At 71.4% G+C, this 115,343-nt stretch carries 99 protein-coding genes and 2 tRNA genes (2 of these 101 cut by a window edge); 47 read left to right on the top strand and 54 right to left on the bottom strand.

Annotated features, from left to right (window positions below):
* Both ACYVP9_RS00805 and ACYVP9_RS00800 read right to left on the bottom strand, forming a co-directional pair.
* On the bottom strand, positions 1 to 652 hold the 5' portion of the coding sequence (locus ACYVP9_RS00805; RefSeq protein WP_460602784.1) for a cystathionine gamma-synthase. It extends 491 nt beyond the left edge of the window; the window shows 652 of its 1,143 coding nt (coding positions 1–652); its start codon is at positions 650 to 652; its stop codon lies off the left edge, out of view.
* A complete protein-coding gene (locus ACYVP9_RS00800) occupies positions 649 to 2,013 on the bottom strand; it encodes a cystathionine beta-synthase (protein WP_460602783.1) in 1,365 nt (454 codons plus the stop codon). Before ACYVP9_RS00800 ends, ACYVP9_RS00805 begins: the two co-directional genes overlap by 4 nt.
* A gap of 48 nt (positions 2,014 to 2,061) precedes the next feature.
* Here ACYVP9_RS00800 and ACYVP9_RS00795 point away from each other — a divergent pair, with 48 nt between their 5' ends.
* Both ACYVP9_RS00795 and ACYVP9_RS00790 read left to right on the top strand, forming a co-directional pair.
* On the top strand, positions 2,062 to 3,081 hold the full coding sequence (locus ACYVP9_RS00795) for an SGNH/GDSL hydrolase family protein (protein ID WP_460602782.1): 1,020 nt from the start codon (positions 2,062 to 2,064) through the stop codon (positions 3,079 to 3,081).
* Between the two features lie 52 nt (positions 3,082 to 3,133).
* Positions 3,134 to 4,351, top strand: coding sequence for an acetyl-CoA C-acetyltransferase (locus ACYVP9_RS00790; protein WP_460602781.1), 1,218 nt, complete (start codon positions 3,134 to 3,136; stop codon positions 4,349 to 4,351).
* A 232-nt stretch (positions 4,352 to 4,583) separates the two neighbouring features.
* Here the strand turns inward: ACYVP9_RS00790 and ACYVP9_RS00785 are convergent, their stop codons facing one another.
* Positions 4,584 to 5,369: a Bax inhibitor-1/YccA family protein gene (locus ACYVP9_RS00785; RefSeq protein ID WP_460602780.1), complete on the bottom strand. Its 786-nt coding sequence runs from the start codon at positions 5,367 to 5,369 to the stop codon at positions 4,584 to 4,586.
* 310 nt (positions 5,370 to 5,679) lie between these two features.
* Between ACYVP9_RS00785 and ACYVP9_RS00780 the strand changes: the two genes are divergently transcribed.
* From ACYVP9_RS00780 to ACYVP9_RS00760, 5 genes are all read left to right on the top strand, one after another.
* Positions 5,680 to 6,990 (top strand): acyl-CoA dehydrogenase family protein, encoded by a 1,311-nt coding sequence (locus tag ACYVP9_RS00780; protein ID WP_460604257.1) that lies wholly within the window; start codon positions 5,680 to 5,682, stop codon positions 6,988 to 6,990.
* Positions 6,990 to 8,207 (top strand): acyl-CoA dehydrogenase family protein, encoded by a 1,218-nt coding sequence (locus ACYVP9_RS00775; RefSeq protein WP_460602779.1) that lies wholly within the window; start codon positions 6,990 to 6,992, stop codon positions 8,205 to 8,207. Before ACYVP9_RS00780 ends, ACYVP9_RS00775 begins: the two co-directional genes overlap by 1 nt.
* A gap of 168 nt (positions 8,208 to 8,375) precedes the next feature.
* Positions 8,376 to 9,548, top strand: coding sequence for a CaiB/BaiF CoA transferase family protein (locus tag ACYVP9_RS00770; protein ID WP_460602778.1), 1,173 nt, complete (start codon positions 8,376 to 8,378; stop codon positions 9,546 to 9,548).
* A 105-nt stretch (positions 9,549 to 9,653) separates the two neighbouring features.
* Positions 9,654 to 11,213: a class I adenylate-forming enzyme family protein gene (locus ACYVP9_RS00765; RefSeq protein ID WP_460602777.1), complete on the top strand. Its 1,560-nt coding sequence runs from the start codon at positions 9,654 to 9,656 to the stop codon at positions 11,211 to 11,213.
* Positions 11,214 to 11,282: 69 nt separating this feature from the next.
* Entirely contained in the window at positions 11,283 to 11,486 is a 204-nt protein-coding gene (locus tag ACYVP9_RS00760; RefSeq protein WP_460602776.1) for a PspC domain-containing protein, read from the top strand.
* Here ACYVP9_RS00760 and lon read toward each other — a convergent pair.
* The gene (gene lon / locus ACYVP9_RS00755) at positions 11,483 to 13,801 is read right to left on the bottom strand and encodes an endopeptidase La (RefSeq protein WP_460602775.1); all 2,319 of its coding nucleotides are present in this window, start codon (positions 13,799 to 13,801) and stop codon (positions 11,483 to 11,485) included. The two genes, ACYVP9_RS00760 and lon, sit on opposite strands and share 4 nt — an antisense overlap.
* 103 nt (positions 13,802 to 13,904) lie before the next feature.
* Here lon and ACYVP9_RS00750 point away from each other — a divergent pair, with 103 nt between their 5' ends.
* Positions 13,905 to 14,639, top strand: a complete 735-nt coding sequence (locus ACYVP9_RS00750; RefSeq protein WP_460602774.1) for an AAA family ATPase — start codon at positions 13,905 to 13,907, stop codon at positions 14,637 to 14,639.
* A 29-nt stretch (positions 14,640 to 14,668) separates the two neighbouring features.
* Positions 14,669 to 15,382, top strand: a complete 714-nt coding sequence (locus ACYVP9_RS00745) for a class I SAM-dependent DNA methyltransferase (protein ID WP_460602773.1) — start codon at positions 14,669 to 14,671, stop codon at positions 15,380 to 15,382.
* Between the two features lie 4 nt (positions 15,383 to 15,386).
* On the opposite strand, the gene ACYVP9_RS00740 is transcribed toward ACYVP9_RS00745, so the two are convergent.
* Positions 15,387 to 17,135, bottom strand: a complete 1,749-nt coding sequence (locus tag ACYVP9_RS00740; protein ID WP_460602772.1) for a S8/S53 family peptidase — start codon at positions 17,133 to 17,135, stop codon at positions 15,387 to 15,389.
* Between the two features lie 175 nt (positions 17,136 to 17,310).
* Here ACYVP9_RS00740 and ACYVP9_RS00735 point away from each other — a divergent pair, with 175 nt between their 5' ends.
* Genes ACYVP9_RS00735 through ACYVP9_RS00700 form a run of 8 tightly spaced genes read left to right on the top strand, consistent with a single transcriptional unit; the run spans position 17,311 to position 28,464 of the window.
* Entirely contained in the window at positions 17,311 to 18,024 is a 714-nt protein-coding gene (locus ACYVP9_RS00735; protein WP_460602771.1) for a GntR family transcriptional regulator, read from the top strand.
* Positions 18,025 to 18,035: 11 nt separating this feature from the next.
* Positions 18,036 to 19,808, top strand: a complete 1,773-nt coding sequence (locus ACYVP9_RS00730) for an N-acetylmuramic acid 6-phosphate etherase (protein WP_460602770.1) — start codon at positions 18,036 to 18,038, stop codon at positions 19,806 to 19,808.
* The gene (locus ACYVP9_RS00725; RefSeq protein ID WP_460602769.1) at positions 19,799 to 20,944 is read left to right on the top strand and encodes an anhydro-N-acetylmuramic acid kinase; all 1,146 of its coding nucleotides are present in this window, start codon (positions 19,799 to 19,801) and stop codon (positions 20,942 to 20,944) included. Before ACYVP9_RS00730 ends, ACYVP9_RS00725 begins: the two co-directional genes overlap by 10 nt.
* The gene (locus ACYVP9_RS00720; RefSeq protein ID WP_460602768.1) at positions 20,941 to 21,975 is read left to right on the top strand and encodes an SIS domain-containing protein; all 1,035 of its coding nucleotides are present in this window, start codon (positions 20,941 to 20,943) and stop codon (positions 21,973 to 21,975) included. Before ACYVP9_RS00725 ends, ACYVP9_RS00720 begins: the two co-directional genes overlap by 4 nt.
* Positions 21,976 to 21,985: 10 nt before the next feature.
* Entirely contained in the window at positions 21,986 to 23,539 is a 1,554-nt protein-coding gene (locus ACYVP9_RS00715) for a sodium:solute symporter (protein ID WP_460602767.1), read from the top strand.
* The gene (locus ACYVP9_RS00710; protein ID WP_460602766.1) at positions 23,536 to 24,879 is read left to right on the top strand and encodes an exo-beta-N-acetylmuramidase NamZ family protein; all 1,344 of its coding nucleotides are present in this window, start codon (positions 23,536 to 23,538) and stop codon (positions 24,877 to 24,879) included. The genes ACYVP9_RS00715 and ACYVP9_RS00710 overlap by 4 nt, the downstream gene beginning before the upstream one ends.
* Positions 24,876 to 26,675 (top strand): serine hydrolase domain-containing protein, encoded by a 1,800-nt coding sequence (locus ACYVP9_RS00705; RefSeq protein WP_460602765.1) that lies wholly within the window; start codon positions 24,876 to 24,878, stop codon positions 26,673 to 26,675. The genes ACYVP9_RS00710 and ACYVP9_RS00705 overlap by 4 nt, the downstream gene beginning before the upstream one ends.
* 28 nt (positions 26,676 to 26,703) lie before the next feature.
* A complete protein-coding gene (locus tag ACYVP9_RS00700) occupies positions 26,704 to 28,464 on the top strand; it encodes a glycoside hydrolase family 3 protein (RefSeq protein WP_460602764.1) in 1,761 nt (586 codons plus the stop codon).
* A 112-nt stretch (positions 28,465 to 28,576) separates the two neighbouring features.
* Here ACYVP9_RS00700 and ACYVP9_RS00695 read toward each other — a convergent pair whose 3' ends face one another.
* Positions 28,577 to 30,241, bottom strand: a complete 1,665-nt coding sequence (locus tag ACYVP9_RS00695) for an acetolactate synthase large subunit (protein ID WP_460602763.1) — start codon at positions 30,239 to 30,241, stop codon at positions 28,577 to 28,579.
* Positions 30,238 to 31,218 carry a pirin family protein gene (locus ACYVP9_RS00690; RefSeq protein WP_460602762.1) on the bottom strand — a complete coding sequence of 327 codons (981 nt, stop codon included), beginning with the start codon at positions 31,216 to 31,218 and terminating at the stop codon, positions 30,238 to 30,240. Before ACYVP9_RS00690 ends, ACYVP9_RS00695 begins: the two co-directional genes overlap by 4 nt.
* 104 nt (positions 31,219 to 31,322) lie before the next feature.
* Here ACYVP9_RS00690 and ACYVP9_RS00685 point away from each other — a divergent pair, with 104 nt between their 5' ends.
* From ACYVP9_RS00685 to ACYVP9_RS00665, 5 genes are read left to right on the top strand one after another with little or no spacing between them, the layout of a single operon-like run.
* Positions 31,323 to 31,730: a nitroreductase family deazaflavin-dependent oxidoreductase gene (locus tag ACYVP9_RS00685; protein WP_460602761.1), complete on the top strand. Its 408-nt coding sequence runs from the start codon at positions 31,323 to 31,325 to the stop codon at positions 31,728 to 31,730.
* A 41-nt stretch (positions 31,731 to 31,771) separates the two neighbouring features.
* Positions 31,772 to 31,942: a DUF5302 domain-containing protein gene (locus tag ACYVP9_RS00680; RefSeq protein ID WP_460602760.1), complete on the top strand. Its 171-nt coding sequence runs from the start codon at positions 31,772 to 31,774 to the stop codon at positions 31,940 to 31,942.
* Entirely contained in the window at positions 31,943 to 32,797 is an 855-nt protein-coding gene (locus ACYVP9_RS00675; protein ID WP_460602759.1) for a Rossmann-fold NAD(P)-binding domain-containing protein, read from the top strand. It begins immediately after the preceding gene.
* Entirely contained in the window at positions 32,794 to 33,330 is a 537-nt protein-coding gene (locus ACYVP9_RS00670; protein ID WP_460602758.1) for a carboxymuconolactone decarboxylase family protein, read from the top strand. Before ACYVP9_RS00675 ends, ACYVP9_RS00670 begins: the two co-directional genes overlap by 4 nt.
* Before the next feature lie 41 nt (positions 33,331 to 33,371).
* On the top strand, positions 33,372 to 33,935 hold the full coding sequence (locus tag ACYVP9_RS00665; RefSeq protein WP_460602757.1) for a hypothetical protein: 564 nt from the start codon (positions 33,372 to 33,374) through the stop codon (positions 33,933 to 33,935).
* A gap of 42 nt (positions 33,936 to 33,977) precedes the next feature.
* On the opposite strand, the gene ACYVP9_RS00660 is transcribed toward ACYVP9_RS00665, so the two are convergent.
* Both ACYVP9_RS00660 and ACYVP9_RS00655 read right to left on the bottom strand, forming a co-directional pair.
* Positions 33,978 to 35,810 (bottom strand): phosphoenolpyruvate carboxykinase (GTP), encoded by a 1,833-nt coding sequence (locus ACYVP9_RS00660; RefSeq protein WP_460602756.1) that lies wholly within the window; start codon positions 35,808 to 35,810, stop codon positions 33,978 to 33,980.
* Between the two features lie 184 nt (positions 35,811 to 35,994).
* Positions 35,995 to 36,067, bottom strand: a tRNA-Leu gene (locus ACYVP9_RS00655).
* A 68-nt stretch (positions 36,068 to 36,135) separates the two neighbouring features.
* Here ACYVP9_RS00655 and ACYVP9_RS00650 point away from each other — a divergent pair.
* On the top strand, positions 36,136 to 36,516 hold the full coding sequence (locus ACYVP9_RS00650; protein WP_460602755.1) for an acyl-CoA thioesterase: 381 nt from the start codon (positions 36,136 to 36,138) through the stop codon (positions 36,514 to 36,516).
* Here the strand turns inward: ACYVP9_RS00650 and ACYVP9_RS00645 are convergent.
* A complete protein-coding gene (locus tag ACYVP9_RS00645) occupies positions 36,513 to 37,292 on the bottom strand; it encodes a uracil-DNA glycosylase (RefSeq protein ID WP_460602754.1) in 780 nt (259 codons plus the stop codon). The two genes, ACYVP9_RS00650 and ACYVP9_RS00645, sit on opposite strands and share 4 nt — an antisense overlap.
* A gap of 75 nt (positions 37,293 to 37,367) precedes the next feature.
* Between ACYVP9_RS00645 and ACYVP9_RS00640 the strand changes: the two genes are divergently transcribed.
* Complete coding sequence (locus ACYVP9_RS00640) at positions 37,368 to 37,736, top strand: DUF4235 domain-containing protein (protein WP_460602753.1); 369 nt, start codon at positions 37,368 to 37,370, stop codon at positions 37,734 to 37,736.
* A 16-nt stretch (positions 37,737 to 37,752) separates the two neighbouring features.
* Here the strand turns inward: ACYVP9_RS00640 and ACYVP9_RS00635 are convergent, their stop codons facing one another.
* The 9 genes from ACYVP9_RS00635 to mfd form a co-directional block, all read right to left on the bottom strand.
* Positions 37,753 to 38,667 carry a Ppx/GppA phosphatase family protein gene (locus tag ACYVP9_RS00635; protein ID WP_460602752.1) on the bottom strand — a complete coding sequence of 305 codons (915 nt, stop codon included), beginning with the start codon at positions 38,665 to 38,667 and terminating at the stop codon, positions 37,753 to 37,755.
* A 7-nt stretch (positions 38,668 to 38,674) separates the two neighbouring features.
* Positions 38,675 to 39,169: a DUF501 domain-containing protein gene (locus ACYVP9_RS00630; protein WP_460602751.1), complete on the bottom strand. Its 495-nt coding sequence runs from the start codon at positions 39,167 to 39,169 to the stop codon at positions 38,675 to 38,677.
* Entirely contained in the window at positions 39,166 to 39,582 is a 417-nt protein-coding gene (locus ACYVP9_RS00625; protein ID WP_460602750.1) for an FtsB family cell division protein, read from the bottom strand. Before ACYVP9_RS00625 ends, ACYVP9_RS00630 begins: the two co-directional genes overlap by 4 nt.
* Positions 39,582 to 40,865, bottom strand: coding sequence for a phosphopyruvate hydratase (gene eno, locus ACYVP9_RS00620; RefSeq protein ID WP_460602749.1), 1,284 nt, complete (start codon positions 40,863 to 40,865; stop codon positions 39,582 to 39,584). Before eno ends, ACYVP9_RS00625 begins: the two co-directional genes overlap by 1 nt.
* A 95-nt stretch (positions 40,866 to 40,960) precedes the next feature.
* On the bottom strand, positions 40,961 to 42,265 hold the full coding sequence (locus ACYVP9_RS00615) for a GGDEF domain-containing protein (protein WP_460602748.1): 1,305 nt from the start codon (positions 42,263 to 42,265) through the stop codon (positions 40,961 to 40,963).
* Between the two features lie 1,142 nt (positions 42,266 to 43,407).
* Positions 43,408 to 44,751 (bottom strand): MFS transporter, encoded by a 1,344-nt coding sequence (locus ACYVP9_RS00610; RefSeq protein ID WP_460602747.1) that lies wholly within the window; start codon positions 44,749 to 44,751, stop codon positions 43,408 to 43,410.
* Positions 44,752 to 45,060: 309 nt separating this feature from the next.
* Positions 45,061 to 45,717 carry a MazG nucleotide pyrophosphohydrolase domain-containing protein gene (locus tag ACYVP9_RS00605; RefSeq protein WP_460602746.1) on the bottom strand — a complete coding sequence of 219 codons (657 nt, stop codon included), beginning with the start codon at positions 45,715 to 45,717 and terminating at the stop codon, positions 45,061 to 45,063.
* A 56-nt stretch (positions 45,718 to 45,773) separates the two neighbouring features.
* Complete coding sequence (locus tag ACYVP9_RS00600; protein ID WP_460602745.1) at positions 45,774 to 46,409, bottom strand: hypothetical protein; 636 nt, start codon at positions 46,407 to 46,409, stop codon at positions 45,774 to 45,776.
* A 27-nt stretch (positions 46,410 to 46,436) separates the two neighbouring features.
* Positions 46,437 to 49,997: a transcription-repair coupling factor gene (mfd, locus tag ACYVP9_RS00595; RefSeq protein WP_460602744.1), complete on the bottom strand. Its 3,561-nt coding sequence runs from the start codon at positions 49,995 to 49,997 to the stop codon at positions 46,437 to 46,439.
* Between the two features lie 215 nt (positions 49,998 to 50,212).
* On the opposite strand from mfd, the gene ACYVP9_RS00590 reads away from it, so the two are divergent.
* From ACYVP9_RS00590 to ACYVP9_RS00580, 3 genes are all read left to right on the top strand, one after another.
* A complete protein-coding gene (locus tag ACYVP9_RS00590; RefSeq protein ID WP_460602743.1) occupies positions 50,213 to 51,178 on the top strand; it encodes a hypothetical protein in 966 nt (321 codons plus the stop codon).
* A gap of 249 nt (positions 51,179 to 51,427) precedes the next feature.
* Entirely contained in the window at positions 51,428 to 51,727 is a 300-nt protein-coding gene (locus ACYVP9_RS00585) for a hypothetical protein (protein ID WP_460602742.1), read from the top strand.
* 91 nt (positions 51,728 to 51,818) lie between these two features.
* Positions 51,819 to 53,642 carry a DUF4012 domain-containing protein gene (locus ACYVP9_RS00580; RefSeq protein WP_460602741.1) on the top strand — a complete coding sequence of 608 codons (1,824 nt, stop codon included), beginning with the start codon at positions 51,819 to 51,821 and terminating at the stop codon, positions 53,640 to 53,642.
* A gap of 39 nt (positions 53,643 to 53,681) precedes the next feature.
* On the opposite strand, the gene ACYVP9_RS00575 is transcribed toward ACYVP9_RS00580, so the two are convergent.
* Positions 53,682 to 54,536: a sulfotransferase family protein gene (locus ACYVP9_RS00575; RefSeq protein WP_460602740.1), complete on the bottom strand. Its 855-nt coding sequence runs from the start codon at positions 54,534 to 54,536 to the stop codon at positions 53,682 to 53,684.
* A gap of 170 nt (positions 54,537 to 54,706) precedes the next feature.
* Here ACYVP9_RS00575 and ACYVP9_RS00570 point away from each other — a divergent pair, with 170 nt between their 5' ends.
* Both ACYVP9_RS00570 and ACYVP9_RS00565 read left to right on the top strand, forming a co-directional pair.
* Positions 54,707 to 55,309, top strand: coding sequence for a methyltransferase domain-containing protein (locus ACYVP9_RS00570; RefSeq protein ID WP_460602739.1), 603 nt, complete (start codon positions 54,707 to 54,709; stop codon positions 55,307 to 55,309).
* Positions 55,310 to 55,440: 131 nt separating this feature from the next.
* A complete protein-coding gene (locus tag ACYVP9_RS00565; protein ID WP_460602738.1) occupies positions 55,441 to 56,073 on the top strand; it encodes a CDP-alcohol phosphatidyltransferase family protein in 633 nt (210 codons plus the stop codon).
* Between the two features lie 46 nt (positions 56,074 to 56,119).
* Here the strand turns inward: ACYVP9_RS00565 and ACYVP9_RS00560 are convergent, their stop codons facing one another.
* Both ACYVP9_RS00560 and ACYVP9_RS00555 read right to left on the bottom strand, forming a co-directional pair.
* Positions 56,120 to 56,557 (bottom strand): adenylyltransferase/cytidyltransferase family protein, encoded by a 438-nt coding sequence (locus ACYVP9_RS00560; RefSeq protein WP_460602737.1) that lies wholly within the window; start codon positions 56,555 to 56,557, stop codon positions 56,120 to 56,122.
* Between the two features lie 1,078 nt (positions 56,558 to 57,635).
* Entirely contained in the window at positions 57,636 to 58,061 is a 426-nt protein-coding gene (locus tag ACYVP9_RS00555) for a hypothetical protein (protein WP_460602736.1), read from the bottom strand.
* Between the two features lie 25 nt (positions 58,062 to 58,086).
* Here ACYVP9_RS00555 and ACYVP9_RS00550 point away from each other — a divergent pair, with 25 nt between their 5' ends.
* Both ACYVP9_RS00550 and ACYVP9_RS00545 read left to right on the top strand, forming a co-directional pair.
* Positions 58,087 to 58,833 (top strand): hypothetical protein, encoded by a 747-nt coding sequence (locus ACYVP9_RS00550; protein ID WP_460602735.1) that lies wholly within the window; start codon positions 58,087 to 58,089, stop codon positions 58,831 to 58,833.
* 99 nt (positions 58,834 to 58,932) lie between these two features.
* Positions 58,933 to 59,481 carry an arsenate reductase/protein-tyrosine-phosphatase family protein gene (locus tag ACYVP9_RS00545; RefSeq protein WP_460602734.1) on the top strand — a complete coding sequence of 183 codons (549 nt, stop codon included), beginning with the start codon at positions 58,933 to 58,935 and terminating at the stop codon, positions 59,479 to 59,481.
* A 33-nt stretch (positions 59,482 to 59,514) separates the two neighbouring features.
* Here ACYVP9_RS00545 and ACYVP9_RS00540 read toward each other — a convergent pair whose 3' ends face one another.
* The 10 genes from ACYVP9_RS00540 to ACYVP9_RS00495 form a co-directional block, all read right to left on the bottom strand.
* Positions 59,515 to 60,393 carry an O-fucosyltransferase family protein gene (locus ACYVP9_RS00540; RefSeq protein WP_460602733.1) on the bottom strand — a complete coding sequence of 293 codons (879 nt, stop codon included), beginning with the start codon at positions 60,391 to 60,393 and terminating at the stop codon, positions 59,515 to 59,517.
* Positions 60,383 to 61,930, bottom strand: a complete 1,548-nt coding sequence (locus ACYVP9_RS00535) for a tyrosine-protein kinase domain-containing protein (RefSeq protein ID WP_460602732.1) — start codon at positions 61,928 to 61,930, stop codon at positions 60,383 to 60,385. The genes ACYVP9_RS00540 and ACYVP9_RS00535 overlap by 11 nt, the downstream gene beginning before the upstream one ends.
* A 9-nt stretch (positions 61,931 to 61,939) precedes the next feature.
* On the bottom strand, positions 61,940 to 63,325 hold the full coding sequence (locus ACYVP9_RS00530; RefSeq protein WP_460602731.1) for a hypothetical protein: 1,386 nt from the start codon (positions 63,323 to 63,325) through the stop codon (positions 61,940 to 61,942).
* A complete protein-coding gene (locus ACYVP9_RS00525; protein ID WP_460602730.1) occupies positions 63,322 to 64,623 on the bottom strand; it encodes a Coenzyme F420 hydrogenase/dehydrogenase, beta subunit C-terminal domain in 1,302 nt (433 codons plus the stop codon). Before ACYVP9_RS00525 ends, ACYVP9_RS00530 begins: the two co-directional genes overlap by 4 nt.
* Positions 64,624 to 66,186, bottom strand: a complete 1,563-nt coding sequence (locus tag ACYVP9_RS00520) for a lipopolysaccharide biosynthesis protein (RefSeq protein ID WP_460602729.1) — start codon at positions 66,184 to 66,186, stop codon at positions 64,624 to 64,626.
* Positions 66,187 to 66,217: 31 nt separating this feature from the next.
* Complete coding sequence (locus ACYVP9_RS00515; protein WP_460602728.1) at positions 66,218 to 67,321, bottom strand: polysaccharide pyruvyl transferase family protein; 1,104 nt, start codon at positions 67,319 to 67,321, stop codon at positions 66,218 to 66,220.
* Between the two features lie 4 nt (positions 67,322 to 67,325).
* On the bottom strand, positions 67,326 to 68,231 hold the full coding sequence (locus ACYVP9_RS00510) for a glycosyltransferase family protein (RefSeq protein WP_460602727.1): 906 nt from the start codon (positions 68,229 to 68,231) through the stop codon (positions 67,326 to 67,328).
* A complete protein-coding gene (locus ACYVP9_RS00505; protein WP_460602726.1) occupies positions 68,228 to 70,261 on the bottom strand; it encodes a glycosyltransferase in 2,034 nt (677 codons plus the stop codon). Before ACYVP9_RS00505 ends, ACYVP9_RS00510 begins: the two co-directional genes overlap by 4 nt.
* 83 nt (positions 70,262 to 70,344) lie before the next feature.
* Entirely contained in the window at positions 70,345 to 74,583 is a 4,239-nt protein-coding gene (locus tag ACYVP9_RS00500; RefSeq protein ID WP_460602725.1) for a LamG-like jellyroll fold domain-containing protein, read from the bottom strand.
* Positions 74,580 to 74,924, bottom strand: a complete 345-nt coding sequence (locus ACYVP9_RS00495) for a DUF4352 domain-containing protein (RefSeq protein WP_460602724.1) — start codon at positions 74,922 to 74,924, stop codon at positions 74,580 to 74,582. The genes ACYVP9_RS00500 and ACYVP9_RS00495 overlap by 4 nt, the downstream gene beginning before the upstream one ends.
* Between ACYVP9_RS00495 and ACYVP9_RS00490 the strand changes: the two genes are divergently transcribed.
* A complete protein-coding gene (locus ACYVP9_RS00490; protein ID WP_460602723.1) occupies positions 74,917 to 75,351 on the top strand; it encodes a hypothetical protein in 435 nt (144 codons plus the stop codon). The two genes, ACYVP9_RS00495 and ACYVP9_RS00490, sit on opposite strands and share 8 nt — an antisense overlap.
* Before the next feature lie 81 nt (positions 75,352 to 75,432).
* On the opposite strand, the gene ACYVP9_RS00485 is transcribed toward ACYVP9_RS00490, so the two are convergent.
* The 4 genes from ACYVP9_RS00485 to galE form a co-directional block, all read right to left on the bottom strand.
* Positions 75,433 to 76,599, bottom strand: a complete 1,167-nt coding sequence (locus ACYVP9_RS00485; protein WP_460602722.1) for a glycosyltransferase family 4 protein — start codon at positions 76,597 to 76,599, stop codon at positions 75,433 to 75,435.
* A gap of 6 nt (positions 76,600 to 76,605) precedes the next feature.
* The gene (locus ACYVP9_RS00480) at positions 76,606 to 77,850 is read right to left on the bottom strand and encodes a glycosyltransferase family protein (protein WP_460602721.1); all 1,245 of its coding nucleotides are present in this window, start codon (positions 77,848 to 77,850) and stop codon (positions 76,606 to 76,608) included.
* A 70-nt stretch (positions 77,851 to 77,920) separates the two neighbouring features.
* Complete coding sequence (locus ACYVP9_RS00475; RefSeq protein WP_460602720.1) at positions 77,921 to 79,432, bottom strand: sugar transferase; 1,512 nt, start codon at positions 79,430 to 79,432, stop codon at positions 77,921 to 77,923.
* Between the two features lie 625 nt (positions 79,433 to 80,057).
* Positions 80,058 to 81,026 (bottom strand): NAD-dependent epimerase/dehydratase family protein, encoded by a 969-nt coding sequence (gene galE, locus ACYVP9_RS00470; RefSeq protein WP_460602719.1) that lies wholly within the window; start codon positions 81,024 to 81,026, stop codon positions 80,058 to 80,060.
* On the opposite strand from galE, the gene ppc reads away from it, so the two are divergent.
* Positions 81,025 to 83,934: a phosphoenolpyruvate carboxylase gene (ppc, locus tag ACYVP9_RS00465; protein ID WP_460602718.1), complete on the top strand. Its 2,910-nt coding sequence runs from the start codon at positions 81,025 to 81,027 to the stop codon at positions 83,932 to 83,934. The two genes, galE and ppc, sit on opposite strands and share 2 nt — an antisense overlap.
* 149 nt (positions 83,935 to 84,083) lie before the next feature.
* Positions 84,084 to 85,427: a dicarboxylate/amino acid:cation symporter gene (locus ACYVP9_RS00460; RefSeq protein ID WP_460604256.1), complete on the top strand. Its 1,344-nt coding sequence runs from the start codon at positions 84,084 to 84,086 to the stop codon at positions 85,425 to 85,427.
* On the opposite strand, the gene ACYVP9_RS00455 is transcribed toward ACYVP9_RS00460, so the two are convergent.
* Positions 85,424 to 86,212, bottom strand: coding sequence for an enoyl-CoA hydratase/isomerase family protein (locus ACYVP9_RS00455; RefSeq protein WP_460602717.1), 789 nt, complete (start codon positions 86,210 to 86,212; stop codon positions 85,424 to 85,426). The two genes, ACYVP9_RS00460 and ACYVP9_RS00455, sit on opposite strands and share 4 nt — an antisense overlap.
* A gap of 131 nt (positions 86,213 to 86,343) precedes the next feature.
* Here ACYVP9_RS00455 and ACYVP9_RS00450 point away from each other — a divergent pair, with 131 nt between their 5' ends.
* Together ACYVP9_RS00450 and ACYVP9_RS00445 are read left to right on the top strand one after the other, a co-directional pair.
* Complete coding sequence (locus tag ACYVP9_RS00450) at positions 86,344 to 87,090, top strand: SDR family NAD(P)-dependent oxidoreductase (protein ID WP_460602716.1); 747 nt, start codon at positions 86,344 to 86,346, stop codon at positions 87,088 to 87,090.
* Complete coding sequence (locus ACYVP9_RS00445) at positions 87,087 to 87,698, top strand: EthD domain-containing protein (RefSeq protein WP_460602715.1); 612 nt, start codon at positions 87,087 to 87,089, stop codon at positions 87,696 to 87,698. Before ACYVP9_RS00450 ends, ACYVP9_RS00445 begins: the two co-directional genes overlap by 4 nt.
* Here the strand turns inward: ACYVP9_RS00445 and rfbD are convergent.
* From rfbD to rfbB, 4 genes are read right to left on the bottom strand one after another with little or no spacing between them, the layout of a single operon-like run.
* The gene (rfbD, locus tag ACYVP9_RS00440) at positions 87,695 to 88,543 is read right to left on the bottom strand and encodes an SDR family oxidoreductase (protein WP_460602714.1); all 849 of its coding nucleotides are present in this window, start codon (positions 88,541 to 88,543) and stop codon (positions 87,695 to 87,697) included. The two genes, ACYVP9_RS00445 and rfbD, sit on opposite strands and share 4 nt — an antisense overlap.
* The gene (locus tag ACYVP9_RS00435; RefSeq protein WP_460602713.1) at positions 88,543 to 89,097 is read right to left on the bottom strand and encodes a dTDP-4-dehydrorhamnose 3,5-epimerase family protein; all 555 of its coding nucleotides are present in this window, start codon (positions 89,095 to 89,097) and stop codon (positions 88,543 to 88,545) included. Before ACYVP9_RS00435 ends, rfbD begins: the two co-directional genes overlap by 1 nt.
* The gene (gene rfbA / locus ACYVP9_RS00430; protein ID WP_460602712.1) at positions 89,094 to 89,999 is read right to left on the bottom strand and encodes a sugar nucleotidyltransferase; all 906 of its coding nucleotides are present in this window, start codon (positions 89,997 to 89,999) and stop codon (positions 89,094 to 89,096) included. Before rfbA ends, ACYVP9_RS00435 begins: the two co-directional genes overlap by 4 nt.
* Positions 89,996 to 90,997 (bottom strand): dTDP-glucose 4,6-dehydratase, encoded by a 1,002-nt coding sequence (gene rfbB, locus ACYVP9_RS00425; RefSeq protein WP_460602711.1) that lies wholly within the window; start codon positions 90,995 to 90,997, stop codon positions 89,996 to 89,998. The genes rfbA and rfbB overlap by 4 nt, the downstream gene beginning before the upstream one ends.
* Before the next feature lie 115 nt (positions 90,998 to 91,112).
* On the opposite strand from rfbB, the gene ACYVP9_RS00420 reads away from it, so the two are divergent.
* Both ACYVP9_RS00420 and ACYVP9_RS00415 read left to right on the top strand, forming a co-directional pair.
* A complete protein-coding gene (locus ACYVP9_RS00420; RefSeq protein ID WP_460602710.1) occupies positions 91,113 to 92,552 on the top strand; it encodes an AlkA N-terminal domain-containing protein in 1,440 nt (479 codons plus the stop codon).
* Positions 92,549 to 93,049, top strand: a complete 501-nt coding sequence (locus tag ACYVP9_RS00415) for a methylated-DNA--[protein]-cysteine S-methyltransferase (protein WP_460602709.1) — start codon at positions 92,549 to 92,551, stop codon at positions 93,047 to 93,049. Before ACYVP9_RS00420 ends, ACYVP9_RS00415 begins: the two co-directional genes overlap by 4 nt.
* Before the next feature lie 139 nt (positions 93,050 to 93,188).
* On the opposite strand, the gene ACYVP9_RS00410 is transcribed toward ACYVP9_RS00415, so the two are convergent.
* Together ACYVP9_RS00410 and ACYVP9_RS00405 are read right to left on the bottom strand one after the other, a co-directional pair.
* The gene (locus tag ACYVP9_RS00410) at positions 93,189 to 95,252 is read right to left on the bottom strand and encodes a chaplin family protein (RefSeq protein WP_460602708.1); all 2,064 of its coding nucleotides are present in this window, start codon (positions 95,250 to 95,252) and stop codon (positions 93,189 to 93,191) included.
* Between the two features lie 89 nt (positions 95,253 to 95,341).
* Positions 95,342 to 96,382, bottom strand: coding sequence for a hypothetical protein (locus tag ACYVP9_RS00405; protein ID WP_460602707.1), 1,041 nt, complete (start codon positions 96,380 to 96,382; stop codon positions 95,342 to 95,344).
* 205 nt (positions 96,383 to 96,587) lie between these two features.
* Between ACYVP9_RS00405 and ACYVP9_RS00400 the strand changes: the two genes are divergently transcribed.
* Positions 96,588 to 97,256, top strand: coding sequence for a TetR-like C-terminal domain-containing protein (locus ACYVP9_RS00400; protein WP_460602706.1), 669 nt, complete (start codon positions 96,588 to 96,590; stop codon positions 97,254 to 97,256).
* Between the two features lie 16 nt (positions 97,257 to 97,272).
* Here ACYVP9_RS00400 and pth read toward each other — a convergent pair whose 3' ends face one another.
* Entirely contained in the window at positions 97,273 to 97,848 is a 576-nt protein-coding gene (pth, locus tag ACYVP9_RS00395; protein WP_460602705.1) for an aminoacyl-tRNA hydrolase, read from the bottom strand.
* 30 nt (positions 97,849 to 97,878) lie between these two features.
* The gene (locus ACYVP9_RS00390; protein ID WP_460602704.1) at positions 97,879 to 98,565 is read right to left on the bottom strand and encodes a 50S ribosomal protein L25/general stress protein Ctc; all 687 of its coding nucleotides are present in this window, start codon (positions 98,563 to 98,565) and stop codon (positions 97,879 to 97,881) included.
* A 211-nt stretch (positions 98,566 to 98,776) separates the two neighbouring features.
* Here ACYVP9_RS00390 and ACYVP9_RS00385 point away from each other — a divergent pair, with 211 nt between their 5' ends.
* On the top strand, positions 98,777 to 99,703 hold the full coding sequence (locus ACYVP9_RS00385; RefSeq protein ID WP_460602703.1) for a 4-(cytidine 5'-diphospho)-2-C-methyl-D-erythritol kinase: 927 nt from the start codon (positions 98,777 to 98,779) through the stop codon (positions 99,701 to 99,703).
* Positions 99,700 to 101,454: an ABC-F family ATP-binding cassette domain-containing protein gene (locus ACYVP9_RS00380; protein WP_460602702.1), complete on the top strand. Its 1,755-nt coding sequence runs from the start codon at positions 99,700 to 99,702 to the stop codon at positions 101,452 to 101,454. The genes ACYVP9_RS00385 and ACYVP9_RS00380 overlap by 4 nt, the downstream gene beginning before the upstream one ends.
* A 3-nt stretch (positions 101,455 to 101,457) precedes the next feature.
* On the opposite strand, the gene ACYVP9_RS00375 is transcribed toward ACYVP9_RS00380, so the two are convergent.
* From ACYVP9_RS00375 to ACYVP9_RS00365, 3 genes are all read right to left on the bottom strand, one after another.
* On the bottom strand, positions 101,458 to 102,426 hold the full coding sequence (locus tag ACYVP9_RS00375) for a DivIVA domain-containing protein (protein ID WP_460602701.1): 969 nt from the start codon (positions 102,424 to 102,426) through the stop codon (positions 101,458 to 101,460).
* 85 nt (positions 102,427 to 102,511) lie between these two features.
* A complete protein-coding gene (locus ACYVP9_RS00370) occupies positions 102,512 to 104,164 on the bottom strand; it encodes a coiled-coil domain-containing protein (RefSeq protein WP_460602700.1) in 1,653 nt (550 codons plus the stop codon).
* A gap of 110 nt (positions 104,165 to 104,274) precedes the next feature.
* Positions 104,275 to 104,877: a TetR/AcrR family transcriptional regulator gene (locus ACYVP9_RS00365; RefSeq protein WP_460604255.1), complete on the bottom strand. Its 603-nt coding sequence runs from the start codon at positions 104,875 to 104,877 to the stop codon at positions 104,275 to 104,277.
* 62 nt (positions 104,878 to 104,939) lie between these two features.
* Here ACYVP9_RS00365 and ACYVP9_RS00360 point away from each other — a divergent pair, with 62 nt between their 5' ends.
* Positions 104,940 to 105,707, top strand: coding sequence for a tryptophan 2,3-dioxygenase (locus ACYVP9_RS00360; RefSeq protein ID WP_460602699.1), 768 nt, complete (start codon positions 104,940 to 104,942; stop codon positions 105,705 to 105,707).
* Positions 105,700 to 106,950: a kynureninase gene (gene kynU / locus ACYVP9_RS00355; RefSeq protein WP_460602698.1), complete on the top strand. Its 1,251-nt coding sequence runs from the start codon at positions 105,700 to 105,702 to the stop codon at positions 106,948 to 106,950. Before ACYVP9_RS00360 ends, kynU begins: the two co-directional genes overlap by 8 nt.
* On the opposite strand, the gene ACYVP9_RS00350 is transcribed toward kynU, so the two are convergent.
* Positions 106,923 to 107,903, bottom strand: a complete 981-nt coding sequence (locus ACYVP9_RS00350; protein WP_460602697.1) for an acyl-CoA desaturase — start codon at positions 107,901 to 107,903, stop codon at positions 106,923 to 106,925. The two genes, kynU and ACYVP9_RS00350, sit on opposite strands and share 28 nt — an antisense overlap.
* A gap of 205 nt (positions 107,904 to 108,108) precedes the next feature.
* Here ACYVP9_RS00350 and ACYVP9_RS00345 point away from each other — a divergent pair.
* The 3 genes from ACYVP9_RS00345 to ACYVP9_RS00335 all read left to right on the top strand — a co-directional run bounded on the left by ACYVP9_RS00345 (position 108,109) and on the right by ACYVP9_RS00335 (position 110,667).
* A tRNA-Gln gene (locus ACYVP9_RS00345) sits at positions 108,109 to 108,181 on the top strand.
* 51 nt (positions 108,182 to 108,232) lie between these two features.
* Positions 108,233 to 109,687: a bifunctional UDP-N-acetylglucosamine diphosphorylase/glucosamine-1-phosphate N-acetyltransferase GlmU gene (glmU, locus tag ACYVP9_RS00340; protein WP_460602696.1), complete on the top strand. Its 1,455-nt coding sequence runs from the start codon at positions 108,233 to 108,235 to the stop codon at positions 109,685 to 109,687.
* Positions 109,687 to 110,667 (top strand): ribose-phosphate pyrophosphokinase, encoded by a 981-nt coding sequence (locus ACYVP9_RS00335; protein ID WP_460602695.1) that lies wholly within the window; start codon positions 109,687 to 109,689, stop codon positions 110,665 to 110,667. Before glmU ends, ACYVP9_RS00335 begins: the two co-directional genes overlap by 1 nt.
* A gap of 40 nt (positions 110,668 to 110,707) precedes the next feature.
* Here the strand turns inward: ACYVP9_RS00335 and ACYVP9_RS00330 are convergent, their stop codons facing one another.
* The 5 genes from ACYVP9_RS00330 to ACYVP9_RS00310 all read right to left on the bottom strand — a co-directional run bounded on the left by ACYVP9_RS00330 (position 110,708) and on the right by ACYVP9_RS00310 (position 114,742).
* Positions 110,708 to 111,187, bottom strand: a complete 480-nt coding sequence (locus ACYVP9_RS00330) for a CD225/dispanin family protein (RefSeq protein WP_460602694.1) — start codon at positions 111,185 to 111,187, stop codon at positions 110,708 to 110,710.
* Between the two features lie 77 nt (positions 111,188 to 111,264).
* A complete protein-coding gene (gene rsmA / locus ACYVP9_RS00325; RefSeq protein ID WP_460602693.1) occupies positions 111,265 to 112,113 on the bottom strand; it encodes a ribosomal RNA small subunit methyltransferase A in 849 nt (282 codons plus the stop codon).
* Positions 112,110 to 113,285 carry a M20 metallopeptidase family protein gene (locus ACYVP9_RS00320; protein ID WP_460604254.1) on the bottom strand — a complete coding sequence of 392 codons (1,176 nt, stop codon included), beginning with the start codon at positions 113,283 to 113,285 and terminating at the stop codon, positions 112,110 to 112,112. Before ACYVP9_RS00320 ends, rsmA begins: the two co-directional genes overlap by 4 nt.
* Before the next feature lie 26 nt (positions 113,286 to 113,311).
* Positions 113,312 to 114,049: an alpha/beta fold hydrolase gene (locus tag ACYVP9_RS00315; protein WP_460602692.1), complete on the bottom strand. Its 738-nt coding sequence runs from the start codon at positions 114,047 to 114,049 to the stop codon at positions 113,312 to 113,314.
* A 9-nt stretch (positions 114,050 to 114,058) separates the two neighbouring features.
* Positions 114,059 to 114,742, bottom strand: coding sequence for an NUDIX hydrolase (locus ACYVP9_RS00310; RefSeq protein ID WP_460602691.1), 684 nt, complete (start codon positions 114,740 to 114,742; stop codon positions 114,059 to 114,061).
* 49 nt (positions 114,743 to 114,791) lie between these two features.
* Here ACYVP9_RS00310 and ACYVP9_RS00305 point away from each other — a divergent pair, with 49 nt between their 5' ends.
* Positions 114,792 to 115,343 carry the 5' portion of a DeoR/GlpR family DNA-binding transcription regulator gene (locus ACYVP9_RS00305; protein WP_460602690.1) on the top strand. The gene runs 201 nt beyond the window's last position, so the window shows 552 of its 753 coding nt (coding positions 1–552); it begins with the start codon at positions 114,792 to 114,794; the stop codon falls past the right edge of the window.

Genomic DNA, 115,343 nt, shown 5'->3' with positions numbered 1-115,343 from the left:
CGTCGGCGGCGATCAGCGCACCGCCGACGACGTCGGAGTGGCCGCCGAGGTACTTGGTCATCGAGTGCACGACGACGTCGGCACCGTGCGCGATGGGCTGCTGCAGGTAGGGAGAGGCGAACGTGTTGTCGACGACGAGCAGCGCTCCCGCCTCGTGCGCCACCCCGGCCAGCCCGGCGATGTCGGCGATGCCGAGCAGCGGGTTGGTGGGCGTCTCGCACCAGACGACCTTCGTCGTCGGACGGACGGCCGCCCGCACCGCGTCCAGGTCCCCCAACGGCACCGGCGTGAACTCGAGACCCCAATTCGCGCAGACTCGCGCAATCAGCCGGTAGGTGCCGCCGTAGGCGTCGTTCGGCAGGATGACGTGATCACCCGGACGGCACACCGTCCGCAGCAGCGCGTCCTCGGCCGCCAGTCCGCTCGCGAACGCGAGACCCCGCGCGCCGTTCTCTATCGCCGCGAGCGACGCCTCGAGCGCGGTGCGGGTCGGGTTGGCGCTGCGGCTGTACTCGTAGCCTTCGCGCAGCCCGCCGACGCCGTCCTGCTTGTACGTCGAGGTGGCGTAGATGGGGACGACGACCGCACCCGTGCGCGGGTCGGGCTCCTGCCCGTCGTGGATCGCCTTGGTGTTGAAACCCGACACGGTCATTCACCCGCCAGGTGGCCGAGCAGGTCCTGCCGGGTGATGACGCCGGCGGGCTTGCCGTCGACGTGCACGAGCAGGGCGTCGGCGCCGCCGAGCGCCTCGACCGCCTTGTGGACGGTCTCGCCCGAACCGATGATCGGCAGCGGCGGCGACATGTGGGGTTCGACGGCGTCGGCGAGCGACGCGGACCCGGCGAACAGCGCGTCGAGCAGCGCGCGTTCGGACACCGAGCCGACGACCTCGCCCGCCGTCACCGGCGGCTCCGCCTTGACGATCGGCATCTGCGAGACGCCGTACTCGCGCAGGATGTCGATCGCGTCGCGGACGGTCTCGTTCGGGTGGCCGTGCACCAGGGACGGCGTCTCGCCCGACTTCGCGCGCAGCACCTCGCCGATCGTCCCGACGCCGGGGGCGGCACTGAACCCGTAGTCGGACAGCCACTTGTCGTTGAAGATCTTCGACATGTAGCCGCGGCCGCCGTCGGGCAGCAGCACGACGATCACGTCGTCCGGGCCGGCGTCCCGCGCGACGACCGCCGCGGCCACCGTGGCCATGCCGCACGAGCCACCGACGAGCAGGCCCTCCTCACGGGCGAGGCGCCGCGTCATCGCGAACGAGTCGGCGTCGCTGACGGCGACGATGCGATCGCAGATCGTGCGGTCGTAGGTGTCGGGCCAGAAGTCCTCGCCCACGCCCTCGACCAGGTACGGACGGCCGGTGCCGCCGGAGTACACCGAGCCCTCGGGGTCGGCGCCGATGATCTGCACGCGCCCGTCCGACACCTCCTTGAGGTACCGGCCGGTGCCGCTGATCGTGCCGCCGGTGCCGACGCCCGCGACGAAGTGGGTGATGCGGCCGTCGGTCTGCTCCCAGATCTCCGGGCCCGTGGTCTCGTAGTGCGAGCGCGGGTTGTTGGGGTTGGCGTACTGGTTCGGCTTCCATCCGCCCTCGGTCTCGCGGGCCAGCCGGTCGGAGACGGAGTAGTACGAGCGAGGGTCGGCCGGCTCGACGGCGGTCGGGCACACGACGACCTCGGCGCCGTAGGCGCGCAAGGTGTCGATCTTGTCCTGGCTGACCTTGTCGGGGCAGATGAAGATGCACTTGTAACCGCGCTCCTGCGCGACGATGGCCAGCCCGATGCCGGTGTTGCCCGAGGTCGGCTCGACGATCGTGCCCCCGGGCTTGAGCTCGCCCGACTCCTCGGCGGCGTCGATCATGCGGACCGCGATGCGGTCCTTCACCGACCCTCCGGGGTTGAGGTACTCGACCTTCGCGAGGACGAGCGGGCCGTCGGGCACGGTGTGTCGCAGGCGGACCAGCGGGGTGTTGCCGATCAGCTCCACGAGCGAGTCGCTGTAGCGCATGCCGCCACGCTATCGGCCCCGGTGGCCGGGCTGGATAGCCTGTCGCTCGTGAGCCGAGTGAAGACGGCCCGCAGGGTGGCACTCGTGGGCGGGGGCATCGTGGGCGCAGTGGGTGCCACGGGCACCGGTGCGCTCGCCGGACTCATGTACGCCGAGACGAAGCTGGCCCGCCGGCGCATCCCGCAGGCGACGGACGCGCCCCCGGTCTCGGACGACACCACCTGGGCGGCGGCCGGGGTCAGCCCGCACCGCACCCCCATCCGCATCGCGGTGCTGGGCGACTCGACCGCCGCCGGCTACGGCGTCGAGCACGACCGGGAGACGCCGGCCGCCCAGATCGCGATCGGCATCTCCGAGGCGGCACGCCGCCCGGTGCACGTGACGAACGTGGCCGTGGTGGGCGCGGAGTCGCACGAGCTGCCCGCTCAGCTCGAGGCGCTCGGCAGCCGCCGTCCCGAGATCGCGATCATCATGATCGGCGCCAACGACGTGACCGCGCGGCGCGCGCCTGCTGAGGCCGTCCCCTTCCTCGAGCAGACCGTCGCCACGCTCGTCGACCGGGGCGCCGACGTGGTCGTCGGCACGTGTCCCGACCTGGGCACGATCCGTCCGCTCTCGCAGCCGCTGCGGGCCTACGCCCGGCGGCTGTCACGCAGGATGGCGCGCGAGCAGACCGTCGCCGTCGTGCGCGCCGGCGGGCGGACGGTGTCGCTGGGTGACCTGCTCGGGCCGCTGTTCGCCTCCCGGCTCGAGCTGTTCAGCGCCGACCGCTTCCACCCGTCCGCCGCGGGGTACGCCGAGGCGGCCAACGCGGTGCTGCCGTCGTGCCTCGACGCCCTGGGACTGCGGACGCGCGCCCGCTCGGCCAGCACCTTCACCACCCGGCGGGTCAAGCCGGTGGCCCGCGCCGCCGCGCAGGCGGCCGCCCATCCGGGCACCGAGGTCGTCGCCGCCGAACGGTTCGGCCGCAGCGAGAACCGCAACGGCCCGCTGGTGCGGCTGCGACGACGGCTGCCGCGGCGCCGCCGGCCCCCTGTGACCCCGGACGCCGCCGTCCCGCTCGACTGACGCGCGGTGGCACGATCGGAGGCAAACCGCCGTCCGTCCGAGGAGCTTCCGTATGCCCGACGCCGTCATCGTCTCGACCGCCCGTTCGCCCATCGGCCGCGCCGCCAAGGGGTCGCTGGTGTCGATGCGCCCGGACGAGATCGCCACCCAGATGGTGCGCGCCGCCCTCGACAAGGTGCCCGCCCTCGACCCGCACGACCTCGACGACCTGATGATGGGTTGCGGCCAGCCCGCGGGCGAGTCGGGTTTCAACGTCGGCCGCGCGGTGGCCGTCGAACTCGGCTACGACTTCCTGCCCGGCACGACGGTCAACCGGTACTGCTCGTCGTCGCTGCAGACGACCCGCATGGCGTTCCACGCGATCAAGGCCGGCGAGGGCCACGCGTTCGTGTCCGCGGGTGTCGAGACGGTGTCGCGCTACGAGCACGGCCGCTCCGACCTGCCCGAGGCCCGCAACGAGCGCTTCGCCGAGGCACTGCAGCGCACCGCGAAGGCCGCCGAGTCGGGCGCGACCGAGTGGCACGACCCGCGCGAGGACGGCGACCTCCCCGACCTCTACATCGCGATGGGGCAGACGGCCGAGAACGTCGCGCTGAAGTACGGCGTGAGCCGCGAGGACATGGACCACTTCGGGGTGCGGTCGCAGAACCTGGCCGAGGCCGCGATCGCGTCCGGGTTCTGGGCGAACGACATCACCCCGGTGACGCTGCCCGACGGCACCGTCGTGTCGAAGGACGACGGCCCCCGGGCCGGCGTCACCTACGAGGCCGTCTCGCAGCTGAAGCCGGTCTTCCGTCCGGACGGGCGGGTGACCGCCGGCAACTGCTGCCCGCTCAACGACGGCGCGGCCGCCGTGGTCGTGATGAGCGACGAGAAGGCGAAGCAGCTCGGCCTCACCCCGCTGGCCCGCATCGTCAGCACCGCGGTCTCCGGCCTCTCGCCCGAGATCATGGGCGTCGGCCCGATCGAGGCCAGCCGCAAGGCCCTGCAGCTCGCGGGCATGAGCATCGGCGACATCGACCTGGTCGAGATCAACGAGGCGTTCGCCGTCCAGGTGCTCGCCTCGCAGCGCGAACTCGGCATCGACATGGACCGGCTCAACGTCAACGGCGGCGCCATCGCCGTCGGCCACCCGTTCGGCATGACAGGCGCCCGCATCACGTCGACGCTGATCAACTCACTGAAGGCCCATGACAAGCAGTTCGGCCTCGAGACCATGTGCGTCGGCGGCGGTCAGGGCATGGCGATGATCGTCGAGCGGCTGTCGTAGGAATTCTTTTCCGGACCCGCGTAACCCCCGGCGTGGGGTCTCGTTGAACCAGGTACAACACGCCGGCGGGACAGCAGGTGGGGACCTGAGTGGGGATCCGCCGGCCGTGGGGATCAGGGACGATGGGCGCCGCGACCGTGGGTGGGTCGCGGCGCCCCTCTGATTTTCCATCTCGGAACGACGAACGGGCGGGCCTCCGCGAGGAGGCCGGCCCGTCGTCGCGTGATGTGCGTCAGTCGCTGCGGACGAAACCGAGCAGGCGCAGGATCTCGAGGTAGAGCCACACCAGCGTGACCGTGAGACCGAAGGCGGCGAGCCACGCCATCTTCTCGGGCGCGCCCTGGCGGATACCGCGCTCGACCATGTCGAAGTCGAGCACCAGGTTGAACGACGCGATCGCGATGCACAGCAGGCTGAAGCCGATCGCGAGCGGGCCGCCGTCACGCAGGCCCAGCCCGCCGTCGACGAACAGGTAGGCGACCAGGTTCACCAGCATCAGGCCGAAGACGCCGATCGTGGCCCCGACGACGATGCGGGTGAACCGGGGCGTGACCCGGATGGCGCCGATCTTGTAGACGAACAGCATGCCGATGGCGACCATCGCGGTGCCGGCGACGGCCTGGATGACGATGCCGGGCTTCCACTGCTCGAACATGTGGCTGATCGCGCCGAGGAAGACACCCTCGAACGCGGCGTAGATCAGCGCGGTGGTCGCGTTGACCCGTCCGGAGAAGGACAGGAACAGGCCGAGCGCGAGCCCGCCGAACGCGCCGATCAGCAGCGCGGGCAGGTAGAGGCGCTCGGGGACCGCCACCCACGTGACGGCGCCGGCGAGCAGCACCACGCCCAGCATGGCCGCGGTGCGCTGCACGACGGCGTCGAGCGTCATGTAGCCGCCGCCCTGGCGGGGGCCCGCGTACGCCGGCTGGTCGTACATGCCCTGCAGATCGCCGGCGCTCGGCGTCGGCGGACCGTTCTGGCCCATGCGGCCGAAGTTGTTGATCACCGGGTTCGACACCGCGATCGACCTCCTGAAATCGTTCCCCGGGGCCGGTCCGGCGGGTGCCGGACGGATCCCTCGTCGTCTACAACGCAGCTTAGGCAGCGCCCGTTCCTGCGCATCTCGGCAGCATCGGTACCCACAGCTGTCACACACGCACCACCGAGGGCGGCGCGAGCGCTGTGCCGCCAGCCACTCGTGCTTGCCGGAGCGCGGACAGCCGGTACATTTACCTGGTACGAGGTGTACCACCTTCGGTGCACCGACTCCGCCGATCCTCCTGGGGGGCACCTGCATGTCAGGACGCAACCGCCGCGGGCGCGACGCGATGGGCGTGGGCCTCGCCGCCGTCAACAAGCTGGCGCAACTGCCCGTCATCGACCGCCTCGGCCTGCGCAAGCAGACCGAGCGGGCCGTGTACGAGGCGAGCAAGGCCGGGTTCCGCACCGTCGCCACCGCGAACCGCACCTTCACGAAGGTCCAGTCGCGCGGCGGTGGCAAGCGCCCGTCCACCTCGTCCGGCCGCGGCCTGTTCGATCTGAACCCGACCGACGAGCAGAAGATGATCATCGAGGCGACGAGCGAGTTCGCCGCCGAGCAGCTGCGCCCGGCCGCCGTCGAGGCCGACGAGGCCTGCGAGGCGCCCGACACGCTGCTCAAGCGGGCGGTCACCGAGATCGGCATCACCCAGCTGGCCGTCCCCACCGCCCTCGGCGGCATGAGCGACGAGCGGTCGGTCGTCACCGGCGCGCTCGTGGCCGAGGCCCTCGCCCACGGCGACATGGGCCTGGCCGTCGCGCTGCTCGCGCCGGCCGGCGTCGCCAACGCGCTCGTCCTGTTCGGGGACGAGGGCCAGCAGCAGACCTATCTGCCCTCCTTCGTCGGCGACGACGTGCCGGCGGCGGCCCTGGCCGTCACCGAGCCGCACCCGCTGTTCGACCCGTTCGCGCTGAAGACCGTCGCGCGGCGGTCGTCGTCCGGGTTCGTCATCGACGGCCTCAAGTCGCTGGTGCCGCGGGCGGCCTCGGCGGAGCTGTTCGTCGTCGCGGCACAGCTCGAGGGCAAGCCCGCCCTGTTCCTGGTCGAGTCCGGGAGCCAGGGCATCTCGATCGAGTCCGAACCGGCCATGGGGCTGCGAGCCGCGTCCACCGGACGCCTCCTGCTCGACGGGGTGGCGGTGCCCTCGGAGGCGTTGCTCGGGGGAGCAGCCGACGGCACCGGCGCCACGGACGCGTACACGCAGGCGATCCGCCTCAGCCGTATCGGCTGGGCATCGCTCGCCTGCGGTACCGGCAAGGCCGTCTTGGACTACGTCATCCCGTACGTCAACGAGCGCAAGGCGTTCGGCGAGCCCATCAGCAACCGCCAGGCGGTCGCGTTCATGGTCGCCAACATCGCCATCGAGCTCGAGGGCGCGCGGCTGACGACCCTGCGCGCCGCCTCACGCGCCGAGCAGGGCAAGACCTACGCGCGGGAGACGGCGCTCGCCCGCCGCCTCACCGCCGAGTACGGCATGCAGATCGGTTCGAACGGCGTGCAGCTGCTCGGCGGCCACGGCTACGTGAAGGAACACCCGGTGGAGCGCTGGTACCGAGATCTCCGCGCCGCGGCGGTCATGGAAGGTGTGGTGTTGGTCTGATGGGCATCTCGCTGGACGTCCCGAAGAAGTTCGAGATGGTCGTCAACCAGGCGCACCAGGTCTCGACGGAGATCTTCCGTCCGATCTCGCGCAAGTACGACCAGGCCGAGCACGAGTACCCCAAGGAACTCGACACGCTCGCCGCGCTCATCGACGGCATGAACGACGGCGGCGAGGGCGGCACGGGTGCCCGCGGCGTCCGCCGCGACACCAAGGAGGAGAAGCCGGGCAACAAGAACGGCACCAACATGTCGTCCGTGCTGTCGATCATGGAGGCCTGCTGGGGCGACGTCGCCCTCGTGCTGTCCATGCCGCGGCAGGGGCTCGGCGACGCGGCGATCGCGTCGGTGGCGAACGAGGAGCAGCTCGAGCGCTTCGGTGGGCTGTGGGCGTCGATGGCGATCACCGAGCCGGGCTTCGGGTCCGACTCGTCCGCCGTCTCGACCACGGCGGTGCTCGACGGTGACGAGTACGTCATCAACGGCGAGAAGATCTACGTGACGTCGGGTGGACGTTCCAACGCGGTCGTCGTGTGGGCGACGCTCGACAAGTCCAAAGGCAAGGCGGCGATCAAGTCGTTCGTCGTCCCGAAGGACACGCCCGGCTGCCGGGTCGAACGGCTCGAGCACAAGCTCGGCATCCGCGCGTCCGACACCGCGACGATCATCTTCGAGAACTGCCGGGTGCCGAAGGAGAACATGCTCGGCAACCCGGACGTCAACGACGACACCGGGCAGGGCTTCGCCGGTGCGATGCAGACGTTCGACAACACCCGTCCGCTCGTCGCCGGCATGGCCGTCGGCTGCGCGCGGGCCGCCCTCGACGAGATCGAGGACCTGCTGAAGCAGGCGGGCGTCGAGATCGACTACGACAGGCCGAACTACACGCAGTCGGCCGCCGCGGCCGCGTACCTGCAGATGGAGGCCGACTGGGAGGCCGCCTATCTGCTCACGCTCGAGTCGACCTGGATGGCCGACAACCGCAAGGCCAACTCGCTGCAGGCGTCCATGGCCAAGGCGAAGGCCGGCCGCGTCGGTGTCGAGATCACCACGAAGTGCGTCGAGCTCGCGGGCTCGCTCGGGTACAGCGAGAACTCGCTGCTCGAGAAGTGGGCGCGCGACTCGAAGATCCTCGACATCTTCGAGGGCACGCAGCAGATCCAGCAGCTGATCATCGCGCGGCGCCTGCTCGGCAAGAGCTCCAGCGAGCTGAAGTAGCCGCTCGGACACACGCGGACGGGGTGGGACGGCGACGGCCGTCCCACCCCGTCCGTCGTCCGCGGCAACGGTGCATCGCGGCCCGGACGACGGCCCGGGACACAACGCCGTGTCGGCGCGCGCGGGATCATCGGGCGCAGCTGCCCGCACCGCGAAGGGACCACCGCCATGACCTCCGACGCTCCCTGCCCGCTCGACGGGGTGCTGGTCGCCGACTTCAGCCGGGTGCTGGCCGGACCCCTGGCCACGATGTTCCTGGCCGACCTGGGCGCGACCGTGATCAAGGTCGAGCAGCCCGGTTCGGGGGACGACACACGGCAGTGGGGCCCGCCCTACGTCGCCGACACGACCACGTACTTCACCAGCGTGAACCGCAACAAGAACAGCCTGACGCTCGACCTGCGCGACGACGGTGACCTCGTGCTGGCCAGGACGCTCGCCGCCCGCGCGGACGTCCTCGTCGAGAACTTCCTGCCCGGCACGCTCGCGCGCTACGGCCTCGACGCCGCGACCACCCGCGCGACGAACCCGGGCCTCGTCTACTGCTCGATCTCGGGGTTCGGCTCCGGCGCAGGCGCGACGCGACCCGGTTACGACTTCGTCGTGCAGGCGGTCGGCGGGCTGATGAGCATCACGGGCGCGCCCGAGGGCGACCCGACCAAGGTGGGGGTGGCACTCGTCGACGTCCTGACCGGGCTGCACGCCACGATCGGCGTCCTCGCCGCCCTGCGCGCGCGCGACTCCGGCGGGCAGGGGCAGGTCGTCGAGGTGAACCTGCTGTCGAGCCTGATCGCGTCGCTGGTCAACCAGGGAGCGGCCTTCGTCAACGGCGCACCGCCCCCTCGGCGCATGGGCAACGAGCACCCGAGCATCGCACCGTACGAGACGCTGCGGACCGCCGACGCCCCACTGGCCGTCGCCGTGGGCAACGACAGGCAGTTCGCGGCCATGGCCGACGCCCTGGGCAGACCCGAGCTGGCGACCGACCCGCGGTTCGCGACCAACCCCGACCGGGTGGCGCACCGGTCCGAGCTGGTCGCCGAGCTCGAGGCGGCGCTCGCCGCGGACACCGCCACCGCATGGTCGCAACGCCTGCTCCGGGCCGGCGTCGCCTGCGGCCCGGTCAACGACCTCGGCGCCGCCATCGCGCTCGCCGAGCGTCTCGGCCTGGCCCCGGTCCACGAGCATCCGGCCGCCCGTCCGGGCGATCCGCCGATCCGCACCCTCGCCAACCCGGTGACGCTGAGCCGCACCGGTGTCCGCTACCGGTCGGCTCCGCCGTCGCTCGGCGCCGATTCCGCCCGGCTGCGAGCCTGGCTGGCGGACGTGCGCGAGCGTTGACGCCGGGTGCACGTCGCCCGGATTGTTTCGCGCGATCATGCGCTAAATGCACGACGCGCCGCCACACCCTGGCCGTCCCGCCCGCCGCTCGCTACGTTCGCAAGGGTGATCGACGTGCAGCCGCAGTTCCGCGAGTGGGTCCCGCAGATGCAGACCGAGCCGGAGGGCACGTCACTGGCGCGCCTCGCCGAGCGGGCGTGGGAGCGGTACGGCGGCGACTCGTCCCTCGTCTTCGAGGGGACGGCCATCACGTCGGCCGGCCTCGGCGCGACGGCGCGGCGGTTCGCCGCCGGCCTCGCCTCGCTCGGGGTGGCGCGCGGCGACCGGGTCGCGATCTGCATGGCGAACTGTCCCGAGGTGCTCGCGAGCTATCACGCGACCTGGCGGCTCGGCGGTGCGGTGACGCCACTGCTGTTCCTGCTGTCCGAGGCCGAGCTGCGCCACGCGCTCGACGACTCGGGGGCGACGGCGATCGTGACGACACCGGAGTTCCTGCCCAAGGTGCTGGCCGCCGCGGACGGGCTCGACGTCCGCGTCGTCTCGGCCGGAGGTGGTGACGGTGCGGTCGCGTTCGCCGAGCTGGCGGACGGCCCCGAGGCGCCGCTCGTCGACGTCGCGCCCGGCGACCTCGCCGCCCTGCTCTACACCGGCGGCACCACCGGACGCAGCAAGGGCGTGATGCTCAGCAACGACGCGCTGTCGTGGGCGGCGTGGGCGGCCACGCTGAACACGGTGGTCGACGACCACACCGTGTCGCTGCTGCCGCTGCCGCTCGCCCACGCGTACGGGCTGCTGGTGGCGACGATGTCCCTGCACGCCGTCCGCCCGTCGCGCACCGTGCTGATGCGCTGGTTCGACCCGGCCGGGTGGCTGCAGCTCGCCCAGGACGAGAAGGTGCAGACCGGCGCCCTGGTGCCGACGATGCTGCGGTTGCTGCTCACCCAGCCGCTGGAGCGGTACGACCTGTCGTCCCTCGCGCGGCTCACCAGCGGTAGCGCCCCGCTGCCGGCCGAGGTGCGCGACGAGTGGTCGCGGCGCGTGCCGCACGTCGAGATCGTCGAGGGTTACGGCTGTTCCGAGGTCGCCGCGCTCGGCACCGCGACGCCCAGCGGGGCGGTGCGTGCGGGCAGCGTCGGTCAGGCGGCGCCCGGCGTCGCGCTGCGCATCGAGAAGGCCGACGGCGCCGAGGCGTCGCCCGGCGAGGACGGTGAGGTGCTGCTGCGCAGCCCCGGCGTGATGACCGGCTACTGGCACGATCCGGACGCGACCGCCGCCGCGGTCCGGGACGGCTGGTTCCACACCGGCGACGTCGGACGGGTCGATGCGGACGGGTTCCTGGTCATCGTCGACCGCATGAAGGACGTCATCATCCGCGGCGGCTTCAACGTCTACCCGCGCGACGTCGAGGACGTGCTCGTGAGCCATCCGGCCGTCGCGGTCGCCGCCGTCGTCGGACGCCCGGACGAGGAGCACGGCGAGGAGGTCGTCGCGTTCGTGCAACTGCACCCCGACGCCACCGCGACCCCCGACGAGCTGATCGCGTTCGCCCGCGAGCGCCTGTCGGCGGTCAAGTACCCGCGCGAGGTGCACGTGCTCGACCAGGTGCCGCTCACCAGCATCGGCAAGCTCGACCGCAAGGCGCTGCGCACCCGGGTTCGCCCCTGACCGGGTCCCGGGTACGCCTCGGGGCGCTCACCGATGTGCGGTGAGCGCCCCGCGACGCATCGTGGACCCATGACGATCACCACGGACCAGAAGCGCCTCACCCGACCCCGCCGGGGCCGCATGATCGCCGGCGTGTGCGCCGGCATCGCCGACCGGTACGGCTGGTCGCGCAGCACCGTCCGCATCGTGGCGGTGCTGTCGTGCCTGCTGCCCGGGCCCCAGTTCCTCGGCTACCTCGTGCTCTGGGTCGCCATGCCCGAGCGCACGGACTAGGCGACCCGCTCGGCGGCGGCCGGCTGCTCCAGCGCGTGCGCCAGGATCTCGGCGACGTCGGCGACCGGCCGCACGTCCAGCGCCTGCAGCACCTCGCTCGGCACGTCGTCGAGGTCGGGCTCGTTGCGCTGCGGGATGAACACCGTCTTCAGCCCGGCCCGTTGCGCGGCGAGCAGCTTCTGCTTCACCCCGCCGATGGGCAGCACCCGGCCGTTGAGGGTCACCTCGCCGGTCATGCCGACGTCCGAGCGGACGGGCACGCCGGTGGCCAGTGACGTCAGCGCCGTCACCATCGTGACGCCGGCGGACGGGCCGTCCTTCGGCACCGCGCCCGCGGGCACGTGCAGGTGGATCGTCCGGTCGAGCGACTCGACGAGGTCCGGACGGTGCGCCCGGAGGTAGCTCAGCGCGATGTGCGCCGACTCCTTCATGACGTCACCGAGCTGACCGGTCAGCGTCAGCTTCGCGTCACCCGGCGAGGCGGACGCCTCGATGAACAGCACGTCGCCGCCGGCACCGGTGACTGCGAGACCCGTGGCCACGCCCGGCACCGCCGTCCGCTCCGCCGACTCGGGCAGGAACCGCGGCCGGCCGAGGAACTCCTTCAGGTTGGACTCTCCGACCGACACCGGGCCGTCCTCGGTGGCCAGCTTCGTCGCGACCTTGCGCAGGATCTTCGCGAGCAGCCGCTCGAGCTGGCGGACGCCGGCCTCGCGGGTGTACTCCCCCGCGACGGTGCGCAGCGCCGCGTCGTCGACGGTCACCTCCGACTTCTCCAGCGCCGCGCGCGACAGCTGCCGCGGCAGCAGGTGGGTGCGGGCGATGGCGACCTTGTCGTCCTCCGTGTAGCCATCGAGCGTGACGACCTCCATGCGGTCGAGCAGCGCCGCCGGGATGGTGTCGGCGACGTTGGCGGTCGCCAGGAACACGACGTCCGACAGGTCGAGGTCGACCTCGAGGTAGTGGTCGCGGAACGTGTGGTTCTGCGCCGGGTCGAGCACCTCGAGCAGGGCCGCCGCCGGGTCGCCGCGGTAGTCGGAGCCGACCTTGTCGATCTCGTCCAGCAGCACGACCGGGTTCATCGACCCCGCCTCGGCGATCGCGCGGACGATGCGGCCGGGCAGCGCGCCGACGTAGGTGCGCCGGTGGCCGCGGATCTCCGCCTCGTCCCGCACGCCGCCGAGGGCGACGCGCACGAACTTCCGTCCGAGCGCGCGGGCGACGGACTCGCCGAGCGACGTCTTGCCGACGCCGGGCGGGCCGACGAGCGCGAGCACCGCGCCGGAGCCGCGTCCGCCCACGACCTCGAGACCGCGCTGCGCGCGGCGCGAGCGCACGGCCAGGTACTCGACGATGCGGTCCTTCACGTCGTCGAGACCGTGGTGGTCGGCGTCCAGGATCTCCCGGGCGCCCTTGATGTCGGTGGTGTCGTCCGTCCGGACGTTCCACGGCAGGTCGAGCACGGTGTCGAGCCAGGTGCGGATCCAGCCCGACTCGGGGCTCTGGTCGGACGCGCGCTCGAGCTTGCCGACCTCGCGCAGCGCCGCCTCACGCACCGCCTCGGGCAGCTCGGCCGCCTCGACGCGGGCTCGGTAGTCCTCCGAACCCTCCGGCTCGCCCTCGCCCAACTCCTTGCGGATCGCGGCGAGCTGCTCGCGCAGCAGGAACTCGCGCTGCCGCTTGTCCATGCCCTCGCGGACGTCGGTCTGAATCTTCTCCGACACCTCGAGCTCGGCGAGGTGGTCGCGCGCCCAGCCCAGGACGCGCAGCAGGCGTGCCTCGAGGTCGGGGGTCTCGAGCAGGTCGCGCTTCTGCTCGTTCGACAGGTACGGCGCGTAGCCGGCGAGGTCGGCCAGCTCGGACGGGTCCGAGATGCGCTGCACGGAGTCGATCACCTGCCAGGCGTTGCGGCGCTGCAGGATCGCGACGACGACGGTGCGGTACTCCGACGCGAGCTCGCGCACCTGGTCGGTGACCTCGTCGGGTTCGACGGGTTCGGCCTCGACCCACAGCGCGGCGCCGGGGCCGGGCACGCCGGTGCCGAGCTTCGCACGGCGCTCGGCGCGCAGCACCGCGGCGGTCTGGCCGCCGGGCAGCCGTCCGACCTGCTCGATGGTGGCGATGACGCCGTAGGTGGGGTAGCGGTCGGACAGTCGCGGAGCGAGCAGCACGGTGCCGTCGGAGCCGGCGCGCGCGGCGTCGATCACCGCGCGGGCGTCGGCGGCGTCGGCGCCGATCTCGACCGGCACGACCATCCCCGGGAGCACGACGGTGTCGGGCAGGGACAGGATCGGCAGGGTCAGCACATCGGTCATGGGGATACGCCTTTCTTGAGCGATACCGGCTCAAGGTCCCTGCGCTCCGCGTTGTTCCCCGTCCTGTTTCGCCCCCGGCGAACAGGGCTGCCACGATCGGGTCGTGTTCGACGAACTGCCGGTCACCCGGGTCGCGCGTGCCCCCGGTGACACGACGCCGATCGACCCGGACGGGTGGCCCGGAGAGATCCCTGCCGTGCGCGACCTGCTCGACCACGGGCTCGAGCTCGGCCCGCTGACGGTGCTGGTCGGCGAGAACGGCTCGGGCAAGTCGACGCTCGTCGAGGCGCTCGCGCAGGCGTACGGACTGTCGCCCGAGGGCGGGTCGACCGGTGCCCGCAACTCGACCCGCGAGTCGGAATCGCCGCTGCACCGGGCGCTGCGGCTGCAGCGGGGCATCGGGGCGGCCACGTGGGGGTTCTTCCTGCGGGCCGAGACGATGCACGGCTTCTACACGTACCTCGAGCAGAATCCCTCGATGTCGGGGCCGGGCATCCCGTTCCACGAGTACTCGCACGGCGAGTCGTTCCTCGAGGTCCTGGCCGACCGGTTCACGAGCCCCGGCTTCTACGTTCTCGACGAGCCGGAGTCGGCGTTGTCGTTCACGGGGTGCCTCGCCCTCGTCGACCTGCTGCACGACATCGCCTCGGTCGGCCGCCGGCAGGCGGTCGTCGCCACGCACTCCCCGATCGTCGCCGCGACGCCGGGCGCGCGCATCCTCGAGGTGGGCGAGTGGGGGTTGCGGGAGTCCGCCTGGGAGGACCTCGACCTCGTGCAGAACTGGCGCGGGTTCCTCGACGACCCGCAGCTGTACCTCAACGCGCTGCTGGAGGAATAAGCACTGGCCCCTCGGCTGATGATCGACCCATGACCGACTGGTTCGCAGGTTCCGTCGCCGCGCAGTACGACGCCGGAGAGGACGAGGAATTCGACCCCGCCGTGGTCAACCGGACGGTCGACGTGCTGGCGGACCTCGCCCGAGGCGGACCGGTCCTGGAGTTCGCGATCGGCACCGGACGGATCGCCGTCCCGCTGCAGGGACGCGGGGTGCCCGTGACCGGCATCGAGCTCTCGCCGGACATGATTGCGCAACTGCGCGCCAAGTCGGCCGACATCGGAGTCGTCGAGGGCGACATGACCTCGGCCCGCGCCGACGGCACCTATTCGCTCGTCTGTCTCGTCTTCAACACGATCGCCAACGTGACCACCCAGGACGGCCAGGTCGACGTCTTCCGCAACGCCGCCCGGCACCTGGCCGAGGGCGGCCGGTTCGTCGTCGAGGTCTTCGTCCCGGCCCTGCAGAAGCTGCCACCGGGCGATCGCTTCGTGCCCTTCGACGTCACGTCCGGCCACGTCGGCATCGACGAGTACGACGTGACCACACAGGCCATGTGGTCGCACCACGTGACACCCGGCGGCCCGCTGCTGTCGATGCCGTTCCGCTACGCCTGGCCGGCCGAGCTGGACCTCATGGCCCGCATCGCCGGCCTGCGGTTCGAGCACCGCTGGGCCGGCTGGGACCGCGCGCCGTTCACCGCGACGAGCACGAAGCACGTCTCGGTGTGGCGCGCGGCCCCGTGAGGGATCAGCCCTTCAGGTAGGCCTTGCCCTTCGTCACCGCCGCGTAGGCGTCGACCGAGCCGTGGCCGTAGAAGCCGTTGTACGCGGACGTCCCCACACAGGTGGCCGTGAACGAGGCGTCCCGGCCCTCCTTCGTGTAGTCGACCGTCGCCGGTACCGGGCACGGGATCTCGAAGGCGGTGCCCTCGAGCACCCGCTGCACGGCCGCCGGGGCCATGCCGAAGCCGCCCTTGCCGGGCTTGCCGTACTGGCTGACGATCAGCGCCGCCACGCCCGCCGCGTGCGGAGACGCCATCGAGGTGCCCTGCAGGAACTGGTAGTAGCCGCAGACCGTGCCCTTGCAGCTCTTCTGGACACCGGCGGCGACGCCCGCCTCGGTGATCTCACCGGTGGCGGCGTCGACGGCGCCCTCGGCGATCGCGACGTTCTTCGGGTACGCCGAGAGGATCAGGTTCTCGTTCGTGCGGTACCAGGACGTGCCGTACCCGTCACGGAACCAACCACCTGGCGCCGACACCGAGATGTGCTGGCCGTAGTTCGAGTAGTCGGCCTTGGCGCGCGACGGACCGTAGGAGCCGACGCCGATCGCGTGCGGGCCCTCGACGGGGAACGAGAAGCAGGTCGCGTCGTCGATCGGGCGCGGGTGCGTCGAGTTCGACGGGTAGTCGGGGCTGGTCGTGTCCGCGGGCGGGTTGCCGAGGTCGCTGTGCTCGTTGCCGAGTGCGGCGACCTGGGTGACGCCGTTGCGGTAGGCGTAGTTCATCGCACGCTTCATCGCGGTGATGACGAGCTGCTGCTGCTCCTGCTCGGCCGGGCTGTCGGCCGGGTTGGACGTGCAGTTGTACAGCCACGGGTCCACGTAGAACGACATGTTGACGACGTCGATGCCCGCGTCCGCGGAGTAGGTCAGTGCGTCGACGACCGGCTGCAGGAAGAAGTAGCCGGAGTCCTGGCCGGCCCGCACGTTCACCAGCGTGACGTCCGGGGCCACGCCCGAGACACCGAGGCCGTTGACCGCCGCGCCGATGGTGCCGGCGACGTGGGTGCCGTGACCGTTGTCGTCGTGGTCGGCCGGATCGACGCAGCCACGGAACTCGCACGGGCCGTCGACGACCTCGCCGTTCGGGTCGGTCGGGATGTCCTGGGTGAAGTTGCGCGAGAGCTTCGCGTCGAAGTGCGGCGCGATGTCGGGATGGCTGCCGTCGACGCCGGTGTCGATGATGCCGACCTTGACCCGGCGGTCGCCGGGCTGCACGGTGCGGGCGAGGTCGGAGCGCACCGACTTCAGGCCCCAGAGCTGGCTGTCCAGCGGGTCGAGACCGGCCTGCTTCGCCGCCTTCTTCTTGGCCGCGCTCGGCTTCGTCGCGCGCTCGGTGACGTCACCCGGACGGACGCCGGGCCGGGCCTGCGGGTCCTTGCCGACCGTGACCACCCGGGAGGTGCCCCCGACGGACGGCGCCGCGTCGAGCCGCTGGGTGAAGCCGCGCGACGGCGCGGTCACCGTCAGCAGGCCGATCGCCCGGTTGGCCTTCACGACGGTGCCGCCGCTGGCCCGGACCGCGCGCTCGGCGGCCGCCGTGCCGGACGGGGTCGCCGCCAGGACGTTGTACGAGACCTTCGGACCCCCGAGCGGGGCGGGGGCGGCCTGCGCTCCCGGGCTCCCCACCGCGGCGACGCCACCGGCGGCGACCGCGCAGGCCGCCCCGACGACGGCGGCGCGACGCGCCACCCGCCTGTTGCCGATCCCTGTCATCTGCACACCTTTCGTTCGAATCGCCGCAAGCGGCCAATTCGGACATCCTTCAGGTGGCTGTCAGCGCGCGAAACCCTTCGGCACGGATTCACAGGTCGGACCTTCACCGCATATCGTCCAAACCGGATGACACGGATTACTTGCTCATCTCGCCGTAGAGGTCTATACCTGTTGCGTGGCGTTGCGTTCCGATCAGGTCGAGCAGTACGTCCGCGAGCTCGCCGAGCAGCTGGGCCCGGGAGCCATGCTGCCGGGCGAGCGCGAGCTCGCCGTCAGCTGCGGAGTCTCCCGGATGACCGTCCGCCGTGCTCTCGACGAACTCGAGGCGCGCCGCGTCGTCGAGCGCCGTCACGGCGCGGGGACCTTCGTCCGCCGCCCGTCCGCGGCACAACCGCTGATGGCCACGTCCTTCCACGAGGACATGCGCCGGCGCGGGTACGCACCGGCGTCCCGCCTCGTCGAGGTCACCACCACGACGGCGGCCCGCCTGGCCGACCAGCTCGAGATCGCCCCGGACGGTCCCGTGCTCGTCGTGCGCCGGTTGCGCCTGGCCGACGGCGATCCCATCGCGCTCGAGACGCTGCACGTACCGCTGGAACGCACGCCCGGCCTCACAGGCGACGACCTCGCCGAAGGCTCCTATTACGCACTTCTGCGCGAACGTTTCGGACGGCGCGTCGCCAAGGGTCGCCAGACGGTCGCGCCCGTCGTCGTCGCGGCCGACGACGCCGCCCTGCTGGGCGTCGACGCAGGCACGCCCGCGTTCCGTTTCGTGCGCATCTCGCGCGACCACCGCGGCGACGTCGTCGAGCACGTCGACGCCGTCTACCGCGCCGACCGCTACCTGATCGAGGTCGACATCCTGCCGCCGACCGAGGGGCGTCGATGACGGACGCACCCGTGGACGCACCCGTCGACGTCCTCGTCGATCTCGGCCGGAGCCACGTCCGCGCCCTCGGCGCCGGTGGCACCCCCGTCTTCGTGCCCCGCGGCGCGGGGCTGGTCGACGCGGCGGGTCCGCTCGCCGCCGCGAGGCTGGTGGCCGGTGCGGTGCGCCCGCCGGACGGTCCCTGGCGGCTGGCCGTCTGCGCCCCGGGCGTCGTGACGGCGCCGGCCGCGGCGCAGGAGTTCGCCGACCACCTCGCCGGCTGCTTCGCCGACGACCCCGTCCGCGTGCTCGTCGCGAGCGACTCCGCGGCCTGGCAGGCCGGCGCCTTCGCGGGCGCCGACGGCGCGGCCGTCGCGCTCGGCACCGGGGCCGTCGTCGTCGCCCGGCACGGCGACTCCGTCACCCGCCTGGACGGCCGCGGCCTGCTCCTCGGGGACGTCGGCGGCGGCGCCTGGATCGGCCTGCACGCGCTGCGCACGGCCCGCCCGGGCACCGCGCTGCACGACGCCGCCCTCGCCCGCTTCGGTGACGAGAGCGGCTGGCCGGCACTGCTCGGCGCCCCCGACCTCGCCGCACGGCTGGCCGCGTTCGTGCCCGACGTCCTGGCCGCGGCGGACGGCGGCGACCGCGCGGCCGTCCGCGTGCTCGACGACGCAGCCGCCGGCATCGCGAGGACGCTCGCCGACCTGCCCACCGACCTGCCCACCTGCCTCGTCGGCGGCCTCGCGCCGGTGCTCGCCGCCCGTGTCCGGGCGGCGTCCGACCGCAGCTGGACCGAACCGGCCGGCGACGCCATCGACGGGTTGCGCGCGCTGCTCGACGATCCCGGCCCGTTCGCCGCCGAGATCGTGACCGGCCGGCGCGCGGCCGCCACCCACGACACCGACGTGCTGCCCACGGAGGCGACGGCGCCCGGCACCGACGACCTCGACCTGTGGCCGACCGAGCGGCTCGTCACCCGGCTCGCCGAGGGTCACCTCACCGCGCCGCGGGCCGTGCTCGACGCCGTCCCCGCGCTCACCCGCGCCGCCGACCTCGCCGGGGACGCCCTCGCCGGGTCCGGGCGGCTCGTCTACGTCGGCGCCGGCACGCCCGGCCGGCTGGCCGTCCAGGACGCGGCCGAACTGACACCCACCTTCTCCCTCGACGCGTCCCGGGCGATCGTGCTGCTCGCGGGAGGCCCGTCGGCGGGTTCGACCGCGATCGAGGGCGCCGAGGACGACGAGGTCGCGGGGCGCCGCGACATCGACGCTGCCGGCATCGGCCCGGCCGACGTCGTCGTCGGCATCGCGGCGTCCGGACGCACCCCTTACGTGCTCGCCGCCCTGCGCCGCGCCCGCGAGCTCGGCGCCGCCACCGTCGGCATCGGCAACGTCGCCGGCAGCCCGCTGAGCGCGGTGGCGCAGGTGGCGGTCGAGCTGCTGACCGGACCCGAGGTCATCGCCGGCTCGACCCGCCTCGCCGCGGGCACCGCGCAGAAGATCGCCCTGAACACGCTGTCGACGGCCGCCATGGTCCGCGCGGGTGCGACCTTCGGCCCGTACATGGTCGACATGGTCGCCAGCAACGACAAGCTGCGGCGGCGGGCGTTGCGCATGGTGCGCGCCGCGACCGGCGCCGACGAGTCGACCGCCGCCGCCACCCTCGTCGAGGCCGCCGGATCGGTGCAGGCGGCGATCGTCATGCTGCTGGGCGGGGTCGACGCCGCCACCGCCCGCGCCCGGCTCGCCGCCGGGTCCGTCCGCGCCGCCCTCGCCGAGGCGCCGGTGTCGTCGTGCGGGTGATCGGGATGCTGTCCGGCACGTCGGTCGACGGTCTGGACGTCGCGGTGGCCGATCTCGTGCTCGACGGGGACGCGCTGGAGCTGACGCCGGTGCACGAGCGCACCGTGCCGCTGCCCGACGGCGTGCGCGAGGCCGCACTCGGCGTGCTGCCGCCCGCGACCACCACCGCCGAACAGCTGTGCCGGCTCGACACCGACCTCGGCCGCTTCTGTGCCGACGTCGCCGTCCGTACCGTCCGCGAGCACGGGGGCGAGCTCGTCGCCTCGCTCGGGCAGACCGTCTTCCACTGGGTCGAGGACGGTGTCGCCCGCGGCACGCTGCAGGTCGGCCAGCCCGCCTGGATCGCCGAGGCCACCGGGCTTCCCGTCGTCAGCGACCTGCGGGCGCGCGACATCGCGGCCGGCGGTCACGGCGCCCCGCTCGCCTCGACCCTGGACGCCCTCTGGTTGCGGCGTCCCGGCATCCGGCGTGCCGCCCTGAACCTGGGCGGCATCGCCAACGTCACCGTCGTCAGTGACGAGAGCGTGCTCGCGTTCGACACGGGTCCGGCCAACTGCCTGCTCGACGTCGTCGCCACCCGCGCCGGCCTGCCCGAGGGGTACGACGTCGACGGTCGGCTGGCCGCGTCCGGACGGGTCGACGAGACGATCCTGAACCTCCTCCTCGACGAGCCCTACTTTGCGCAGATCCCGCCGAAATCGACCGGACGTGAGCTGTTCACCGGTGAGTGGCTCGACGCCCGCACCGCCGGCATGGCCGACCCCGACCTCGCCGCCACCCTCGTCGAGCTCACCGCCCGCACCGTCGCCGACGCCTGCCGGGCGCACGGGGTCGCCGAGGTGATCGGCTCCGGCGGCGGCATGCGCAACCCCGTCCTGCGCGACCGCCTCGCCGCCGCGCTCGCCCCGGCGCGCCTGCGCACCACCGACGAGCTCGGGCTGCCCGCCGACGCCAAGGAGGCGCACCTCGTCGCCCTGCTCGGCTGGCTGAGCTGGCACGGCGTCCCCGGCGTCGTGCCCGGCGGCACGGGCAGCCGCGTCCCCCGCGTGCTCGGCCGGTTCAGCCCCGGCGCGGGACCACTGCGCCTGCCCGAGCCGGTGCCCGCCGTCCGGTCGCTGACGGTGATGGCGCGATGACGCTGCTCGACACCGAACTCGCCCAGCAGCCCGATACCGTCGCCCGACTGCTCACCCGGCTGCCCGACGACGTCGCGCGGCTGCGCGAACTCGCCGCGGGGTGCACCGGCGTCACCCTCGTGGCGCGCGGCAGCTCGGACAACGCCGCCCGCTACGGGCAGTACCTCGTGCCCATCCGCTCGGGCCTGCCCGTCACCCTCGCCACTCCGAGCCTCTCGACGGTGTACGGACGCACCCCCGCGATGAGCGGACAGCTCGTCGTCGCCGTCTCGCAATCGGGCCGCTCGACCGACATCGTGACCGTGCTCGCCGAGGCCCGGGCGCAGGGCCGTCCGACGGTCGCGATCACGAACGACCCCGCCTCACCCCTCGCGGCCGAGGCCGACCACGTTCTCGACCTCGACACCGGTCCGGAGCAGTCGGTCGCGGCCACCAAGACCTACACGGCGTCGCTCGTCGCCGTGGCCGGGTTGGCCGTCGCCCTGGGCCCGGCCGACGACGACGCCGCGGCCTGGTCGGACCTCGACCAGCTGCCCGAACTGCTGGCCGCGGGCCTCGACGTCGCCGCCGTACCGGCCCGCGCCACCGCCGCGGCCCTGCACCCGGCGTCCCGCGCGGTCGCCGTCGGACGCGGCCTGAACCTCGCCACCGCGCACGAGACGGCCCTCAAGATCACCGAGCTGACCGGGTTGCAGGTCGTGCCCTACTCCCCCGCCGACCTGCGGCACGGCCCCATCGGCGCGGTCGGACCCGAGGTGCCCGTGCTGCTCGTCGCCCCGGACGAGGCGGCGTCGGCGAGCGTGCTCGAGCTCGTGCCCGACCTGCGTGCCCGCGGCTCGGCCGTCCACGTCATCGGTACCGCCGTCGACGAGGCCGTCACGTCCGTCCCGTCACCCAACGGCGTGCCGCCGTGGCTCAGCCCCGTCGTCGCCGTCGTCCCCGGACAGCTGGTCGCCCGAGCGCTCGCGGAGTCCCGCGGCGTCGACGTCGATCACCCGGGTGGCCTCTCGAAGGTCACCGTCACCCACTGAAGGAGAAGCCGTGCACGACGCCATCAACGTCGCGGTGATCATCGCCTACCTGGTCGTCATCGCGCTGATCGGACTCAAGCTGTCCGGCCGCCAGAAGTCGGCCGAGGACTACTTCACCGGCGAGAAGTCGATGCCGTGGTGGTCGGTGATGGGCTCCATCGTCGCCACCGAGACATCCACCCTCACCGTCATCAGCGTCCCCGGCGTGGCGTACCTGACGAACTTCTCCTACGTGGAGCTCGCTGTCGGTTACATCATCGGCCGCACGCTGGTGTCGTTCGTCCTGCTGCCGCTGTACTTCAAGGGCGGCTTCGTCAGCGCCTACCAGTACCTCGGCGAGCGTTTCGGCCGGCACGTGCAGGGCCTGGCCTCGGTGACGTTCCTCGTCACCCGGCTGCTGGCCGAGGGCGTGCGCCTGTTCGCATCCGCGATCCCGATCAAGTTGCTGCTCGAGGAGCTCGGCGTCTCGGTCAACTACTTCGTGATCATCCTCGTGCTGTCGCTGATCACGGTCGCCTACACCTACGTCGGCGGCATCAAGGCCGTCATCTGGACGGACGTCATCCAGATGACGCTCTACGTCGGCGGCGCGATCGTGTGCATCGTCGTGCTCCTGGGCCACACCGGTTTCGGCGCGCTCGGCGACGCGCTCGACGGCGGCAAGTTCGAGATCTTCCAGACCGACGACTGGTCGTTCTTCAACATCGTCACGAACCCGTACGCGTTCGTCACCGCCGTCGTCGGCGGCGCCATCTTCGGCATGGCCTCGCACGGCTCGGACCAGCTCATCGCGCAGCGCGTGCTCGCCACCAAGAACCTGTCCGACGGGCGCAAGGCCATGATCGGTTCGGGCATCGCGGTCACCGTCCAGTTCGCGCTGTTCTCCCTCGTCGGCGCGCTGCTCTGGGTCTACAAGGACATGAAGCCGCTGCCGGAGGGCGTCTCGTCCGACACCGTGTTCCCCGACTTCGTGCTCAACGGCCTGCCCGTGGGCCTGTCCGGACTGCTCATCGCCGGCATCCTCGCGGCCACGATGGGATCGCTGTCGTCGGCGTTGAACTCGCTGTCCAACTCGACGGTCGCCGACATCATCAACGCCTGGGTCGGGCACAAACCCTCGCCGCAGCAGATGCTGACGATCGCCCGCTACGCGACGCTCGCGTGGACGGCCGTCATGGTCGTGTTCGCGTCGTTGTTCGACGACACGAAGAACCAGGTGATCGTCATCGGCCTGTCGATCACCGGTTACACCTACGGCGCGATGCTCGGCGCGTTCATCCTCGGACTGCTGATCAAGCGGGCCGACCAGGTGGCCGCGGCCGTCGCACTCGTCGTCACCGTCGCGGTGATGGCGTGGATCGTGCTGCGCGTCAAGGTCACCACGGGCGGCGACATCCTCTGGTGGAGCGACGAGGCCGACCCGACGGTCGCCAAGTCGCTCGCGTTCCCGTGGTTCGTGCCGGCCGGCGTCATCATCACCCTCGTCGTCGGCGGGCTGATCTCGCTCGTCCGGCCGCGGACGCCCACACCGACCGCGCCCGAGCGGGAGAAGGTGCTGTCGTGACGACGCGCCGCCAGGTGCTCGGCGCGGGCGTCCTCGGGGTCGCGGCGGCCGCGACGTCCGCGTGCGTCGGGTCGTCGACCTCCGCCGTCGCGTCGACGTCCCCCGTCGCGTCGACATCCCCGCGGCCGCGCCCTCCGGCGGATCGGCCGATGCGGGTGCGCACCGGCCTGATGCGGCTGATCGACGACGACTACCGCATCCTGCGCGGGCGCCGGGTCGGCGTGCTCACCAACCCCACCGGCGTCACCGACGGCCTCGACTCGATCGTCGACGTGATGCACGCGTCGCCGAAGGTCGACCTGCGCGCCGCGTTCGGCCCCGAGCACGGGTTCCGCGGCACCGCGCAGGCGGGCTCGTCCGAGGGGAAGTCCGTCGATCCGCGCACCGGGCTCACCGTCTACGACCTCTACAACCTGTCGTGGCAGCAGATGGTGCCGGTGCTCGAGCAGGCCGGCGTCGACACGGTCGTGTTCGACATCCAGGACCTCGGCGTGCGGTTCTACACCTACGCCTGGACGCTCTACGACGTCATGACCGCCTGCGCGGCGAGCGGTCGTCGCGTGGTCGTGCTCGACCGGCCGAACCCGCAGGGCGGCAACCGCGTCGCGGGGCACCGCCTCGATCCCGCACTCGAGACGTTGATCGGCCGCGAGCCGACCGTGCAGCAGACCGGCCTGACGATCGGCGAGTTCGCGCGGCTCCTCGCCGCCGAGTACCTGCCCGCGCGGGCCGGCAACCGGCTCGACCTGCAGGTCGTCGCGATGGACGGCTGGCGGCGCGACCGTCCCGGTGACATGGGCGGCCTGCGCTGGGTCGCCCCGTCGCCGAACATCCCGACGATCACGTCGGCGCTGGTCTACGTGGGCACCTGCTTCTTCGAGGGCACCAACCTCTCGCAGGGACGCGGCACCACCCAGCCCTTCGAGCTGATCGGAGCGCCCTACGTCGACGAGAAGTGGGTCGCGGCGCTGCGGGCGGCGAGGCTGCCGGGTGCGGAGTTCCGCGAGGCCGCCTTCGCGCCGACGTCCGCCGCCTACGCCGGCGAGGTGTGCCGGGGCGTGCAGACCTACGTCACCGACCCGTCCGCCTTCGACGCCGTGCGGACGGGCGTGACCATGCTCAAGACCGTCCACGACCTGTACGGCGGCGACTTCGCCTGGCGCAACGACGGCGGCGCGCACCCGTTCTGGATCGACAAGCTGTCGGGCGACTCGGCCGTCCGCACCGGCATCGACGCGGGGCGCAGTGCACACGACATCGTCCGCGGCATGCAGCCCGACGTCGACAGCTTTCGCGCGCAGCGGCGCAAATACCTGATCTACACCGAGGGAGCCCGATGATGCGACGTGCTGTCGCGACCCTGGCCGCCGGCCTGACCTTCGTCGGCACCGCAGCTGCCACCGCGATGCCGGCGCCGCCCGACCGAGAGCAGAACTCGCCGACGCAGGTCGTGCCCGCGCCGTCGTCCGCCCTCGGCGCGATGCTCGGGCACCCGGTGCGCACGTTGCGCCACGGCACCCCACGCAGCGCCGGCTTGCTGCCCGCGTCCGTCGACCGCATCGGAGCGGACGTCGAGGCCGGCATGAAGCCGCAGGGCACCGGTCACCACCCGCTGTTCCCCGGCGGGGTCGCCCTGGCCGCCCACGACGGGGTCGTGGTGCACGAGTCGGCGCACGGTTACGCGTCGCTGTACGCGAACGCCACCGACCTGCTGCCCCCCGACCAGCGGGTGCGCACGCGCACGAACACCATCTACGACCTCGCGTCGCTGTCGAAGCTGTTCACCGCGATCGTCGCGATGCAACTCGTCGACGACGGACGCCTCGACCTCGACGCCCGGGTCACGCGTTACCTGCCGACGTACGGGCAGAACGGCAAGCAGCGCATCACGATCCGCGAGCTGCTGACGCACACCTCAGGCCTCAAGCCCGACCCGGTGCCCGCGCTGTGGCAGCTGCCGAAGGACGAGCGCGTGCCGGCGATCCTCGCGGAGAAACCGGTGGCCGCGCCGGGCACGACCTACACGTACAGCGACCTCAACATGATGTCGATGCAGCTGGTGGAGCAGGCCGTCACCGGCAAGCGGCTCGACGTGCTCGTGCGCGACGGCATCACCCGTCCGCTGCGCATGACCAGCACGATGTACAACCCACCGGCCCGGTTGCTGCCGCGCATCGCCGCCGAGGAGTACCAGACCGTGCCCGACCGGGGCACCGGCCCGGGCATCGTGCGCGGCCAGGTGCACGACGAGAACGCGTGGGCGCTCGACGGCGTCGCCGGCCACGCCGGTGTGTTCTCCGACGCCGACGACCTCGCGACGCTCGCGCAGACGCTGCTCAACGGCGGCACCCACGCAGGGCACCGCATCCTGTCCCGCGGGGCGGTGCAGGCGCTGATGACCAACCTCAACCAGGCCTTCCCGGGCGACGACCACGGCGTCGGGTTCGAGCTGTACCAGCCCTGGTACATGGGTGCGCTCGCGACGCCGTACACGATCGGGCACACCGGCTTCACCGGCACGACCTTCGTCGTCGACCCGACGACGAACTCGTTCGCCATCCTGCTGACCAACCGGGTGCACCCGAGCCGCGACTGGGGCTCGATCAACCCCGTGCGGGCGGCGGTCGCCGACGACCTCGCCGCCGCGATCCCGGTCGAGCCGGCGCAGGGCGCCACCGACTGGTACGCCGGCATGGCCGATGCCACGACATCGACGCTGCAGGTGCCGCTCCCCGCCGCCGCGAGCGACGGCGACCGGCTCGCGTTCGACCTCTGGTACGACACCGAGCCCGACGCCGACGTCCTCACGCTCGAGCAGTCGGCCGACGGCACGACATGGACACCCGTCCCGTTCGCGCTGCGCACCAGGAGCGGTGACCTGCCCGCCACCGGCGGCGCGATCTCCGGCTACGGCCGCCACCGCTGGTGGCGCGCCGACGCCGTGCTCGCCGCGGGCACCACGCAGCTGCGCTGGGTGTACACGACCGACACCCGCTACCACGGCCTCGGTGTGCGGCTGGACGGCATCCGCGTGCTGTCCGGCGGACCCACCGGCAGCGGCGTTGCGTTCGACACCGCCCGCCGCGCCGACCTCGCGCGGGTGAGCACCACCGGGTTCGTCCCGACGTCCCACTGACCGGCACCACCGATAGTTCGGAGGAAGCATGAGCAGCAGAAGGATCAGGGCGGCGGTGGCCGTGTGCGCGATGGCAGCGGGTGCGCTCGCGGCCACGACCACCCCCGCAGCCGCCGCGCCCGACCGCGTCACGCAACTCATGAAGTCGATGACGCTGAAGGAGAAGATCGGTCAGCTGTTCGTCACGTACGCGTACGGGACGACCGCCGACACCACCGACCCCGCGGCGGTGAAACAGAACCAGACGCTCTACGGCGTCGACAACGGCGCGCAGCTGGTGCGCAAGTACCACCTCGGCGGCGTCATCTACTTCACCTGGGCCAACACCCTCACCGACCCGCGCACCATCGCGACCCTGTCGAACGGGTTGCAGCACGCGGCGGTCACGTCCGGGGCGAAGGTGCCGCTGCTGACGACCATCGACCAGGAGGGCGGACGGGTCGTGCGCATCGGCGCCCCGCTGGCCGTCGCGCCCGGCAACATGGTGCTCGGCGCGGGACGGGACACGCAGCGCACCTACGACACCTACCGGGCGACGGCGAAGCAGCTGAACGCCCTCGGCATCAACGTCGACGACGCACCGGTCGTGGACACGAACACCAACCCGAACAACGCGGCGGACGGGTCGCGCGCGTTCAGCGACGACCCGCAGCTGGTCGCGACCCACGGCGCCGCGGCGGTCAAGGGCCTGCAGGACAGCCACGTCGCCGCCGTCGCCAAGCACTTCCCCGGCCTCGGCAGCACGTCGGTCAACACCGACGACGGCGTGGCGGTCAGCAACCAGAGCCGCGCCGACTTCGAGAAGTACGACGTGCCGCCGTTCAAGGCGGCCATCGCAGCGGGCACCGACCAGATCATGGCCGCGCACATCGTGGCCCCCGCCCTCGACCCGAGCGGCAAGCCCGCCAGCCTGTCGAAGCCGATGGTCACCGGCATCCTGCGCAAGCAGCTGCACTACAACGGTCTCGTCGTCACCGACGCGCTCGACGCGCAGGCCCTGCAGGACTACACCGTGCCGCAGCGCGTCGTGCTCGCGATCAAGGCCGGCGTCGACCAGCTGCTCATGCCGCCGCAGTTCGACAGCGCCTACAACGCGATCCTCGACGCCGTCCGTTCCGGCGACATCTCGCGAGCGCGCATCGACCAGTCGGTGCGTCGCGTGCTCACCGCGAAGCAGAAGCTCGGCCTGTTCGACTCGCACGAGGTCGACGAGACCCGCGCCGCCGCCCGCGTCGGCACCGTCGGTCAGCTCGCCACCATGAAGGCGGCCGCCGCCCACGGCGTCACGCTGTACCGCAACGCCGACCGCACCCTGCCGCTCGCGCCCAACTCGGGCAAGAAGGTGCTGGTGACCGGGTACGGCGTCTCGACCGGTGCCACCCTCACTGCCGACATCGCGGCCAAGGGCGTGCAGGCGACCAACGTGTACACCGGCAGCGCGCCGTCCGACGCGACGATCGACAAGGCGGTCGCGGCAGCGAAGCAGAACGACTACGCCGTCGTGATCAGCAACGACGCCTGGAACGACCCGCAGCAGCGCAAGCTGGCCGCAGCGGTCGAGGCGACCGGCACGCCGACCATCGTGCTCGCCACCGGCGCGCCGTACGAGCTCGGCTACACGCCGAACACGCCGACGTTCCTCGCCTCGTTCGGCTACCAGGCCCCGTCGCTGCAGGCGGCCGCCGATGCCATCTTCGGCGCGAACCCGTCCGGACGCTCGCCGATCACCATCCGCACCCCGGACGGGAAATCCGTCGTCGCCGCGCTCGGCTACCGCCTGCGCTACTGACTGGCACCGTCCCCGGTTGACTGGCGACCTCGGACGCTGACTGGCCGACTTCAACCCGCCAGTCAGCCACAGAGGTCGCCAGTCAACTCACGAAGCGACCAGCCGGCCGGGGTCAGCTCAGGGTCTCGTCCAGCTCGCCCAGGGACGAGATGAGGTCCAGGTTCGCGGTGTAGTCGACCGGGCACGCGATGACGGAGACGGTGTCGTCGGCGAGGGCCTGCCGCAGCGTCGGCAGCAACTCGCCGGCGGCGCCGATCCGGTACCCCTTCGCGCCGAAGCTCTCGGCGTAGGCGACGAAGTCGGGGTTGCCGAAGGCGGTGTCGACGTTCTTGCCGATCTCGAGGTCCATCTTCCAGCTGATGAGGCCGTAGGCGTCGTCGACCCAGATCAGGATCACCATCGGCACGTGCGTGCGCAGCGCCGTCTCGATCTCCTGCGAGTTCATGAGGAACGCGCCGTCGCCGGTCGCGACGAGCACCTTCGACTGCGGACGCGCGATCTTCGCCCCGATCGCGCCGGGCACCGTCCAGGCCATCGTCGACAGGCCGTTGGAGATCAGGCAGGTGTTCGGCTCGTACGTCGGGTAGAGCCGCGCCATCCACATCTTCAGCGCGCCGGTGTCGACGAGCGCGATGTCGTCACGGTCCAGCGCGGCGCGGGTGTCGGCCACGATGCGGGCGGGCGCGAGCGGGAAGCGGTCGTCGGCGGCGCCGTTCGCGAGTTCGGCGCGCAGCAGCTCGCGGATGCGCTCTCCCCCGGACGGCGCGTACTCGACCTCGCCCACCGCGTCGGCGAGCGCGTCGAGGCTGCGGCCGATGTCCGACACGAGCCCGACGGCGACGTCGTAGTGGGCGTCGACCTCGGCCGCGAAGCGGTGCACGTGAATGATCTTCTTGTCGCCGCGGGGGTTGATGCGGACGGGGTCGAACTCCTGCAGTTCGTAGCCGACGGCCACGATCACGTCCGCGGAGTCGAACCCGAAGTTGGCGTAGTCGTGGCGCATGAAACCGACGGCGCCGAGCGCGAGCTCGTGGTCGTCGTCGAAGACGCCCTTGCCGTGGAACGTCGTCGCCACCGGCACCCGCAGCCGCTCGGCGAACCGGGTCAGTGCGGCGGACGCGTCCGAGCGGGCCGCGCCGTGGCCGGCGAGCACCACGGGATTGCGCGCCTCCTTCAGCACCGCGGCGGCGCGGGCGACCTGTTCGGGGGACGGTTCCTCCGGCCGCGGGACGTTCACGTGCAGCGCGACCGCGTCCGTGTCGACCGGCGCCTCCTCGACGTCCTCGGGCACCGCGAGGTACACCGCACCCGGACGTTCGGTCTGCGCGAGCTTGAACGCCTTGCGCACCATCTCGGGCACCGCGCCGGGCGTGATGACCAGCTCGGACCACTTCGTGACCGGGGCGAACATCGACACCAGGTCGACGCCCTGGTGCGACTCCTTGTAGCTGCGGTGGTTGCCCACCTGCGCGCTGAGCGCGACGACCGGGGTCGAGTTCGTCGTCGCGTCGGCGACGCCGAGCAGGAGGTTGATCGCCCCCGGCCCGAGCGTCGCCGAGCAGACGCCGGCCTTGTCGGTCAATCGTCCGTACGTCTCGGCCATGAAGGCCGCGCCCTGCTCGTGCCGGGTGAGGACGTACTCGATCGTCGAGCGCGACAGCGCCTCGACGAATCGGATGTTCTCCTCACCCGGGATGCCGAAGACGTGGGTCACGCCCTCGTTCTCGAGGCACTCGACGAGCAGGTCGGCCGCCGTGCGGCGCGAAGGATCGGTCACCTGGCCGATCGTGGCACGTGCGGCATGATCGCGTTCGGCGGGATGACGCCGAGGCGACCTGCGCGATAGTCGTCCATCGCCGCCTGCAGCTCCTCGCGGGTGTTCATGACGAACGGTCCGTACTGCACGACCGGCTCCCCGATCGGCTCGCCGCCGAGCAGGATGACCTCCATCGACGACGTCCGGCTGTCCTGCGTCGCGTCGGCGGCGAGGGTGATGCGGTCGCCCTTGCCGAACACCGCGAGCTGGCCGGCGTGGATCTCGTGGCCCTGCGTGCCGGCGGTGCCGGAGCCCGCGTAGACGTAGGCGAGCGCGTTGTAGCTCGCCTGCCACGGCAGCGAGAGCTGCGCGCCGGCGGTGATCGAGGCGTGCAGCAGCGTGATGGGCGTGTGCGTCGAGCCCGGTCCGACGTGACCGTCGACCTCACCGGCGATGACGCGCAGCAGCGCACCGCCGTCCGCACTGGCCAGCAGCAGCAGGTCGGACGCCTCGACGGGCTGGTACGCCGGCTGCGTGAACTTCTCGGCGGCCGGCAGGTTCACCCACAGCTGGAAGCCGTTGAACAGCCCGCCGTCCTCGACGAGCTTCTCCGGCGGGGTCTCGATGTGCAGCAGCCCGGAGCCGGCGGTCATCCACTGCGTGGAGCCCTCGCTGATGACCCCGCCGCCGCCGTGGGTGTCCTGGTGCACGAACTGTCCGTCGATCAGGTACGTGACGGTCTCGAAGCCGCGGTGCGGGTGCCAGTTGGTGCCCCTGGGCTCGCCGGCGGCGTAGTCGACCTCGCCCATGTGGTCCATCATGATGAACGGGTCGAGGTAGCGCTGGTTGATGCCGGCCATCGTGCGCCGCACCGGGAACCCCTCGCCCTCGTAGCCCGTCGGGCCGGTCGAGACGGCCAGCACCGGACGCTCGCTGTCGCCCAGTCCCGCGCTCTTCACGCGCGGCAGGGCCAGGGTGTCGGCAGTGATCGCAGCCATCGTCGTGTCCTTTCGTCGATGTCGTTGCATGCGCAACTGCTTCGGCAACCAGCGTAGCGGGCAGGCTATTCCGCGGACCCACACGCGAAGGAGTGACACGACCGATGCTGTTCGGCAAGGAGCACGTGGAGCGGTACGAGGCGACCGACGGCGAGGAGGGCTACCACTGGGAGAAGGGGACGACGATCCTGCTTCTCCACACCACCGGACGGAAGTCGGGCAAGGACTACACCCATCCGCTCATCTACCGCGAGTGGGGCGACGCGTACCTGATCGTGGCGTCCAAGGGCGGCGCGCCCGAGGCCCCCGACTGGTTCAAGAACATCGAGAAGGACCCCACCGTGGTGGTCCAGATCAAGGCCGACAAGTTCACCGCGGACGCGCGCGTCGCGAACGCCGAGGAGCGGCCGAAGATGTGGCAGCACATGGTCGAGGTATGGCCCGACTACGAGGACTACGCGAAGAAGACCGATCGCGAGATCCCCATCGTGGTGCTCGACCGGGTCGGCTGAGCGCACCGATCCCAGGTTGACCGGCATGCCAGGGTGGACGCATGTCGGATGAGGGCGCCACCGAGCAGACCAAGGATGCGTTCCGCGAGGCACTCGAGCGCAAGAAGGGCAAGAAGCACCCGCACGAGGAGGCCTCGCAGGCCGACGCCAAGGTGCACGACGCCCACGGCGCTGCGGGCGGCAAGCGGGTGCACCGCCGCAAGAGCGGCTGAGTGGCGGGATTCTCGGGGCGGCACGCGCTCGTCACGGGGGCCGCGAGCGGCATCGGCCGGGCGGTGGCCGAACGGCTGGGACGTGACGGCGCGCTGTTGCACGTCACCGACCTGTCGGACGACGCCGTCGCCCGCACCGCGTCGTCGCTGCGCGCCGGCGGGGCGACCGTCGTGACGGCGCAGGCTGCCGACGTCACCGACATCGACGCCGTCCGCCGGCTCGCCGCGACCGTCCACGCGAGCACCCCGGCGGTCGATGCCGTGCTCAACGTGGCGGGCATCGCCATCTGGGGCACCGTCGACGCGATGAGCCACGAGCAGTGGCACCGGGTCGTCGACGTGAACCTCATGGGGCCGATCCACGTCATCGAGACGTTCGTCCCGTCGATGACCGGGCACCGACAGCGCGGGCAGAAACGGCATCTGGTCAACGTGTCGTCCGCTGCCGGCCTCATCGGTCTGCCCTGGCACGCCGCGTACAGCGCGAGCAAGTTCGGCCTGCGCGGCGTCAGCGAGGTGCTGCGCTTCGATCTCGCGCGCCACGGCATCGCGGTGACGCTCGCCTGCCCCGGCGGCGTCGACACCCCGCTCACCGACACGCTGCAGGTCGCGGGCGTCGACACCTCCACGCCCGAGTTCGCGCGGTTACGCGCGACATTCCGTCGCCGCGCCGTCTCGCCCGAGCTCGCCGCCGATCGCATCGTCGACGGCATGTACGCCCGTCGCCCGCTGGTGTTCACCTCGCCCGACATCCGCTGGTTGTTCGCGCTGCAGCGACACAGCCCGCGCGCCTACGGCCTGCTCATGCACGCCGGCAACCGGCTGGCGTCCCGCGCGGCCCGGAGGCTGCCGTGACGCCGCGGGTGCGCCCCGGTCGCCTCGGCGAGATCGGGCCGATCGCGTGGGTGCTCAGCCGCGGTGGCGGACGGCTCGCGGGCACCGAACCGATGGACCTCTTCCGGGTGCTCGGACGCCATCGTCCGCTCTTCCGCGGCTGGCTGCACTTCGCCGGGCGGCTCATGCCGGGCGGACGGCTCCCCCGCGCCGACAGCGAGCTGGTGATCCTGCGCGTCGCACACCTGCGCGGCTCGGACTACGAGTGGCGGCAGCACGAACGCATCGGACGCCGCGCCGGCCTCACCGACGACGACCTCTCGCGCGTCACCACCGACGAAGCGGACGGGTGGGATCCGCGCCGTCGCGCGATCCTCGCCCTCGTCGACGAGCTCGTCACCACCCGTGACGTCACCGACCCGACCTGGGCCGCCGTCCGCGAGCACCTGGACGAGCGCGAGGCGCTCGAACTGGTGCTGCTCGCAGGGCACTACGACATGCTCGCCGCCGCCATCGCCGCGCTGCGCATCACGCCCGAGCCGCCGCGCCGCTGACCCGCCGGGCGCGGCCGGCACCGGCACGGGATGATGCCCGCATGCCCAAGCGCACCCCCAGCGACCTGCTCAACCTGCCCGGCCGCGTCGCGTCCGCGGGCACCGAGGTGACGCTGGCGCTGAGCAAGCTGCTGTCGCCGTCCGGCATGCTCGGCAAGCTGTTCGCCGACAACGGCCCGCTCGACCGCCTGCTGGCGCGCGGCGGCCCGCTCGACATGCTCACCGAGCCGGGCGGTCCGCTGGAACGGCTCATCGAGCCCGGCGGCGCGCTCGACCGGGTCACCGCCAGGGGCGGCCTGCTCGAGCGGGTTCTCGAGCCGGGTGGGCTCACCGACCGGTTGCTCGAGGACGGCGGCTTCGTCGACAAGCTCGTCGCCCACGGCGGCACCCTGGACCAGCTCGTGGCGCTGGGACCGAAGCTGGAACAACTGCTGCCGCAGCTGGAGCAGCTCATGCCGCGGCTCGAGGAGCTGTCGTCGAAGATCCCCGAGCTCACCGACGCCATCGACACGCTCGGCGAGGTCGTCGTCCCGCTGTCGGAGCTCGCCGACCGCCTGCCCGGCGCCCGCAAGCGTCGCGCGGCCGCCGAACGCGACGAGGGCTGAGCCGGTTCGTCCGGCTCAGCCCTCGTCACAGCGTTCTGCGGGTCAGCCCGCGGCGTCGTCCAACCCCTTGGCGACGCGGCGGTGCGCGTCCCAGATCTCCTCCGGCAGGTCCCGGAAGGCCTCGAGGTGCTCCTGGCGGTGCGCCATCTCCTGCTGCCACCGGGCCACGTCGATGGTCAGGATCGAGTCGAGGTCGGCGAGCGCCCGCTCGTCGAGGCCGTCGAGCAGCAGCTCGTCACGGGCCGGGATGACACCCACCGGCGTCTGCACGCCCTTGACCTCGCCGTTGCGGTACTGCATCAGCCACACCAGCGGCCGCAGGTTCTCGCGGTAGCCGGGCCACAGGAAGTGCCCGTCCTCGGACGACCGCTGGAACCAGTTGACGTGGGCGAAGATCGGCTTCGTCGTCGCGCGGCCGATGACCTCGAGCCAGTGCGCCGCGTAGTCGCCCTCGCCGTAGGACATGAACGGACGCATCGACATCGGGTCGTAGCGCAGCACGCCCTCGAGCCCGTCCGCGGCGGCGGTCGCCTCGGCGCCCAGCGTCAGCCCGTCGTACACGCCCTCGGCGACGTCCTCGATCGCGCGCACCAGCGGCTCACGGTCGCGCGTGCGGCCGCCGAAGATGATGCCGTGGATCTCGACGCCCTTGGGGTCCTCGAAGTCCTCGGCCACGTTCGGCACGTTCGCCAGCGTCGTGGTGAACCGGCTGTTCGGGTGGGCCCACGGCGCCTCGGCGTCGTCGGGTGACCGGTCGGCGATGCGCTCGCCCTTCCAGTCGAACCAGCCGTCGAGGTCGGTCGGCTTCGGGCCCTTGCCCTCCCACCAGACGTCCTGCGTCTTCTCGTTGTAGGCGACGTTGGTGAAGATCGCGCCCGTGCCCGGCACGATCGAGTCGATCGCGGTCGGGTTGGTCTTCTCGTTGGTGTCCTTCGCGACCCCGAAGACGCCGTTCTCGGGGTTCATGCCGTAGAGCTTGCCGTCGTCGCCCACCCACAGCCACGCGATGTCGTCGCCGTAGAACTCGACGTGGTACCGATCGCCCAGGGCGTCGGGAGCGAGCGTCATGGCGAGGTTCGTCTTGCCGGACGCGCTCGGGAAGCCACCGCAGACGTGGTACTTCGTGCCGGTCTGCTTGTCGACGATGCCCAGCAGCATGAACTGCTCGACGAGGAAGCCGTTCTTCCAGCCGTCGTAGGAGCCCTGGCGCAGCCCGTGCGCGATCTTGCCCAGCAGCGCGTTGCCGCCGTAGGACGAGCCGAAGTGCAGGATCGTCCGCTCGTCGGCGACGGTGACGAAGTAGCGCTGGTCGTCGGGCGTGCCCTGGCCGAGGTTCTCGAGGTCACCGGTCACGTGCACCGCGTGCACGAACGAACCACCCAGGTCGTTGACGTACTCGACGCCCACGCGTGCCATGCGGATCATCTGCAGCACGACGTTGCGGTTGTCGGTGAGCTCGATGCCCGCGGCGAACCTCTCCAGCGGCGAGCCCTTCGGCGCCATCAGGTAGGGGATGACGTACATCGTCTTGCCCGCCGACGCGCCCGTCATGAGCTCGATCAGCTTCGGCTTCATCTCCGACGACGGCCGCCAGTTGTTGTAGACACCCTTGTCGCCCTCGTCCGCGGTCGCGACGATGGTGCGCTCCTCGGCCCGGGCGGTGTCCTTGTAGTAACTGCGCGAGTAGTACCGGCCCTCGCCGACCGGCAGCAGCTCCCCGGCGTCCAGCGCCTCCGCGATCAGACGCTCGTCGTCCGCGGCGCCCACGACCTCGATGCGATCCGGCCTGGTCACCTCCGCCCAGTGCTTCACGTACTCACGGGCCTGCGGGTTGGTGAGTCCGGCGCGATCCAACTCGACGTCGATGTCGACCATGGGCGGACGAGCTCCTGTCTGGGGTCGGCGAACGGCCCCGACCGGGGCCGATGTGTGCACCTACTGTCCCGGTCGTCCGCACGCCTGACCACCCGGAGACGCGAGATGTGACGCGTAACCTGCCGGCCCGAAATCCTTGGAATCGCTTACGGTCAACGAACCCGGCGACCGGTCGTCGGACGGGTGCCCCCGGTCGGATTCGAACCGACACTCGGACCCTTTTAAGGGGCCTGCCTCTGCCATTGGGCTACGGGGGCCCTGCCGGCTCCAGCTCGAGCCGGCCCCACGATTGTGCCGCGCCGACCCGGGACAGCAGGATGGCCGCATGCGTGACACGACCGTGTGGCGGGCCCCCGTCCGCTACGCCGAGGCCGATCAGCAGGGCGTCGTGTTCAACGCGCACTACCTGCTGTGGTGCGACGAGGCGATGGGCGCCTTCTGCTCGGGACGCGGCCTGGACGCGATGGTCGAGCAGGTGCGGCTCAAGACGTCCACCCTCACCTGGACGTCGCCGGCCCGCTGGGGCGAGACCGTCGAGGTCGACGCGCGCTGCGACGACGTCGGGCGGACGAGCCTGACGATGCGCTTCGTCGTGCGCGTCGGCAATCGGGCCTGCTGCGAGGTCGCCACCGTGTACGTGCTGGCGGACGCCGACGGAGCACCGCAACCGGTGTCGGACGCCGACCGCGCCGCCCTGCTCGCCTAGCGCTCGGCCAGTTCCGCCGCGCGACCCAGCACGGCGTCGAGCATGGGTTCGGTCAGCCGTCCGGTGAAGGTGTTCTGCTGGCTGACGTGGTAGCAGGCGAGCAGCGTGCGCCCGTCGACGACGGCCTCGACGCCGTGGCCGAACTTCGGCAGGGCCGGCACCGGGATACCGGCCGCCCGCAGCGCCGCCGGCAGCGTCGACCACCCGAACCCACCGAGCACCACCACGGCGCGCAGACCCGGCCACAACAGCTGCAGCTCCCGCTCGAGCCACGGCCGGCAGGTGTCGCGCTCGGCGGGCGTGGGCTTGTTCGCCGGCGGCGCGCAGTGCACGGGCGCGGTGATGAACGTGTCGCGCAGCTCGAGCCCGTCCCCCGCCGTCACCGAGGTCGGTTGGTTCGCCAGACCCACCCGGTGCAGCGATGCGTACAGCCAGTCGCCGCTGCGGTCGCCGGTGAACATGCGCCCGGTGCGGTTCGCGCCGTGCGCGGCCGGGGCCAAGCCGACGATCAGCACCCGCGGGTCGGCGGCGCCGAAGCCCGCCACCGGACGCCCCCAGTACGTCTCGCCGGCGAACGCGCGCCGCTTCTCCGTGGCGACCTGCTCACGCCACGCCACCAGGCGTGGGCACGCGCGGCACACGGTCACGCGCGCGGAGACCGCGTCGTGGTTCCTCGCCCGAGCCGCCAGCGCCACGACGTCCTCGGCCGACCGCGCGACCGGCGTGCGCGGACCCGCCGGATCGCCCGGCCACCCCGAACCCGGTGACACCGTCATGCGCCGAGCTTCGCAGGTCGGCGCCACCGGTAGGGTCCGACGGGCGGGATCCGGACGAGAGTGCGAGGAGTGGCCATGGCGGTCGCGGCGAAGATCACGATGAAGCTCATCACCGTCGCGGTCAGCGTCCCGGTGACGATGGTCTCGAAGCGGCTCGTCGAGAAGGCGTGGCTCGCTGCGCGTCCCGACAACCCCCCGCGCAAGGCGAAGGACGCCGACGTCACCTTCGCCGACGCGGTCACGTGGGGCGCGATGTCCGCCGTGGGTCTCGTCGCCGCCGACCTCATCGGTCGCCGCGGGGCCGAGGCCGTCTACCGGACGCTCATCGGCACCGAACCGCCGACGTCGGCGGCCAAGTCGCCGAAGAAGCTCAAAGAGGCCGAGACCCAGCAGAAGATCGACAAGCGCCTCAAGCAGCGGGCGAAGCGCTCCGGCAAGCGCTGATCCGCCGTCCGGCCGGTCAGTCGAGCAGGCCGAGCGCGATCCCGTCGAGGATGTCGTGCGTGCTCACGACGAGTTCGGGCGCGCCCGTCGCGGCCATGACCGTGCGCAGCACCGTGGCCCCGGCGCCGATGACATCGACCCGTCCCGGGTGGATGGCTTTCACCGCTTCGCGCTCGCTGCGCGGCATGCGCACCAGCCGCTCGGCGACCTCGTCGACCTGACCCGCCGTGACGACCGCGCCGTGCACCTGCCGCGGGTCGTCGAGCTCGAGGGCGACCGCGGCCAGTGTGGTCACCGTGCCGGCGACGCCGACGAGCGGGGAACCCGGGTCGAGGGGCACGTCGGCACGGGCGAGTTCGAGCGCGACCTGCACGTCGGCGACGACGGCGGCGACCTGGTCGGCGGTGGGCGGGTCGTCGTGCAGGTGGCGCTCGGTCAGCCGGACGCTGCCGACGTCCATGCTGTGGGCACGCAGCTCGCCGCCGCGCTCGCCCAGCACGAGTTCGGTCGACCCGCCGCCGATGTCGAGCACCAGCAGCGGTCCGGCGGCGTCGGGGCGGACGCCGGCCGCGCCCGCGAACGACAGCGCCGCCTCCTCGTGCCCCGTGACGACGTCGGGTGTCACGCCCAGGACGTCGCGCACCAGCTCGGTGAACTCGTCGCGGTTCGACGCGTCGCGCGTCGCGCTCGTGGCGACCATGCGGACGCGCTGCGCCCCGTGCTCGCGGATCGCGGCGGCGTACTCGACGAGCACGGCGCGGGTGCGCTCCAGCGCCTCGGGCGCCAGCCGTCCGGTGCGGTCGACGTCCTGGCCGAGGCGGACGATGCGCAGGTCGCGCACGATGTCGCTCAGCCCGCCGGCGTCGGCATCGGCGATCAGCAGGCGCAGGGAGTTGGTGCCGCAGTCGATCGCGGCGACGCGGCCGTTCACGGCCCGCTCACGAAGCGTCCACGCACGGACCGTCGGCCCACCACTCGGGCAGTGCGGCGAGCGCCTCGTCGCCGAGCGGGTTGACGCCGGGTCCGGCCGCGAGCGAGTGGGCGACGAGCACGTGCAGGCACTTCACCCGCGTCGGCATGCCCCCGGCACTCACGCCGTCGATCTCGTCGACGTGGCCGAGCTCCTCGCGACGGGCCAGGTAGGCCGCGTGCGCGGCACGGTAGGCGGCCGCGAGGGTCTCGTCCGTCCGCAACCGCTCGGTCATCTGCCGCATCAGCCCACTGGCCTCGAGCGTGCCGATCGCCGAGGCGGCGCGCGGGCACGTCAGGTAGTAGAGAGTCGGGAACGGGGTTCCGTCCGGCAACCGGGGGGACGTCTCGACGACGTCCGGCAAGGAACACGCGCAGCGGTGCGCGACCGCGCGGATGGCCCGCGGCTCGCGGCCCAGCTGGCACCCCACGACCTCGCGGTCGCGGGGATCGAGCTCGCTCACTTGTCCGCGGCGTGGACGGTGCCCATCAACCGGTCGTTCCACGACGCGCCCTCGATGCGCCGGGGCGTGGAGGCCGTGCGCGTGCGTTCGATCTCGCTGCGCGCCCCCTTGTCGACCACCACGTAGACGGTGTCCCCGGGCATCGCCCACTGCAGTCGCTTGCGCGCCTGCTGCTGGATGTAGCCGGGGTCGCGGTACTGCTCGAGACGCTTCTGCAGCTGCGCTGCCTCGCGCCGGTGGTCCGACAGCGTCGACCCGGCGGACGCGACGTCGCTGCGGCTCGCGAGGTAGCGGTGCACCGGCGAGGCGAGCACGACGACGAGCAGGACGGCCAGGGCGCCGAGGCCCAGCGCGCGGCCGGTGAGGGCCGGCCGGCGACGTCGGCCGGCCGGCTCGACGCGCCGGGACCGCATCACGCGTCCGCCACGAACCGGGGGAACGCGCCGGCGCCGGCGTAACGGGCGGCCTCGTCGAGCTCGTCCTCGATGCGCAGCAGCTGGTTGTACTTCGCGACCCGCTCGCTGCGAGCCGGGGCCCCGGTCTTGATCTGGCCGCAGTTGGTGGCGACGGCGAGGTCGGCGATGGTGGTGTCCTCGGTCTCGCCCGAGCGGTGGCTCATCATGCAGCGGTAACCGTGGCGGTGCGCCGCGTCGACGGCGTCGAGCGTCTCGGTGAGGGTTCCGATCTGGTTCACCTTGACCAGCAGGGCGTTCGCCGCGCCGAGCTCGAAGCCGCGTGCCAGGCGCTCGGGGTTGGTGACGAACAGGTCGTCGCCCACGAGCTGCACGCGGTCGTCGAGCTGTTCGGTGAGGCCGACCCAGCCGTCCCAGTCCTGCTCGTCGAGCGGGTCCTCGACGGACACGATGGGGTAGGACTCGATCAACCCGACGTAGTACTCGATCATCTCCTCGGACGACTTCGCGCCGCCCTCGAAGGTGTAGGCGCCGTCGGCGTGGAACTCGGTGGCGGCGACGTCGAGGGCGAGCGCGATGTCGCGGCCCGGCGCGAGGCCCGTCGACTCGATCGCCTCGACGATGAGGTCCAGCGCGGCCCGGTTGGACTCGAGGTCGGGCGCGAACCCGCCCTCGTCGCCGAGGCCGGTGCCCAGGCCCTTGCTCTTCAGCACCGACTTCAGGGCGTGGTAGACCTCGGCGCCCTGGCGCAGCGCGTCGGCGAACGTGGCCGCGCCGAGCGGGGCGATCATGAACTCCTGGACGTCGACGTTCGAGTCGGCGTGGGCGCCACCGTTGAGGATGTTCATCATCGGCACCGGCAGCAGGAACGCGTTCGGCCCGCCGACGTAGCGGAACAGCGGCAGGTCCGCGGACGAGGCCGCAGCCCGGGCCACCGCGAGCGAGACCCCGAGCAGGGCGTTCGCGCCCAGCCGGCTCTTGTCCGGGGTGCCGTCGAGGTCGCGCAGCACCTGGTCGAGCGTGCGCTGCTCGCTGGCCTCGAGGCCGAGGATCTCGGGCGCGATGGTGTCGAGGACGCCCGAGACCGCCTTCTGCACGCCCTTGCCGCCGTAGCGGTCGCCGCCATCGCGCAGCTCGACCGCCTCGAAGGCGCCGGTCGACGCGCCACTGGGCACGGCGGCGCGACTCAGGGTGCCGTCGTCGAGCGCCACCTCGACCTCGACGGTCGGGTTGCCGCGCGAATCCAGGATCTCCCGTGCGCCGACCGCGTCGATGCTCGCCACTGCCGTTCTCCTTCTCGCCGACCGGACCGGTTCACCCGAACCCTATCGGCGCGCACGCACGCCCCGGCGCACCCCGGCCGGGGTGGCGGGTCGGGTCAGGAGGTGATGCGCTCGGGCGCGCCGCCGTCGTTCTGCGCCAGCTGCACCTGGTTGCGGCCGTTCCACTTCGCCCGGTAGAGCGCCCGGTCGGCGGCGTGCAACAGGTCGGACAGCTCGTCGCCGTTGGTACCGAGCACGGCCACGCCCACCGACACCGACAGCCGGTCCTCGCCCTGGCCCCGGTCGTCCAGGACGGGACGGTCGGAGATGTCGGAGACGCACAGCTGGTTCACCCGGGCCCGGATGCGCTCGGCGACGACCAGGGCGTCGTGCTGGTCGGCGTCGGGAAGGACGGCGACGAACTCCTCGCCGCCGAAGCGGCCGACGCCGTCGTACTCGCGGACGGCGGCCTTGAGCGCGCGGGCGATGCCGGCGAGCACCTGGTCACCCACCAGGTGACCGTGCCGGTCGTTGACGCCCTTGAACCGGTCGATGTCGATGATCAGCACGCCGAGCGCCGCGACGTCCCGCGCGGCGCGGGCGATCTCGCGCTGCGCCAGCTGTTCCCAGGCCGTCGCGTTCAGCAGGCCGGTCTTGGCGTCGGTGATCGCCGCCGCCTCGAGATCACGCACGAGCGCGCCACGCTGGAGCGTCACCATCGGGGCGATGACGAGGACGGCCAGCCACGGCTCGAACAGGACGGCGAGCGCGAGCAGCCCGCCGAGACACAGCGTCGCGAGCTCGAGGAGGTTGTCGTGGCGGGATCCGGCCAGGTCCCGCCAGGGGACGCCGACGAGCCGCAGCCCGCACGTCACCATCGCCCGGTTGAAGCCGGTGTAGACGAGGATGGCAACGACGACACCGGCGGCGCCACCCAGAGCCGGTGTCCGTCCGCTGAACGCCTGCTCCACCGTCTGCGACGCCCACGACGCGGCGAGGCCGCCGACGACCATGGTCGAGGACACGAACCATTTGCGGTACAGCTGCTCGCCCGCCGGACGCCACTGGCGGTACCACGCGTAGACGCACAGCGTCGACAGCATCGCGACGATCGCACCGGGCTCGAGCGCCACCGCCGCGGCCACGGCCCACACCGAGGTCATGTCGATGCGCAGCGCCGAGCTCAGCCTGATCTGCAGGCGCGCCGCGCGCCGCGCGCCCTCTTCGAACACCAGCGCGAGACCGAGCAGCCACGCCAGGGTCCACGGTGCGAGCGAGCCGGGGCCGGCGATCACGAGCGCGGCGACCACGACCGCGACGGACGCGACGTTGGTCGCGCCGACGAAGACGGCGAACCGGCGCGGCGCACTCGCGATGGCCCAGCCGCGGACGGCGGTGCCCTCCCGAGGTGTCGCGCGCACGCGTGTCGGCCCTTCGTGCAGAAGGCGACCGGTCCGGCGGCCGGCCGCGGAGTTGCCCGGCGCAGCATGCGCCGGGACGCCGGACGCGAGCGCGTCCGGATCGGCTCATCGTATCCGCCGATCACCGATAGCGACAGCCGAAGCACCGCCGGACAACAGATGCAGACGCAAATTTAACCGGTCCGCCGCGGCGTGGTTTCGGTTTATCCGACCGGGGTCGAATTCGCGCGTCGGGTGCTCTATATTTTGGGTACTAGCGGTGAGCGCCTTTCCGGTGGGCGCACGACACCGCGGCAGTTCTTCCCCGTTGTGGCTAACAACAATTTCATGTTGTGCTTCACGACAATTTCATCCCCCCTCCCCCTCCCGCGCCTGCGGTGACGCCTCGATCCCCCCGAGAGGAGTCGTCATGAACACCTGGCACCTCTGAGCCTCCTCCCGGCGCCCCGCGCCGGTCGCTCCGCCGTTCCCGAACCGAGCCCCGAGGAGATGTCGTGAACACCTGGCACCTGTGAGCCGCCGCCCCGTACCCGCCGTCCGACGACCGTGGCCGTTGTGATCGATCACCGGTCCCGATACCGACCCAGGAGACACCCGTGAACACCTGGCACCTCTGAGCCGCAGCACGTACCCCTTGCCCGCCACCGGCCCCGCCTGCACCGCACCCGGGGCACCCCATCGCCGAGGAGATCCGATGAACACCTGGCACCTCTGATCCGCCGCAACGGCAGTCCCCTTCGCGTGCGCACGCCGTCCCGCATCCGGGAGCGATGACACCGCACGCCGGACGCCGGTCCACTCACCTCTCCCACGCGCCCCGGCGCCCGCCCGTCACCCGACGTCGCCAGCGGCCTGCCGCACGTCTCGGGACGCGTCCACCCGACAACTCGGCCCGGCCCCGGGTCCCGTCGGGCGGCGCACGTCGCCGCCCCGACCCGACGACTGCCGGCGACCCGCGTCCCCGCGATCAATTGCGCAGAGTAATTGCAGATAACGATGCGCAATTGCTATCTCACGCAAATTCGATAACGGTCCGAGGCAGACATTGCCGCAACCGGCGATAAGGGCTTCACGAGCAATTTACCGGAACACGGAGTCCGCACCCGGAACCGACGCCGATCGACGCACCGCGACACGTCCGATCAGGTGGTACTCGGCGTCATCTGGTCACGCAGCGTGACGGTCTGGTTCGTCGGAGGTCCGGCCGGCACCGGCCCAGCCGGCGACACGGCGACCCCGACGGTGGCCGGCGACACCGCGGCCCGGCCGAACCAGGCCGCCCCGACGGCGCCGAGGGCGCCGGCGACGCCGATCGCCGCGGCGGGCGACCACAGGGTGCCCACGGCGCCGAACACCACGACCCCGACGCCCTGGACGGCCAGCAGGACCGCCCCGACGACGCCCACCACCTCGGAACGATGACGTTCCGGTACCGCGAGGATGACCGTCGAGCTGACATGCACGACGTACGCGGCGCAGACGCCCGATAGCGCCCAACAGACGGCGGCCGCCCACCAGTCACCTCCGGCCCAGGTGACCGGCGCGCACACGACGAGCGGCAGTCCGGCCGCGATCGCGCCCCACCGCGAGACCCGGTCCCGCCGCGACGGCGCGACCCGCATGAGCGCAGCGGCGCCCACGGCGCCGCCGAGCGCGCCGGCCGCGAGCAGCAGGCCGACCTGACCGACCGTCGCCCCGATCTGACCACCGAACGGGACCGCGAGGCCCTCGGGCACCACGAAGAAGCCGATGCACAGCGAGAGCGCGAACGCCGCTCGGATCCTGCGGTCGCGCCAGAGGTGCTCGACGACGGGGCGACGCGCCGGTTCCGGATCGACGGGGTCGGACGTGGTCACGGGGTCGGCCCCGCCCCGGGCATCGTCCTCCTGGCGCGGCAGTCCGACGGCCACGAGCAGCGCCGAGATGCCGAACGTCGCCGCGTTGATCGCGAGCGCACCCGACGGCCCCAGGAGGGCGACGAGAGCGCCCGCGAACGCGAAGCCCAGGATCTGCGCGGCCTGGCTGGTCACCAGGCGCAGCGCGTTGGCCGTCGTGAAGGCGTCGGCGTCCATCCGGGTCGACAGCAGTCCCAGCTGCGCGGCGGAGAAGACCGGCCCGACGGCCACCGCCAGCACGACCAGGGCGCCGACTCCCGCGAGCCAGGGCGTCACCGCGAGCATGAGCAGGAAGCAGGCCGCCCGCACCAGGTCGCACCCGATCATGACGGCGCGCCGCGGCCATCGATCGCCGAGGCGGGCGAGCAGGAAGCCCCCCAGGACGGCCGGGACGAAGGTGGCCGCGTAGGTCACGGCGGTCGCCGGGACCGAGCCCGTCCGCCGGAACACCAACACCGACAGCGCCACGCGGGCGAGCTGGTCGCCGATGATCGACTGCGCTTCGACGGCATAGAGCACGCGGAACGTCCGGTCGCGCAACAGCCGGCGGACGGCCACCCGCTCCTCGGTGCGCGCGCGGTGCCGTCCCATGATCGGAAACCCTAGTGAGCCGAGGTCCGCCCGCCGTGAAGTCGCAGGAAGGACCTGTCGCGCATTGTGATCCTCTGTCCGACAGACCCCGCCATACCCGGCGGTAGCCACCGCCCCCATGTCGCGACTTGTCAGAGCATGGCCGGATTGAAGCTCGGTTTCGATCAACGAGCAGTCACGGCTTGTACATGACGATCACGCAGGGTTATGCTTCTGCCGTCCCGGCCGGTAGTTCCCCCCGTACTCCCGGCCGGGATCTTTCATGTCCGGGGCACGGACCGTGCACTGGCCCGTCCGAGAGGCGGACGGTCACTCACCGGAGTCGGCGCGGTCCCGGGTGCGCTCGGCCTCGACGATCTGGTCCCGCAAGCGGCGCGCGCGGCCGCGCAGCGCCGCCTCCGGATCCACCCCGGCCTCGTGCGCCTCGGCGACGAGCGCGAGCAGCCGGTCGCCGATCGACCCGGCGACATCCGGGTCCGGGTCGGGGTCGGCGTCCGAACCGTGTTCCCCCGCCTCGGGCAGCACGCCCGCCCGCCGGCCCCGGGACCACAGCTTCGCGGCGAGGGCCAGCGCCGGCTGCGCCAGCGGCACGCCGTCGACGGCCGACGTCCGCCCCTTCTCGGCGACCTTCTGGGCCTCCCACGTCTCGTTCAGCTGATCGGCGGTGTGCGCGCGGCCCGCGTCCGGGCCGAAGACGTGAGGATGCCGCCGCACCAACTTCGCGACCAGATCGGACGCGACCTCGTCGATGCCGAACGCGGTCCCGGGGTCGGCCTCCTGCGCGATGCGGGCGTGGAAGAGCACCTGCAGCAGCAGGTCGCCCAGCTCCTCGCGCAGCAGGACGGCGTCGCCGGTCTCGATGGCCTCGACGACCTCGAAGCACTCCTCGACCAGATAGCGCGTGAGCGACTCGTGCGTCTGCTCCGCGTCCCAGGCGCATCCACCCGGCGAGCGCAGCGTGTCCATGACCTCGGCCGCCCGACGGAGCGGATCGGCCGAGGAGGGAGCGGGCCGCGCGCCGGTCAGGGGGTCGCGCCCGGATCCGTCGCCGGGTCCTGCCCCGCTCCGGCGCCGCCGGCGGACGTGCCCGTGAGCTCGAGGAACGGCGGCGCGCCGGCGCCCGCCGACCCGTCGAACGCCAGGTTCTTCGAGTCCCAGGTGCCGTAGCGCGGGTTGACCGACACCGGGAACTTCAGGCCGGTGACGACCGAACGCAGGTCGACGCCACGCTGTTGGGCGAGCTGCAGCACCTGGGAGTAGATCTGGGTGCGCAGCCACAGCGTGGTGAACGAGCCGGAGTACCCGCGGATGCCGGCCTGCCGCAGCACGTCGGAGACCGACGAGCCGGCGAGCGCCTGGTCACGTACCTGCTGCAACGTGGACTCGCTGGGCTTGCCGCCGGGCAGCTTGCCCAGCACGCGGTCGAACAGCTTGTTGTAGATCAGCGTCTCGACGACGAACGCCCGGGTCGGCACCTGACCACTGCCGTTGGCACCGGAGACGGGCCGGGCGGCGGGCGTCAGGTAGTCGCTGATGTCGGACTCGGAGTACCGCGTGCCGTCGATCGTGGCGGCGTAGCCGACGTTCGTGCGGCACGCGGTCAGCGAGACGAGGGCGAGCACGGCGGCGAGGACGCCGCCCACGATCCGATTGCGCACGCCGCCAAGAATGTCATGCACCTGCGCTCACGCCCCGACCGGCTGCGGCGCGAACGACTCGAGCAGCTCACCGCACCACCGCAGCAACGGGATGTCGCGCAGCGGCTCGCCACCGAAGCGGGCCTCCGCGAAGGACCCGTCCGGCTTGACGACACCCTTGGGACGCGGCACCGCGACCGTGGCCACCGCCTGCTTGTACTGCGACTTGTCGTACACCCGCCGCAACCTGATCTGGGCCGACTCGGGCAGGTCGACCGGTGAGAAGCGGACGGTGCCGCCCTGGGCGCCACCGCCCTGCAACGACACCTCGGTGACACCGAAGCGGCGGCACAACACCTTGAACCGGGCGACGGCCAGCAGGTTCTCGACCTGCGGCGGTATCGGCCCGTAGCGATCGAGCAGTTCGGCGCGGACGGCGTCGACGGCCTCGTCCGACGTGGCGGACGCGAGCGCCCGGTAAGCCTCCAACCGCAACCGCTCCCCCGGCAGGTAGTCGACGGGGAGGTTGGCGTCGATCGGCAGGTCGACCTTGACCTCGGTCTGCTCCTCGGGCGACTCGCCGCGGTAGTCGGCGACCGCCTCGCCGACGAGCCGCACGTACAGGTCGAACCCGACGCCGGCGATGTGGCCCGACTGCTCGCCGCCGAGCAGGTTGCCGGACCCCCGGATCTCGAGGTCCTTCATGGCGACGGCCATACCCGCGCCCATCTCGGTGTGCTGGGCGATGGTGGCGAGCCGGTCGTACGCGGTCTCGGTCAGCGGCCTCTCGGGCGGGTAGGTGAAGTAGGCGTACCCGCGCTCGCGGCCGCGGCCGACGCGGCCGCGCAGCTGGTGCAGCTGCGACAGGCCGAAGGTGTCGGCGCGGTCGACGATGAGCGTGTTGGCGTTGGGGATGTCGAGGCCGGACTCGACGATCGTCGTCGCGACGAGGACGTCGAACTCCTTCTGCCAGAACCCGACCATGATCTGCTCGAGGGCGCCCTCGGCCATCTGCCCGTGCGCGACGGCGATGCGCGCCTCGGGCACCAGCTCGTGCAGCGTCGAGGCCGCTCGGTTGATCGACTCGACGCGGTTGTGGACGTAGAAGACCTGTCCCTCGCGCAGCAGCTCGCGGCGGATCGCGGCGGACACCTGGCGCGGGTCGTAGGCGCCCACGAAGGTGAGGATCGGGTGCCGCTCCTCGGGCGGGGTGAGGATCGTCGTCATCTCGCGGATGCCGGTCAACGACATCTCGAGCGTGCGCGGGATCGGCGTCGCCGACATCGTCAGCACGTCGACGGCCGTCCGCAGGCCCTTCAGGTACTCCTTGTGCTCGACGCCGAAGCGCTGCTCCTCGTCGACGATGACGAGGCCGAGATCCTTGAAGCGGACGGTCTGCTGCAGCAACCGGTGCGTGCCGATCACGATGTCGATCGAGCCGTCGACGATGCCCTTGCCGATCTCGTCCAACTCCGACGCCGGCGTGAACCGGGACATCTCCTTGATCGTCACCGGGAACTGCGCCATGCGCTCGGTGAACGTCTGCAGGTGCTGGTGCGACAGCAGCGTGGTCGGCACGAGGACGGCGACCTGCTTGCCGTCCTGCACCGCCTTGAACGCCGCGCGGACGGCGACCTCGGTCTTGCCGTAGCCGACGTCGCCGCAGATGACGCGGTCCATCGGCTGCGGCTTCTCCATGTCGGCCTTGACCTCGTCGATCGCGGCCATCTGGTCGGGGGTCTCGACGTAGGCGAACGCGTCCTCGAGCTCGCGCTGCCAGGGGGTGTCCGGACCGAACGCGTGGCCCTTCGTGGCCATGCGTGCGCTGTAGAGCCGGATGAGCTCGGCGGCGATCTCCTTGACCGCCTTGCGGGCACGGCCCTTGGTCTTGGCCCAGTCGGCGCCGCCGAGGCGCGACATCGACGGCGCCTCGCCGCCGACGTACTTGGTCACCTGGTCGAGGGCGTCGGTGGGGACGAACAGCCGGTCCGGCGGCTGGCCCTTCTTCGACGCGGCGTACTCGATGATGAGGTACTCGCGCTCGCCGCCGTTGATCGTCCGACGGACCATCTCGATGTAACGGCCCACGCCGTGGTGCTCGTGCACCACGAAGTCGCCCGCCTTCAGCTGGATGGGGTCGATCGCGTTGCGCCGCCGCGACGGCATGCGGCTGGTGTCCTTCGTGACCGATCCACGCTGCCCGGTGAGGTCGGCCTCCGTCAGCATCGCGATCTTCAGCGACGGTGCGACGAGGCCACCGAGCAGGCGTCCGGTGGTCACCTCGACGACGCCGGCCTCGCCGGACGGGCTCGACTCGAGCCGGGCGGGGATCTCAGCGGCGTTCAGGCGTTCGACCGCCCGGGTCGCCGACCCGTGCCCGTCGAAGACGAGGGTGACCCGCCAGCCGTCGTGCGCCCAGCGCTTCAGGTCGGCCAGCGCGGCGTCGATGTCGCCGCGGTAGGCCGGGGCCGCCTCGAAACCGCTGGCGGCGACCTCCGGGTCGTCGGAGGTGAGGGCGGTGACGCCCCACCACGGCACCCCCAGCTCGGCGGCGTGCGCGCGCACGTCGTCGAGGTCGCGCAGTGACGCGGCGCCCAGGTCGACCGGCGCGGTGCCGCCGCCGGCCGCGGCCGCCCACGAGGCGTCGAGGAACTCCTGCGAGGTGTGGACGAGATCGGCGGCGCGGGTACGGATGCGCTCGGGGTCGCAGAGCACGACGAGGCTGTCGGCGGGCAGGACGTCGAGGACGAGTTCGAGGTCGTCGACCAGTGCAGGCGCGAGCGATTCCATGCCCTCGACCGCCTCGCCCCGGCTGATCGGGTCGAGCAGCTCACCGAGCTCGGGGTGGTCGGCCAGCAGCGCCTTGGCGCGCTCGCGGACGGGCTCGGTCAGCAGCAGCTCACGGCAGGGAGCCGCCCACAGCCCGTGTTCGGCGATCTCGAGCGATCGCTGGTCGGCGACCTTGAAGTAGCGGATCTCCTCGACCTCGTCGCCCCAGAACTCCACCCGCAGCGGGTGCTCCTCGGTGGGCGGGAAGACGTCGAGGATGCCGCCGCGGACGGCGAAGTCGCCCCGCTTCTCGACGAGCTCGACGCGGCTGTACCCGGCGTCGACGAGGGCGATCACGAGGTCGGTGAGGTCGCGTCCGCTGTCACCGGGGTGCAGCTCGACCGGCTCGAGGTCGCCCAGGCCCGGGACCTGCGGTTGCAGCAGCGCCCGGACGGGTGCCACGACGACCGCCGGACGGTCGAGACCGGCGCCGTCGGCGGGGTGGGCGAGCCGGCGCAGGACGGCGAGGCGCTGGCCGACCGTGTCGGCGCGCGGCGACAGCCGCTCGTGGGGCAACGTCTCCCAGCCCGGGAACAGCGCGACGCGGTCCGGGGGCAGCAGGCAGCGCAGGGCGAGCGTCAGGTCATAGGCCTCGCGCTCGCCCGACGCGACGGCCAGGACGGTGCGCCCGCCCGCCGCCGCGGCGAGGGCGAACGGCTGGACGGCGGACGGGCCGCTGATCGCGAGCTCGGGCGGGGCGGGCGAGGCGGCGGCGCGATCGGCGACGGCGGCCAGGGCGGGATCGGTGACGGCGAACGGGACGAGACCGGTGAGTGACACGGGCGTTTCGGGCCTTTCGTTACAGCACGAATGACCCCGTTCCGGACAGCGGAGGGGGTCTGCTCCGAGAGTACGCGGGAGCACCGACGACGGCCGGTGCGGACAGGCTCGGGCTGCACGAACGCCGCGCACCCACTAACCTGCGTCTGACAGCAGCTTCACGGGCAGGGGGCCTGTCGACAGCTGCCGTGTTTCGCAAATCGGGGGATTTCGCGATGTCGCTCGCCGCGACGTTGCGTCGCGCACGCACGGCGACGCTCGCCACCACCGTTGCGGCGTGCGCCGTGACGGCGTTCGGCGCACCGTCGGCGACCGCGGCTCCCTACCCGCCCAGCGAGCCCTGCGCGTTGTCGGCAACCACGCTGTCGGCCTCCGCGAGCGCCCACTCCTACCAGCTCACCGGCGCCGGCCTCGGTGCGTCGCTGCCGGTGCATCTCGAGCAGAACGCGCCCGACACCGACCTCGGCTGGGTGCGGACGGACGGCGACGGGCGGTTCCGCGCCACGGTCACCCTGCGCGCTGCAGACCGCGGCGCGACGGACGGTGCCCCGGCAGGCACCGGCGACGTCCCCACCGGCAGCAGCAGCACCGGCAGCAGCACCACCACCAGCAGCACCACCAGCACCAGCAGCAGCAGCAGCAACAGCGCGGCCATCGACGACCGCCGCGACGAGCCCGTCACGTTCGCGGCGACGTCCGCGGTGGCCACGTGCACGGTGCCGCGTCCGCCGGACACCGGCAACGGTCCCACCCGCGCCCCGTCCGATTCCTCACCCGGCGCGCCCGGCGGTGCGCCGGGGTCCGGGTCGCCGCAGCCGGGGTCGTCGGACGGCGTCCCGGGGCAGGGCGGCGGTCCGACCGGAGCGACAGGACCGACGGGGTCCGCAGACCCAGCGGGACCCTCCGGCGCCCCGGGTTCGGGAACGTCGTCGGGAGCCGGAGCGCCCTCCGCGAGCGGCGGTACGTCCCCGTCGTCGTCGGAACCCGCAGCGCCGACCGCGCCGTCCGCCTCGTCGCCACCGGCCACGTCCGGTGGCGATGCGACCACCCCGCCGCTGGCCGAACCCCGTCCGGGTGCCGACACACCGATCGGTGTCGGGCTGGGCATCGCTGCCGCGCTCCTGGTCCTCGGTACGCTCGCGGTGCTCCTGCTCACCCGCAGGCCGGACCACTCCCGGTGACGTCCGCGCCCCAGCAGTGTCGGCCGGAACACCGTTCGGCACGTCGCTCGTCGGACGACTCGACTCGGGTCTCGAGCCGGGACTGTCCAGCACATTCGGGCCCAAGGGCCTGGTATCGACTCGCGTCATGTTCATGTAAGGTGAGCACTCGTACCTAACGAGCGCCTAAAATTTCGGGGGAAAAGCGCCGTGAAGAGTTCTGCTGTCGTACGCCGCGTTGCTGCGGTCGCCATCACCGTCTTCGCCTTTATGGCCCTGCTGGGAACCGGTGTCGCTTCGGCCGACCCGTACCCGCCGGTCAATCCCACCCAGTCGAACAACCCGGTGTGCTCGACGGCGCCGAACGGCAACGGTGGCGTCGTGATCGGTGGCCGCAACAACGGCGCCTGCAACATCGACGACCAGCAGCGCAACCGGAGCGACAACTCGAAGCAGACCCGCACCGCGAACACAGGTTTCGCGACGCTCACCGCGTCGGTCATCGCGCTCGCGCTGCTCGGTGGCGGTGTCGCCCTGGTCGTCGCCGGCCGTCGCCGTCGCCACAGCTGACCCCTGTTCGGTCAGCAGCACCTGACTCACATCGTTTCCGCGGGCCGGCGTCCTACGCCGGCCCGCGGACTCGTCATGACCGGAGTCCGCGATGAGTGACGATGCCGCCCCGGACGACGCATCGACGGACGAGCCGGTCGAGAAGCCGGCGGGCCGAGGCGCCGCCCTCCGCCGCCGACTGCCGTCCGTGCTGGGCTGGTCGGCCCTGGGGCTCGTCGTCGTCGGTCTCGCCTGGATCGTCGTGACCGGCTTGCTCGCGCGTTCACGGCTGGACGACGCACAATCCGACATTCGTGACTTACGCCGAGCCGTAATGTCGGGCGATCTCGCGAAGGCAGATCGCCTGGTGAGCGCCATCAGCTCCAAGACTCACTCCGCATACGAGTTGACGTCCGGCCCCGCGTGGTGGGTCGGCGCCAATCTGCCCGTTGTCGGGACGCCGATGCAGACGAGTCGCGTCCTGGCACGGGAAACGGATCGTCTGAGCCGCGATGCGCTCCCGGTCGTAGTGCGGCTGTCAAAGCTGGTACCGCGGTCGACAGCGGCGACGACCTCACTCGATCTGGACGCCCTTGCCGAGATCGCGCCGTCGCTGCACCGAGCCGCGGTAGCGAGTACCGAGGCTCGCGCGGCGATGGCCGGTACCTCATCATCCTGGTTGCCCGTGGTGTCATCCGCCCGGCGTTCCGTTCTGAATAGCGTCTCGCGGCTCGACGGCGAGCTCGAGGGTGCGGATCGAGCCGTCGGGCTGGCCGTGCCGATGCTCGGACAGCACGGCGTGAAGCGCTACTTCGTCGGATTCATGAACGAGGCCGAGGCCCGCGGTGGGGGCGGTATTCCCGGCGCGTTCGCCATCGTCGCCGCGAATCACGGCCGCATCACCTTTGAACACTTCGGGACCGACAACGACCTGCGGGGAACCGCGGCCAACATCGAGCTGCCTTCGGACGTGCGCGCCAGGTATGCCGGCTCCGACATCACCGGGACCTTCCCGAACTCGAACCTCAGCCCGGACTTCGGCATCGCGGGCCGAATCTGGGCGCGGACCTGGGAACGCAAGACGGGCGAGCGGGTCGACGGAGCGATCGCGATCGACCCGACGGCAATCGGTTACCTGCTGAAGGTCACCGGGCCTGCCCGAAGCGACGTGGTGCCTGGCGGCATCATCGCGGCTTCGTCGGTGGTGGCGTTGACACAGCAGCTGCAGTACAAGCTGTATCCGCTGAATACCAAGCCCGAGAAGCAGGCGCGCAAGAAATTCCTCGTCTCCGTCGCACGATCAGTCTCCGAGAAGTTGACGACATTCGGTCGACCCGCCGGGTTGGTTCGGGCGCTGTCAAAGGCCGCTTCCGAGCGCAGACTCCTGCTGTGGAGCGCCGACGCCGACCTAGAGAGTTCGCTGCGCGCTTCGGGCTGGGGCGGGACCCTGGGCACCGCCGACGGTGCGCCCTACAGCGGATTTGTCGTGAACAATGCGGCCGGCAGCAAACTGGACTATTACCTCCAGCGCAGGATGACGTACAGGCGCGACAACTGCTCAGCGGGCGGTGAGGCTCACGCGACACTGCGCGTGACGAACGGCGCCCCGCGTAAGGGTCTACCGCCCTACGTGACCATCCGCGCGGACAAACCGGGTCGGTACAGCCCCGGTGACAATCGGATGCTGGTCACCTATTACGCCGACCGCACCGCCGAGGTGCGATCGGTGGAGGTCGACGGGAAGTCCATTCCGTTCGTCGTTCAGTACGAGGGTGCAACGAGGACCGTCACCATCACGCTCGAGCTGGCGGCTGGTGCTACTCGGACCGTCGCGGTCGCCGTACGCGAACCTGCCGCGGACGGCCCCGTGGAGGTACTGCGCCAGCCGGGGGTCCGGCCCATAAAGGTCGACCTGTCCGGCGATCGATGCCGTTGAGTTCAGTGAGAGCACGTCGCTTCGCTGGCGAGAGTGCCGCTAGGCGCCAGGCGGTGACCACGCCCGCAGGTCGACGCCGCAGAGGCCCTCGAGCAACTCGCGGTCGGCGAGCAGGGTGGGTCCGAGCCGGGAGATGACCTCGCGGGGTACGTCGTATTCGTCGATGTCGACGTCCTTGCTGAGCATTCGCGCCACCGCGCCACGGACGGGCAGCGGAACGCTATTGCGCGCCCACCTGAGCAAGCGTGGATGCGACTTCACCGAGGCGCCCAGGCGACCCACCGTCCGACGCTGCGAACTGTCGTTGTCGCGTCGGGCGGCCGATGTCGCCGGAGTCGGCTCGAGGTCCAGGAAGTCGTGCACCCTTGTGAGGACCAACGAAGGATCACGCTTCAGGTCCTCGCTCAGCACCACGAGCATCTGCTCGGCCGGGAACACCTGCCGGTACAACGACAGTTGTCGACCGTAGAGGCTGGTGTCGACGTAGCCCGATCCCGGGACGATCGCGTCGGCAGGAGCCCGTTGCTCACGCCCGGAAAGGCGATTGTGTACGTAATGGCTCCGCAGCCGTTCGACAGGATCTCTCAGCAAGTAGACGAGTTTCACCGCCGGCAGGAGCGTGTGGATCCGCTCGGGCACGCCCGGGAAGGACGCGGCTTTCGTGTAGTTCGTCGAGCCCTCACCGCAGAGGGCGCCCGGCGGCGCTGAGGCGAATAGCGCTCGGTACCAGGCCAGGTTGCGGGAGTCGTTCGGCGACGCGACGAAGAAGTCCGGTTCTTTTGGAATCGAGAAGAACACGCCCGGATGTTCGCCCAGATATGCGCACAGACTGGTCGTGCCCGACTTCATGGCGCCGATGACGATGAAACCGGGAAGCTGCGGCTCGGCGCTCACTCGGCACACTCTATCCACGAATTGCGCTCCGGCCGGCGGACGACAGGCACTGTCTCGTGGGATCATCGGCGGGTACTGCGGCTGTTTGCGCCCGCGTCGTCCTCGCCAGCAACGGCGTCCACCGCGAGAGGTTCTCAGGTTTGTCAGCATCACCACGCGGTGGACTAGGCGTGACGGCACGGTCGGCCATGCGCCGCGCGGTTATCGCCTACAGCACGTTCAACAGGCGACGCAAGGCACGCCAGATCACTGGCTTCATGCTGGATCACGCCGTGGGCGACGTGATCTTCGTCGGGTGCAGTCCCGGCGCCAATCCCAACGAAGGCATCGTGGAACGTGCCGTTGCCGAACGGAGCACGGTGCTTGCCGCCTGCGACGTTCTTGAGTGCACCGTGCCATGGCCGTTCGTGCGTGCAGACGGACGCGCCCTGCCGTTCCCCGACAAGAGCGCCGACATGGTCCTCGCGAACGCGGTCATCGAACACGTCGGCGACCGAGCCGACCAAGAACGCTTCGTGGGCGAGCAGTGCCGGGTGGCCCGGTCCTGGGTGATCACCACTCCGAACAGGTGGTTCCCCGTCGAGTCGCACACCTCGACCGCGTTCGCCCACTGGTCGGCAAGGTGGCGCGCACGACGCCCCGAATTCACCCGGCTCATGTCACGTAGGGAGTTCACCGCGCTGCTACCGGACGATGCTGTCGTCGTCGGCCGCCCGTGGTCGGCCACCTTCACCGCATATTGGGTCGACGCCGCTGCGAAACCGACACCATGACGGCGAACGAGACACAGCTTCGGACGCGACGCGACGTCCTCACACGCCTGGGCGCAGCGGGCAAGAGCAACCGCGGCGCAGGTGGTTACTCGCGATGGGTCAATCGCCCGTTGGGCCGACAGTTCGCCGCCGTGGCTTTCTTGGCCGGCCTGAGTGCCAACCAGGTGAGCCTGATCAGCGCGGCCTGCACCTACACCGCCATCGCCCTCGTCGCACTGGTTGCTCCGAGTTGGCCGATGTCCATCGCGGTGTGCGCCCTCCTGGTGCTCGGGTACGCACTCGATTCCGCGGACGGACAAGTCGCCCGCCTGCGCGGATCCGGCTCACCCGCCGGGGAGTGGCTCGACCACGTACTGGACGCGATCAAGTTGAGTACGTTCCACCTGGCAGTTGCGGTGTGCTGGTTCCGTCACTTTGATCTCGAACGACCTTCCGCCCTGCTGCTACCACTCGCGTTCTCGGCGTGCGCCACGGTCTACCTCTTCACGATCATGTTGACAGACATGCTCCGACGGGTGGAGCGCCTGCGCCACGGCGGCACCGGCGACACCACGTCGCGCGTCGACCCGAACGAGGCGGCGCCGGTCTTGCGCTCGATAATCGTCATTCCCGTCGATTACGGGGTTTTGTGCCTGGTGATGGCGCTGCTCCCACTCCATGACGTGTTCGTCGTCGTCTACGGCCTGCTGGCGGTCACCTTCGCGGCCTTCCTGGCGGCTGGATGCGCGCAGTGGTTCAGAGAACTGAAGCGGATCAGCCGCTAGCCGGACGGTCAGGCCTCTAGGCCGACGTGGTGATGGCAAGGAAGCGTCAAGACGACGCGATCCGGCGCCCCAGTGCAGCTCGCAGCAAGGTGCTCGAGGTGTGCACGGTGTACGGCAGATAGACCACACGCACACCGACCGTGGCCATCTCACGTTCGAGAGCCTCGCCCTTCGGCGTGCCGCGCCAGTCGTCGCCCTTGACGACGACATCGAAGTGGAGACGGTGCCACATCTCGATCTTGCTGGAGACGTCCTCGACCTCGACCTGATCGACATGCCTGATGCTGGCGACGATCTCCACCCGCTCGGTCAGCGGAACTACCGGCGACTTGCCCTTGACCGCTAGGGACCGCTCGTCGCTGACGACCCCGGCGATGAGGTGATCGCACTCCATCCGCGCGTTGCGCAGGATGTTCAGATGGCCGATGTGGAACATGTCGAAGATGCCGGGCACGTAGCCCACCGACCTCGTCTGGTGTGTCATCGCGTCCCCCAACGCGTCTCGCAAACCGTCATCGACGGCCCTGCGCCGCCCGTGCCCAGCGGGCACTCACAGCTTCACCCGAGCATAACACGCAGCCTTACGCCAAGGACCTTCGAGCAAAAAGCAAGACCCGCTGGTCCCGAGTAAGATTTCTGTTAGTCTCCAATTACAGGTCAGTTGGTCCTGACCAGCAGGTTCAGCATCGGGGGCAGTCAAGCGGGGCAGTCACGTCGAGGAGCCGATCCATGCCACGCCCGACACCGAGCGGCCACGCCACCCGTCCCCTGCCGTTCCGCCCTTCGCCAGATCGCGACGCCACCCGCACAAGCCTGTGGTCCCGTGTCGGACGTACGTGTCGAAGCACCCTTGCGCCCACCGCGGTCGTCGCCACCGTCGTCATCAGTGCCGCCGGCGCGGCAGTGGCCGCAACTGCCGGCAACACTTCGAACAACACAAGCAACGCACGACGGGTCGTCGCCGCGGACTCCTTCGACCGCACCGTCGCGCACGGCATCGGCCGCGCCAAGGTCGGTGGCGCGTGGACCCTCTCGGGGCGGGCGGCGACATCGGTGCGCCACGGCGCCCTTCGCGCCTCCGCGCAGCGACCCGCCAACACGGTCACCGCGATGCTTCCTTCGGTCCGGGCTTTGGACGTCGACACCAAGGCCGTGTTCTCGCTCAATCTGGCATCGCAACGTTCCCGGGGTCTGTACCTGTCCGTCGAGGCACGACGCCAGGCGGACGGCCGCGCGTACCGCGGGAAGGTCGCGGTCGACAGCGCCGGCCGACTCGTCGTCAGCGTCAGCCGGGTCGCCGGACGACAGGTGCAGACGATCCTCGGCGGATACGCCCGGGGCCCACGCGCGCTCCGCGCCGGCCAGCAGATCAGCGTCCAGATGACGGTGCAGGGAACCTCCAAGGTGCGTATCGGCATGCGCACCTGGGTCACAGGGTCGGCAGTGCCGGGATGGCAGGTCGAGAGGACCGACTCGACCACCTCGCGTCTGACGACCGCAGGCGCAGTGGGTGTCCGCGTCTACCGTGGGGCGAGCTCCTCCGCGTCGGGATGGAACTTGGCTCAGTTCAACGCCTGGGCCGTTGCACCGAAGCGCGAGACGTCCTCGCCGGCCTCACCCTCGTCGCCACCACGCCACACATCACACCCGACGCCCCCCACCTCGGGCGCCCCGACGTCCGACCCGACGTCCGACCCGACGTCCGACCCGACGTCCGACCCGACGTCCGACCCGACGTCCGACCCGACGTCCGACCCGACGTCCGACCCGACGTCCGAGCCGACGTCCGAGCCGACGTCCGAGCCGACGTCCGAGCCGACGTCCGAGCCGACGTCCGAGCCGACGTCCGAGCCGACGTCCGAGCCGACGTCCAGCGACACTGCGACCCCGACAAGCCCGGTCTCGACCCCGGTCTCGACCCCGGTCTCGACCCCGGCGAGTTCCCCCAGCACGACCACAGCTTCGCCCCCGCCGCCGGCGACGGACATTCAGCCGAGCGCGGCCAACACCGGCGTGCCTGCCGGCACCGTGCTCCGGGAGTACAACGGCAATCTCAAGCTGACGGCGTCGGGAACGTACAGCGGACTCGACATCCGCGGCTTCGTCTATGTGATGGCACCCAACGTGGTCCTTCAGAACTCGATCATCCGGGGCGCGCCCACGACGAGCCGGACCGGACTCGTCACGAACCTCACCGACTCTGCCAAGAACTTCGTCCTGCGGCACTCCGAGATCGTTCCGGACTTCCCGTCGGATTACATCGACGGCATGACCGGCTGGAACTACACCCTGGATCACGTGAACATCCACGGCACGAAGGACGGCGCCAAGATCTTCGGGAACGACGTCACCATCGTCGACTCGTACATCCACGATCTCAGCTACTACGCGAACGACCAGTTCCAGAACGGCGGGCCCTCGCACAACGACGCCATCCAGATCCTCGGCGGCAAGAACATCTCGATCCACCGCAACACCCTCCGGGACGGGAGCAACGCGGCGCTCCAGGTCACGCAGACGAAAGGCCCGGTCACGAACCTGACGTTCACGAGAAACTGGACGGGCGGCGGAGCGTGCACCGTCAATCTCCAGGACGCTCCCTTGACGTCTATGACCGGGATCACGCTGGACAGCAATCTGTTCTCACGCACGAGCAAGTACAACTGCGCCGTAATCGCGTTCGACGGGGTGTCGTTCAACAATCTGAACAACAAGTGGTTGGATGCCCCGGGTGCGATCACCGTCGTCCGCCGGTCATGACGGACGTGGCCGACCTGCCGCGCGCAACGGCGGGTCGGCCACGGAGTGGTCCCCTGCAGGTGGCACACTTCGAGGTTCCTGCCGCTACGGAGGGCCCGAGTGCCGCACATCCTCTTCGTGTGTACTGCGAACCTCTGCCGGTCACCCATAGCCGAGCACCTGCTTCGTGCAAAATTGCGACATTTCGACCTTGCCGCCACGGTTGCGTCTGCGGGTACCAATGCGCATGTCGATCAGCCGATGAACAAGTCAGCGGTCAAAGCGCTGCGGAAGCACGGAGTGACCGTCCCAAAGACCTGGCGGTCACAGCAGATCACTCCGGGCCTGCTCAAATCGAGCGACCTCGTGCTGACTGCAACCCGCGCGCACCTCGTCAAGGTGCTGACGCTGCACCCGGCGTCGCTACGGCGCACCTTTGTTCTCGGAGAGTTCTGCGACTTCCTCGTCGCCGGTGGCGACGCTGACGACAAGTCGAACACGATCGAGGATCTCGTTCTCCGCGCCCGGCGCGGTCGCGCGACGATCCGGGGCGACCGCGCACCGGTCTCACACGACATAGCCGACCCGATCAACGGTACGAGCGCCGACTTCGAGTCGTGCGCGAATCAGATCGACGGGTTCTTGCGGACTATTCTCGGCGACGCCTGACCTGAGGGCGCCGCCGAGCCCCCGCACGAGGAGCTACCGGCCTGCAGGCCGTAGCGGGTCCGTGACGAACGCCGTCGTCCTCGTTACCAGAGACGCGATGTCCGGGACGGCGGCGGCTGTTGCCGAGGTCTCCAACTCGACGCGCCCACCTGCGAGGTGGAGTGCCATCTCCGGGAAGCTCGAGTAATGGGGACCGATGATGTGCGCAGCGCCGGCGAGGAGGTACAGGTCCACGACGGCAGAACGGATGGCCTCACGTGAGTTGTAACCGCCCTTGTCCGCGAGACCGAACGTGCTGCCGAATTGGGAGGCCAGAGCTGCCTGCACTTCGGGAACGTCACAGGACACAAAGAACGAAACGTCCGGCGCGCACTCGCGGATCTCGCGCATCCGCTGCTCGAACCAGCTGACAGGCGACTGCTCACGCGATTGTGCATGTGAGTGCTGATGGGCCCGGATCATCACTCCGACGTACGGCGCACCCGCCAGGAACCGCCGATGGAACTCGACGATGCGCTCCGCAAGGCCGGTCTCGGGCACGAGCGCGCGCAGGTCGGCCCACCAATCGGACGAGCCGTCAGCGTCTTGCACCGGCTGACTCGTCCTGATGAGCCACCGGCGTTCCCGACGTGCAGCCGCCCGCCACTCGACGGTCTCGTCCCGGTAGCGATACCGCAGAGCGAGCGCACGCACGACCGCGGGGCGCACCTCCGGCTCGTCGAACTGCCACAGATCCTGCAGCCGCGCACCGAACGGTTTGCCGGTCGGCCAGCAGTACGCGAACCGGCGCTGCTCTGCCACCGCCAGCGCACGCGCGCTCAGCAGGACGCGAACGCGATTGCCGAGACCTGCGTAGGGTTTCAGGCAAGCGATCAGCTGCAGCGCCGGCCGGCCCGACCGGTCAGCGAGCATTCGTTTTGGTCAGCTGTTGCTGCTTAGGCCCCGTCGGTGGCGTGTCGCCGTTCGGTTCGACAGTCTTCCCCGCCTGCGCGGGCTTCTGGGCCGCCGTGTCCTCATCCGGATCGACCTGGGCCGAGGCGGAGCGGCGGAACCTCAGCCTCCGAGCCGGCTGAATCTGACCGTAGCCGTAATAGGCCTCGGCCTTGCGGCCGACGCCGTTCAGCACGACACCGAGGACGTCGGCCCCGAGCTGTTCGAGTGAGCCCAGCGCCTCGATGAACTGGCTACGGGCCACGCGGGCGCGGCGCAATCGCCTCAGGCGTCGACCGACCGGGGACACCTGCGCGACAACGATGGCGCCGGTCAGCTCGCGCGCGAGAACGGCTGCGTCCGTCACGGCGAGCAGAGGGGCGCAATCGAGAAGCACCACGTCGTAACGGGCCGCGACGTCAGCCAGGAGCTGGCGCATGACGGACGAACCCAGCAGCCGTCCGGCCGTGGGAGGGACTGGCCCTGAGGCGAGCACGTCGAGGCCTGAATCGACTCCGTAGGGCTGAACGACGTCATCGAAGTCTACCTGCCCGATCAAGACGTTCGACAGGCCGGCCGCACCCTCGAGTTGCAGGTAGGTCGCGACCGACGGCGAGCGGAGGTCGGCATCGATCAGCAAGGTGCGCTTGCCGGCCTCGGCGCTGGCCAGTGCGAGATTCACGGAGATGCTGGATTTGCCCTCCTGCGGCAAGGTCGACGTGACGACGAGCGCGAGCGTGTCGCGGTCCACTCCCAGGAAGGACAGGTTGGTCTGGACCCGCCGGAACGCTTCGGCTTGAACGCTGTTCGCGTTGTCCCGAAGGACGACGTGGTCGCGGGCGACAGCCCGGTCGGCCATGATCTCGCCCAGGACGGGGGCGTCGGTGAGGCCGACGACGTCTCGGCGCCCCCGTACGCGGGTGTTCAACATCTCGATCAGCACTGCGATGGCCAAGCCGATCAACAGTCCGCCGAGCAGCCCGATGGCGAGGTTGACGGTCTTGCGAGGAGTGAACGGCGCCGATGGCGGTTTGGCGGGTGAGACCGTCTGGGCGTCGACCGTCGGATCGCCGTTGTCGGACTTGGGGGACAACTCGCGCGCCGTCGCCTCGAGCTGGGTGGCCACGGCGTTGGCGATCCGCGCTGCCTGGCGGGGACTACGGTCGACGGCCTTGATCTCGATGATCACGGTGTCGGTCGACGCGCTCGCCGTCACCTTCGACGCGAGGTCGTCCGCAGTGAGGCCACCACCTAGGGCCTCGCTGGCAGGCCCGAGAACGACGGGCAGGCTGGCCGTCTGCGCATAGGTCAGCATCTGGCTCTGCGTATAGCTCGAGCCCTGCGACAGGTCGCCAGCGGTGTCACCGAACGGCAGGGTGAAGTACACGCTGGCGCTCGCCCTGTATAGGGGGGTCTCCGTGAAGGAGACCACGCCGGCCACCACCACGGCCGCGACGGTTAACACGGCGACGACCGCCCATCGTCGGCGGATGGCAGCAAAGAACTCCCGCAATGACATGGACGCTCCCTAACCCATCCGGCGTCGTCCGACACCCGGGATCGGCGGGGGTCGAAGCAGTGCAGTGGCCTCGATCGTGACGTGGCTGTGCAAATCACCAGCGTGCGCCATCGTAGGTGTTCTTGCCAGCTGGGGCCGGACGTCACGGCTCGGTACGGCGTCCGCGTCACGAGGCGGCGTGTCACGCGTGGCCTGGGCGGCCACCGCGAAACCCACCATGAACCAGAAGAACACCGCGTACTGGGTGATGAGGGCGACCGTCGCAAGCGACGGGATCTGCGCGGCGATCGCGACGGTAGCCGGTCGTGACCGCCCACTGACCACGACCCCGGTCACGAAGGTCAGGATCCCGGCTGCCAGCAGCAGGGCCAGCAAGCCGTATGTCAGACCCAACAGGATGAGTTGGCTGTCGATGGAGGCGAAGCGACCGAACCGCAGGGTCCCGTCTGCGGAACGCTGTGCGGAAGCCGACGTGCCGACCACGCTCATGTCGGGAATCAGGCCGAGTAGCTGGCCCCGGTAATCCGAACTGCGCGTCGCCTCCGAGCCGGCCGTCTCGAAGGTCTGCGTGGCGAACGGCACGATGACGAGGGCGAGGGCGATCATGACGGTCGCCACCGTCGCTCGGGCCGCCGCGGTCAAGCCGCCTCGCATGAAGAGCAACGAAAGCGCAAGGCCGATCACCGCGCACAGGATGCCTGTCCGGCTGAACGTGAGGACGCACGCGATGATCATCAACAGCGCGCACCCGAGGCGCGCCGACAAGCGGAAGCGGGACGCCAGGACGAGCGGGATCCCCAGAGCGAGCGACGATCCGAGCGCGATCGGATGTCCGAACGCCGCTTCCACACGCGGACGGCCGCCTCTCTGGAGCAGTTCCGACCACAGCCCGTAGGTGGGTCCGGCGAACTGCCTGATCGACACGAACGGGTTCGTGGCGGTGATGAATTCGACGACAGCGAACGCGGCTACGACCGTCAGAATCACACCGACGCACCCGTACAGCCAGCGGGCATCGACGCGTTCACCGGTCAGGCGACCGAGGACGAATGCGGGGCCCCATACCGCGACGACTCCGAAGGTCGCGGCCTGGCTGCCGCCGCCGACGACGGTGGGCAACAGGCACACTGCGAAGAACGCCAGCGCGGCCCAATCCATGAACGTGGGACGCGACGGCAGGGTCGGGAGCAGACACACGAGTGCAAAGAATGTGACGAGGACTGCGAACGGCAGGAAGGTGAAGGACGGCAGGCCGGTCCACCACGGGACGAAGCAGATCACCAGTAGCCACGTCGTGGCCACCGCCCGCGGCCGCTGGTGCAGCAGGACCAAAGCCAACGCCAGGATCCCGGCGGCGAACAGCAGCGTCGGCAGCTCGTCGCTCGACGGGATCATGGCCGCACCGTACCTCCCGCGCGCTGGGTCTTCGCCCGCGAACGCGCACCGCGCGCCGCGCGCATGGTGCGTCCGGGTTCGGTGAGCACGAATCGCCAGAATCCAAAGCCGCGATAATGCGGCGCAGGATTTCCTGCGAGCCGACGTCCGATGAGGCGACCTGGCAACTCACGGACCCGCCGGACCTGCGAAGGCTGAACGGCCGTCACGGCCGCGGCATCGACCGGCTCCAGGACCAGCACGCCCGCTTCCTGCGCGCGGCGCAACAGGTCGTGCCCGCGAGCTGTGCGGGCGAGCGCGACCGACGTGCCCGCGCCCTGCGTGAAGACGGGGTACCCGTGGCCGTCGACGTCCCACAAATCGCCGACAGCGATATCGGCGGAGCGCCCCATGCCGTCAGGGCAGATCTTGCACCGCTCCTGGATCCGGCGCCCGAGCTTCTCACCCCAGGCCTGGTCGTAGGGCGCCCTTCCTTGCAAGGTCGGCAGACCCTCCCGGGCACCACCGACGACCGTGAACTCACCTGGCCAACCCTGACCGCGGTACCGCAGCGAACGGACTTCAGTCTCGGGGACGCCGAGCTCCTCGGCCAACTCGTCTGTCGCGTGCTGCGAAGGGACGCCGGCGCAGAAGAACGAGAGCAGCACCGGGCGGGCGGACCTGGCAGGTGGTACGAGTGCCGACGCCGCCGAAACCTCGCAGGGTTTACCCACGAAGACCGTCGCCGCGTCGATTGCGCCATCCGTCAGCAGCGCCGCACTCGACGTCGGTGCATAACGAGATCCCGCCGTGCCGACGATCTCCTCGCGGGTGCTCACGCGGAGACTCACCGTCCTTGCCGGGCGCTGCGGGTCGCTGCGGGCAGCGACGACCTGCGACGCAAAGCCATTCGCCACCAGCCAGGCCGAGAGCGCCGTGATGACGCCTCCGCTGCTGCCCGACCAACGGATGTCGTCGGCCGTCGCCCATGCCCGCCACGCCGATACGTACGGACCGAGAACCGGATCGGTGTTCTTCGCTTCTGCCGGGCGTGGCGCGACGACACGCTCGCCCGGACATGCCTGATGGAACTTCTGTGCGGCGTCGGCAGGCACCAGACCATCCGGACGGACGGACGGACGGTTGAATCCTTCGTCGTCCAGCTGCATGGTCACCGTCGGGCTCAGCGCGGCGCAGGCGCCGCATCCGGAGCAGTTGCCGGCACGCACGACATCGCGGATCTGCTCATGGAACAGGTCGGCTGTCGGAGCGCGACGAAAGAGACGGTTGCCACGGAAAATGCCACGGAACTGGTGCATTTAGTGCCTCTTCACGGCCTTGCGTCCCACGTGCGCGACGTCCACCAATTCGGCGCGAACGGCGGGGACCAGTGCGCCGAGCACCAGATACGAGGCGACGCCGCTGGCCGAACCCAGGAGAAGTTGCACGACGCCGCCTGCGTCGGCCAGCGCCCGAACGGTTCCGAAGCTCGCAGCGGCCGCGACAACGGCGCAACCGACGATGCGCGCAGCGCCGCGGTAGAGCCGCGTCGTGGGCATGTCGGTCAGTCTCGACAACCACCAGAGCGAGATCGGCCAGGCCATCGCCGGAGCAATAGCGAAGCCCGCCGCGACGCCCACGATCCCCCAGACGCTGCCGATCAACACGCACACGATCTTGATGGCCAGGCTCACGAGGCTGTACCAGACGAGCTTGCCCGTGAGTCCCCTGGCCAGGTAGACCCAGTTGCCGACGTAGGAGATGGTCTGGAACATGCCCGCCACGGACATGAGGGCGAAGATCGGCACCGCGTCGGTCCACCGATGACCCAGCAGGACGAGTACGAGGGGCTGCGAGACCCCCGCGCTGATCGCGAGGCCGCCCACGAGCGTGAACCCGAGGGCCCGCTGGCCGCGCACGAGGAAGTCGTCAGCACGGCGTCGGTCGTCTCCCACCATGCGCAGCACCGGCAGCGCGACTGAGGTCGTCGGCGCGCGCAACTGCGTCAACGGTCGCATGAGGAGCTGATATCCCCGGTTGTAGTAGCCCAGTTGCGTCGGCGAGAAACGCAGACCGATGGTCACCGTGTCGACGTTGTTATTGAGATAGCCGATGACCTGGCTGCCGACCAGTCCGATGCCGAACCGCACGAACGGCCTCACGCTCACGCCGCGGCGAGGACGTTTCGGAATCCAACGGGTGAGAGAGACCAGCCACACGAGAGTGACCACGCCAGCGAGCAACTGTTGCACGACCAGTGCCCAGTAGCCCGGGGATGCGGCAGCCAAGGCGATCGCTGCGACGGCGCCGATGGCCTGACTACCCACGTTGACGGCGGCGATGGCCCCGAAGCGCAGATGCCGATTAAGATCCGCTTGATGCTGGGCGGCCATACCGTTCAGCAGGAATGTGAAAGCGAGCGCGCGCATGATCGGCACGAGCTCGGGCTGACCGAAGAGATCCGCCACCAGCGGCGCGGCCGCGATGGCAAGGACCGTCAGGATCAACCCGATCGCGGTGTTGCACCAGAACAGAGCCGAGCGCTGCTCGGGGCTCACCGAAGGTGCCTGCACGGCGGCGGTCGAGAGTCCGAAGTCGCGGAAGATCTCGCCGATGGCGACGACGGCCAGCACGATCGCTACCAGTCCGTAGTCGGCCGGGTCCAGCAACCGCGCGAGGATGGACACCGAAACGACCTGAATCAGGATGCGCCCGATCTGCCCCAGGAACACAGCCAGCGCGCCTCGCGCCGCCCGGGCGCCGAGGGTGGGCTCACCCGTTGCATCCCCGATGGCCTCACCCACGGCCTCGTCGATGGCGCCGTCCCTGGCCTCATCCGCGGCCTCGTCCAAAGCGCCATCGGAGAGCTCGGTCGACAGCACAGGCCTTGCGACCACCGGGCCTGGCTCACTGTCAGAGTGCGTCGACAAGTGCCGTCCTCGCCTCGAGCACGCGCTGCGCTGCTTCGTCGACCACCCTGGACACCGCGTCGGGCAGCCGCGGATCGTCGACGGAAGCGCGGACCCGGTCGACGATGTCACCGCCGTCGGTGCGGAGATCGAAGCTGTGTTTCCAACCGATCGCCGAGAGCAGGGGGGTGAACTTCCTGGAGTAGGCGAGCGCGATGGCCGGCCTGCCGACGGACAGCGCGTTGAGACAGGCGTGCATGCGTGAGCCGATCACGACCGACGCCGTGGCCACCATGGCCCGAACGTCGTCGAGCCCGGTGGGGACGAGCACCTCGACGGCCGTGTCGAGACTCGCAGCGAGTTCCTGGACCGCTGCGACGTCGTTGTCACGTAACGGCCCGGCGAGGACGTGCGCCAGCAGGCCGACCGTACGGCCGCCCGCGGTCAACTCTCGCGCGAGCCGAGCCACCGTCTCGCGGTAGCGGCGCGCGTCGACATGCGGATTCTCGTTCCAGAGCAAGCCGGAGACGTTGAGCAGTACGTCACGCGTCGCCGCGGCCGGATGCGCTCGCGGCAGCGCGAACACCACGTCGCTTGTCAGCACGTCAGCGGGCCTGCCGAGTTCGGCCGCCACCGACGCGCTCACCGGATCGCGCACCATGATCAGCCGCGACGTTCGCAACGTGCGACGTGCCAAGGCCTGACCGCGTCGTGTGTCGAAAGGGCCGATTGTCTGAGGCCCCAACACGAGCGGTACACGAGCACGTCGCACCACCTCGGACATCAACGACATCGTGACGAGCCGGCGCATCCCGTAGTGATCGGTGAAACTGTCTCCCCCGCGGGTGTCGACAACCACGTCGAAGGTCTTCACCCAGTCGACCAACTCGTCGTGGGGGGTGGCGAGACGACGGGCGAGGCGGCGCGGGTAGCCGATCCGAACCGGCGCGTCACCCTCCCCGTAGCCCTGGAACCGGGTCTCCACCGCGTGCTCGGCCTCGGCGAACGCACCGTCGATCAACGACGCCGTACCTCGTGCCAATGTGCGGACGCCGAGGTTCGTCGACTCGGCATCGGCCCAGAGAATTAGTGCGCGCACGTCGACCACGCTCTCATTGCGTCCCCCGAGCGCGCGCAGGGCGTGCCCAGAACCAGAGGCCTGCGGCACATCCGCGGAGGGCGGGAAGCAGCGCCGACCTCACCTTCGCCGGCAGGGGACGAGGCGTACCGCGGCTGATCACCCGCCTGACATCTGACGGCGTGTGCACGATCCAGCGCATCACGCCCGGTGCGGTCAGGTGCTTGGCCGCGAAGACCAATCGATTGCGACAGTTGTAGTAGTAATACGCCTGCGACTTGTAACCACCGCCGCCTTGGGTCCCGCCGACATCGTGAACGACCTGGACGTCCTTCAGCGAGCGGACGCGTCCACCGACATGCTGGACGCGGATGCTGAGGTCCACATCCTCCCAGTACATGAAGTAGTCGGTATCCATGCCGCCGATACGCTCCCAGAGCGTTCGCCCCACCGCGAAACATGCGCCCGACACCCACGCCGGCCCGTCGTGTCGATCCGTAGTGTGAACTCGTCCAATTCGTACGTCGAGACGTCCCAGCGAACCCCAGGTCCGTCCCGTCGGGTCGAGGACGACGGGCGCGGCAAGCACGTCGGGATCGGCGGCCACGACGCCGACCAACGCCTCGACGTCTCGACGCGTCAGCCTGACATCTGGGTTCACCACGACAACGGAATGCATTCCGAGTTCAAAAGCACGACGTACGCCGAGGTTGACACCGATCCCGAAGCCGACATTGGTCGGAGACGCGACCAGATTCCAGCCCCGCTCCGAGACGAGGGCGGCCGCGCGCTGCGACGACGCGCGCGACTCGAAGTTGTCGACCAGGACGACCGGGAACGAGGTCGGGCCGGCCCAGCCCAGGTTCCGTTCCACGAGTCTGTCGGACGCATAGTTCACCACGACAAGTGCGATGCCGGACGAGTTCGACGTGCCCGTCATCGTCGAGCCGATCGTCGGTCTTCAATGGCATCCCTGTAGATCTCGGCGTGCCGCGCTCCGACGCCGTCCCAGGAACGCGCGGACAGATCCGGCGCCGCCGCCTCGGGGCGGGGGGTCGCAAGTGCGCGCTCGAGCGCTTCGGCGAGCACGAGTCTGCGTACCGCGGGGTCGGACGTGTCGGGAAAGGTCAGAATCCATCCGGGCCCGACCTCTGCCGAGAGTGCGCGGTTCACGGCGTTGTCGGGCACCAGGACCCGACGGCACAGCGACAACGCGAGCAGGACCGCGCCCGAATTCTCCATCTCGCTGTAGGGAAAGACCGCGACCTGCGCCCGACCGATCTCCGACGCGATCTGTGCGTCGGACAGAAACTCCAGGTTGACCGTTATGCGGCGATCGCTCGCAGCGGCAGCAGTGATGTCCAGGCCGAGCTGCTCCGAAGCAGGCTGACCGGCCACGGACAGCGAAGCGCTCGCGTCCGTGACCGCGTGGAACGCCGTCATCAGGTCGAGGACGTTCTTGTAAGGACGGATGTGCCCGACGAAGGCGAGGCGACCCGGGACGATCGGGTCGACACGGTGCTCGGCAAACCAGTCCGAATAGTCACCGTGCGGCACTACGACCGACCTGCCGATGAGCGACGAGTCTCCGACATCGTTCAACACGATGCGCGCGTCGGTCGACCGCTCCAGCAGGGCCAGCAGCGCTCGCTGCTGGACCGATGGTCGTTCGTGGGGCGCCACGTTGTGCACTGTCCGCACGACGGCGACCCGCCCCATACGCCAGCGCAGGACGAGCGCCAGGAACAGCAGCTGACGCGCGCCGCGACGCAGGGGAGTCCTGCCGCTGAGCAAGATCTCGGGCCAGTGGACGTGCACCACGTCGTACCGCGCCGACAATGCACGTCGCCACGAGAAGTGCATGAGTTCGATGCCGGGCTCGGCGGCGAGCGCGCGCGCCAGTTGAACGATGTACGGATTGGTCTTCGCCCCGGGCTTGGGAAACGACGTCAACACCCTTGTCGTCGCGGGCGTTCGCGCATACTCACTAACCTGGCGGCCGACGGCGGCGGTCAACATACCGTAGCCGCGGTTGAGCGCCTTGTGTCCGCGGGCGTCGTGTGCCGTCGATCGCGTCACCGCGCCTACCCCGATCAGCAGTGCGCCGCCAGCGACCCGGACGAGACCGCGGGTGATGGACCGGACACGCACCTGCGTTCGTTCGCGAATGCCGCGCGCGAGACGTAGGCCTACGACGACGTCGGAGTTGCCGGTGCGGCGTGCGCGCCCCAGAACCCACTCCCGCGTCGCTCTATCGGGCGGCACGTGATCCACGACCACCGCCTCCTGGCACCAACGGATCTCGCCACCCTCGCGGACGAGGCGGCGGGTGAATGCGCTGTCGCCACCTCCCGTCAGCCCGTACGAATCCTCGAACCGCAGACCGCGTCGGCGGACGTCGTGGAGGTCGAGCAACAGGTTGTTCGTCGCTGCGACGGAGACCCTGGTGCCGGTCGGTAACGACCTCCGGACGAAGAAACCCCCGGCCCGCAACCACTCGTCCGGCTCGGAAGTGAAGTCCGAGATCACCTTGCCCTGGACAGCGGACGGCCGATGGCGCTCGAATTCGGTCAGCAGCGCGGTCAACCACCCCGGCAGCACCTCTTCGTCGTCGTCGACGAAGACGAGGACGTCGGCGTCCTTCGCCTCGTCGAGCGCCCGGTTCCGTGCGGCCGAAATACCGGGCTCCGGTTCATGCAGGTACCGAACGCCGAGATGCTGAAATCCCTCGACGGCAGCACGCGCGCCGGCATCGGGATCGTTGTCGACGATCAGGATGGTGAAGCGCTCGCCTCCGTCTCGGGCTCGCGCGTCGCGTTCGCTGATCAGCGAACGCAGACACCGGACCAGATCGTCCGGGCGTCGATAGGTCGCCACAGCGAGCACCACGTCCACGTCGAGCGATCGACCCCGGGCATCCGCCTGTTCGCTGGGCGGCATCACTGGCTGGACCCACTCCTCGTCAGTCACACGGTCGGCGCACCCCGTCGCCTGGAGCAGGAGGCAGGGCACGACTGATCCCCGGGCTGCACGGCAGCCCGGGGATCAGTGTCTCACGCCGGCTTCACGACGAAGTCGTCGAAGGTGACGACGACCGGCGTCACCGTGGAACTGCCTGACAGATAAGCCCGCAGACCCACCGCGCCCGCCGTCTGCAACGCCGGCTCGGTGTCGGTGCCGCTCACCTGCCACGTGGCGGGCTCCGTCGAGCCCGTCGGCCATGCCTTGGCAGCGAGTGTGGCGGACGAACTACCCACTACGGAGAACGCCAGGTTCAGCTTCTTCCCAGCGGTGTAGGTAAGCGGGAGGGTGACAGAACCGATTGTGGTCGTGTCGGGCCCGACGACCTTCCTGAGGTACAGCGTCGTGGACGACGGCAGAACCTTGACGCTGAGGAAGTAGTACCCGGAGGTGGAGGACCGGGCGACCACCATCGCCCAGCTGCCGCCGCCTGTGGGTACGGAGTCGAAGGACACCGTCGTGGTCGCGACAACATCCCGCGCCGAGGTCGCGTTGAGCGTGGCGCCCGGACCAGCGCCTGCCTTCGCGAGCGACACCGTCCCGACACCGTTCGCGACGGAGAAGGACGGGCGGGACGACGTGGGGATTGACCAAGCGCCTCCGACATCGGCTGTTCCCCAGCCACCGGTCGCGGTCCGATCGAAGGCGTCCGTGGCGATGTTCGCGTTCGGCGCGGTCACGGAGACCGAGTCCGTGTGGACATCGGTGGCACCGTCGTCGTCGGTCACCGTCAGGGTGACGACGTAGGTGCCGCTGGCCGCGTAGGTGTGCTGCGGGTTGGCAGTCGTGTCCGTGGCGGACGAGTCGCCGAAGTCCCAGGAGTAGCTCGAAATCGTGCCGTCGCTGTCGGACGACCCGCTGCTGTCGAAACTCGCCGTCAGTCCTGTCGCGGTTGTCGTGAACGCAGCGGTCGGTGGCACGTTCTTCGGCGGCGCCGTCACGGTGACCGTCTTCGAGATCGAGTCGGCTGCGCCGGCGTCGTCCTTGACGGTCAGCGTCACGACATAGCTCCCGGCCTGGTCGTACGTGTGGGTCGGCGAGATGCCGGAACCAGCCGCGCTACCGTCCCCGAAGTCCCAGGTGTAGGACGCGACCGACCCGTCCGGGTCCGCGGACGCGGTGCCGTCGAACGACGCGTCGAGGAAGTTGGCGCTCTGGGTGAAGGCCGCCGTCGGCGGACGATTGCCCGATGCCGGCGAGCTCAGGAAATGCTGCTTGACCTGGCTCGGCGTCAAGACGCTGAGGTAGACCGCGACCTCGTCGATGGCGCCCTGGAAGTAGGGCTGGACGCCGTCCCAGGCGTTGTCGCCACCGACGCGCCAGTAGCCGGTGTAACCCTCGGCACCGGTCTGCGGGTTCGTCGCGACGGAGTCGCCGTCGACGTAGAGCGTCATGCCCCCCGAGCCCTGGGTCGCCACCATGTGGTGCCACTTACCGTCGTTGTAAGACTTGGGCGAGATCGCCTCGTTGAGCTGCCCGGTGTAGGTGCCGAAGGTCAACGTTCCATTGGCGTTCATGAACACGTGACGGTCGTACGAACCGGACAATCCCGTGCGCGAGTTGCCGAATCCGATGAGCTTGCCGCCCCGGGTCGTGGTCGTCTTGAACCACAACTCCTCGGAATAGTTCGTCGGATTGGCGTAGGACGTCGAGGAGCCCATCGTTCCGGACGAGCCGTCGAAGGTGACGCCGGTCCCGTTCAAACCGGTGACGGTCGACTGCGTGCCGTACGTGATCCCGCCCTGGTAGGCACCCGACGCCCCGTTTCCAGAGGTGTCGGCGGCGGTCGGACCCGACTGCTCGTCGAGTCGCCAGTAGAGGTCGGGAGCGTCCTGGTAGACCGACTTGCCGTACGCGTCCGTCGGCGCCGGCGGGATGTCGAGCGATCGACCGCTGGCCACGTAGTGCTGACGCACCTGCGTGAGGTTCAGCGGCCTGTCGTAGATGGCGACCTCGTCGATCGCCCCGTTGAAGTATCCGTTGCCGGACCAGGGGCTGTCACCGCCGACGCGCCAGTAACCCGTATAGCTCTGGGCAACGCTGGTGCCGTTGTTGGCGCCGATGCGCTTGCCATCGACGTAGAGGACGATGCCCGTCGGGGCCATCGTGCCCACCACGTAGTGCCACTGCCCGTCGTTGAGCGCGTTCGCAGTGTTCACGGTGTACGACGCATTGTTGTAGACGCCGAAGTACACCCGACCCGACGGGTCCATGTAGATGTGGCGGTCGTAATTGCCGCTGTTACCCGTGGTGCGGTCGCCGAAGCTGACGATCTTCCCGCCAGTCGTCGACGTCGTCCGGAACCAAGCCTCCGTGGTGAAGGTGTTCGGGCCCGGAGTCGCGACCGGATCGAATCCGAAACCGCTGGTGGAGCCGTCGAACTTCGACGCCAGGTCGCTGTCTCCGTTCACCGCTCCGGCGGCGCCACGGGTCACACCGGAGTTCGTGGTCAGGTCCTCGCCGGTCGCGTAGTCGTACGACGTGGAACCCGACTGCTCCCCGAGGCGCCAGTAGTGGATCGCGCCGTCGTCGAGAACGGTGTTCGCATAGTTGCTCAATGTCGCGCTCGACACGGTCACCGAGACGGGGTTGCTCCGCGCGATGTTGCCGTCGGCGTCGCTGGCGATCCACTGGTAGGTGTACGTCGAGCCGGGCGTGAGACCACTGTCAGTGAAGGACAGGGTCGACTGGTTCCAGAAAGGCGAGGCCTGACTCGTGGTGTACACCGGATCGGCCGTGCCGGTGCGCTTGAGCTGGTAGGTCAGATTGAGATCGTCGCGGTCGTAGTTGCGCGGAATCGAGATGCGCGCCTTGCCGGCCGAGACAGACAGCGCCGACGACACCCACCGGTCACCGGAGAGTCGCGGGCCCTCGCCGGTCGACCCCGAAACCGACTGAACTCCGAAGCGAACGAGACCCTGCTGCCGCTGCCCGTTCACGTACGGGAACTCGCCGCCCATCGCGACGTACGTGCCATTGCCGGTCACGGTCCACGCCGCCTGCCCCTGGCCGGTCGCGGTGCCGGTCACGAAGTCGGGGAACCAGTTGATCATTGCCGGGGCGGGTTGACCGCTCCAGTCCTTATAGATGCCGTTCACATTGTCCGAGCGCGTGAGGGTGCCCTCGGTCGCCGCGGTGAAAGCGGAGGCGTGGCGCATGTTGCCCGGGGCCGGGTCCTTCTGCGGGTAGCCCCCGACGCCTGAGCAATCGTGCTTGTGGCTCACCTCGTAGACGTTGGTGCCGTCCGAATAGGAGTCGTACGTGTCGCCGTGACAGTCCTCGAGCCACTTGATGTTCCCGCTGTCCGGGTCCGCCGAGAAACTGCCCTCGAGGTTTCCGGCGGCGACGTCGGCGTAGACCCAGCCGGTGCCGTAGACGGCGTTGGCGTCTGCGCTCAGCGAGTAGATGCCCGCACGACCCGCCGTGTTGCCGTTGACCACTGTGGCGGGCGCCGCCCAGGGAAGGACGGAGCCGTCGACCAGTGACAGGGCGGCAAGGCCGCGCTGCGTCGCACCGTTGATGAGAGTGAAGCGGCCGCCCACGATGAGTTTGTCGGCCTTCGGCGTGACCACCATCGAGTCGACCTGCAGGTCCGCGGTCGGCGCCCACCCGAGAGGCTTGCCGTTCAGGTCGAACGCAGCCATGTTCTTGCGGGCGATGCCGTTGGCGGCCGCGACCAGCCCGCCGACGTAGACCGCGTTGTTGGTCACGGCGATAGCGTTGACGTACGAACCGCCGACTTGGGCCTTGAAGGTGTCGATCAGCTGGCCCGTCGCCGTGCTGAACGCGGCGAGGTTCGCGTGCGGAATGCCGTTCACCGTCTTGAAGGAGCCACCGACGTAGATGCGCGAGCCGTCCGGCGACTTGCGCACGACCTTGACCTGGCCGTTCAAGACCGGCCCGAACGAGTTGACGAGGTCACCGGTACGGATGTCGTAGGCAAGAAGGTTGGAGCGCGGGGTCAGGTTCGTACCCGGCGCCGCGCCGGCGGGACGGGCATTGGTGAACGAACCGCCGGCGTACACCGTGTTCCCGACGATCGCCTGCGACCAGACGACACCGCTGTCGATCTGGACGGTGGGAAGCGGATCCGCCGTCACCGTCTTGGCGTTGCGCTGTTGTACCGGAGGTGGGTTGTTGTCCGTCGGAGCAGCGGCGGCGACCGCTGGGGCGACCAGCATGCTCCCGACGACCGCTACGGCAGCCGTGAGCGCGGTCCACCCGCGGCGTGTGTTGAGCGACTTGATGTGCATGACGTTCCCCCGGTTCATGCTGCTGCTCCGCGGAAGTGCGCAACGGGTGCGCCGGCGGAATAACTGACGAAGATGTCCACCCGCGAGCGCCGGCTCGCGGGTACGACGAATACGTAGACGCCGCGGGCCGTGGCGCCGGCTACCACGGTTTCGGGCAGTGCCTTCGCGGGCGCCTCGGTCGTCGGCGTACCTACCTGTCCCTCCGAATCGACCAGTTCCACAGAAGCCGACCCCAGGTCGAGCGAGCGACCCGAACGGTTCTGTACGCCGATCGTCACCGCCAACGCGGCACCGGCGATTTCACCGGGTCCGTTCGCGCTCACCTTGGTCGAACGGATCGCGGGAAGCGAGATGCGCACTGCCGAGTCGACCGATGACGGCTGGTCGAGTCCGACCACGGGACGCGTCGCGACCGACTTCGGCGACAGGGTCTCGTCGATCGTCCCTCTGGTCCGTGAGGTCCGCGAAGTCGAGGGGGGCGAGGAAGCCGAGGAGCGCGTGGGCTTGGTCGCCGACCCTGTTGCGGGACCGGACGACAAAGGCGGAACGCCCGGGGTCGGCACCACGGAAGAAGAGCCCGCTACAGACCCCTGCGCGGCCGAACTGCTGGCCGGGCGGCTGTCGCTGGTGCACCCGGCGACCAGAGTTGCCGCAGCGCAGGTGACCATGCACCAGGTTGCGACGCGCGTGAGCGCAGATGACGCGGTTTGCACCGCCATGATGATTTTCCCCCGAAAGACATCGTTCGATCCGAGTCCCCCACGCGGATCGACCCGTGAAACATAACCCGAAACTCACGGGCTCGCCAGTCGGAACGGATCGCCATAGGTCCCTGAAATGAGGGCTTTCGACCAAGTCGGTCGGCAGTCAGACGTCCTGTCGATGCGCAAGCCGGAGGACGCACGCGTTGATGTCCGACCTGTAGCGGGTGACCGAGAAACGGGCACGCGCCGACTCGCGACCGTTCTCGGCCAGGCGAGCCGCATTCTGGACATCGTCCAACACCTCGGCAATCGCCCCGGCGAGCGCTTCGGCATCGTCGGTGGGCACCAGAAGCCCGGTCTGCCGATGCTGGACCACCTCCGCGAGCCCCTGGACCGCAGAGGCGACGACCGGTCGCCGTGCGAGCTGCGCTTCCACGGCCGTGTTTCCGAACGGCTCAGCACGGGAGGGCACGACCACGACCGCCGCTCGTTCCAGCGCATCGGTCGTCGGGTTGACATAGCCGAGAAAGGTCACTGCTCCGGCAAGGTCTGGAAGGGACGCGCGGTCAGTCAACTGCTTCTCGAACCACTCGTAGCCTTCGTACGCGGTGCCGCAGATGTCGAGCGTGACGTCCCGCCTGGTGCGACGAAGCAGCGCCACGGCCTCGAGGGCGATATCGGTGCCCTTCCGTGGCGACAGGCGGCCGACCAGTACTACGCGACCGGCCGTCGAACGTTCCGGGTCACAGGGCCCCCTGTCCGGCACACCGTTGTAGACGACGGTCGTCTTGCGCCGCAGTCGCGGGGCTGTCTCAAACAGCACATCAGCAGACGCCCGACTGTTGGCGACCACCGACCGTGCGAGCAGCAGCGGAAGGCCCAGCGCCGTGCGGATGACGCGCGGCACGGAACTCGCCGCCCCCTCCGCCTCGTGCACGTGCACCATGACCGGCACGCGAAGAATCCACGCCGCGATGACCCACAGCGGGATCGTGACGGTGTTGACGTAGACCACGTCGGGTCGTTCATGACGAATGCGGCGCAGGAGTCTCACGACATCGCGCAGAATCAGCAGGGGAAGGGACAGCAGGCCGCGCGGGCGAAGAAGCGATTTGCGCAGCACGAGAAATGGTTCGATTCGCGTCTCCGCGCCTGTCACCCGTTCGAGAAGCGGCCCGTCCTCGGGCAGATGGAGCGAAACGTGGCAGCCCGCTGACCGCAGCCCTGCGATCGACTCGGCGACCTGCAGGTCCGAGCCGTACACGTCCGCGGACGGGTGAGCGATCAGGACGCGCGTCCCGTTCATGGCCATCGGCGCGGCTGCCGCCAACGCCGGTCAGCCCGCCTTGGGCATGACGGATTCATCCGCCACCGCGTCCGGAGACCAACTGACGGAGGCCGCCTTCGGAGCGTCGCCGGTCGCCGGGGGCGCCACGACGATGCCGTTGCGACGCCCGGTCGGACGGACCCCGCGCGGGCCGCGACGCAGCTCGCGCGAGGCGAGACGGCGGCACAGGGCCTCGTACTTGTCGGCGACGTCGTCCCAGTCGTACCGGCGGGCGGCGACCTGCGACGCGAGTCCGCGGGCGATCGTCTCGCTCGGGCGCGCCTCGGCGCGCTCGATCTCGGCCCGGACGCCCTCGGCGTCGCGGAAGTAACGGCCGGTGCCGGTGAGCACCTCACGGTTGAAGACCACGTCGAGAGCGATGGTCGGCGCCGCCGAACCCATCGCACGCAACAGCGAGGGGTTCGTGCCGCCGACCGAGTGGCCGTGCAGGTACGTCGCGCTGTTCGCGTACAGCTCGTCGAGCAGGTCCTGGTCCCACACGCCGCCGAGGAAGCGGACGCGGTCGTCGGCCAGTTCGTGCAGGCGGCGGGTGTACTCGTCGGCGTACGGCGCGGAACCGACGACGACGAGCGGCTTCGTCGCCGAACTGCGGCGGTACCCCTCGACGATCGTGTGCACGTGGTTCTCGGGCTCGAAGCGTGCGACGACGAGGTGGTAGCCGCGGCGGCTCAGGCCGTACTCGAGAATGCGCTCACGTCCGGCGTCGACCAGCAGCGGTGCGCCGTAGGCGATCTGCTCGGTGTCGGCGCCGAACTCGTCGCGGTAGTAGTCGGCGATGCCCTGCGCGTCGGCGATCAACGCGTCGGACCACTTGACCGCCAGCGACTCGGCGTTGCGGTAGTAGGCGCGACCCGCGCCCTGCCACTTGGAACGGCGCCACTCGAGACCGTCGACGTGGGTGGCGACGGGGATGCGGCGGGCACGCAGCAGCGGCAGGAAGGGTGAGTTCGCGGCGTTGAAGACGATCGCGGCGTCGGCCGGGCGCAGCATCTGGTGCAGCACAGACAGCGCCGTGTGGCTCAGGGTCTCGAGCGACTTCTTGCGGACGGCGGGCAGGTGCACCAACTGCATGCCCTCGTACTCGGTCGGGCGGTCCTCGCCGTCGGCCGTGCGGCAGTAGACGACGACCTCGTGCCCCGCCTTGACGAGCCGCCTGCCGACCTCGTCGACGCAGGTCTCGAAGCCGCCGTACCGAGCCGGAACGCCTCGAGTACCCACCAGTGCGATCTTCACGTGAATTCCCCCGAATTCCTTACGATGTGCGCCTGCCCCCGCAGGCCGTCGTGCTGCGCTCTCCGCTGTGTCAGAAAGCGCCTTCGGCGCGGACGACCGCGCGCATCGTCTTCCAGAGCACGACGAGATCCAGTGACAGCGACCAGTACTCGACGTAGCGCAGGTCGAGCCGGATCGACTCCTCCCACGACAGGTTGCTGCGTCCGCTGATCTGCCAGAGGCCGGTCATGCCGGGCTTGACGAGCAGCCGCCGGCGGGCGTCGTTGTGGTAGCGCTCGACCTCGGACGGCAGCGGCGGGCGCGGCCCGACCAGCGACATCGAGCCGGTGAGCACGTTGATCAGCTGCGGCAGCTCGTCGAGCGACACCCGGCGCAGCAGCCGGCCGACCCGGGTGACGCGCGGATCCTGCTTCATCTTGAACAGCACGCCGTTGCCGTCGTCCGCCCCCACGAGATCGGCCAGCCGCGCCTCGGCGTCGACGACCATGGTGCGGAACTTCCACATGGTGAACTCGCGGCCGTTGCGACCCACCCGGGTCTGCCGGAAGAACGCCGGCCCCCGGCTCGTGGTGCGGATGACGAGCGCGATGCCCATCAGCAGCGGGCTGAGCAGCGTGAGCGCCAGCGCGGCGACGGCGCGGTCGAAGGCGCCCTTCACGACCCGGCCGAAGCCGGTGAAGCGCGGCTCGTCGATGTGCAGCAGCGGCAGGCCGGCGGCCGGCTGCACGTGCATGCGGCGTCCGCCGAGCTCGGCGAGACCGGGCGACACGGCCAGGTTGGCGCGTGTGCCCTCGAGGCTCCACGCGATCCTGCGCAGGTGGCCCGCGCCGACGGCCCCGGACAGGACGGCCACGGTGGGCGCGTCGAACGCGCGCACCACGTCGGCGATGTCGTCGACGGGACCGAAGTTGCCGACGCCCAGGTCGTCGAGCTGCGCGGCCGAGCGCTGCGCGACCGGCCCGACGGGGCAGGCGCCGACGACCTCGAGCCCGGCGTACCGCTCGCGGCGCAGCAGCATCGCGAAATCGGCGATCGCGTCGGCGCTGCCGACGGCGATGACCGGCGTCAGCGAATTGCCGCGCGTGCGCCGGCGGTGCAGCACCTTGCGGGCGGCGTACCGGCCGACGGCGACCATCGCCAGCGTGAGCGCCAGCGCCGGCACGACGACACCGCGGGTGAGGTTCACCCCCGTGAGGTAGGTGCCGAAGACGGTGGCCACGGTGACGTAGAGGAAGGCGCGGAAGATGCGCGCGAACTCGTCGTTGCCGGCGCCGACGAAACGACGCTCGTACCCGCCGTTGCCGACGGTGGCGACCAGCCACGCGATCGGCAGCAGCACGCCGAAGACGAGATCGGCGCGCCCCGTCGCGGTGCCGTTGAACAGGAACGCCAGCTGCACGGCGCCGAGGCCGACCAGCAGGTCCAGACCTGCGAGCACGAGCGGGTAGAGGTCGCGACGTGGCGTGTGCGGGCCCGACGACAGTTCGAAGGGCAGCGGCGCCGGCGGCGCAACGGGCGCCGACGGACGTGCGTCGGGTTCGGTCAGTGCCGAGGTGGGGCCGGACGTGGCAGGTACGGCCACGAGCGTGGTGTCACGCTGCACGCGCACGGGCGCGCCGGTCTCCCCCACGGCAGCCGAACGGCTACCAGAAATCATGTGAATCCCCCGATTCACGCCGAGAAGTGGCTCCCCAACCCGGTCATCGGCCCCCCAGCCGACGATCAACTCGACGTCCCCCTGTTATATCGAGGTTTGGCGCCGCAGCCAAACCGGGATCGCGGAAAGGCTGCGACACGCCGAGTTCGCGGGACGTTCGTCCTGCCGTGACGCGCCCGACCCCGCCTTTCCGTGACACGCGGTTCGGCGCGACGCGAAGTGAAATGGCTGCTAAGTTCGGCTGACGGCGCGGAGCCACCACACGCCGGGGGGAACGGAGTGTCAGTAGGCCCCGCGCCGCCATCGGGTCGCCCGGAGGCGATGCCGAGGACGTGCGTCTGGTGCGACGCCGCCCTCTGCGGCAGCCCACGCGCCGTCACGGCGCCCGAAACGCCACGCGCAGGCAATACCTGACGGCTCCGGCACTCGGGCGCCGTCGCCGCGTGTCACGAAATCCCCCGATCTCACCTTCGCTCATTGAACCAAAATCGCGCATCGTGACGCCAGGGACCGCGAGGTCCCCGTCCGTACGCTCGCAAGCGGTCCCGGGTCACGCCCGCCGGTGGAAGCTCCACGCGTCGACGACCATCGCCTCGAGGTCACGTTCGGGTCGCCAGCCCAGCAGGTCGGCCGCCTTGTCGTTCGCGGCCACGAGCACCGGCGGGTCGCCCGCGCGACGCGGGCCCTCCTCCACCGGCACGGGCGTCCCCGTGACGCTGCCGATGGTTTCGAGCACCTGCCGGACGGAGTACCCGGTGCCCGATCCCAGGTTCACGATCTCGTGGCGGCCGGGCGCGCCCGCCGAGAGCGCACGCACGTGGGCGTCCGCGAGGTCGACGACGTGGATGTAGTCGCGCACGCAGGTGCCGTCGTCGGTCGGGTAGTCGGTGCCGAACAGCTTCATCGGCGGCGCACCGTCGCCCGACAGCGCCTTCAGCGCGTTGGGGATCAGGTGCGTCTCGGTGTCGTGGCGCTCGCCGTACCAGTCGCCCGAGGCCGTCTCGTACGCGCCGGCGACGTTGAAGTAGCGCAGGCTGATCGCCGCCAGGTCGTAGGCCTGCGCGTAGTCGGTGAGCGCGAGGTCGATGGCCAGCTTGCTGGCGCCGTACGGGTTGCCGGGACGGGCGGGGGCGTCCTCGCGGATCGGCTGCTGCTCGGGCACGCCGTAGGTGGCCGCACTCGAGGAGAACACGATGCGACCGACGCCGTGTGCCCGCAGCGACTCGAGCAGCGCCACGGTGCCCACCACGTTGTTGCGCCAGTACGCGGCGGGCTGGGTGACCGACTCGCCGACCAGCGACTTGGCGGCGAAGTGGATCACCGCGTCGATGTTCCAGTCGCCGAGCACCGGGTCGAGCGCCGCGATGGACAGCTCGTGGAAGGCCGCTCCCGGCGGCACCGCGTCGGCGTGGCCGGTGGAGAGATCGTCGACGACGACCACCTCGTGCCCGTCCGCCAACAACCTCGCCGATACGGCGCTGCCGATGTACCCCGCGCCGCCGGTGACCAGAACACGCATGAGCGGCGACGCTACCCGACGGCGTGAACCGGCCGGGGCGTCCGCACGGCGTCGTCCGGTACGCAAGGATCGTCACGTGACACACGACGCACCGCCCGCCCCCGTCGTACCCGACATCGCCGACGGCGAGCTCGGCTGGACCGACCGCAACGACGACGCGCAGCTGCGCGCGGACGTGCGCCGGGTGGGCACCCTGCTGGGTGAATCACTGGTGCGGCAGCAGGGTCAGGACGCCCTCGATCTCGTCGAGCAGGTCCGTGCGCTCACCAAGCGCAGCAAGAGCGGTGACCGCACCGCCACCGACGAGGTGCGCGCGCTGCTCGCGCAGCAGCCGATCGCCACGGCCATCGTGCTCGTGCGGGCGTTCGCGGCCTACTTCCACCTCGCCAACATCAGCGAGCAGGTGCACCGCGTCCGCGGCCTGCGCGACCGTCCCGACGACGAGGGCTGGCTGTCGCGCGCGGTCGCCGACGTCGCGGCGGACAAGGGTGCCTCCGGTTTGCGCGACGCGCTCACCGGCCTGGCCGTCCGCCCGGTCTTCACCGCGCACCCGACCGAGGCCAGCCGCAGGTCGATCCTCACCAAGCTGCGCCGGATCGCCGACGTGCTGGGCGACGAGACCGAATCGGGGAGCGCGCGCCGGGCCCGGCAGGACCGCACGCTCGCCGAGCTGGTCGACCTGGTGTGGCAGACGGACGAGCTGCGGCAGAACCGTCCGACGCCGGCGGACGAGGCGCGCAACGTCGTCTACTACCTGCAGGACCTCGCCGCAGACACGCTGCCCGACCTCGCCGCCGACCTCGCCGCCGAGACCCGCCGGCACGGTGTCGAGCTGCCCGCCGACGCCCAACCCCTGTCGTTCGGCACGTGGATCGGTGGCGACCGCGACGGCAACCCGAACGTCACCGCCGCGGTGACGCGCGAGGTGCTGCGCATGCAGCACCACATCGCCGCGCGCACCGTCGACCAGGCGCTCGACGCGCTCATCGCCGAGCTGTCGTCGTCGACCGCGGTCGTCGCGGCGTCGCCCGAGCTGCTGGCCTCGACCGAGGCCGACCTCGGCGTGCTCGACATCGACCCGCGCCTCGTCACGCTCAACACGACCGAGCCGTACCGCCTGAAACTGACGTGCATCAAGGCCAAGATCGCCAACACCCGCCGCCGGGTCGACGACGAGCTGCCGCACCGGCCCGGGCACGATTATCTCGGATCTGCGCAATTGCTGGCCGAGCTCGCGTTGATCGGTGCCTCGTTGCGCGCCAACGCGGGTGGTCTCATCGCTGACGGGTTGCTCGCCCGGGTCGAGCGCATGGTGTCGGTCTTCGGCCTGCACCTGGCGACGATGGACGTCCGCGAGCACGCCGACGCGCATCACCACGCCGTCGGCCAGCTCGTCGACCGCCTGGTCGAGGAGACGTGGCTGTACGCCGACGTCCCGCGCGACTACCGGATGCGCCTGCTGTCGCGCGAGCTGCGCTCACGGCGTCCGCTCGCACCCACCCCGCCGCCGCTCGACGAGGCGGGCGCGAAGACGTTCGCGGTGTTCACGGAGATCCGCCGTGCCCTCGACACCTACGGCGACGGAGTCGTCGAGAGCTACATCGTCTCGATGACCCGCGGCGCCGACGACGTGCTCGCGCCGGTGGTGCTCGCGCGCGAGGCCGGCCTGCTCGACGTGCACGGCGCGGTCGGCGGCGAGGACCCGTCCCGCACCCCCTTCGCACGCATCGGCTTCGTGCCCCTGCTCGAGACCGTCGACGAACTGCGCAAGGCCGGCGAGGTGCTCGACGACCTGCTGTCCGACCCGACCTACCGCCTGATCGTCTCGCTGCGCGGCGACGTCCAGGAGGTCATGCTCGGCTACTCCGACTCGAACAAGCAGGCGGGCATCGCGACGTCCCAGTGGGAGATCCACCGCGCCCAGCGCACGCTGCGCGACGTCGCCGCCCGGCACGGGGTGCGACTGCGGCTGTTCCACGGCCGGGGCGGCACCGTCGGCCGCGGCGGCGGCCCCACCTACGACTCGATCCTGGCGCAGCCCTACGGCGTGCTCGACGGCGAGATCAAGTTCACCGAGCAGGGCGAGGTCATCTCCGACAAGTACGGCCTGCCCGAGCTCGCCCGCGAGAACCTCGAACTCACGCTCGGGGCGACGCTGCGCGCGTCGGTGCTGCACCGCTCGCCGCGCCAGCCGATGGCGCAGCTGCAGCAGTGGGACGAGTGCATGACGCTCGTCAGCGACGCCGCGTACGAGGCGTACCGCGGCTTCGTCGACGACCCCGACCTCGCCGAGTACTTCGTCGTGGCCACCCCCGTCGAGCAGCTCGGGCTGCTCAACATCGGGTCCCGTCCGGCGAAGCGGCCGTCGTCCGGGGCGGGGCTCGAGGGGCTGCGGGCGATCCCGTGGGTCTTCGGCTGGACGCAATCGCGGCAGATCGTCCCCGGCTGGTTCGGCGTCGGCACGGGCCTGGCCGCAGCGCGGGCGGCCGGCCTCGGCGACGTGCTCACCGAGATGCACCAGGGGTGGCACTTCTTCCGCACCTTCGTGTCGAACGTCGAGATGACGCTGGCCAAGACCGACCTCGAGATCGCGTCGCACTACGTCGACGCGCTCGTGCCGTCGCAGCTGCGTCACGTCTTCGACACCGTCCGCGAGGAACACGAGCGCACGGTCGCCGAGGTCCTCCGGGTCACCGGCGAGCGGCAGCTGCTCGACGACTCCCCCGTGCTGCAACGCACGCTCGCCGTGCGCGACGCCTACCTGGACCCGATCTCCTACCTGCAGGTCGACCTGCTGGCCCGGGTGCGCGAGGCGTCCGAGGACGGGGGCGAGGTGTCCCCCGAGCTGCGGCGCGCCCTGCTGCTCACCATCAACGGCGTGGCGGCGGGGCTGCGGAACACCGGCTGACACCTTCTCGATCGGATCGGTAGGATTTACCGGATCGGGAACAAAGCCCGGTTCGTCCGGTGCTGTGCCACCGGACCCTTTTCCGCCGATCCGATCGAGGACCGCTCGTGAGTTCCGACGCCGTCGAGCGGACGGACAATCCGTCCGCCCTGCGCTCGTTCGTCAAGACCGTCAACCGCGTGCCCTTCTGGGGCCAGACCCTGCTGGGCCTGCTGGTGGGTGCCCTGCTGGGTCTCGTCGCCCGGCAGTGGGACGTCGCCTGGCTCGAGGAGACGCTGACCCAGATCGGGTCGGTGTTCGTGAGCCTGCTGCGCACCGCGGTCGTGCCTCTGGTGGTCACCGCGCTCATCGTGTCGGTGTCCCGGCTCGGGCAGGTGGCCAACGCCGCGCGGCTCGCCGCCCGCACGATCATGTGGTTCGCCGTCACCGCGTTGATCGCCGTCGTGATCGGCGGTGCGATCGGGCTGATCACGCAACCCGGCCGGCACACCGGGCTGTCGACCTCGGGCGCGACGGCGCCGGGGACCACCGGTTCGTGGACCGACTTCCTCACCGGGCTGGTGCCGACCAATGTGCTCGGCCTCGAGGCGTCGACCTCGACCGAGGGCGGCGTGACGACCACCGACCTGTCGTTCAACGTGTTGCAGCTCGTCGTCATCGGCATCGCCCTCGGGGCGGCCGCCCTCGCCGTCGGCGAGAAGGCCAGACCCTTCCTCGGCTTCGTCGAGTCGACGCTCGAGATCGTCCAGAAGGCGCTGTGGTGGGTGATCCGGCTCGCCCCGATCGGCACCGCCGGCCTGATCGGCAAGTCGGTGGCCACCTACGGCTGGGACCTGCTGCGCCCGCTCGCGCTGTTCACCGCGGACATCTACATCGGCTGCGCGCTCGTGCTCTTCGGCGTGTACCCGCTGCTGCTGCGCCTGCACGGCCTGAGCCCGATGCGGTTCCTCTCGGGCGCCTGGCCCGCGATCACGCTGGGCTTCGTGTCCCGCTCGTCCATCGGCACGCTGCCGGTCACGCAGGAGGTCACGACCCGCAACCTCGGCGTGCCGCAGGAGTACGCGTCCTTCGCCGTCCCGCTCGGCGCCACCACCAAGATGGACGGCTGCGCGGCGATCTACCCCGCGATCTCGGCGATCTTCGTCGCCGAGGTGTTCGGCGTGGACCTGTCGTTCACCGACTACGTGCTCATCGCGTTCGTGTCCGTGGTCGGGTCCGCCGCCACCGCCGGGCTCACCGGAGCGCTCGTCATGCTCACGCTGACGCTGTCGACCTTGGGCCTCCCCCTCGAGGGCGCCGGGCTGCTGCTGGCCATCGACCCGATCCTCGACATGGTGCGCACGGCCACCAACGTCGCGGGACAGGCACTGGTGCCGGTCATCGTCTCGGCGCGCGAGGGCATCCTCGACCGGGTGCGCTACGACGCCAGACGTTCGGACGTGCTCGGCGAGGGCCGCGCGCGGCTCGAGGAGAGGGAGCTGCAGCCGGCCTAGAGCTCGACGTCCTGATCGGCCGGGGTGGTCGCGTACTTCGCGATCGCCCCGGCCATCAACGTCTGCGCCTGCTCGCCCACCAGCAACGGTCCGACGAGTTCCGCCTCCCGGGCCAGGCCCTCGTCCAGCGGCAGGGCGAGGCCGTCCAGGATCGCCCGCTTCGCGGCGGCCAGCGCGCCCGCCGGGCGGGCGGCGATCGGGGCGAGCCAGGCCAGCACGCCGTCGAGGAAGGGGCCGTCGGCGACGTGGTGCTCGGCGAGCCCGACGGTGACCGCCTCGTCGCCGCGGACGGTGCGTCCGCTCAGGATCAGCTCGGCGGCCCGGCCCGGACCCACCAACCGCGGCAGCCGCTGCGTGCCGCCGCCGCCGGGGATGAGACCCAGGGGCACCTCGACGAACGACAGCGCCGCGTCCGGGCCGACGACCCGCATCGTGCAGGCCAGGGTCATCTCGAGGCCGCCGCCTCCGGCCCGTCCGTCGATCGCGGCCACGACGATCTGCGGCATCGACTCGAACAGGGTCAGGGTGGCGGGCCAGGCCGCCAGGTCGCCGTCGACCGGCTCGCCGCGGCCCAGCTTCACCAGGTCCTCGAGGTCGCCGTGCAGCACGAACCAGCCCGGCACGTCGCTCGCGATCACCAGCGCGGTGGCGGAGTCGTCGGCCGCGACCTTCTCGACGAGCCCGTGCAGCTCCGTCATCGCCGCGAACGTCATCGAGTTGCGCGGCGGGTGGTGGAACGTGCAGACGACGATGGGCCCGTGCCGGTCGACCCGCCAGTGAGACATGGCGTGATTGTGGATGTCGTCTCCAGTTTGTGTCCAGGGGCACGGCCATTCTGTCGTGCCGCGGGCACAAGTCACGCCACTCGCGGACTCTTACTTGAGTATCTGTCTTGTTACTCCTAGGGTCCCGTCGCATGACGGTCGACGCGTCCTTCGGTGGACGTCCTGTGGTGGTCACCGGCGGATGCTCCGGCATCGGCCTCGCGTGCGCGCAGCGGTTCCGCGCCTCCGGCGCCGACGTGCACGTGCTCGACCGCAACCATCCGGACGACCCCGTCGACGTGACGGACGAGGCCGCGGTGCAGCGCTTCTTCGGCGCCCTGCCGCAGCCGCCCGCGGTGCTGGTGAACGCGGCCGGCATCGGCCTCGGGGCGCACCTGCTCGAACTCGACCTCGCGACGTGGCGCACGGTGTTCTACGTCAATCTCGACGGTGCCCTGCTCTGCCTTCAGGCCGCCGCGCGGCGGATGGCGGACGCCGGCGGCGGGGTGATCGTCAACATCACCTCGGTCAACGAGCAGATGCCGATGCGCACCCACGCGGCGTACGCCTCGTCCAAGGCCGCGCTGGGCATGCTGACCAAGGTGGCGGCGCTCGACCTGGCGGCGTCCGGCATCCGCGTCGTCGCCGTCGCGCCCGGCGTCGTCGACACCCCGCTGGTCGCCGAGACGATGGCCATCCCCGAGATCCGGGCGGCCCTGCAGGAGCGCACGCCCTTCGGCGACGCGGTCGGCAGCACCGAGCACGTGGCCGCCCTGGTCGCCTTCCTCGCCTCGTCGGACGCCGGCTGGATCACCGGCGTCACGGTGCCCGTCGACGGAGGCCAGCTGCTGACCCACTTCCCCGACATGGCGGCGATCGCCGAGGGAGCGGCACGGTGACGACCGCGATCGCCCTGGTGGCGACGTCCGGCCCCTTCCCCGACGTGCCCGGGGACGCACGGGTGGTCGCGCACGACCCGTCCCTGCTCGCCGGTCTCGCCCACGGGGACGCCACGGACGAGGCGCCTGCCTACACGCACCTGGTCGAGTTCACCTGGACGTCGGCCGACGACCCCGTGATCGCGGCACTGCGCGACGCCGAGGGCGTCGACCACGCCCGCTCGACGGTGGTCGCGGGCGACGAGTTCGTCGTCGTCCCCGGCGACGAGACCATCGTGCTCGCGATGGGGTTGACCCGCCGCGACGACCTCACCCGCGACGCGTTCGTCGAGCACTGGAGCACCACGCACGCCGACCTCGGTCGTGCCGTGCCCGGGTCCGAGGGGTACCGCCAGCTGCATCGCGACGACGCCCGCACCGCGACGGCGCGCGAGGCCCTCGGCTTCGGCGGCCCGGAGTTCGACGGCATCGCGCGCGCCTGCTACTCGTCCATCGAGCGGTTCGAGGCCATCCTCGCCGACCCCTCGATCAGCGGCCCCCTGCTCGAGGACGAGAAGCGGTTCATCGACCACTCACGCGCCGCGATGGTGATCGGGACGGTGGACTAGGCCCGTTCGAAGCACGCGGCCAGCGCGTCCTGCCACGGCCGCGGGGCGGTGAGGCCGGCCGCCGTCCACGACGCCGTCGACAGCACCGACCACGCCGGGCGCGGGGCCGGCCGCGGGAACGACGCGGTGTCGGTGGGCCGTACCCGGTCGGGGTCGGCGCCGGCGAGCCGGAAGACCTCGCGGGCGAGGTCGCACCACGACGCCTGCCCGCCGTTGACGTAGTGCAGCGTGCCGCCCGGGACGTCCGACCGGCCCAACTCGACGAGGCCCGCGGCGAGGTCGCGCGCCCAGGTGGGGCTGCCGATCTGGTCGGCGACCACGTCGACGGTGTCGCGCTCGCGTTCGAGCCGGCGCATCGTGTCGACGAAGTTGGGTCCGGGCCCGCCGTACACCCAGGCGGTGCGGACGACGTGCGACCGGTCGGGCAGCAGCGCCCGCACCCGGATCTCGCCGGCCAGCTTGGTCCGGCCGTAGGCCGTCCGCGGGCCGGGCAGGTCGGTCGGCTCGTAGGGCAAGGACGCGTCGCCGGCGAAGACGTAGTCGGTGGAGACGTGCAGCAGGCGTCCGCCCGTGCGCTCGACGGCCGCCGCAAGCGCCCGCGGACCCTCGTCGTTCACGGCGGCGGCGGTCCGCTCGTCGGTCTCGGCGGCGTCGACCGCCGTGTAGGCGGCGGCGTTGAGGACGACGTCCGGGCGCACGTCGTCGACGACCCGGGTGACGTCGGCCTCGACGGTGATGTCCAGGTCGTGCTGCGACACCGCGACCACCTCGTCGCCCGCGTCCACGAGCAGGTCCGCGGCGTGGGTGGCGAGCTGACCACCCGCGCCGGTGACGAGCCAGCGCATCAGAGGTCCTCGAACCGCGGCGCGGCGGCGTCCTTGGCCGACACCATCGCCGGGTCGGACGGGTCGGGCTCGATGGGCCACGCGATGCCGAGCGCGGGATCGAGCGGGGTGACGGCCACGCCGGCCATGCCCGGTCGCCACTCGGCACCGAAGCAGTAGAGGTACTCGCTGCCCGGGTCGCCGAGCGCCTGGAAGCCGTTGCACACCCCGGACGGGACGAACACCTGCTCACCGACCTCGAGGGTGAGGGTGACGACGGCGCCATGGGTGGGCGAGCCGGGACGCGCGTCGAGCCAGGCGCCGAAGACGGCGCCCGACGCCGGTCCGATGAGCTTGTCGGCGGCCTCGCCGTGCAACCCGCGGACGGCACCACGCTTCGTCCAGGTGAGGTTCACCTGTTCCCAGCGGGCCGGCACGGGCACGCCCAGCTCGGCGTAACCGCTGGTGCGGAACATCTCGCGCACGGTGCCGCGGTCGTCGGTCACCGTTTTTGCGCGAATGTGCAGTAATCCGTCGATCGCGGTCGGGGAGACGGACGGGTCGGTCACGCTCACGGCCGTTGCTCCTCGAGATACCGGGCGGCCGTCCGCCGCAGGTACTGGGCGTAGTTCGACTTGCCCATGGTGTCGCCGAGTTCGACGGCGCGTTCGGGGGTGATGAAGCCGCGACGCATCGCGACCTCCTCGAGGCACGCGATGGTGATGCCCTGGCGGTGCTGCAGCACCTGCACGAACTGCGCGGCCTCGAGCAGAGCGTCCTGGGTTCCGGTGTCGAGCCAGGCGGCGCCGCGGCCGAGGTCGACGAGGCGGGCCTGCCCGCGCTCGATGTAGACCCGGTTGAGGTCGGTGATCTCGAGCTCGCCACGCGGCGAGGGCTCGAGGTCGCGCGCGATGTCGACGACCTGGCCGTCGTAGACGTACAGGCCGGTGACGGCGAGGTCCGAGCGTGGGTTCTCGGGTTTCTCCTCGATGTCGACGAGGCGGCCCTCGGCGTCGACGGTGGCCACGCCGTAGCGCTGCGGATCGCCGACGCGGTACCCGAACAGGGTGCAGCCGCCGTCGCGCTCGACGCCGGCGACGGAGTCGACGAGGGTGCCGCCCATGCCGTGGCCGTAGAAAATGTTGTCGCCGAGCACCAGCGTCGCGCCCTCGCCCGGGGCGAGGAAGTCGTGCTCGGCGGCGATCAGGAACGCCTGCGCCAGCCCGTCCGGCGACGGCTGCTGCGCGAACCGCAGCTGCACGCCCCATCGGCTGCCGTCACCGAGCAGGCGGACGAACTGGTCCTGGTCCTGGGGCGTGGTGATCACGAGGATGTCGCGGATGCCGGCCAGCATCAGCACCGAGATCGGGTAGTAGATCATCGGCTTGTCGTAGACCGGCAGCAACTGCTTGCTCACCGAGTGCGTCAGCGGGTGCAGCCGGGTACCCGACCCGCCGGCGAGGACGATCCCCTTCACTGCCCCACCTCGGCGTAGCGGTTCTCGGTGGCGTCCTTGGCCGCCTGCCACCACTCGCGGTGCGCGTCGTACCACTCGATCGTGCGGGCCAGGCCCGACTCGAGATCGCCGTACGTCGGGCGCCAGCCGAGCTCGTCGCGCAGCTTGGACGCGTCGATCGCGTAACGCAGGTCGTGACCGGCGCGGTCGGTGACGTGGTCGAAGGCGTCCTCCGGCCGACCCATCAGACGCAGGATCGTGCGCAGCACGGTGAGGTTGTCGCTCTCGCCGTCGGCACCGATCAGATAGGTCTCGCCGATGCGGCCGCGTTCGACGATCGTCCAGACGGCGGCGTTGTGGTCGTCGACGTGGATCCAGTCGCGGACGTTCTCCCCCGCGCCGTACAGCTTCGGGCGGCGGCCCGACAGCACGTTGGTGATCTGGCGCGGGATGAACTTCTCGATGTGCTGGTACGGCCCGTAGTTGTTCGAGCAGTTCGAGATCGTCGCCTGCACCCCGAACGAGCGCACCCACGCCCGCACCAGCAGATCGGAGCCCGCCTTCGTCGCACTGTAGGGGCTCGAGGGGTTGTACGGGGTGTCGGGTGTGAACTTGGCGGGGTCGTCGAGCTCGAGGTCGCCGTACACCTCGTCGGTCGAGATGTGGTGGTACCGCACCCCGTGCCGGCGCACCGCCTCCAGCAGCGTGAAGGTGCCCAGCAGGTTCGTCGTCACGAACGGCGACGGGTCCCGCAGCGAGTTGTCGTTGTGCGACTCGGCCGCGAAGTGCACCACGAGATCCGCGGCGGCCACGAGCTCGTCGACCAGCCCCGCGTCGCTGATGTCACCCACGACCAGGCGGGCCCGCTCGGCACCGTCCGCCCCGGCCAGGCTGTCGGGATTGGCCGCGTACGTCATCGCGTCCAGCACCGTCACCTCGACGTCCGGACGGGTCGCCAAGGTCGAGCGGACGAAGTTCACGCCGATGAAGCCCATGCCCCCGGTCACCAGTACGTTCACGCACCGGAGGGTATACGCGGCGCCGCGTCCACCCGGATCGAGCGCGGCGACCTGCCGCCACCGCGATGTCCGAAACCCGCCAGCCCGTGTCGGACCCGCGGCGCAGACTGGGCACGTGATCCCCGACGACGACACCTGCTACCGGGCGGTGCGCTCCCGCGACGCGCGCTTCGACGGGTGGTTCTACACGGCCGTTCGCACGACGGGCATCTACTGCCGGCCGTCGTGCCCGGCCATCACGCCGCAGCGGCGCAACGTCGAATTCCTGCCCAGCGCGGCGGCCGCGCAGCGCGAGGGGTTCCGGGCGTGCAAGCGGTGCCGTCCGGACGCGTCCCCGGGCTCGCCCGAGTGGCACGTGCGCGGCGACGTCGCCGGGCGGGCGCTGCGCCTCATCGGCGACGGCGTGATCGACCGCGAGGGTGTGCCCGGCCTGGCTCGTCGGCTGGGCTACTCCGCACGGCAGGTGCACCGCACGCTGCTCGCCGAGGTGGGCGCCGGCCCGCTCGCGCTGGCCCGCGCCCAGCGGGCCCAGACGGCGCGCGTGCTGCTCGAGACCACCCGGCTGCCCGTCGCCGACCTGGCCTTCGCGTCCGGCTTCTCCTCGGTGCGGCAGTTCAACGACACCGTGCGCGAGGTCTTCGCGGTGACCCCGAGCGAGTTGCGCGCGGCGGCCCGTGACCGGGTGGTCGAGGCGCAGGGACCGCTGGTGCTGCGGTTGCCGTACCGCGAGCCGATGGCCGCCGCCGAGGTGCTCGACTTCCTGGGCGCCCACGCCGTGCCCGGTCTCGAGCAGTACCACGAGGGCGTGTTCACCAGGGTGGTCCCCGCGGCGCACGGCGCCGCCCTCGTCACCCTCTCCCCCGAACCCGGCGCGATCAGGTGCGAGGTGGGGCTGCGCGACCTTCGTGACCTCGTCGCGGTCGTCGGACGCGTGCGCCACCTGCTCGACCTCGACGCCGATCCCGAAGCCGTCGACGCCGTCCTCGGCGACGACGAGGTGCTCGGGCCGCTGGTGCGCAAGCGTCCGGGGCTGCGGGCGCCGGGCACGGTCGACGCCTTCGAGACCGCGGTACGCACGGTGGTCGGTCAGCAGATCTCGGTCAGCGGGTCACGCACCGTCCTCGGCCGCATCGTCGCCGAGTACGGCGAGCCGGTGGCCGAGGGCTGGCGGGCCTTCCCGACCGCGGCGGCGCTCGCGGCCGCCGACCCGGAACGGCTGCCGATGCCCCGGGCCCGCGGACGGGCCGTGGTCGGCCTGGCCGGTGCGGTCGCCGACGGTGAGGTCGTGCTCGGCCCGGGCGCCGACCGGGACGAGGTGCGCGCACAGCTGCTCGCGCTGCGCGGCATCGGCCCGTGGACCGCCGATTACCTGCTCATGCGCACGACCGCGCACCCGGACGTCCTGCTGGCGTCCGACCTGGTCGTCCGGCGCGCCGCCGACGACCTCGGCGTCGACCTCGCCGACGGCCGCCCGTCCTGGGCGCCGTGGCGCACCTACGCCACCTATCACCTCTGGGCCCATCTCGTCGCCGACCTCTGGAGCGCAGCCCGATGACCGTCCGACACACCCGGATCCCGTCCCCGCTCGGCGAGCTGCTGGCCGTCCGCGACGACGTGGGCATCACGCACCTGTACCTGCCGAGCGGCCGCCATCCCACCGGCGACCCGGCCGGGTCGCAGCGCGACGACATCGCGTTCGAGGATGTCCGCTCGCAACTCGACGAGTACTTCGCCGGCGAGCGCACGCAATTCACGCTGCCGCTGAACGCTCGCGGCACGGCGTTCCAGCGGACGGTCTGGCAGGCGCTCACCCGCATCCCGCACGGCGAGACGCTGAGCTACGGGGCGTTGGCCCAGCAGATCGGCGTGCCGGGAGCCGCCCGCGCCGTCGGCCTCGCGAACGGGCAGAACCCGATCTCGATCGTCGTACCGTGCCACCGCGTCATCGGCGCGAACGGCTCGCTGACCGGATACGGCGGCGGATTGCCTGCCAAGCAGTGGCTGCTCGCCCACGAGGCACAGCGGACGGGGCTGTTCGCGTCGCTGCAGTGACCGATCGCCGCCGGCCCACCCTGCGGTGGGCCGGCGGCGACGACGGCCCCGCCGCGTCCGCCGGGGGAACGGACGCAGCGGGCCCCTCCCACCGGTGCTGCCGCGCCTGGCCGGGGGAACCGGCGCGGCAGCCCGGCGATCAGGCGTCGCGGCGCTTCGCCGCGACGGTGAGCAGGCCTCCGAACAGCAGGGCCAGCAGGCCGGCCAGCAGCAACGCCGCCGACGGGGCGCCGGTCGAGCCCAGCTCCTGCCGGCTCGTCGTCGTCACCGTCCGGTTCGGGTCACCCGTTGCGGGGACGCCGGTCGCCGGCGTACCCGGCTGCGTGGCCGGCGGGTTCGTGACGCCCGGGTTGTCCGACGGCGGGGTGCCCGGGCCGCCGGGCGTCCCGGGGTTCGTCGGGGTCGTCGGCGAGGTCGGGTCCGTGGGATCCGTCGGGTCGCCGGGCGGGGTCGTGGTGTCGCCGTCCGTGCCGCACGTGGCCGACGGCGTGCCGAGCAGGCCGATCGCGTTGCCGCACACCGTCACCGGCACGGTCACCGGGACCTCGACGGTCGAGCCGCCGTCACCGCCACCACCGGTCGGCACCGACGGGTCGCAGGTGGCGGTCGCGTCGCCGACGGCGTTGCCGCAGACGGTGACGGGCGTGGTCACGGGGACCTCGACGGTCGAGTCGCCCCCACCCGATCCCGGCGTCGTGCCGGTCAGGCCGGTGTCGGAGCAGTTCGCAGCGGCGCCGCCGAGCACGCCGGCGGCGTTGCCGCAGGCGGTCACCGGGGCCGTCACCGGCACCGAGACTGCGGTGTCGCCGTCCGAACCACTGCCCGAACCACTGCCCGAACCACTGCCCGAACCACTGCCCGAACCACTGCCGGAACCACCGGTCACACCGGCACCCGAGCAGTCACCGGCCGCGTCGCCGGCCACGCCGACACCGTTGCCGCAGACCGTGACGGGAGCCGTCACCGGCACCGAGACGGCGGTGTCGCCGTCCGAACCGCTGCCCGAGCCGCTGCCGGAACCACTGCCGGAACCACTGCCCGAACCACTGCCGGAACCATCGGTCACACCGGCACCCGAGCAGTCACCGGACGCGTCGCCGGCCACGCCGACACCGTTGCCGCAGACCGTGACGGGAGCCGTCACGGGCACATCGGCCACGCTGCCGGTCGAACCGTCCGACCCACCGGTGGTGCCACCGGTACCCGTGCCGGTGCAGTCACCCGACGCGTCGCCGAGCACGCCCGCACCGTTGCCGCACACCGTCACCGGAGCCGTCACCGGAACCGACACCGCACTGTCACCACTGCCCGCGGACGACCCGCCGGACCCACCGGCCGCGCCGGTGCCCGTGCAGTCACCCGACGCGGTGTCGCCCAGGACGCCGACGCCGTTGCCGCAGACGGTGACCGGTGCGGTCACCGGAACCGAGACCGCACTGTCGCCGCTGCCGGCGGAGGAACCGCCGGTGCCGCCGGCGCCGCTGCAGTCGCCGCTCGCCGTGTCGGACAGCACGCCGATGCCGTTGCCGCACACCGTGACCGGCGCGGTCACCGGGACGGACAGCCCACTGTCGCCGCTGCCGGCGGACGAGCCACCGGCCGGGGCGCCGGATCCCGCGCAGTCGCCGGACGCGTCACCGGCGACGCCGACGCCGTTGCCGCACACGGTCACCGGTGCGGTGACGGGGACGGAGATCGCGCTGTCGCCGCCGGTCGAGGGAGCGGGCGCCGCGGGGGCGTCGCCGCAGCTGCCGGACGCGTCGCCGAGGACGCCGGCGCCGTTGCCGCAGACGGTCACCGGTGCGGTGACGGGCACGTCGACCAGCGAGCCCGAACCCGAGCCGCCGGACGTCGCCGGGGACCCGTCCGTGCTGCTGCCCGACGAGTCACCGCCGACCGAGACGGCATTGCCGCCGACCTGGACGGGCGCGTCGAGCGACACGTGCACCGCGGACGGACCGCTGTCGGCCCGGCCGGTGGTCACCACGCCGTTGCCCTGCACGGTGACGGGGTTGTCGAGGACCTTGATGTCGTTGCCGCCGACCGAGACGGGGACGTTCAGGTCCACGTCGATCAGCGAGCGCTGTGTCACGGGGGCGGGGTCGGCGGGTGCGGTGTCGGCCGACGCGATGCCGGTACCGATCAACCACGTGCCGGCGCCGAAGACTGCGACCTGGAGGCCGCGCCTGAGCCAGACGTTCATGGGTGTTCTCTTCTCGAACTAGGGGGAAGTGGAGCGCGGGGAAGGACCCCGCGGACGTGCACTCACCGCTTCGCGGTCGGTGCGGTCCCCTAGTCGGGAGAGAAGGTCGGGCGCAGCGCGCAGCAGCCGGTCAGCACCGACTCCTCGCGTGCCGGGATCGCGCCGACGCCGGGGGGCGTCACGCGCACACCGGCGATGTCGGCCCACGCCAGGGAGGACGTGCTGCCGCCGGCGGGCGCCGGCGGCGCGTCCGCTCCGGAGGGAAGATCGAACGGACCCGGTACCGGCGTGCCCGGCACGGCCGGGTCGGCGGCCGCGACGGTCGACTGCTGCGCGGTCGTCGCCGACACGGTCGCGGCATCGACTGACGCATCGGTCGACGCGGTGGTCGGTGCGGCATCGGCCACCGTGCCGGACGGGCCGGCCGAGGGAGCGGTCGAGGTGTCGCCGGCAAGCGCGGCGCCGGCGGACACGGCGCGGTCGCGGACGTCGTCGGTGGCGACGGTGTCCCGGTGCGCCGGCGTGACCAGCGCGTCGACCACCGGCTGGACGACCGGGGCGACGGGCGTGGGCGCGACCACGCGGACGATCGGTTCGACGACGGGCCGCAGCACCGGTTCGAGAACGGGGCGGAGTTTCGTGGCGGTCAGCGCCGAGTCGACCGTGCGGACGACCGTCCGGGTCACCTCGCGCACGACCGGCTGCTCGACGACGCGGGTCACCGTCCGCTCGACCGTTCGGGTCACCGTCGTGACCGCCGGCCGCACGACGCGCTTCACCGTCGGCTCGACCACGGTGCGGTCGAGTTCGGGAGCGGTGGAACGGACGGCGCCGCGGACGGTGTCGTCGACGCGGCGGACCACCCGGTCGAGGCCGCGCACGACGTCGCGGACGGCGTCGGCGGGACGCTCGGTGGCGTGCTGGTGGGCCGTGGCGGCCGGGCGCTCGGGAGCCGGACTGTCGGGCGTCCGTGCCGACGCGGACTCGCTGTGCATCGCGAGCAGGAGGATCCAGAAGCCGCCGGCCAGAGCGGCCAACAGCAGCGCGCGCCGCAGCAGGCGGGGCGTGCGGGCAGCGTGCGGCACCGGCGCATCGGCGCCGTGCATCGCAACCGCCACCACCCGAGGCATCCGCCCACCCATCGCCTTCGACGACGCCGGACGCCGCGCGGCACGACTCGTGCCTACGCAGCGTTTCCGCTGGACCCCCGTGACGACGAGGCTAGGCACAGACCGCGAAACGTGCATCTCGGATCGTTTGCGCACTTTCGCGAAATGGACTAGTGATGACGCGTAACAACGGTGAACGGGGGTCACCGCCGAGAGGAGAACCCCCGTGAACCCTGACCTCGCCCGCGAGACCCCCCGTGCCCGGCAGCGCCGGCAGGTACAGAACGACATCCTGGCGATCGCCTGGGAACTGCTCGGTGACGGTGGCGCGGAGGCCGTGTCGGTCGCGGCGGTCGCGGCGCGCCTGGGTCTCACCGCACCCGCCCTCTACCGCTACGTCCGCGACCGCGACGAGATGGTGTCGCGGTTGCGGGCGCGGGCCGCGGACGAGCTCGCCGCCGCGGTGGTCGCCGCGACCGGAACGACGCCCGCGCCGGGCACGGCGGGCGACCCGTCCGGGATCGTCGCCACCGCGATCCGCGACTGGGCGAGGTCGCACCACCACGCCTACCTGTTGCTGTTCGGCCCGGCTCCGGGCGAGCTGCCCATCGCCGTCGCGGCGGCGGAGGCGAGGGCCCTCGACGCGATCGCCCGCGCCGTCGGACGGGACGACCCCGAGCCGTCGGCCCCGCTCCGCGCGCACCGTCCCCGGCCGGGCGACGGACGGACGCCGCGGCCCGCCCGTCCGCCCGTCGAGCCGACGGCGCGGGCACGGTCGCTGTGGACGCGGGTGCACGGCGTGGTGCTGCTCGAGCTCACCGGACACCTGCGGGTGCCGGGCGACCCGGACGCGGTCGCCACCCACCTCGCGCGCGAGGTGGCAGCGCCGACGTAGGCCGGGTCAGCCCGGGTCAGCCGGCGTGGAAGCGGTTCTGCGCCGCCTCGACGCCTTCGGCGAGCACGGCCTCGACGGCGTCGGCGGCACGGTCGACCTCGAAGGCGAGGTCCTTGCGCTCGGCGGCGCTGAAGTCGCGCAGCACGTAGTCGGCGGGGTCCTGCCTCCCGGGCGGGCGTCCGATGCCGAAGCGCACCCGTGCGTACTGCGGCCCGCCCAGCGCGGAGGTGATCGACTTCAGGCCGTTGTGGCCGCCGTCGCCGCCGCCGCGCTTGATGCGCAGCGAGCCGAACGGCACGTCGAGCTCGTCGTGCACGACGACGATGCGCTCGGACGGGATCTTGAAGAACGCGGCGACGGCCTTCACCGGCCCGCCGGACTCGTTCATGTACGAGCGCGGCTCGGCGAGCACGACCGGCAGACCCGCCAGTCGTCCCTCGACGACGTCGGCGCGGCTGCGGTGGGACTTGAACCGGCCGCCGACCCGCTCGGCGAGCAGGTCGACGACCATGAAGCCGGCGTTGTGGCGCGTGCCGGCGTACTTCGGCCCGGGGTTGCCGAGACCGACGACCAGGTACCTGTCGTCGGCCACGGCAGCGGGCGGTGTCGGGGTGGAGCGGGCCTACTCGGACTTCTCGTCCGAGTCGCCGCCCTCGGCGCCGTCGCCGGACTCGCCCTCGGACTCGCCGGACTCGTCCTCGGGGGCGTCCTCGACGATGCCGAGCTCCTCGGCCGCCTCGGCGACCTCGGCCTCGAGCTCGGCCTCGGTCGGCGCCTCGGCGATCGCGAGGATGAGGATCTCGCCGTCGGTGACGAGCGAGGAGCCGGTCGGCAGCTCGACGTCCGCGGCGGTGATCTGCGAGCCGATCGCGAGGCCCTCGATGCTGACCTCGAACTCGGTCGGGATGTTGGTGGCCTCGGCCTCGACGGAGACGGAGGTGTTCTCCTGGTTGAGCAGGCCGCCCGGCGCGACGTCGCCCACGATCGTGATCGGGACGTCGACGGTGACCTTCTCGCCGCGGCGGACGGTCAGCAGGTCGACGTGCTCGAAGTAGTTCTTGATGGGGTGGCGCTGGATCGACTTCGGGATCGCCAGCTGCTCGCCGCCCTCGATCTCGAGGGTCAGCAGCACGTTGGAACCGCCGTTGCGGATGGCGGCGGCGAAGTCACGGGCCGGCAGGGCGACGTGCTTCGGGTCCTCGCCGTGACCGTAGACGACGGCGGGGACGAGCCCGGCCCGGCGGACGCGGCGCGATGCGCCCTTGCCGAACTCGGTGCGGGTCGCGGCGGACAGACGGACCTCGGACACAGCGGTACTCCTCGAACGAAAGACAGACAGACAGATGGGCGTGCGGTGTCGCGGGCGCGGAACGCGCGCCGTCGATCGACACCGCGTCGATCACGGACGCTGTCGGCGGCGGACCACCGGCAGTCCCTCGCCGGGCAACCTCGCCAGAGTACCCAGCCGCCCCGGTGGCTCCCAATCCGGGCTCGGCCCGCGCGCTCACTACGCTGGCGCCGTGCCCCACCGCCCCGCCCGAGACGCCGTCGCCGGCGGGACCACCGTCGCGGTCCGGGTGCCGGCCAAGGTCAACCTGCACCTCGGGGTCGGCCCGCTGCGCGCGGACGGGTTCCACGAACTGGTCAACGTCTTCCACGCCGTCGACCTCGTGGACGAGCTCGACGCCCACCCCGGCGACGGCGTCTCGCTGCGCATCGGCGGCGAGGGTGCCGACCACCTCCCCACCGACGGCGACAACCTCGTCTGCCGCGCCGCGCAGCTGCTGGCCACCACGGCCGGCGTGCCGGCGGACGTCCGCTTCGAGCTGCTTAAGGCCATCCCGGTCGCCGGCGGCATGGCCGGCGGGTCGGCGGACGCCGCGGCCGCCCTCGTCGCCTGCGCGCGGCTGTGGGGCCTCGACCTCGCGGCCGACGAGCTGCACGCCCTCGCCGCGCAGCTCGGCAGCGACGTGCCCTTCGCCCTGCTCGGCGGCACGGCGATCGGCACCGGGCGCGGGGAGCTGTTGCGTCCGGTCCCCACCGCCGCCGACCTGCACTGGGTGTTCGCCCTGGCCGACACGGGCGTGTCAGCCGGGGCGGCCTACGGCGAGCTCGACCGGCTGCGGTCGTCGGGCCTCGCGCCCGAACCGCTCGGCCCCGCCGGTCCGCTGCTCGACGCGCTGGCGGCCGGCGACGTCGACGGCATCGCCGCCCGGCTCGGCAACGACCTCGAACCCGCCGCGCTCAGCCTGGTGCCCCGGCTCGCCGACACCCTGGCCGCGGGCGAGGCCGGGTCGCTCGCCCGGCTCGTGTCGGGGTCGGGCCCGACCTGCGCGTTCCTCTGCGAGGACGCCCGCGCAGCCGCCGCGCTCGCGGCGCACCTGGAGTCCGCCGGCGTGTGCCGCTCGACCCGCACCGCCCGTGGCCCGGTGGGGGGCGTGGCGTGAGCGCACCGCTGAACCTCGTCAACCTCGAGGGCGTCGGCAAGACCTACGGGACGACGGTGGTGCTCGACGCCGTGTCGCTGGGCGTCGGCGCCGGCGAGCGCATCGGCGTGGTGGGGCGCAACGGCGGCGGCAAGTCGACCCTGCTGCGCCTGATCACCGGCGACGAGCAGCCCGACACCGGACGGGTCACCCGCTCCCGCTCCGTCCGCATCGCGACCGTCACCCAGCGCGGCGACCTCGCCGCGGCGAACGTCCGGCAGGCCGTCGTCGGCGACGCCGCCACCCACGAGTGGGCCGGCGACGCCGCGGTGCGCGCGGTGCTCGGCGGCCTCGGCCTGGCGACCGTCGGGCTCGAGGCCGAGGTGGCCCGGCTGTCCGGCGGGGAGCGGCGCCGTGTGGCGTTGGCCGCCGCGCTCGTCAAGGACGCCGACCTGCTCGTGCTCGACGAGCCCACGAACCACCTCGACGTCGAGGGCATCACCTGGCTCGCCGGGCACCTGCGCTCCCGCAAGGGCGCGTTGCTGGTCGTCACGCACGACCGGTGGTTCCTCGACGCGGTCGTCGAGCGGACGTGGGAGGTCGGCGACGCGACCGTCCGCCCGTTCGACGGCGGCTACGCCGCCTACGTGCTCGCCCGGGCCGAGCGGGCCCGGCAGGCCGAGGCGAGCGAGGCGCGCCGCCAGAACCTGCTGCGCAAGGAGCTCGCGTGGCTGCGCCGTGGCGCGCCGGCACGCACGTCCAAACCGAAGTTCCGCATCGAGGCGGCCGAGTCGCTGATCGCCGACGTGCCCGAGCCGCGCAGCGGGGTCGAGCTGAAGGCGCTCGCGCAACGCCGCCTCGGCCGGCAGGTGGTCGACCTCGACGAGGTCACGGTCACCGTCGGGGGCACCCGCACCCTGCTCGACCACGTGACCTGGCACGTCGGCCCCGGCGACCGCATCGGCGTGGTCGGCGTCAACGGCTCGGGCAAGACCCACCTGCTGCGCCTGCTCGCCGGCGAGCTGACGCCCGACTCGGGCACCGTCCGCATCGGCCAGACCGTGCACATCGGCCACCTCACGCAGGAACTCGTCGACCTCCCCCTGGACAAGCGGGTGCTCGAGGCGGTCAGCGAGGTGCGCGAGCGTGCCGAGCTGGGCGGTGTCGAGCAGACGGCGGGGCAGCTCGCCGAGCGGTTCGGGTTCCCGAACGAGCGCCAATGGACACCGGTCTCGGACCTCAGTGGCGGCGAACGGCGACGGTTGCAGCTGCTGCGCCTGCTGCTGGCCCAGCCCAACCTGCTGCTGCTCGACGAGCCGACCAACGACCTCGACACCGACACCCTCGCGGAACTCGAGGACCTGCTCGACGGCTGGGCCGGCTCGCTGGTCGTGGTCAGCCACGACCGGTATCTGCTGGAGCGGGTCTGCGACGTCGTCGTCGCGCTGCTCGGCGACGGGTCGTTGATCATGCTGCCCGGCGGGGTCGAGGAGTACCTGCAGCGCCGGTCCGCGGTCGTGTCGGCACCCACGGCGGCGGACGAGCGGCGCGAGAGGCGGGGCGACACCCGGGCCGCGCGCAAGGAGCTCGCCCGGCTCGAGCGGCGGGTCGAGACCCTGCAGCGCAAGGAGACGACCCTGCACGCCGCGCTGGCCGAGAACGCCACCGACTACGCGAAGGTGGCCGAACTCGACGCCCAGCTGCGCGAGGTCGTCGGCGAGCGGGAGACCACCGAGCTGCAGTGGCTCGAGCTCGCCGACGAGCTCGGCTGAGACCTACTTCTTCGGCTCCGGCGCGTCGGCGGCGGTGCTGTCGTCGAGCTCGGGGACGTTCGGCGTCGTGCCCGACAGCGTCGCGAGCATCTGGCGGACGTTCGACAGCTGCGCGTTGATCGCGTTGCGTCGCTGCACGGCGGCGGCGAGCTCCCGGTCGGACTCGTCGCGGATGCGGTCGGCCCGCGCGGTGGCCTCGGCGATGATCTGCTCGGCGCGCTGCTCGGACTCCGCCTGCAGCTGCGCCGCCTTGCGCTGCGCCTCCTTCGCCATCGCGTCGGACTCGCCGCGGGTCTTCGCGACGAGGTCGCGGGCCTCCGCGAGCTGCTGCTCCATCTCGTCGGTGCGGTCCTGGAAGATCTGCTCGGCGGTGTCGCGCCGCTCGGCCAGCGTCTTCTCGAAGTCGGCGGACGCCTTGGACGCGCGGGCGCGCTGCTCCTCGTAGAGCGCCTCGGCCTCGCCGCGGCGGGCCATCGCCCGGCGCTCGGCGTCGTCGATCATCTGGTCGGCGCTGCGCTTGGCCTCCTCGACGATGCGCGCCGCCTCCTGGTCGGCGGTGTCGCGCGTCTCCTGCGCGTACCGGTCGGCGTCGGCGCGGGCCTTGCCGGTCTGCTCCTCGGTCTCGGCCAGGCGGCGGTCGACCTCGGCGACGGCGGCGCTGCGCATCTCCTCGGCCTCCTCCTCGGCCATGGCGAGGATGCGTCCGATGCGCTTGCCGAAGTCGTGGAAGGTGGGCTCGGCCGGCGGGGCGGGCGGCGGCGCCGGCTTGGACGGGGCGGCGGCCAGACGCTTGTTCTCGTCGGACGCGGCGGACAGCTGCGCCTTGAGCGCCTCGACCTCGCGGGCGGCGGCGTCGGCGCGCGACTGCGCCTCGGACGCGGCCTGGTTCAGTTCGGCGAGGTGGCGGTCGACCTCGTGCGGCTCGTATCCCCGCATCACGGTGCGGAACGTGCTGCTCGTCTGATCGGTCATGAGGTGCGTGCGCTCTCTCTCGTCGCGGTGGGCCGGTGGTGGCACCGTACTGTCGAATCGTCGAAAACGGGCATTGATGGGTCGTTCAGGGCAATTCGGGCGGACGGTCCCCCGACGGTGCGGACGGCGCGGACGGCCGCGGCGACGCCCCGGCGGACGCTAGGGCAGCCGACCCGTTCGGCGCCACGGCCGACCGGCCCGGTTCGGCAGGCTGATCGTCGGCGTCGGGTTCGCCGGCGTCGGGTTCGTCGGGGTCGGGTCCGTCGGCGTCGGGTCCGTCGCTCAGGCGGGCGCCCGGCGGCAGCACGGGGGCCGGGCGGACGTCGGCGAAGGCCTGGCGGACGGCCTCGGCGTCGGCGGCGTCACCGGTGCGCTCGGCGACGGCGAGGGCATTGATCACGCCCGACAGGTCGTTGAGCTGATTGCTGATCTCGTCGCGATGGGCGGTCAGGACGGCGACCTCGGCCCGCGCGTCGGCGAGCAGGGTGCGGGCGGCGGATCGCATCTCGTCCGCCTCCGCGCGGGCGGCGGCGATCTCGCGCGACGCCTCGTCCTGCGCGGAGCGTCGGGCCTCGCGGGCCTCGCGCTGGACCCGCTCGAGGTCCGCGGCGGTCTGGTTGCGGATGGCGCGGGCACCGGCCTCGGCCTCGGCGAGCCGGCGGGCGGCGCTCTCGTCGGCCCGCCTCGCCTGCGCGTCGACGTCGGCGAGGATGCGCTCGGCGTCGTCGGCGGCCTCCTGCCGGATGGCGGTCGCGTCCTGCTCGGCGCGGGCCCGTTCGGCGGCACACTCGGCGGCCACCTCGTCGCGCTCGCGGGCGATGCGGGCGGCGTGCTCCTCCTGCTCGCGGCGCAGGTCGGCGCGGGCGGCCTCGGCCTCGGCCCGGGCAGCGGCGGTGTGCTCGTCGGCGGCCGTCGTCGCCGCCTGCCGGATCTGCTCGGCGTCCTTCTCGGCCGCGGCGAGCAACTCGGCCATCGTCCGCTGGGTCCAGGCGGTCTGCTCGGCGGCGGCGGCGTTCTCGGACTCGATCGCCTCGCGCGCGTCGGCCAGCAGTTGCTCGGACCTCGCGCGCGCCTCGGCGACGAGCCGTTCGGCCTCGGACTCGGCCCGGGCGACGGCGTCGTGCGCCTGCGAGCGGATGCGCTCGGCCTCGGCCCGTGCGTCGCGGACGGTCTCGTCGGCGCGCTGCTGCGCCTGCTCCTGGTCGGCGGTGCGGCGCTGCTCGAACTCGGCCCGGAGGCCGTCCAGGTGTTCCTGGTGCGCGGTGCGGGCAGCGTCGAACTCGGCGTCCAGAGCTGCCGTGCGCTCGGCCGCACGGGCCTCGGTCTCCTCCTCGCGGCGCCGGGCGGCGGCGATGATCGCCTCGGCCTGCTCCCGCAGTACCCGGGCGGCGGCGCGGGCGTCGTCCGACATCCGCTGCGCATCGGCCCGGGCGTCGGCCAGCAGGACGTCCGCCGCCTGCTCGGCTCGCGAGGTGACCAGGGAGGCCTGCGCGAGCGCGTCGGACACGATCGCCTGCGCCTCGTCGTAGGCCGACAGCGAGCTCAGCTCGCCGCGGCGCGGGGCCGGTGGGCGGGTGTCGTCGGCTGCCGCTCGGGCGTCGGCGGGGTCCGGTCCGGGCTCGCGGACGGCGTGCCGTCCGCCGTTCGGACCGGTGTCGCCGCCGGAGCTCCACGGCTGCTCGCCGGTGCCGGCGAGGGTGGGGACGACCTGGGTCGCGTCGTCGTCCCGGTCGGTCATGGCGACATCGTGGCAGGCCCCTGTTTCATCCGCACAACGGCCCGCGCGGTCCGGACAGTCGCTGCCGGACGGTCACTGCCGGACGGGCGGGTGGTCGGGTGGGTGGTCGCTCAGTCGGGCGAGGTGCGTCGCAGCGGGCGCGGCTCGGGTTCGAGCCGGGCCAGGCCGTTCCAGCCCAGGTTGACGAGGTGTGCCGCGACCTCCTCGCGCGGCGGCGTGCGTTCCTCCAGCCACCACGTGCCGGTGAGCGCGACCATGCCGACCAGCATCTGCGCGTACATCGGGGCGAGCTCGGTCGCGATGCCGCGGCGCTGGAACTCCCGTCCGAGGATGTGTTCGACCTGGTTGGCGACGTCGTTGAGCAGCAGCGAGAACGTGCCGGTACTGCCGATCGGCGAGTCGCGCGACAGGATCCGGAAGCCGTCCGTCTCCTCCTCGATGTAGGTCAGCAGCGCGAGCGCGGCCTGCTCGACGAGGTCGTGCGGCTGGCCCGAGGCCAGCGCCCGGGTGAGCCGGTCGAGCAGGTCGCCCATCTCGCGGTCGACCACGACGGCGTAGAGACCCTCCTTGCCGCCGAAGTGCTCGTAGACGACGGGCTTGCTGACCCCGGCCCGGGACGCGACCTCCTCGATGGACGCCGCGTCGAATCCCTTCTCGGCGAACACCGACCGTCCGACGGAGACGAGTTGCTCGCGCCGCTCCCGGCCGGTCATGCGCACCCGCGTGCGTCCACTGCCGTCACCACTGCCCGCCGTCACCAGGCCAAGATAGGCGCATGCCCGACACCGACGAGTTGACGTACGTCAGCTACCTGCGGCTGCCCGAGTTGCTGGCGTGCCAGTCGCCGCGCACCGACGAGCACGACGAACTGCTGTTCGTGATCATCCATCAGGTCTACGAGCTGTGGTTCAAGCAGACCCTGCACGAGACCGCGCTGCTGCAGCGGCGGCTCGAGGACGTCCAGCCCGCGGCCGCCCTCGCGACCGCGCGCCGGGTCGCGAAGATCCTCAAGACCATCGTCGGGCAGCTCGACGTGCTCGAGACGATGACGCCGAAGCAGTTCGCCTCCTTCCGCCCCGAGCTGGGCGGCTCGAGCGGGTTCCAGTCGGAGCAGTTCCGCGAGCTCGAGGCGACGCTGGGCCGCCGCGACCTCGCCGGCGAGCGCGACCCGGGCACGACGGCGGCGCTGCACCGGCGCTCGGTGTTCGACTCGCTGCTGCGCTGCCTGGCCGGCCTGGGCTACGACGTCCCCGCCGCCGCACTCGAGCGCGACCCGTCCGAGCCGTGGCCGGCCGGCGACCCGGACGTGCTGGCGGTGCTGTCGGCCGTCTACGACGACGACACCTCCGCCGCTGCCGAGGTGTGCGAGGCACTGGTCGACATCGACGAGGGCATCCAGGAGTGGCGCTACCGGCACGTCAAGATGGTCGAGCGGATCATCGGCCACCGCATGGGGACGGGTGGCTCGTCGGGTGCCGACTACCTGCGCTCGACGCTGTTCCGACCGGCGTTCCCCGACCTGTGGGAGGTCCGCGGTGCCTGACATCGCCAGTCGCGACGACGCCGTGCAGGCCGACGCCGACGACGCGCTCGCCTTCGTCCGGGCGCAGTTCGAGCTGCCCGAGAGCGTGCTCTACCTCGACGGCAACTCCCTCGGTGCGCTGCCGACGGGGGTGCGCGAGGCGGTCGCCGACACCGTCGAGCGGCAGTGGGGGCGCGACCTGATCCGCTCGTGGAACGCGAACGGCTGGTGGACGCTGCCGGGCCGCGTGGGCGACCGCATCGGCGCGCTGATCGGCGCCGCGCCGGGACAGGTGGTGTGCGGCGACTCGACGTCCGTGCAGCTGTTCCAGGCGTTGACCGCCCTCGCCCGGCTGAATTCCGGCCGACGGGTCATCGTCACCGACGGCGGCAACTTCCCCACCGACCAGTACCTCGCCGAGTCGGTCGCGCGGCTGCTCGGGCTCGAGCTGGTGCGGGTGTCGCCGGACGCCGTCGGCGCGGTCCTCGAGGCACGCGGCGCGGAGGTCGCGCTCGTGTCGTTCCCGGCCGTCGACTACCGCACCGGCGAGCTCTGGGACGCGCGCGGCATCACCGATGCCGTGCACGCCGTGGGCGGGCTGATGCTGTGGGACCTCGCGCACGCCGCGGGCGCGGTGCCGTTCGACCTGGACGGGCTCGGCGCGGACGCCGCCGTCGGGTGCTCGTACAAGTACCTCAACGGCGGTCCCGGGGCGCCGGCGTGGATCTACCTGCCGCACCGCCACCAGTCGTCCGCCGACCTGCCGTTGACCGGCTGGCACGGTCACGCGCAGCCGTTCGCGCTGACGTCGTCCTACGCCCCGGCCGAGGGCATCGAACGGGCTCGCATCGGCACGCCCGCACTCGTCTCCATGCGCGCGCTCGACGCCGCGCTCGACGTGTTCGACTCGATGCTCATCGAGGACGTCCGCGCGAAGTCGCTGCGGCTGACGCAGCTGGTGATCGACTACGTCGACGCGCACCTGGACGGCGTGGGGGTGGCCACCCCGCGCGAGCCTCACCGACGCGGTTCGCAGGTGGCGTTGCGCGTGCCGGGCGACGGCGCGGCGTACGCCGTGACCCAGGCGCTGATCGCCCGCGGCGTCATCGGCGACTTCCGCGAGCCGGACATCCTGCGGCTCGGCTTCGCCGCGCCCTACCTGTCGTTCGCCGACGTGTGGGACGCGATGGAGATCCTGCGCGACGTGCTCGCCACCGGTGAGTGGCGCGACCCGCGCTACTCCGAGCGGGCCGCCGTCACCTGAGCGTCCGCGGCGGCGACGCGCAGCTTCTCGAGGCGCTCGGGCTTGGGCCAGCGGACGTCGGTGGCCCAGCCCAGCTTCTCGAACAGCCAGATCGTGCGGGCGGACGAGTCGAGCTGGCCGCGCAGCACGCCGTGGCGGGCGGCCGTCGGGTCGGCGTGGTGCATGTTGTGCCAGCTCTCGCCGAAGCTGAGGATCGCGAGCGGCCAGAAGTTGGCGCTGCGGTCACGGGCGGCGAAAGGCCGGTCGCCGATCATGTGGCACACCGAGTTGATCGACCAGGTGACGTGGTGCAGCAGGAAGACGCGCACCAGCGAGGCCCAGAAGAACGCCGAGAGCGCGCCGGCCCACGACATCGTGATGAGACCGCCGAGCAGCGGCGGCAGGAACATCGACACGAGCACCCACACCGGGAACAGCTTCTCGACGGCGCGGATGTCCTTGTCGTTCATGAGGTCGGGCGTGTACTTCTCGCGGTTCGTGTGCTCGAGGTCGAACAGCCAGCCGATGTGGGCGAACCAGAATCCCTTGACGAGCCCGGCCTTCGTGTCGCCGAAGCGCCACGGCGAGTGCGGGTCACCCTCGTGGTCGCTGTACTTGTGGTGCCGGCGGTGGTCGGCGACCCACCGGATCACCGGGCCCTCGACGGCCAGCGACCCGGCGATCGCCAGGGCGGCCCGCAGCGGACGGTTCGCCTTGAACGAGTTGTGCGTGAACAGCCGGTGGTAGCCGACGGTGATGCCGAGCCCCGACACGACGTAGAAGGCCAGGAACAGCGCGACGTCCGTCCAGCCGAGCCCCCAGCCCCACGCGACCGGCACCGCGGCCAGGAAGGCGAGGAACGGGACGACGACGAAGACATAGAGCATGGCCTGCTCACCGCGTCGCTTCGTTCCTTCGAACGTCGGCTTGGGGCCGCCTGCGGGCGGCGTGGGGCGGTCGTCGAGCAGCGTCATCGGCGGCCTCTCTCGTCTCGGCACGGGGGTCTGGATGGCGGGCGGGTTTCTCCACCTCGGGCTCCGGTACGACACGACCGGTTCGTGAGGGACCCGGCGTTCGGATCCGCAAGGCTACGACTGCGTAACCTACGCAACCGTAGCCCATGGCCACCCGGCCCGCCTGAGAGTCGCCGCGCGGTGGCCTAGGCTGGGCGGGTCCCTGTGGGGGATGGGGTAATCGGCAGCCCGCAGGCCTTTGGAGCCTTGCAGTCTCGGTTCGAGTCCGAGTCCCCCAGCGCAGCCAGGCCAGTGTCACGCCCAGAGCCAGATCGAGGTGCCGCCCCGCCGTGCCCGTGCCACCCGTCGCCGTCGTCGTCCTCGCTGCGGGTGAGGGCACCCGCATGAGGTCGCGGGCGTTGCCCAAGGTCCTCCACTCCTTCGCCGGACGGTCGATGCTCGGCCACGTGCTCGCGGCGACCGCGCCGCTGGCTGCCGCCCACACCGTCGTCGTGGTGGGGCATCGCCGCGAGGAGGTGACCGCCCACCTCGCCGACATCGCCCCGGAGGCGGTGGCCGCCGTGCAGGACGAGCAGCACGGCACCGGGCACGCGGTGCGGCTCGCGCTGCCGGCCGTACCCGAGGACGCCCGGGGCGCGGTCGTGGTCGTGCCCGGCGACGCGCCGCTGCTGACCGACGCGGCCCTGATCGCACTCGTCACCGAGCACGCCGCCACGGGCGCGGCCGCGACCCTGCTCACCAGCATCGTCCCGGACCCGTTCGGGTACGGACGGGTCGTGCGCGACAGCGCCGGCACCGTCGTGCGCGTCGTCGAGCAGAAGGACGCGTCCCCGGTCGAGCAGACCATCGACGAGATCGCCACCAGCGTCTACGCGTTCGACCACGCGCTGCTGCGCGACGCCGTCACCCGGCTGTCGCGCGACAACGCGCAGGGCGAGGAGTACCTGCCCGACGTCGTCGACATCCTCGCCCGTGACGGTCACCGCATCGCCGCCGTCGTCGCCCCCGCGGACGTGACCGCCGGCGTCAACGACCGGGTGCAGCTCGCCGCCGCGCACCGCGCGTACAACCGGCGCCAGGTCGAGACCCACATGCGCGCGGGCGTCACCGTCGTCGACCCCGACACCACCTGGATCGACGCCGGCGTCGAGCTCGAACCCGACGTCTTGCTCCGCCCGCAGGTGCAGCTGCACGGCCACACGCGCGTCGCCGAGGGCGCCGAGATCGGTCCCGACTGCACCCTCACCGACACCGAGGTGGGCGCGGACGCGCGGGTCACCCGCACGGTGGCGATCGAGGCGGCGATCGGCGCCGGGGCCACCGTGGGTCCCTTCGCCTACCTGCGCCCGGGCGCCCGGCTGGCCGAAGGCGCACACGTGGGCACCTACGTCGAGATCAAGAACAGCGAGGTGGGTCCGGGCAGCAAGGTGCCGCACCTCAGCTACGTCGGCGACGCCACGATCGGCACCGGCTCGAACATCGGTGCCTCGACGGTGTTCGTCAACTACGACGGCGTCGAGAAGAACCGCAGCGTCGTCGGCGACCACGTGAAGATCGGGTCCGACACGATGCTGGTCGCACCGGTGACGATCGGTGACGGGGCCTACACCGCGGCGGGGTCGGTGATCGTGCAGGACGTGCCGCCGGGTGCGATGGCCGTCGCCCGGGCCAACCAGCGCAACGTGGCAGGCTGGGTGGCACGGAAGCGTGCCGGGACGCCTGCCGCCGACGCCGCCGCCAGGGCCGAGGGTGAGTCCGCCGAACCGTCCGAACAGGAGTCCTGATGTCGACGTTGCAGGTCGCCGGGAGCAAGAGCCTCGTACTGCTGTCCGGTGGCGCCTACCCGGCCCTCGCGGACGAGATCGGCGAGCACATCGGCGTGACCGTCACCGAGACCACCCGGCGCCAGTTCGCGAACGGCGAGCTGTTCATCCGTCCGAACGAGTCGGTGCGCGGCACGGACGCGTTCGTCGTGCAGTCGCACACGACGCCCATCAACGACTGGGTGATGGAGAGCCTGCTGCTGGTCGACGCGCTCAAGCGGGCGTCCGCGAAGCGCATCACGGTGGTGGCGCCGTTCTACCCCTACTCCCGCCAGGACAAGAAGCACCGCGGACGCGAGCCGATCTCGGCACGCCTGGTGGCCGACCTGTTCAAGACCGCCGGTGCCGACCGGCTCATGACCGTCGACCTGCACACCGCGCAGATCCAGGGCTTCTTCGACGGCCCCGTCGACCACCTGTTCGCGATGCCGCTGCTCGCCGAGCACGTGCGCGAGCAGTACGGCGACCGCGACCTCGTCGTGGTCTCCCCCGACACCGGCCGGGTGCGGACGGCCGAGCAGTGGGCGGACGAACTCGGCGGTCGCGATCTCGCGTTCGTGCACAAGAGCCGCAACATCGATGCCGCGAACGACGTCGTCGCGAACCGCGTGGTCGGCGACGTCGAGGGCCGCTGCTGCCTGCTCGTCGACGACATGATCGACACCGCCGGCTCGATCACCAAGGCCGCGGAACTGCTCGTGCAGGAGGGCGCGACCGAGGTCGTGGTCGCCGCCACCCACGGCATCTTCTCCGGCCCGGCCACCGACCGCCTGAAGAACAGCCGCATCAGCGAGGTCGTCGTCACGAACACGCTGCCGATCCCGACCGATCGTCAGTTCGGCAAGCTGACCGTCCTGTCGATCGCCCCGCTGCTGGCGAAGGCGATCAAGGAGGTCTTCGAGGACGGCTCGGTCACCAGCCTGTTCCACGGCCGCAGCTGATCGCTGCGGCCGTGGCGGCGGTACCGACCGGGCGGTCGCGTCAGTTGATCGACGACAGCACCGCGACGAACAGGATGATGTAGAAGAGCCAGATGGCGATGGCGATGGCGAGCGCGATCTGCCCGAACTTCTTCACCCGGTTCGCGTGGTGCTGCGCGGTCGCGACGTCGCCGCGGAACAGCGCCGGGTCGATGTTCTGCCACGCCGACACCAGCGAGTAGATCGCCAGCGGCCAGAAGAACAGCCAGTTGACGACGAACCAGCCGGTCGGCTTCTGCACCGCGCCGACGGCGGGGTTGCCGTAGGGCTGACCGTACTGCTGCTGCGGGTACGGCTGGCCGTACTGCTGCTGCGGTTGACCGTAGGGCTGCTGCCCGTACTGGGGCTGGCCGTACTGCTGCTGCCCGTACTGCTGGGCGGGCTGTCCCTGCTGGCCGTACGGCGCCGGCTGCTTGTCGAAGGACGGGCCCTGCTGCCCGTACTGGGACGGCTGACCGTACGGCTGATGCGGACTGCTCACGTTGTGCCTCCACCGGCGGGTCGATTCGTGGCTCTGCGGTAGTCAAGCACCACGCTCGCGGCGCGGCACGTCGAAGGCTAGGGCAGAGCTTCCCGCGCCGCGGCCACGCGCGCGAACGCCGCGACGTCGAGCGTCTCCCCGCGGGACCCCGGGTCGACGCCCGCCGCCTCGAGGGCCTGTTGCGCGCGGGCCGGTGAGCCCGCCCAGCCGGCGAGCGCCGAGCGCAGCGTCTTGCGGCGCTGCGCGAACGCGGCGTCGACCGCGGCGAAGACCGCCTCCCGGCTCGCGGGCGTCGCCGGCGGGTCGCGGCGGACGAGCCGCACGAGACCGCTGTCGACGTTCGGCACCGGCCAGAACACCGCGCGGGGCACGGCCCCGGCCCGGGACACCTGCCCGTACCAGGACGCCTTGACGCTCGGCACTCCGTAGACCCGTCCGCCGGGGCCGGCGGCGAGCCGGTCGGCCACCTCGGCCTGCACCAGCACCAGCACTCGTTGCAGCGACGGGAACGCCGCGAGCAGGTGCAGCAGCACCGGCACCGAGACGTTGTACGGCAGGTTGGCGACCAGGCCGGTGGGCGCGTCTCCGGGCAGCTCGGTGATGCGCAGCGCGTCCCCGGGCACGACGGTGAGCGGCGCGCCGGGGAGCCGCTGCGCCACCGTGTCCGCCAGCGCGTCCGCCAGGGCCGGGTCGATCTCGACGGCCGTCACCGGGTGTCCGGCGTCGAGCAGGCCGAGCGTCAGCGACCCCAGCCCCGGACCGATCTCGAGCACCGGCTCGCCCTCTGCGAGCTCAGCGGTGCGGACGATGCGCCGGATGGTGTTGGGATCGTGGACGAAGTTCTGCCCGAGCGTCTTCGTCGGACGGATGCCGAGCCGGGCCGCGAGCGCGCGGACGTCGGCCGGTCCCAGCAGGGGTGAGGTCACGCCCCTGCCGGCGCCGCGAGCCGGTCGAGGGCGAGCTTGGCGTACAGCGCGGTGCCGCGCGGCAGCACGCTCTCGTCGAAACTCGCGAGCGGTGAGTGGTTGAACGGCGCCGTCTCGGGGTCGCGGCCGGGTGCGGTCGCGCCGAGGAACGCCATCGCTCCGGGCACCTCGGCGAGCACGCGGGAGAAGTCCTCGGACCCGGTGTGCGGGTTGGGCATGATCGTCGTCGCGGGCGTGCCGAACAGATCGGCGGCGGTGTCGGCGAAGAAGCGTGTCATCGCCTCGTCGTTGACGGTGACCGGGTAGAGCGTCTCGTAGTCGACGTCGGCCCGCAGGCCGTGTGCCTCGGCGATGCCCCGCACGAGCCGCACGGCCTTCTCGGTCATCGCCCGCTGGTGCGCGGCCGAGAACGAGCGGACGGTCGCCTCGAAGTTCGCGCGTTCCGGGATGATGTTGTGCTGCGAGCCGGCGTGCAGGTGTCCGACCGTGAGCACGACGGGGTCGAAGACGTCGAACTGCCGGGTGACCATCGTCTGCAGCGCCGTGACGATCTCGGCCACGACGGCGATCGGGTCCTGCGCGCGGTGCGGGTTCGACGCGTGCCCTCCCGTGCCGACGACGCTCACCCGCAGCGTGTCGGCCGCCGACATCATCGGTCCGGGCCGCAGCGCGACCACCCCACTCGGCACGGACGACGAGGTCACGTGCATGAAGAAGGCCGCCTCGGGACGGGCGCCCGCGGCGTCGAGCACGCCGTCGGCGATCATGTGCCCCGCGCCGTCGTAGCCCTCCTCGCCGGGCTGGAACATGAACACGACGTCGCCGCCGAGCTGGTCACGCCGGGCGCTGAGCAGGCGGGCGGCGCCGACCAGCATCGAGGTGTGCAGATCGTGACCGCAGGCGTGCATCGTGCCGGTGGTGGCGGCGAAGTCGAGGCCGGTCTCCTCCTCGACGGGCAACCCGTCCATGTCGGCACGCAACAGCACCGACCGGCCGGTCGACCGCCCGCGCAGCACGGCGGTGACCGAACCCAACCCGTCCGGACCGGTGGTGATCTCGAGCGGCAGCCCGTCGAGCTCGTCCAGGACCCTGCGCTGCGTACGCGGCAGCTCGAGACCGAGCTCGGGATCGCGGTGCAGCTCGCGGCGCAGCCGGACGAGGTCGTCGTGCATCGTGGCGGCGTCGTCCAGGATCGCGGTCACAGGTCCTCCTCGAACTCACGGACGCGGGTGAGGAACCGCTCGGGCTCGGCCAGATGGGGGTAGTGCCCGAGGCCCTCCCACACCTCCACCCGCGAACGGGGCGCGAGGTCGAGCAGCCACTCGGGGTAGCCCCCGGGCGGCCAGGACCCCAGCAGGTTCAGGTAGGGCACCTTCACGCCACGCAGCAGCGCGGCCATCTGCGCCTCGATGTCGTCGACGTCGAGGTCGAACAGCAGCTGCCACGTGCCGAGCACGACGTCCTGGCGCGGGCTGCGCAGGTCGGACAGCCGCTGCCACTCGGCGTCGTCGAGCGGGCCGCGGAAGCCCTCGAACATCGCTCGCATCACGTCGCCGAAGGCGTCGCTGCGCAGCGCCGGCTCGACGGCGCGCGCGGCGTCGCGGAACCCGGCCAGGTGCAGTGATTGGTCGACATTGATCGCGCCGCGCGTCTCGAACGCCGCCGCGTAGGCGGTCGCGACGAGACCGCCGAGCGAGTGCCCGACGACCAGCGGTGGCTCGTCGACCAGCGGCGCGATGTCGGCGGCGTAGTCGGCGGCGGTGTAGCCGTCGCCCGCCGGCGACTCGCCGTGCCCGCGCAGGTCGACACGCAGGACGCGGTGGTCCTTGGCGAGGTCGTTGGTCAGCGGGTCCCAGCTGCGGCGGTCCTCGGTGATGCCGTGCACCAGCACGAGCAGGGGTCCCGTTCCGCGGACGTCGTGCGCCAGGTCGACCACGTGACGACCCTAGCCCCGGGTGGCGAACGGGCCGTCCAGGACCGCCCACTGCAGCAGCATGACCGTCTTGCCGTCGCGGATGCGGCCGTCCCGTGTCATGGCGAGAGCGTCGTCGACGTCGAGCTCGACGACCTCGATGTCCTCCCCGTCGTCGGCGAGCCCGCCGCCCTCCCCCGTCCGGTCGTCGGCGGCGTACGGCCCGGCGAACAGGTGCAACCGTTCCGTGACCGACCCCGGGCTCATGTAGGCGTCGAAGACGGCGGTGAGCGGGCCGACCCGCACGCCGAGTTCCTCGTGGGCCTCGCGCCGGATCGCGGTCTCCGCGTCGTCCGCGTCGAGCAGCCCGGCGGCGACCTCGAGCAGCATGCCGTCCGGGTGCTCGTTGACGTAGGCGGGATAGCGGAACTGGCGCGTCAGCAGGACCGTGCGCCGCACGACGTCGTAGAGCAGCACCGCGGCGCCGTCGCCGCGGTCGTAGGTCTCGCGCTGCTCGCTCGTCCAGCGGCCGTCGCGGCGCCGGTAGTCGTAGGTGGTGCGCCGCAGCACGTGCCATCCCTGCGAGGTCAGCTCGACGTCGCGGACGACCACGCCGGGGTTGCGGGTGAGGTCGCGACCGGCGCGGTCGAGGCCGGTGCGGCCGCGGTGGTCGGGCGCGTCGAGGCCGGGGCCGCTCCTGATCGAGGTCGTGGTCATGACGCGGTACCGTACACGCAAGAACGTGCAAGAACGTGAAGGAGTGCGAATGCTGGCCGCTCAACGCCGCGAGCTGTTGCTCGCCCGCCTCGCACGCGACGGCAGGATCGTCGCGAAGGACCTCGCGGTCGAGCTGGGGCTGTCGGACGACAGCGTGCGCCGCGACCTGCGTGACCTCGCGGCCGCCGGGCTGTGCGAGCGGGTGTACGGCGGCGCGCTGCCCGCCTCGCCGGCGCTCGCCGACTACGGCACCCGCACGAGCATCGAACCGGCGTCGAAGGACCGGGTCGCCGCGCGGGCAGCCGGGCTCGTCGAGCCGGGCTCGACGGTGCTGCTCGACGGCGGCACGACCGCGCTCGCCGTCGTCGCGCACCTGCCCCGTTCGCTGTCCTGCACGGTCGTGACGCACAGCCCGACGGTGGCGGCCGCCCTGCTCGAGCACCCCGGCGCGGACGTGATCGTGCTCGGCGGGCGGCTGTTCAAGCACTCGGCCGTGGCCCTGGGCGCCGCGGCCGCCGAGGCGGCGCAGCGGGTCTCCGCCGATGTGTTCCTGCTCGGCGTCACCGGCGTCCACCCGGACGAGGGATTCACGACCGGCGAC

This window comes from Jatrophihabitans fulvus (assembly GCF_054781375.1).
Note: the sequence above shows the minus strand (reverse complement) of the source record. Positions and strands in the feature narration are given on the sequence as shown.

Coding starts and splice junctions, on each gene's coding strand:
- ACYVP9_RS00800 (WP_460602783.1), bottom strand. CDS start 2,013: ATGCGCTACAGCGACTCGCTCGTGGAGCTGATCGGCAACACCCCGCTG.
- ACYVP9_RS00790 (WP_460602781.1), top strand. CDS start 3,134: ATGCCCGACGCCGTCATCGTCTCGACCGCCCGTTCGCCCATCGGCCGC.
- ACYVP9_RS00780 (WP_460604257.1), top strand. CDS start 5,680: ATGGGCGTGGGCCTCGCCGCCGTCAACAAGCTGGCGCAACTGCCCGTC.
- ACYVP9_RS00775 (WP_460602779.1), top strand. CDS start 6,990: ATGGGCATCTCGCTGGACGTCCCGAAGAAGTTCGAGATGGTCGTCAAC.
- ACYVP9_RS00770 (WP_460602778.1), top strand. CDS start 8,376: ATGACCTCCGACGCTCCCTGCCCGCTCGACGGGGTGCTGGTCGCCGAC.
- ACYVP9_RS00760 (WP_460602776.1), top strand. CDS start 11,283: ATGACGATCACCACGGACCAGAAGCGCCTCACCCGACCCCGCCGGGGC.
- lon (WP_460602775.1), bottom strand. CDS start 13,801: ATGACCGATGTGCTGACCCTGCCGATCCTGTCCCTGCCCGACACCGTC.
- ACYVP9_RS00745 (WP_460602773.1), top strand. CDS start 14,669: ATGACCGACTGGTTCGCAGGTTCCGTCGCCGCGCAGTACGACGCCGGA.
- ACYVP9_RS00740 (WP_460602772.1), bottom strand. CDS start 17,135: ATGACAGGGATCGGCAACAGGCGGGTGGCGCGTCGCGCCGCCGTCGTC.
- ACYVP9_RS00720 (WP_460602768.1), top strand. CDS start 20,941: ATGACGCTGCTCGACACCGAACTCGCCCAGCAGCCCGATACCGTCGCC.
- ACYVP9_RS00705 (WP_460602765.1), top strand. CDS start 24,876: ATGATGCGACGTGCTGTCGCGACCCTGGCCGCCGGCCTGACCTTCGTC.
- ACYVP9_RS00700 (WP_460602764.1), top strand. CDS start 26,704: ATGAGCAGCAGAAGGATCAGGGCGGCGGTGGCCGTGTGCGCGATGGCA.
- ACYVP9_RS00690 (WP_460602762.1), bottom strand. CDS start 31,218: ATGGCTGCGATCACTGCCGACACCCTGGCCCTGCCGCGCGTGAAGAGC.
- ACYVP9_RS00685 (WP_460602761.1), top strand. CDS start 31,323: ATGCTGTTCGGCAAGGAGCACGTGGAGCGGTACGAGGCGACCGACGGC.
- ACYVP9_RS00680 (WP_460602760.1), top strand. CDS start 31,772: ATGTCGGATGAGGGCGCCACCGAGCAGACCAAGGATGCGTTCCGCGAG.
- ACYVP9_RS00665 (WP_460602757.1), top strand. CDS start 33,372: ATGCCCAAGCGCACCCCCAGCGACCTGCTCAACCTGCCCGGCCGCGTC.
- ACYVP9_RS00660 (WP_460602756.1), bottom strand. CDS start 35,810: ATGGTCGACATCGACGTCGAGTTGGATCGCGCCGGACTCACCAACCCG.
- ACYVP9_RS00650 (WP_460602755.1), top strand. CDS start 36,136: ATGCGTGACACGACCGTGTGGCGGGCCCCCGTCCGCTACGCCGAGGCC.
- ACYVP9_RS00645 (WP_460602754.1), bottom strand. CDS start 37,292: ATGACGGTGTCACCGGGTTCGGGGTGGCCGGGCGATCCGGCGGGTCCG.
- ACYVP9_RS00640 (WP_460602753.1), top strand. CDS start 37,368: ATGGCGGTCGCGGCGAAGATCACGATGAAGCTCATCACCGTCGCGGTC.
- ACYVP9_RS00625 (WP_460602750.1), bottom strand. CDS start 39,582: ATGCGGTCCCGGCGCGTCGAGCCGGCCGGCCGACGTCGCCGGCCGGCC.
- ACYVP9_RS00610 (WP_460602747.1), bottom strand. CDS start 44,751: ATGGGACGGCACCGCGCGCGCACCGAGGAGCGGGTGGCCGTCCGCCGG.
- ACYVP9_RS00605 (WP_460602746.1), bottom strand. CDS start 45,717: ATGGACACGCTGCGCTCGCCGGGTGGATGCGCCTGGGACGCGGAGCAG.
- ACYVP9_RS00590 (WP_460602743.1), top strand. CDS start 50,213: ATGTCGCTCGCCGCGACGTTGCGTCGCGCACGCACGGCGACGCTCGCC.
- ACYVP9_RS00585 (WP_460602742.1), top strand. CDS start 51,428: ATGGCCCTGCTGGGAACCGGTGTCGCTTCGGCCGACCCGTACCCGCCG.
- ACYVP9_RS00580 (WP_460602741.1), top strand. CDS start 51,819: ATGAGTGACGATGCCGCCCCGGACGACGCATCGACGGACGAGCCGGTC.
- ACYVP9_RS00560 (WP_460602737.1), bottom strand. CDS start 56,557: ATGACACACCAGACGAGGTCGGTGGGCTACGTGCCCGGCATCTTCGAC.
- ACYVP9_RS00555 (WP_460602736.1), bottom strand. CDS start 58,061: ATGTCCGTCGCCGGCGGCGGGGGCGAAGCTGTGGTCGTGCTGGGGGAA.
- ACYVP9_RS00540 (WP_460602733.1), bottom strand. CDS start 60,393: ATGCTCGCTGACCGGTCGGGCCGGCCGGCGCTGCAGCTGATCGCTTGC.
- ACYVP9_RS00535 (WP_460602732.1), bottom strand. CDS start 61,930: ATGTCATTGCGGGAGTTCTTTGCTGCCATCCGCCGACGATGGGCGGTC.
- ACYVP9_RS00530 (WP_460602731.1), bottom strand. CDS start 63,325: ATGATCCCGTCGAGCGACGAGCTGCCGACGCTGCTGTTCGCCGCCGGG.
- ACYVP9_RS00525 (WP_460602730.1), bottom strand. CDS start 64,623: ATGCACCAGTTCCGTGGCATTTTCCGTGGCAACCGTCTCTTTCGTCGC.
- ACYVP9_RS00510 (WP_460602727.1), bottom strand. CDS start 68,231: ATGACGGGCACGTCGAACTCGTCCGGCATCGCACTTGTCGTGGTGAAC.
- ACYVP9_RS00500 (WP_460602725.1), bottom strand. CDS start 74,583: ATGAACCGGGGGAACGTCATGCACATCAAGTCGCTCAACACACGCCGC.
- ACYVP9_RS00490 (WP_460602723.1), top strand. CDS start 74,917: ATGCGCACTGCCGAGTCGACCGATGACGGCTGGTCGAGTCCGACCACG.
- ppc (WP_460602718.1), top strand. CDS start 81,025: ATGAGCGGCGACGCTACCCGACGGCGTGAACCGGCCGGGGCGTCCGCA.
- galE (WP_460602719.1), bottom strand. CDS start 81,026: ATGCGTGTTCTGGTCACCGGCGGCGCGGGGTACATCGGCAGCGCCGTA.
- ACYVP9_RS00455 (WP_460602717.1), bottom strand. CDS start 86,212: ATGTCTCACTGGCGGGTCGACCGGCACGGGCCCATCGTCGTCTGCACG.
- ACYVP9_RS00450 (WP_460602716.1), top strand. CDS start 86,344: ATGACGGTCGACGCGTCCTTCGGTGGACGTCCTGTGGTGGTCACCGGC.
- rfbD (WP_460602714.1), bottom strand. CDS start 88,543: ATGCGCTGGCTCGTCACCGGCGCGGGTGGTCAGCTCGCCACCCACGCC.
- ACYVP9_RS00415 (WP_460602709.1), top strand. CDS start 92,549: ATGACCGTCCGACACACCCGGATCCCGTCCCCGCTCGGCGAGCTGCTG.
- ACYVP9_RS00410 (WP_460602708.1), bottom strand. CDS start 95,252: ATGAACGTCTGGCTCAGGCGCGGCCTCCAGGTCGCAGTCTTCGGCGCC.
- ACYVP9_RS00405 (WP_460602707.1), bottom strand. CDS start 96,382: ATGCCTCGGGTGGTGGCGGTTGCGATGCACGGCGCCGATGCGCCGGTG.
- ACYVP9_RS00375 (WP_460602701.1), bottom strand. CDS start 102,426: ATGACCGATCAGACGAGCAGCACGTTCCGCACCGTGATGCGGGGATAC.
- ACYVP9_RS00370 (WP_460602700.1), bottom strand. CDS start 104,164: ATGACCGACCGGGACGACGACGCGACCCAGGTCGTCCCCACCCTCGCC.
- ACYVP9_RS00365 (WP_460604255.1), bottom strand. CDS start 104,877: ATGACCGGCCGGGAGCGGCGCGAGCAACTCGTCTCCGTCGGACGGTCG.
- ACYVP9_RS00360 (WP_460602699.1), top strand. CDS start 104,940: ATGCCCGACACCGACGAGTTGACGTACGTCAGCTACCTGCGGCTGCCC.
- ACYVP9_RS00350 (WP_460602697.1), bottom strand. CDS start 107,903: ATGACGCTGCTCGACGACCGCCCCACGCCGCCCGCAGGCGGCCCCAAG.
- ACYVP9_RS00335 (WP_460602695.1), top strand. CDS start 109,687: ATGTCGACGTTGCAGGTCGCCGGGAGCAAGAGCCTCGTACTGCTGTCC.
- ACYVP9_RS00320 (WP_460604254.1), bottom strand. CDS start 113,285: ATGCACGACGACCTCGTCCGGCTGCGCCGCGAGCTGCACCGCGATCCC.
- ACYVP9_RS00310 (WP_460602691.1), bottom strand. CDS start 114,742: ATGACCACGACCTCGATCAGGAGCGGCCCCGGCCTCGACGCGCCCGAC.